Source organism: Prevotella heparinolytica, assembly GCF_002998535.1.
Classification (GTDB): Bacteria; Bacteroidota; Bacteroidia; order Bacteroidales; family Bacteroidaceae; genus Bacteroides; species Bacteroides heparinolyticus.
This window is the reverse complement of the sequence record NZ_CP027234.1, coordinates 1,163,429-1,278,771: the sequence shown is the minus strand read 5'-3', so window position 1 is coordinate 1,278,771 and position 115,343 is coordinate 1,163,429. Positions and strand designations below refer to the sequence as shown.

The window sequence follows — 115,343 nt, the reverse complement described above, 5'->3', positions numbered from 1 at the left end:
AGACCATCAACGTAGAGGATCTGCAAAAAGAAGGATACAAAGGCATCTTTATTGCCAGTGGTGCCGGATTGCCCAACTTTATGGATATCCCCGGAGAAAACAGCGTGAATGTCATGTCAAGTAATGAATACCTGACACGTGTCAATCTGATGAATGCTTCCGATCCGTCAACCGATACACCGCTAAATCCGGCCAAGAGTGTCATCGTAGTAGGCGGCGGAAATACGGCTATGGATTCTTGTCGCACGGCCAAACGCTTGGGAGCTGAGAAGGTACGCATCGTCTACCGACGCAGCGAAGCCGAGATGCCCGCCCGTTTGGAAGAAGTGAAGCATGCCAAAGAAGAAGGCATTGAGTTCCTTACCCTACATAATCCTATCGAGTATATTGCAGATGAAAAAGGTGCAGTGAAGCAAGTCATCTTGCAAAAAATGGAACTGGGCGAACCTGATGCCAGTGGACGCCGTAGTCCGATTGCCATTCCGGGGGAAACTGTTACATTGGATATCGACCTGGCTGTGGTCGCTGTTGGTGTATCCCCTAACCCCATTGTTCCAAAATCCGTCAAAGGATTGGAATTGGGACGCAAAAACACAATTGCCGTGAATGACAATATGCAAACGTCCATTCCCACGATTTTCGCCGGAGGCGATATTGTGCGCGGTGGAGCCACAGTAATCCTCGCGATGGGCGACGGACGACGAGCCGCAGCAGCCATGCACGAGAATTTGAGGAAGTAGTTCGTTCAAATCACGTACCCTTTCCGAAATAAAAGGCATCTTTCGGGTTAATCTGAAAAATTGAGAAGCAATTTACCTGAATTCGGGATAGGCTGTTCCTTTTTTAAAGATGAGGGGCGTATCTTATCGGTCAGATATTCGTTGAATGCAGCGGTTTACAGCGGTCAGGCAGAATAGAAGAGAGCCTTTTACGCCGATCGCCCTCCTCCTGTTTGACAGGTGCAAGCCTTTGTCGTGACAGACGCAAGTGTTCAAGCCGACAGACACAAGTTCCTGACGTGACAGACACAAGTGTTTGAGCCGTCAGACACAAGTGTCCGACAGGGCAGGATTAAACGTCTGATAAACAATGGGCTTTGATTAAAAACACAAGCTGCCGGGGTGAGGTTATTGACCTGTTTCTTATCCCGAACTCAGGTAGCAATTTGAGCTCCTCTCCCGATTCGTACAGATGCCATCTTCCTATAGGGAAATAAAAAAGCCCCGCTTATGCAATAAACACAAGCGGGGCTTTTCTTATTCCTCAAAGAAATTACTTCACCACTACTTTATTCGTAGCAGGATCAGGAAAAATAACTGTCGGCTTAAACGACTTAGCCTCTTCAAAATCCATCAAAGCATACGACATGATTATAACAATGTCGTCAGGCTGAACCTTACGAGCAGCAGCGCCATTCAGGCAAATCTTACCTGAGCCGCGCTCCCCCTTAATGATATAGGTTTCAAAACGTTCGCCATTATTATTGTTGGCAATATACACCTTTTCACCGGCAATCATGTTGGCGGCATCCATCAAGTCCTCGTCAATCGTTATACTGCCCATATAGTTCAAATTAGCCTCGGTGACACGGGCACAATGGATTTTCGACTTCAACACTTCAATCATCATAAGATTGATTTTTTATAGTTTATTATTCTTTGTACTTGATATTATCAATCAAACGCACTTCACCACAAAATACAGTAATGCAACCCACCGCATAAGAAGTATCTTCCCAATTAGTTATCTTCTGCAATGTATTGCCATCTACCAGTTCAAAATATTCCAAACGCAATCCGGGAGCCACTGCAATGGCATCTTCTACAAATTTCTGTGTCTCAGCTACCGTATGCGATGCTGCAAAGGTACGACTTTCAAACAAAGCCTGCGAAATTTTCAAGGCATTTTTACGTTCTTCAGCAGATAAGCGAGCATTTCTACTACTCAAAGCAAGTCCGTCAGCCTCACGAACAATCGGACAACCAACGATTTCCAAAGGATAATTCATCCGACGCACCATTTCACGAATAATCGTTAACTGCTGGAAGTCTTTTTCACCAAAGTATGCTCTATCCGGTTCCACTGCATCGAAAAGCTTACTCACAATCTGGCAAACCCCATTGAAATGTCCCGGACGAAAAGCTCCTTCCATCACGGTATCTAAAGGTGCATAGCTAAATCGACGCGTATCCGGTTCCGGATACATCTCCTCCACCGAAGGAGCAAACACAAATGCCGCACCGCAATCTTCCAACAAACGGCAATCAGCCTCCAATGTACGGGGATATTTTATTAAATCATTCTTATCGTTGAACTGAGTAGGATTTACAAAAACGCTTACTACAGCAACGTCATTCTCGGCCACACAACGCTTCACCAATGAGGCATGACCAGCATGCAAGGCACCCATCGTAGGCACTAAACCCACCCTTTTGCCCCGAACTCTTAAATCCGAAAGAGCAGCCTGCAAGTCCTTGATAGTATGTACTATTTCCATCTTTATCGTTATATAACAACTTTTCGTTCGTAAAAGCGCTGCAAAATAAAGTATTATTTACCACATAAAGAAGAGATATCGTAAATTAATGCAACTACCATCTCACTTCTACGCCTTCCAGACTTCCATTATTTCCGTGACAAACAAGCAGTTAACAAATCATAAGGAATTATAGAATGGTGCAATTTGCTTTATTGCCCGTTTTTTTTTATATCTTTGCAAAATAATTGAGAACATTGTTATTATGATAAAGGCAAATAAGGTTTTATTTATTACACAAGAAATTACCCCTTATGTTTCAGAATCAGAAATGTCTCTTGTAGGCAGGAACCTACCTCAGGCTATTCAAGAAAAAGGCAGAGAAATCAGAACATTTATGCCTAAATGGGGAAACATCAACGAACGTAGGAACCAATTGCATGAAGTGATACGCCTCTCCGGCATGAACCTTATCATCGACGATACCGACCATCCGCTCATCATCAAAGTCGCCTCTATTCAATCTGCACGTATGCAGGTGTATTTCATTGATAACGATGATTATTTTCAAAACCGTATGCAAGTAACCAATGAAAACGGTGAAGAATATGAAGACAATGATGCCCGTACCATCTTCTATGCACGCGGTGTATTGGAAACGGTGAAAAAGCTACGTTGGTGTCCGGACATAATCCACTGCCATGGCTGGATGACCGCATTAGCTCCTCTATACATTAAGAAGGCCTACAAAGACGAACCTTCTTTCAGAGATGCCAAGGTAGTATTTTCTCTCTACGGAGAAGAATTTAAACAACCGTTCCATCCTGATTTCTCCAACAAATTAACCCTGAAAGGCATCACAAAGAAAGATGTCGCCGGATTGAAAGAACCTGTTGATTATACCGCACTTTGTAAATTGGCCACAGACTTTTCTGATGGCATTATCCAACAAAGCGAACACGTCAATGAAGAGGTCATGAACTATGCACGCGAATCCGGAAAAATGATATTAGATTATCAATCGCCCGAGAATTTTGCCGATGCTTGTAATGACTTTTACGACAAAATATGGGAAGCAGAATAATATAAAATTATACGAAGAGAGATATGAAAGTAAAACATATAGGAATGTTGCTTTTAGCAGGCCTGACTATCTTTGGATGCGATGATACCACCGGCACATTAGGAGTAGGAATGCTACCGGGGGCTGACGGCATGTCAGCACATACCACAACTTTTGATGTAACCACACGTTCCTTTGTCGTAGATTCCGTGTTTGCCAAAACAAGTACCGGCTATGTAGGCAAGTTCTCTGATCTTGATTTCGGATATTATGAGACAAGCTTCCTCACTGAATTGAACTGTACAGAAAACTTCTCTCTTCCTGAAGTTTATAAAATAACTGCACAAGACAGCAATGGAAATCCGACCAAGGCAACCGGTACAATGGCAGGAGACTCCGTCGTATCCGTTCAATTGTCCGTCTTTTATACCAAATGGTTTGGTGATTCTCTGAACGCCTGTAGAATGAGTGTATATGAACTTGACAAAAAACTTGACAAGAATCGTTACACCAACATTGATCCGGAAATGTACTATAATAAAAACAATCCCAAGTCTCTGCTCGGACGCAAAGCCTATTCTGCTCACGACACCTCTGTTCCCGATTCGGTCAGAAAGGCAAAAGACAGCAATGGCAGCCCGCTCTTCTACCCGAATGTTACCTTCCCTTTGGACAAAAAGACATTCGGTGAAGAAAGAATCTTGAAGGTGTATAGACAACATCCCGAATACTTTAAAGATGCCGCCACTTTTATCAATAAAGTTTTCAAAGGAGTATATATAAAGAGTGATTATGGAGATGGCACTATCTTATATGTAGATCATGTAGCTTTGCGAATGCAGTTCCGCTTCCATCATGTTAACGATACAACCGGCTTAGCTCTGAAGAAAAAAGATGGGACTGATTCTTTGTTCTATAGTACACGGACAGTGTTCGCCTCTACCAAAGAAGTGGTTCAGGCCAACCGGTTTCTGAATTCTGACCTGATAAAAGAGAAAGCGGCCGAGACAGCACATACATATATCAAATCTCCTGCCGGCATCTTCACCGAAGCAACCATGCCATACGATGAAATATACAGTAAACTGTCCAATGATACTCTCAATGCCGTGAAGTTGACCTTTACGAACTATAACATAAACAGCAACTATAAATACAGCATGAGTGCTCCCACAGATGTGTTGCTGATACGTAAACAAGATCTTAAAAGCTTCTTCGAAAAGAACAAGATAAGAGACAATGTTACATCATTCACGGTAAGTCACAACGCTTTTGCTACCAATCAATACGTATTCAGCAACATAGCCCGTTTGGTCACCACTTGTATCAATGAGAAGCAATCTGCCAAGAAAGCCGCCAAAGAAAAAGCAGGCGCTTCTTGGGATGAAGCCAAGTGGGAAAACGATTGGAGCCACAATGAGGCTACTAAAGACTGGGATAAAGTATTATTGATTCCTGTATCAATAACCTACGATAACAGTTCCAGAAGCAACAGCAAATCCATCACCGGAATTGAGAATGATTTGAAACCCGGCTATGCCAAGCTAAAAGGTGGTCCGGAAAAGAGTGCCAATGGGCAAGTAAAATCCCCTCTAAAGATTGAAATTACTTATACCAGCTTCAACAAGAAGTAAAAGAGGAACACTCACATAAAGAACTCCTCCCAGCCATAATGAAGTGCACCCCAAAAGTTTATGTCCAACTTATTGGGGGCACTTTATAGATTCTCTCACTGCATAGGAATAAAGAGCTTTCGTTATTCCGTTTTCTTTTTAGCAAGCTTTTTCGTTGTAGATTTTGAAGCGGCAGCTTTAGGTTTCACAGCCTTGGCCGCAGTAGCCTTGACTTTTGTCTCTTTCTTCTTCTCCACCCCTTTGGTTTTTCCTTGTTTAATTTGCGCCTTCTCCAATTCCTCTATCTCGGCACCTTGATTCTTAATGGTGGTCAGCAAGGCATTTAGTTCTTCATTATCAATATCTACCGGATATAGAGAATCTACCCGCTTGATAAAGTCTCCAAGAATATTCATATAATTGGTAAACGCATCATAAGGAGATTCGTAGATGCCACGATTCAAACCGACACCACTTACTTTGGTTGTCATAAACCGGAAATTATTACTTGCTTGTAGATAATCCCAATCCTGCTTAATGCGACGGTCATTACAAAGGTAAACCCGCTCGGCAATGCTATATAGTTTATTGAACGCCTCACGCTGCATCACATTGCCCAACCAACAGCTTGTGTCTCTCTCCTCGTCTACCCAAGACATCGGATAAGGCACATCCAATTGAGATACGGATTTCAGCTTGGTTATGATTTCAGTAGGCGTGGAGAAGGTAATACCTTTTTCCTTAGCACAAACGGGCAAAGCCTTCAGAAATTCCAAAATATTAGAAGATAACGGTTGCGACATGCCCAAAGCAGAAAGTTCCATAAAGACATTGACTACCTGCTCTTCTTGCGGTAAGGCATTGATCCAGCCAATATACTTGTCGGCAAACAGAGGATACTCATTCCATTCGGAATTGGAAAAGCGCAAACTGATATCATCAGATAACTTGAAATCACGCAATAACAGTTTCAAGCCCGGGTTCATGGAACAGTGATATACGTAATGCGGACTCTTCCATCCTAAAACATGCTTGGCACCTTCGGTCAACATTCCTTTAAAGCCCCAAGAAGCCACCATAGCGCCGATCTCATCATTATAAATCAGACCGGAATTACGGATCACCTTCGGGGTTTTACCAAACATTTGTTTCATTTTCGCACTCTGCCGCATCACCTCTTCCTTAAAACAATCTTCGTTGGCCAAAGAAGCAAGTCCGTGAGAATAAGGCTCGGCAAGAAACTCGCAACAACCGGTGTCATTGAGCTGATGCAACAGATCGACAACAGCAGGAGCATAGATTTCTAACTGCTCAAGCGCTACGCCCGAAATGGACAAAGCAACTTTGAATGCTCCACCAGACGTCTTCACCATCTCAATCAATGTGGTCAGTGCCGGTATATAGGATCGTTCGGCAACCTCATTAATACTCGTTTCATTGGCATAATCATCGTAATAATAATGATCGGTACCTATATCAAAAAAGCGATAACGCTTTAAATGAATGATTTGATGTATCTCAAAATAAAGACAGATAGTTCTCATATCCATTAGTTTTTTTGTTATTTACCATAGTTTCTTAACACATCCTCGTAGAGAGCACGAATCTTCAGACCGACTTTCTCCCAAGTAATTCCATCCACCTCTTTCTTTCCTTCTTCCTGCAAATAACGGAAAAGAGCAGAGTTTGTACAAATGGAATAAATAGCATCGGCCATCGCATGAATATCCCAATAATCGGTCTTTATCACTTTATCGAGAATCTCTCCACAACCCGATTGTTTTGAAATGACAGAAGGAGTGCCGCATTGCATAGCCTCAAGCGGTGCAATACCGAAAGGCTCGGAAACGGAAGGCATGACAAACACGTCACTGTTTTTGTACACCTCATACACCTGTTTTCCCTTCATGAAGCCCGGAAAATGAAACCGATCTGCAATACCCCGTTCGGCCGCCAGATTGATCATCGCATTCATCATATCTCCCGAACCGGCCATCACAAAACGAATGTTTCGCGTACGCTTCAAGACAAGAGCCGCAGCTTCTACAAAGTACTCGGGTCCTTTCTGCATTGTGATGCGTCCAAGGAATGTTACCACCTTCTCTTTGGAATGATCAGGGCGAGGGATGTCTTGATACTCCTGTGAAAGCGGATAAACGGCATTATGCATCGCAAACACTTTCTTAGGATTTTGATGATACTCATTAATAACCGTGCGACGAGTGAGTTCGGACACACACATGATGCAATCGGCATAATCCATACCATTCTTTTCCATGGCATAAACTGTGGGATTGACTTTACCGCGTGAACGATCGAAATCGGTGGCATGTACGTGAATACACAGCGGTTTGCCACTCACCATTTTGGCATGCACTCCTGCGGGATAGGTCAACCAATCATGCGCATGAATAATATCAAAATGTTGCTGACGTGCCACCACACCGGCAATAATAGAGAAGTTATTTATCTCTTCATGCAGGTTTCCAGGATACCCCCCGGCGAATTCCATGCAACCGATGTCATTGACATGCAAGTAAGAAAAATCAGCATAAATATGGTTGCGGAAAGACCAGTAATCCTCAGGGGACATCTTACCTATCAGACGAGACTTCAAATAGTTGTAATCAACATCACGCCACACAACAGGCACTTGATTCATACCCACGATTCTCAGGAAGTCTTCTTCCTCTCCAGTGGGCTTGGGCATGCAGAATACTGTTTCCACATCGCCCTGCAGACTTAATCCCTTGGTAATCCCGTAAGAAGCAACAGCAAGACCGCCATATATCTTGGGAGGAAATTCCCATCCAAACATTAAAACTTTCATCCTCAATTCCTCCTTTTATAAATTATACTTAGACAATAGCTTCAAGATGCGCAGGATTTCCGCTGTATTCATGGCAAAAGACACCGCTCCTCTACCTACAAACGGAGGATTACCATCGAAAAGCTCGGGTAATGCTCCGATACAATGGGAGGTCATTTCATCTTCCATTCCAATCAGGTATCTCTCAACAAACGATATACCGCTCATTTTATAAATGCGTAAGTATGCTTCCATATAGAAGCCCATCAACCACGGCCACGCCGTACCTTGATGATAAGCATAGTCTCTTTGTATCTGAGGACCGACATAGTTAGGGTTATATCCACCACTCTTAGGGCTCAACGTGCGCAGGCCTTTCGGAGTCAGCAATTCTTTCGTCACGATGTCCAGCACTTGTTTTTTCTGCACCCTGTCCAAAGGAGAATAGTCGAAAGCTACGGTAAATATCATATTTGGACGAACACTCCAATCCATCATATATCCATCGACATAATCGAACAGATACCCATATTCATTACGGAAGACCTCAACAAAGGAATTGCCGGTCTTTTCTGCCCGGGCATCCAGATTATCGGCAAGGAGTGTGTTTCCACCCTCACGGAGCATATCGGCCGTGAAACGAAGCGCATTATACCATAAAGCATTCACTTCTACAATATATCCTGTACGAGGAGTTACCGGCTTTCCATTGACTGTAGAGTTCATCCACGTCACGGCTTTCTCTGCGCCGTTTGTATAGAGCAGCCCATTCTCATGTAGAAAAAGATTGCTATGCTTACGACCAAGAATATAATTCATGATTTCCTCAAGCAACGCACCATACATCTGCCTACAACGCTCGCGAGACGTCTCCTTGGCGTATTGCTGCAATGCCCATACAGCCCAGAGAAGCACATCCGGATGCTCCATTTCGTAAATCTTGTAAGTCAAAGGCTGTCCGTTGACAAATTGCCGGATAGCTTTTTCCGCTGTTTTCATGACATCCTCAAATTCTTCTTGCTCCTCAACGGCCAACGTCAATCCCGGCAAAGAGATAAACAAATCGCGGGCACGGCATTTAAACCAAGGATAGCCGGCAAGAATGTAGTGCTCGTCTCTCTGCTTGTTATGGAATTGATGCGCCGAGTTTTTCAGGCAGTGATAGAAACTGTCGCGTGGAGTACGGTCGGCCACTTCAGTCTCGAAAGTCTGTTTCAACTTGCGAGGAGATATCTCGGAAATACCGGCAGAAAAAACTACACTCTCTCCTTTCTTGATATCTATTTCGAAATATCCGGGCACATAAAGGTCTTCATTGAAATCATATCCGCGCTCTTGCTCTTTGGGATACTCGATGCCACGATACCAATCGGGCTGGAAGTGGAACTCATTTTTCTTGTTCAGTTGCATGAAAAGTTCCGGATAACCGGGATACATGCAAGTCTTGATACCATTCTCTATCGGCTGAAAATCACGGCTTGCCTGTGCATTTTCATGCGTGTACTCGCGCACGCTGCGAAAAGCAAGGAAAGGCCGAAACCGAAGCGTAGTAGCCGAATGGGCATCAACCAAGGTATAACGAATCAGAATCCGGTTTTCATGATGTACGAAAATCTTTTCTTTACGAAGAATAACACCGCCTACACGATAGGTGGTAGCCGGGATTTTCTCACAATCGAATTCCCGGATATACTTATGTCCGTTGGGGCTGAAGTGATTTCCCTGATACTTGTGCAACCCTAAATTGAACTCCGCACCGTGCTGGATTACAGTCTCATCCAAAGAAGACAGCAGCACATGGTTTTCATCATCCAAATTAGGGACAGGTATCACCAACAGACCATGATATTTGCGCGTGTTACAATCTACAATTGTTGTACAATGATAAGCCCCGGATTTATTTGTCCGAAGAATCTCCCTTGGTAAAGATTCTTGCAGATTAATCATCAAGGTCTTGTCAAATCGTAAATAACTCATAGTTGTGCATTATTTAAAGGTTAATTATTCAGGCAATAGGGCTACAAAGCATATAGTAATTCCCAAAAATACAAATTAAAGCTAACAGCCAAAATAAAAAGTACGTTTTTTTTCGGCTTTCAGTCAAATATTCCGTAGTATTGTAGAAAAAAACAAATCAACTTGATAAGCGATGAAAAATGAAATACGAAAAATGGCATTGGCAGCCGTTATACCAATGTTTCTACTATTCATTCTATACACCCTGAAAGTTCTGGAGACAGGTATGGATTGGGACTTCACCCGACTGGGCGTGTACCCAATGGAGAAACGTGGTGTGTTTGGTATTTTCGCACACCCTTTGGTACACAGCGGATTCAAGCATCTGCTGGCCAACACAATGCCGTTATTCTTCCTAACGTGGTGCCTTTTCTATTTTTACCGACACATAGCTCCCTACATTTTCTTTTCCATTTGGATAGGTTGCGGTATGCTCACCTTTCTGATAGGCAAGCCGGGATGGCATATCGGGGCCAGCGGCATCATCTACGGATTGGTTTTTTCCCTCTTTTTCAGTGGCATACTGCGCCGACATGTACCGCTCATCGCCATCGCCCTACTGGTAGCATTCTTATATGGCGGCCTGGTGTGGAATATGTTCCCGCAATTTGTCCAAACAAACATTTCTTGGGAAGGGCATATCAGCGGCGCCATAGCAGGAACATTATCTGCTATAGGATTCATACGCCACGGACCGCAACGCCCCGAGCCGCTTGTTGATGAAGAAGAGGAGGAGGAAGAGATTAAAGAAGAAGAGATTACGATGAATGAATAGCACGTTTAAGAAATAATAAAAAAAACAAAAAGAGACACTTGGAGTTTAGCGTACATATTGATAATGCCTACTTTTGTCATCGAACCAGAAGAAAAGAACCATCATGAATACAATGTTCGATACCATCTTGCAACTGCCGCTCTTCCAAGGTCTCGCCCAGGAAGATTTCACCAACATTCTGGGAAAGATAAAACTAAGCTTTACAAAGCACAAAGCCGGTGAAGTCATCGTAAAAGCCGGTGATGTATGCAATAGACTAATATTCATTTTGAAAGGAGAAGTTGCTTCAACTACTTTATCCAAGGATATGTCATACAGTTTCACGGAGTATTTCCAAGCCCCTTGTCTTATAGAACCGCAATCGCCATTCGGCATGAACACGGTTTATGTTTCAACGTTTACAGCCCGGACAGAAATACATACGGTAAGTGTAAGCAAGGATTTTGTCACGACCGAACTCCTCAGATATGAGATATTCCGCCTGAATTATATAAACGTCATCAGTAATCGCACCCAGAACTTAAACAATCGCCTGTGGACAAGAAATGCCAAAAGTCTTGAAAAGCATATCAAGAATTTTATTTTGTCTCATATTGAGCGTCCGTCAGGAGAGAAAATACTAAAAATTAAGATGGAAGTTCTGGCCCAAGTAATGAACGATACTCGCATGGGGGTATCGAAAACGCTGAACAATATGCAGGAAAAAGGACTGCTTGAACTGCATAGAGGTGAAATCGTTATCCCTGATGCGGAGAAACTCTTATAAGCAGCGCCGTCATCAGATAAAAATTCCACGGATAGCCTGTTCTTACTGACTTGATCCGTGGAATCCATATCAATTTATACCTAAAAGGAAAGCCTTATTCCCACTCTATGGTGCTGGGCGGTTTTGAAGAGATATCATACGTCACACGATTCACTCCTTTCACCTTGTTTATAATATCATTGGATACTTTGCCCAAGAATTCGTAAGGCAAATGTGCCCAATCGGCCGTCATGGCGTCGGTAGAGGTAACGGCACGCAAAGCCACGGCACGCTCGTAAGTACGTTCGTCACCCATAACCCCCACACTCTGCACGGGCAGCAGGATAACACCTGCCTGCCATACCTGATGGTAAAGCGAGGTTTCGTTGCCATCGGCATCTTTCACTTTCCAATCACGCAAGCCCTGAATAAAAATATCATCGGCCTCTTGCAGCGTGCGTACTTTCTCGCGTGTGATATCGCCCAGAATACGAACAGCCAGTCCCGGCCCGGGGAAAGGATGGCGGGTAATCAAATGTTCGGGCATGCCCAATTCGCGCCCCACACGGCGAACTTCGTCTTTAAAGAGCCATTGCAACGGCTCGCACAACCTAAGATTCATCTCTTCGGGCAGGCCTCCCACATTGTGATGGCTCTTGATTGTCTTACCCGTAATGTTCAGGCTTTCGATACGGTCGGGATAGATGGTGCCTTGCGCCAACCAGCGGGCATCGGTAATTTTATGCGCTTCGGCATCGAACACTTCGATAAAATCGCGTCCGATAATCTTACGTTTCTTCTCAGGGTCGGTGACGCCTTCCAAATCTTTGAAAAACTTTTCGCTGGCATCTACTCCAATCACGTTCAGACCCAGGCACTCATAATCGTGCATCACATTCTTGAACTCGTCTTTACGGAGCAAACCGTGGTCCACGAAGATACATGTCAGATTTTTACCGATGGCACGATTCAGCAATACGGCAGCCACAGAGGAATCCACACCGCCGCTAAGTCCCAAGATGACACGGTCGTTGCCAAGCTGCGCTTTCAACTCTGCCACCGTGGTATCTACAAACGAGGCCGCACTCCAGCTCTGGCTACATCCGCAAATCTCCACAACGAAGTTACGCAACATCTGCGTACCGTCTTCGGAATGGAATACTTCCGGATGAAACTGCACGCCCCATACATCTTCTCCCTGTATCTGATAAGCGGCAATCGCCACTTTATCCGTAGAGGCTATGACCTTGAAGTTATCGGGAATAGCTGTAATCGTATCTCCATGACTCATCCAAACCTGTGTGTTCTGCTTAACCCCTTTGAACAGGACATTTGCCGGGTCGAACAAACTGAGATGCGCCCGCCCGTATTCGCGGGTTCCTGCAGGTTCTACCCTTCCGCCGTTGCTATAAGAAATGAACTGCGCACCGTAACAGATGCCCAAAATGGGGTATTTCCCACGAATTCCACTCAAATCTACCTTGAACGCACTCTCGTCATAAACAGAAAAGGGGCTACCCGAAAGGATAACTCCTTTTACACTCGCATCTCCATATGGAAATTTGTTGTAAGGTACAATTTCGCAATAGACATTCAGTTCGCGCAGACGGCGACCTATAAGTTGCGTGGTTTGCGAACCAAAATCAAGAATTACAATTTTTTCTTGCATATCAAATCGTTATGGTTTTCTTTATGAAGTGCAAAAGTAAGAAAAAAAACATAACCTAATAATATAACCCTCCCAAAATATGATACCTGCTCGCTTGCAGAAGAGGACGGGGATTTTCAGGCGGCAACTTCTCCTGCCGCTGCTGCGGAAGTGTCCGAAGCTTGCGCAGCGACTCCGGACGGACTTGTAGCCGACTGCCTGCCGATTGCCTGCTGACTCGCAGTCGGCAAGCAGTCCGGAAAGCGGCAAAAAGCGGGATAACATGCAGCCTATTAGCGAGTTATCGTGCGGGTCTCTCCTCGCGCGCGCGAGAGAAGAAAAGAATAGAGAAGAAGAGAAAAGAAAATACCTCCTCCATATAATTCCTCCTCTTAAGGTGGAGGAGGTGGAGGAACGCCACACCGTATGCGTCGTAACGTGAGGGCGCAACGGTTGCAAGGTGTGAGATTGCAGACGGTGAAGTGCGGGCTTACGGGTGACGAAGTGCGGGCTTACGGACGACGAAGTGCGGAGTTGCGGACGACGAAGTGCGGAGGGGGGGGGGAGGGAGATAAAAGTCGTGCCCTATACACTCTCCACACGAAAAGCGTATAGGGCACGACAGATTAAAATAAGTCCTGACGGACCTTGCGTCAGGAATGGAGCACCGCTATGCAGGAGTGAATTTACTTTTTCTCTTTCAACAAATCACGGATTTCCGTCAGCAGCACCTCTTCTTTCGTCGGTGCAGGAGAAGCAGCCGGAGCTTCTTCCTTCTTCTTCTTTTCGCCCAACTTGGCAATTAATTTTATAAACAAGAAGATAGAGAAAGCGATGATCAGAAAGTCGAAGGTTGCCTGCAAAAAGTTGCCATAATTCAACGTTACGGCAGCAACCTCTTCTCCATTCACCATCTCGGCAGATTTCATCACCCACTTCAAGTCCGTAAAATTCACGCCACCTACCAGCAACCCGATAGGAGGCATAATCACATCAGCTACTATGGAAGAAACAATCTTCCCGAACGCTCCGCCAATGATTACACCGACAGCCATGTCTACCACATTTCCCTTCATGGCAAAGGCCTTAAACTCCTGCAAAAATGAACTTTTTCCCATCTTTTCAATTATTTAATTATGATTTTCAATGCGAATATAAAAACAATTTCGTACTTTTGCACCGCAAAATAAAAAAAATGCATTTTTAATGTGAGAGATATTTGAACAAATATTATAAGAACCTTTAAAAGTTTAAACAAAATGGTTAAAGTAGGTATTAATGGATTCGGACGTATCGGACGTTTCGTATTCCGCGCTGCACAGAAAAGAAACGATATTCAAATCGTTGGTATTAACGACCTTTGCCCGGTAGATTACCTGGCATACATGCTGAAGTACGACACAATGCACGGACAGTTCGACGGAACGATCGAGGCTGACGTAGAAAAGAGCCAGCTGATCGTAAACGGCAAAGCTATTCGCATCACAGCAGAGAAGAACCCTGCTGATTTGAAATGGAATGAAGTAGGTGCAGAATATGTAGTAGAATCCACAGGTTTGTTCCTGTCCAAAGAGAAAGCTCAAGCTCACATCGAAGCCGGTGCAAAATACGTTGTAATGTCTGCTCCTTCCAAGGACGACACTCCGATGTTTGTTTGCGGTGTTAACGAGAAGACTTACGTCAAGGGTACTCAATTCGTATCTAACGCTTCTTGTACCACCAACTGCTTGGCTCCTATCGCTAAAGTATTGAACGACAAATGGGGCATCACTGACGGTTTGATGACTACCGTTCACTCTACAACTGCTACTCAGAAGACAGTTGACGGTCCTTCCATGAAAGACTGGAGAGGTGGTCGCGCTGCTTCAGGCAACATCATCCCCTCTTCTACCGGTGCTGCTAAAGCTGTAGGTAAAGTAATTCCTTCACTGAACGGCAAATTGACCGGTATGTCGATGCGTGTTCCGACTTTGGATGTATCTGTAGTTGACTTGACTGTAAACTTGGCCAAGCCTGCCACTTACGCTGAAATCTGCGCTGCCATGAAGGAAGCTTCTGAAGGCGAATTGAAGGGCATCCTGGGTTACACTGAAGATGCAGTTGTTTCTTCCGACTTCTTGGGTGACACCCGTACTTCAATCTTCGATGCTAAAGCAGGTATCGCCCTGACTGATACATTCGTTAAGGTTGTATCTTGGTATGACAATGAAATCGGTTATTCCAACAAGGTTCTTGACCTGGTTGCCCACATGGCATCTGTTAACGGTTAATATACAGTTAGAAAATAATAAAAAATGGTGGCTTCTATAGAAGTCACCATTTTTTTTTGCAATTTTGCGAACTATTCATTAGAAAAACCGACCGCCATGAGAAAGAATTTACTAACTTTTATATTACTCTGTTTTATGAACAACCTATCATCACAAAATATATTTTTTGAGCCATACTCCACGTTGCACGGAGTTGTTCCCTTCAACAAGATAAAAACAGAAGATTACCAACCTGCCATAAACGAAGGCATCCGCAGACAAAATGCAGAAATAGAAGCCATCATTACAAACCCCGAAGCTCCAACTTTTGCCAACACCGTGCTGGCTTACGAGAAATCCGGCGAGATGCTTCAACGCGTCAGCACCGTATTCGGTAATCTGCTCAGTGCAGAGACCAACGACGAGTTGCAGGAACTTGCCAAGGCAATCATGCCTCTGATGAGCGAACATGCCAACAATATCAGCATGAACGAAAAACTGTTTGCGCGCATCAAGACCGTTTATGAGCAACGCAACAAAGAAGCTTTGTCCGCCGAACAACAGAAACTGCTGGAAGAGGTTTACAATGGTTTTGTACGCAACGGGGCAAACCTGCAAGGAGAAGCCAAAGAGAAATACCGTGCTTTATCCAAGGAACTCAGCCTGCTTACATTGCAATTCAGTGACAACAACCTGAAAGAGACAAACTCCTATCGAATGGTCATCACCGATAAATCACAGTTGGCAGGCCTGCCGGAAAGTTCAATAGAAGCAGCCGAAGAAACAGCCAAAGAAACAGCAACCGAAGGTTGGATATTCACCCTGCAAGCCCCAAGCTATGGCCCCTTCATGATGTATGCCGACAACCGTCAGCTACGTCGTGAACTTTACATGGCCTACAACACTAAATGTACCCATGACAATGCTTACAACAATCTGGAGATTGTAAAAAAACTAGTCAATGTCCGTTTGGAGATAGCTCGTTTATTGGGCTATGACAACTTCGCCGCATACATCCTGCAGGAACGCATGGCCCAGAACAGCGATGCCGTGTACAAACTACTTAACCGGCTACTGGATGCGTATAGCCCCACAGCCAAACAAGAGTATGCAGAGGTGCAGGCATTGGCACGCCAAGAGCAAGGAAACGACTTCACCTTGATGCCGTGGGACTGGGCCTACTATTCCCACAAGCTGAAGAATAAGAAGTTCAACATCAACGACGAGATGCTACGTTCCTATTTCGAGTTAAGCAAGGTAAAGGAAGGCGTCTTCGGATTAGCAACCCGTTTGTATGGCATCACTTTCAAGAAAAATCCTACAATCCCCGTTTACCACAAAGACGTGGATGCCTACGAAGTATTCGACAAGGATGGTAAGTTCCTTGCTGTGCTCTATACAGATTTTCACCCCAGAGCAAGCAAACGTGCGGGCGCATGGATGACAAGCTACAAGGGGCAATGGATATCCGAGAACAGCGACGAGAATAGTCGCCCGCATATATCCATCGTGATGAACTTCACCAAACCTACAGCCGAAAAGCCCGCTTTGCTCACTTTCGATGAAGTAGAGACATTCTTGCATGAGTTTGGCCACAGCCTGCATGGCATATTTGCCAATACCACTTACGAAAGTTTAAGCGGAACCAACGTTTATTGGGATTTTGTGGAGCTCCCTTCTCAAATCATGGAAAACTTCGCCATCGAGAAAGACTTCTTGCATACCTTTGCCCGCCACTACCAAACCGGAGAATTGATACCCGACGAATTGATACAGCGCATCACAGACTCCGCAAACTTCAATGTTGCCAATGCCTGCCTGAGACAAGTCAGCTTTGGTTTGCTCGATATGGGATGGTACACACGTAATACTCCTTTCGACGGCGATGTGAAAACATACGAAAAGAAAGCGTGGGAAAAAGCGCAAATACTTCCTGTGGTTGAGGAAGCCTGCATGAGTACACAATTCTCCCACATCTTTGCCGGAGGATACTCTGCCGGGTATTACAGCTACAAATGGGCGGAGGTATTGGATGCCGATGCATTCTCTCTGTTCAAGCAAAAAGGTATCTTCAATCAAGAAGTAGCCGATTCTTTCCGCGAGAACATCCTCTCAAAAGGCGGCATAGAACATCCTATGACGCTCTACAAGCGGTTCCGTGGACAAGAACCTACAATCGAAGCATTATTAATCAGAAATGGCATAAGAAAATGATAAACAGAACAAGACACATCGGCTGCATTCTGTTTGTTCTCTCTCTGCTTCCTATGCTGAGTGGATGCAACAACAAGGATGACGTCATAGAAGTTTTCACCGGTAAGACATGGAAACTCAGTCGTTTGACTAACGAAGGCAGCAGCGCACAATTTTATCCCGGCCTGTGGCAAGACGAGAAAGCCGCCAACAGCAGCAAAGAAGCATTAAAGGTAGAAGATAACTTCACCCTGATTTTCGAAGGTTCCGAACTGAACGGTGAACTAATGGGAGCAAGAATCAGCGGACAAGGCATCCGCTCGAGTTTCAGCGGTAGCTGGAGCGCCAATGGAAAGTCGCAGACGGTGACACTCCACCCGGATATAAAAGGTTCTGAAAGCGATGCCTTAGCCAACGCGTTCATCAAGGGACTGAAAACCGTCTATCAATACGAAGGGAATGCTAATTCTTTAACTCTCTTTTTTAAAGACGGAAACACAATTCGGGTAATGGGATTCTCCCGTAAAAGATAAGCATAAGAAATCATGGACGATTCTGCAAAAGATAAACAAGAAGCATTGGACAAACGTTACATACGCATGGCAAGCATCTGGGCTGAAAACTCATACTGCAAACGACGCCAAGTGGGAGCACTCATTGTAAAAGACAAAATGATTATCTCTGACGGTTACAACGGTACTCCTTCCGGTTTCGAGAACGTATGTGAAGACGAGGATAATATCACCAAGCCCTATGTGCTTCATGCGGAAGCCAACGCCATCACCAAGATTGCCCGTTCAAACAACAGCAGCGACGGCGCTACGATGTATGTCACCGCCTCTCCCTGCATAGAATGTTCCAAACTAATTATTCAAGCGGGCATCAAACGGGTGGTCTATTCCGAGAAATACCGTTTGGAAGATGGCATCGAACTGTTGAAACGAGCAGGGATTGAAGTGGTATTTATTGGAAACGATTAATGGACAGTGATTAGCGGTTAGTGATAAGCGACGGAAGCAGAACGATGGGCAGACAAATCGCAAATCGTAAGCAATAAAGCCACAAACAGCAAACCGCAGATTAAAAGTAGTAAGTTGCAAACAACAAAATAGTAAATAAACATCATGGGTACAAAAAACACTTCCCGCTTTATGCCGCTTATCATAGCGATCAGCGTAGTAGTGGGAATCCTTATCGGAACGTTTTATGCAAGACATTTTGCCGGCAACAAACTGGGCATCATAAACAGTTCGTCCAACAAGCTAAATGCACTGTTGCGTGTCATCGATGACCAATATGTCGATACCGTCAACATGACCGACTTGGTAGAGAAAGCCATGCCGCAGATATTGGCGGAACTCGACCCTCACTCCACTTATATCCCGGCACAAAAGTTGGAAGAAGTCAATTCCGAACTCGAAGGTAGCTTCAGTGGCATCGGCATTCAGTTTACTATTCAAGAAGACACGATACACGTAAACAGTGTCATTCCGGGTGGCCCTTCCGAGAAAGTAGGCTTGATGGCCGGCGACCGGATTGTGATGGTCAATGACAGCATCTTTGTGGGTAAAGGAGTAACCAACGAAAAAGCGATGCGTAATCTGAAAGGACCCAAAGGCAGCCAAGTGAAGCTGGGCGTAAAACGCGGCACAGAAAAGGATCTGCTTTCTTTCACCATCACCCGCGGCGATATCCCTCAAAATACCATCGATGCCGCCTATATGATAGACAATGACTTCGGTTACATACAAATCAGCAAGTTCGGACGCACCACACACGTGGAGTTGCTGAATGCCATTGCACAATTGAGCCATGAAAAATGCAAAGGGCTGATTATTGATTTACGCGACAATACCGGAGGCTATATGGAGGCCGCCACGCGCATGGTTAATGAATTTCTTCCGGAAGGGAAGCTGATTGTATATACTCACGGCCGCAAATATCCCCGTATGGAAGAGTATGCCAACGGTACAGGTAGTTGCCAGAAGATGCCATTGGTGGTGCTGGTGAACGAAGGCTCGGCTTCTGCCAGTGAAATCTTTGCAGGAGCCATTCAGGACAATGACCGAGGCACCATTGTGGGACGCCGTTCTTTCGGAAAGGGACTGGTGCAACAACCTATTGACTTCAGTGACGGTTCGGCCATCCGTCTGACCATTGCCCGCTACTACACCCCCTCCGGTCGCTGCATACAACGTCCGTACGAGAACGGGAAAGACAGCAGGTATGAGATGGACTGGATTACCCGCTACGAGCATGGTGAATTTTTCTCAAAAGACAGTATCAAAATGGACGAAAGTCTGCGCTACTCCACAGGCTTGGGAAGAGTGGTATATGGCGGTGGTGGCATCATGCCGGACATCTTTGTGCCACAAGATACTACCGGTGTGTCTTCTTACATGATAGAGGTCAGCAACAAAGGACTGATTCTGCAATTCAGTTTCCAATACACAGACCGTAACCGCTCTAAGCTGAGCGAATACGAAAATGAGGAAAGTTTGTTGAAGTATCTCCGCCACCAAGGCATCATAGAACAGTTCGTGCGTTTTGCCGATTCCAAAGGCATAAAAAGACGCAATCTTCTCATCAACAAGTCTTACAAGTTGTTGGAAAGAAGTCTGTATGGTAATATCATCTATAACATTCTGGGCAGGGAATCCTACATCCGTTATATCAACCAAAGCGACCCGACCGTTAAAAAAGCATTGGAAATTCTGGAAAACGGCGAGGCTTTTCCAAAAGCTCCGGAAAAAGAATCTCCAATCATGGAGGAGAAAAAGAATGATGGAAAGAAAAAAAGAACTGCGCAAACAGGTAGCTTTATTAAAAGCGCAACACCAAGTTTCCGCTACGCATCAGTCTGCTGAAATACTTGCCGCCCTCGAAACACATCCGGCTTTCAGAGCGGCAAATACCGTACTGCTCTACCACTCTCTGAAAGATGAAGTGGATACGCATGCCTTTATCCGGAAATGGAGCCACGCCAAGCAAATACTGCTTCCGGTAGTTGCAGGAGATGATTTGGAGTTGCGGCTGTACACCGGGCCGGAAGATCTTGCACCGGGTGCATACGGTATCGAAGAACCTACGGGAGAACCTTTCACCCGCTACGAGAGCATCGACTTCGTTCTGATTCCCGGCGTAGCATTCGATCGCAATGGTAATCGGCTGGGACGCGGAAAAGGATATTATGACCGCCTCCTGCCGCGTATTCCCTCTGCCTACAAAGCGGGCATCTGCTTCCCCTATCAGCTTGTAGAAGAAGTTCCGGCCGAACCGTTCGATGTCCGCATGGACGAGATCATCACATTGCAAGGCTGAAGGCATAAGTTACCCTCACGGAGATGCGGCTTGCCATCCGCATCTTCATTTTCAGAATGGCAAAATGAATGCCATTGACAGATTGAGACCTCTGCAAAACCTTACCCCATTCTCTATCATTCTTGTTTTTGAGCAATATTGGCTCACCTGCAGTCTATATTTTTGATTTTTAGGCTGTATATGCTCTATTTCATCTCATACTCTCCTCTTATTGGAGAGAATTAGCCACAATTATCCCTGGAGTTCGATATAAATTGTAGGCAATAGCCTCCATGATGTGTTGTGCGTGAGTCTTAGCTAAACCTACATATCTGGCTATCCCACCATGAAACCATCTGTGAATAGATCCAAAGGTACGTTCCACTTTGTACCGTGTCTTGCTGATTGCTACATTAACACGCTGCTCTCTTTCCGTTAGCTTACGTCCCCTTACTCCTTTGTACATGATACGACTCTTGAGCTTCATACGTTTAAGTACATCCCTGTTTGCTGTAGAATCATAACCCTTGTCGGCATAAACAGGTGTACCTTGTGGAAGTTTAGCTTTTTCTAATGGCTTTTCCAAATGTTTGATGTCACTTTCGTTAGCCGGTGTGGTTTCCTCGGCTATCACCAAACCGTTCTCATCTGTAACCGAATGTCGCTTGTAACCGAAGTGTAGCTGCCCCATCTTCTTTACCCAACGTGCTTCACCATCAACATTGGGCTTGACGATCTCTTTAACCACTGCGTTTTCTGCTACATCCCCGCCTGATTCCTCATTGCGATCCTCAACTACTTCGTATTCCTTACGGCCGCGAGGCCGACCGGGACTATCCGTGATACTTGCATCAACGATAGCACCACGCTTAACCAAAACACCAGCCAACTCTAACTGGCGATTTATCTCTTGCAGAACATTGTCGTAAAGGTCGGCTTCAACCAAAATGTTACGGAAACGGCATACAGTTGTACTATCTGGAGCGCAGTCACCCAAGCCTAAACCGACAAAGCCACTGAAGGACAGACGGTCATTTACCTGCTCTTCGACCTCGCCGTCACTCAAGCCATACCATGTACCAAGAAGTTCGGTCTTGAACAACACAAGGCTGTCATAGCTTGGACGACCGGTGGGACGGTTGCCTTTGGTGTAAGCAATTTCAATAAGTCCACGAATGGGATTCCAGTCGATTATCTGATCGATTTGAAAGAAAAAGGTCTGTTTAACCTTACGATGACCAACTATTAGGTCAGCAAAACTCCGAGAAGAAGGACGTTGTTTCATACTATAAAGCTACAAAAATATGATGAAATGAACAAATCTTGAACAATGAGTTTTGCAGAGGTTTCACAACAAGACACTTGTAGCCAACAAGAACTTATGTATTTTATCTGCTCTGCTTTTTTCAACATGGGCAAGAAGCGCAATGACATTGTGAGTTTCTTATTTCAAGTCTTTCCTCTCTATTTTCCTGCTGGAGAAAGTGCATTGGCTAAAAAGATGCCGGGATTGGAAAAAGTTAAGGAAAGAAGGGAAAAAGAAAATAGTCAGAAATAGAACTTTAATTTATTAAGAATGAAGTGATTTAAACTAATTGATCCAATGATAAACAGCGTACTAATAGCTAAAATTGTTATATTATGGGTGAGCAAACTCATTCATAACAACATCCCTATGTACGCTTTGTTGGACAAAGATACAATAAAAAGTGAAATATTGCCTCATTTATGTGTGGGCAAACGTGGTTTCGTAACTCAAAGTAGTCTTGTTGAAATCGTAAATGCCATTCTTTATAAACTGAAAACAGGGTGTCAGTGGAAATATTTACCTGTAGATTCCCTGTTCAGTGACAAGGTTCTGACCTATGGTGGGGTATTCCATCATTATAACAAATGGAGTAAAAAAGGTGAATGGAAGTCTCTTTGGCTTCATCTTTTGAATAAGCACCGTACAAAGTTTGATATGTCAAGTGTAGACCTTGACGGAAGTCATACGGTAGCTATGCGTGGTGGAGAGGAGGTTGGTGATCAGGGTAGAAAAAAGCGCAAGACAACCAACGCTCTTTATATTACAGACCGGCAAGGCATACCGGTTATCATGTCTTCGCCTAAAAGCGGCGAACATCATGATACTCATGACATAAAAAACGTAATCCGCTCCATGATGCATGATCTTGGGATTGCAAAAGTCAGAACAGATGGTCTTTTCTTGAATGCGGATGCCGGATTTGACTGTAAAGCTCTTCGAAGTGTACTTGGCTGTCATGGAGTAGTCGCCAATATCTGCATCAATAAAAGAAACGGGACTCCCAATAATACCGTTGTGGACGAACTGTTGTATGCTGAACGTTATGCCATTGAGAGGACCAATGCATGGATGGACAGTTACAGGACTATTTTAAATCGATTTGAAACAACGGTTAGGAATTGCGAATCATGGAACTATATTGCATTTATGGTAATTCTGCTAAGGAAATATTTGAGAAAAAGAAAAGTTTAAATCACTTCATTATGAAAAAAACAATCTTAATTGTCAGTATGCTTCTGTTTTGCTTGACATCGCAAGTCAAGCCCCAAGATATCAAAGTATACGAAGCCTCCAAGTACGGTTTACTTCCCGACAGTAAAAAGAACGCATCTCCTTTGGTAGAAAAGATGCTGCGGAAAATAAAAACAGAATGTAAGGAGGGTGATAGTATTGTTATTCGGTTTGGCAAGGGACGTTATGATTTTTATGAAAAGGGTTCTGCCGTACGGGAGTATTATATCTCCAATCATGATCAGGAGCAACCCAAGAAGGTGGGTATAGCATTGGAGGATATGAAAAAACTGACATTGGACGGGGCAGGGGCGGCATTCATCTTTCATGGACGCATGCTTCCTATATCTTTGCTTTATTCTGTCAACTGCACACTCAAAAACTTCAGTATAGATTTTGATAATCCGCACATTGCGCAAGTCACGATTGTGGAGAATAATCCTGAAAACGGCATCACATTCGAACCGGCGACGTGGGTGAACTATCGCATTACTAAAGACAGCCTGTTCGAGGTCTATGGCTCATCGTGGAGCATACGACCGGCATGGGGAATAGCATTTGAGGAAAAAACCAAACATCTCGTTTATAATTCAGGCGATCGCGGTTGTCCTCCTAAAGGAGTATATGAAGTTTCCCCCGGAAGAGTCTGCGCTCCGAACTGGAAAGATGCTTGCCTGCAACCCGGAACACGCTTTGTGATGCGCGGGTGGGGACGCCCTACGCCGGGAATATTCCTCTCGCATAATGTCAATACTGTCTTGGAAAACGTGAAAGTACACTATGCCGAAGGTATGGGGCTGTTGGCACAGCTTTGTGAAAACATTACACTTGAAAAGTTCTGTGTTTGTCTGAAGAGCGACGATGACCCTCGTTATTTCACTACTCAGGCCGATGCCACCCACTTCTCCGGATGTAAAGGAAAAATAATCTCTTGCAATGGTTTATACGAAGGCATGATGGACGATGCCATCAATGTGCACGGCACTTATCTAAAAGTGGTAAGACGTGTGAACGACCACACATTGATAGGACGTTACATGCATGGGCAGACATGGGGATTGGAGTGGGGACGGCCGGGTGACGAAGTGCAATTTGTCCGCTCAATTACGATGGAACTGACGAATAAGCAAAACCGGATAGCCTCTATACAATCTTATGACAAAGAGACTGTGGATGGTGCGCGCGAATTTCTTATAACCTTCGAATCTCCTGTGGATACCTGCATCAGCGAGGTAGAAGGATTCGGCATTGAAAATCTGACTTGGTCTCCGGAAGTTCTGTTTGCCAGAAATGTTGTACGCAACAATCGGGCACGCGGAGCCTTGTTCAGCACTCCGAAAAAGACTGTCGTTGAAAACAACTTGTTTGACCATACCTCCGGTACCGCTATTTTGCTATGCGGCGACTGCAACGGTTGGTTCGAGACCGGTGCTTGCCGTCAAGTTCTTATTTGTAAAAACCGCTTCATCAATGCGTTGACCAGCCTTTACCAATTTACCGAAGCCGTAATCTCCATTTATCCGGAGATACCTGATTTGGAAAAGCAACAGAAATATTTTCATGGTGGAGAAAAGGAAAGCATTGTTATTGAAAGCAATGAATTTGACAGTTTTGATATGCCAATTCTCTATGCCAAATCTGTAAATGGATTGGTCTTCCGCAACAATACGATAAAGCGAAATACGGATTATAAACCTTTTCACCCTAACCGGAACTGTTTTAAACTGGAACGAGTGACCAATGTGTCGATTTCCGAATAAGTTTGGAAAGCGCTGCGCAGCTGTTAATAGTATGGAAGAATTTCCCGCAATTTATGTGACAAATATTTTGTGTTTTCAAATAGAAGGTTTATTTTTGTCGCATTAAATAATGAAACAATGAATATTATTCTTGCACATCATCACCATCATCATCCTGGCGAATAACTCGGTGGGCGTATGAGTGTTGTGTATAATAAAAAGCAAAAAAACGAGGCTTACCGACTATTTGGTAAGTCTCGTTTTTGCTTTTAACACGTCTAAAAGGAGTAATCGGAAAGGAATATGAACAACCGTTTCTTTAGGATTGACCCGATAAGTGAATTATAAATCATAAAATAGAAAGAATAATCATGCTAAGAATCGCAGTACAGGCCAAAGGCCGCCTCTATGACGAGACAATGACCTTCTTGGAAGAGTCGGACATTAAGTTGAGTGCCATGAAACGCTCGCTGTTGGTGCAATCGTCTAATTTTCCTCTTGAAGTTTTATTTCTAAGAGACGATGATATTCCGCAATCGGTAGCCACCGGAGTAGCTGATATCGGTATTGTAGGCGAAAATGAATTTGTTGAAAAGAAAGAGAGCGCCGAAATTATCAAGCGCTTGGGGTTCAGTAAATGCCGTTTATCTCTGGCAATGCCGAAAGATATTGAATATCCGGGCATAGAATGGTTTGAAGGGAAAAAAATAGCGACTTCTTATCCTGGGATTCTCTCCACATATTTGGAAGAGCAAGGGGTTGGCGCCGAGATACATGTCATTACGGGTTCGGTAGAGGTTGCTCCGGGCATCGGTTTGGCAGACGCGATTTTTGATATTGTAAGTTCCGGTTCAACTTTGGTGAGTAACCGGTTGAAAGAAGTAGAGGTGGTGATGAAGTCGGAAGCCCTGCTGATTGGCTGCAAGAATATGAGTGAGGAAAAATCGGAGATATTAAAGGAATTGCTGTTTCGTATGGATGCCGTGAGAACGGCCGAAGACAAGAAGTATGTGTTGATGAATGCTCCGAAAACGAGACTGGAAGAGATTGTTGCCGTGCTTCCGGGCATGAAGAGTCCCACTGTAATGCCGTTGGCACAGGAAGGATGGTGCTCTGTACACACGGTACTTGATGAAAGATGCTTTTGGGAAATCATTGGGAAACTGAAAGCGTTGGGAGCGGAAGGTATCTTGGTTTTGCCGATTGAAAAAATGATCGTTTAGCAAGCAGGTTTTGGTAAATGGATGAAAGTAAGTTTTCTTTTTTCAACTTATAACTAAAATAATATACTATGATATTAATATCAAATCCGGATAAACCGCAATGGGCTGAAATTCTGAAACGTCCAATGATGAATACCGAGAATCTGTTTGATACGGTAAGAAGTGTCATCGAACGTGTGAAAGCAGCAGGTGATCAAGCTGTCTTGGAATATGAAAAGAAGTTTGACGGAGTGTCATTACCATCATTGCCCGTACTGGAAGAAGAAATAGAAGAAGCCGATGGACTGATAGGCGAAGATTTAAAAGCTGCCATTTATCTGGCTAAACAGAATATCGAGACTTTTCATGCCGCACAACGGTTTGAAGGTAAGCAAGTGCAGACACAACCGGGTGTAACTTGCTGGCAGAAGGCCGTTGCCATTGAGAAAGTTGGATTATATATTCCGGGAGGAACAGCCCCTTTATTTTCTACTGTATTGATGCTGGCTGTCCCTGCCAAGATTGCCGGATGTAAGGAAATTGTGCTATGCACACCTCCGGGAAAAGATGGAAAAGTACACCCGGTCGTACTGTTTGCTGCAAAAGTGGCAGGCGTGAATCGTATTTTCAAAATCGGTGGTATACAAGCCATCGCCGCAATGGCTTATGGCACGGAAAGCGTACCTAAGGTATATAAGATTTTCGGCCCAGGCAATCAATATGTCACGGCTGCCAAACAACTGGTCAGCCTGAGTGACGTGGCCATTGATATGCCTGCCGGTCCCTCTGAAGTGGAGGTCTTGGCCGACGAAACAGCCAATCCGGTCTTTGTCGCTGCCGATTTATTAAGCCAGGCGGAACATGGGGCAGACAGCCAGGCCATGCTGGTCACTACATCTGCAAAGTTGCAACAAGCAGTACAAACCGAAGTAGAACGTCAGTTGGCCTTATTGCCTCGCAAAGAGATTGCAAAAAAATCTCTTGCCAACAGCAAGCTGATTCTGGTAGATAGCATGGAGAAGGCAATTGAACTGACCAATGCTTATGCGCCCGAACATCTTATTATAGAGACTTCAGATTATATGTCCGTGGCCGACCGTATAATAAATGCCGGTTCCGTATTCTTAGGTTCACTCACCCCGGAAAGTGCCGGAGATTATGCTTCGGGAACTAATCACACCCTACCTACAAATGGCTATGCCAAGGCATATAGCGGCGTCAGTCTCGACAGCTTTATCCGTAAGATTACTTTCCAAGAGATGAAGCCCGAAGGCATTCGTTCCATCGGTCCTGCCATTGAAGTGATGGCAACCCATGAAAATCTGGCAGCACATAAAAATGCCGTCACCGTGAGACTGAATGACATGGATAGCAAAAAATAATCGTTTAATCGTCCATATAATCATGAAACCATTACAAGAGTTAAGCCGTCCGAACATTTGGCAACTGAAGCCTTACTCTTCGGCACGCGATGAATATAAAGGCGCAACAGCATCCGTCTTTCTTGATGCAAATGAAAATCCTTATAACACACCTCACAACCGTTATCCGGACCCAATGCAGTGGGAACTGAAGAAAGAACTTTCGCGTATAAAAAAGATCAGTCCCGACCGCATCTTTCTCGGCAACGGCAGCGACGAAGCAATAGATTTGGTGTTCCGTGCTTTTTGCGAGCCTCGCATAGACAATGTGGTGGCCATAGACCCCACCTATGGGATGTACCAAGTTTGTGCCGAGGTCAATGACGTGGAATATCGCAAAGTTTTACTTGATGAAGAATTCCAGTTCTCGACAGACAAACTTTTGGCAGCATCCGATGCACATACCAAGCTGATTTTTCTTTGTTCTCCCAACAATCCGACCGGAAACGACTTGCTTCGCAGTGAAATAGAAAAGCTGCTTCGGGAGTTCGACGGATTAGTGATACTGGACGAAGCTTATAACGATTTCTCCGAAGCACCTTCTTTCCTTGAAGAATTGGATAAATACCCCAACCTTATTATTCTTCAGACCTTCTCCAAAGCATGGGGATGTGCTGCCATTCGTTTGGGTATGGCATTTGCTTCGCCGGATATTATCGGCATTCTCAGCAAAATAAAATATCCATATAACGTGAACTTGCTGACACAAAAGCAAGCCGTAGAAACACTACACCGTTACTATGAAATAGAGCATTGGGTTAAGACTTTGAAAGAAGAGCGAGAAAATATGGAAAAAGAGTTTGCTAAATTGCCTTGTACGGTACACCTCTTTCCCTCCAATGCTAATTTCTTTTTGGCCCGTATGACGGATGCCGTGAACATATACAGTTATTTGGTCAGCGAGGGTATCATTGTACGCAATCGCCATTTTGTCTCACTCTGCGGAAATTGTCTGCGCGTAACGGTAGGGACACATATAGAAAATGAGAAACTGATTGAAGCATTGAAGAAATACCCAATCGATAAACACATATAGAAGAGAATGATGATGAAAAAGGTACTTTTTATAGACCGTGACGGCACTTTGGTGATTGAACCTCCAGTTGATTATCAGTTGGATTCTTTGGAAAAGTTGGAGTTCTATCCGAAGGTCATGCGTAATTTGGGTTTTATACGCAACAACTTGGATTTTGAGTTTGTAATGGTGACCAATCAAGATGGGCTGGGAACCTCTTCCTTTCCGGAAGAAACCTTTTGGCCGGCACATAATTTGATGATGAAGACGCTGAGGGGAGAGGGTATTACGTTTGATGATGTTTGCATAGACCGCAGTATGCCCGAAGACAATGCTCCGACCCGCAAGCCACGTACTGGTATGCTCATTAAGTATCTGGATGACAGAGAATATGATTTAGCACACAGTTTTGTCATCGGCGACCGTCCTACTGACGTGGAATTGGCAAAGAATCTGGGATGTCGTGCCATCTTCCTGCAAGACGACGCTACTTTGTTGAATCCCGAGAGAGGTGCTACTGCATGCGAAGGCCTCGAAGCTTATTGCGCCCTTATCACCAAAGATTGGGATAAAGTAACGGAGTTCCTTTTCGCCGGCGAACGCAAAGCAGAAGTGCGGCGCACCACCAAAGAAACAGATATCCACGTGGCTTTAGATCTGGATGGAAACGGACATTGCGATATCGCTACCGGACTGGGATTTTTCGATCATATGTTAGAACAAATAGGCAAGCATGGCAGCATCGATTTGACAATTCGCGTGAAAGGTGATCTGGAAGTGGATGAACATCATACCATAGAAGACACGGCTCTTGCTTTAGGCGAGTGTATTTATCAGGCTTTAGGCAGTAAACGAGGAATCGAACGTTACGGTTATGCTCTTCCCATGGATGACTCTCTTTGTCAGGTTTGCCTTGATTTCGGCGGACGTCCATGGCTTGTGTGGGATGCAGAATTCAAACGCGAGAAGATAGGGGAGATGCCCACAGAGATGTTCCTGCATTTCTTTAAATCGCTAAGCGATGCAGCTAAAATGAACCTTAACATTAAAGCCGAAGGGCAAAACGAGCATCATAAAATAGAAGGAATCTTCAAGGCGCTGGCTCGTGCACTGAAAATGGCAGTGAAAAGGGACATTTATCATTTTGAGTTACCCAGTTCTAAAGGAGTGTTATAAAAAGATAGTCTAAACGTTCAATAAAATCTGCCATTGCTTGCGTAAACACAAGCCCGCACTTAATGGGCCGTAAGCCCACACTTTGGAAGAGACATCCCCACACTTTAAGGGAGTTAACCTGACACTTCAGGAAACCTCATCCCACATTTAAGGGAAAGTAAACCGGGAGGGAATATAAACGGCCCAACCGGCTCAATATTCTCATTATTCCCGGACATTGGGTAATACAATAAAAGAGATACTGCTCCATGTGCGAATAGGACAGTATCTCTTTAAAATTCAATAGATATCTCTATCTACAATAGAAGCAAAAAATCACCCATAAAGAGATTGCTTTCAGATTGAATGTCTCTCCCAAACTGTAAACTATCGGGTAGGGCAGGCATTAAAGCTTCTTCGGATAACAAAAACACAGAAACACAGAGAATGCCATCACATGGGGATTGTCACAAGACTCCGTGTTTCCGTGTTCAATACATAGTCTCTTGTACGACTATTCCGTCTTCAGCAGAAAATCGTCGATTACCTTTTTATAGGTTACCTTGTCGGCTGCACCGCGAAAGAATTGAGGTGTTCCGTTCATGGGGATGAATACAAAGAGAGGGATACTTGTGGCGTTGAATAGGCCTGCCAGTTCTTTCTCTTTGTCCACATTGACCTTGTAAATGACTATCTTATCGGCATATTCCTTGGCCAAATCCTTCATGATGGGAGCCGTCATGCGGCATGGTCCACACCAGTCGGCATACAGGTCGATGATAGCGGGTTTGGTTCCTTTGTATTTCCAATCCGAGGATTTCTCATAATCGAAGACTTCTTTGATGAACATCTCTTTGGTCATAACGATTACGCTTCCTTCCTTTTGAGCGGTAATTCCCGTCTTTGTCTGCTCGGGTTGTTTGGCCCTGTCTGTACAAGCAAAGGTCAGTACGCTCGAAAAGAGCAGGGCGGCCATTGTTATAGTTTTCTTCATTGCTTCTTGATTATGAGTTTTGTTCAATGACGGCTTTCAATTCCTTGCCGCTGACTACGCCTGAGTGACGCCATACGGCTTCTCCTTTTTTGAATAAGATAAATGTCGGTACGGCTTGTATGCGGTAGTTGGCTGCAAGCTCTTCTTGCTGGTCTACATCTATTTTTACAATGCGGGCGGCTTCACCAATTTCGCTTTTAAGCTCTTCCAATACCGGATGCATTGCTTTGCAGGGTCCGCACCAAGTTGCGAAGAAATCAACTAAAACCGGCTTCTCTGATTGTATCACTTCTTTAAACTTTTCCATAAATTATTCCTTTCTGTTATAATGTTTATTGTTTCATCGTATAACAAAAGAAACAAATGCTTTGTTCAAAGAGTTGATGCTTGTACCCTCCTTTTGTTGTGTCGCAAGGAGAAAAGTACAAGCATCAGCCTTATTATTTTATGGTTAGTTCCTTGATGAGGTGCGAAGCTCCTGCAAATTTATCGATGATGAACAGCGTGTATCGGATGTCCACGCATGCCGCGCGCTGCGACGAGGGACGGAAGGCGATGTCGCCCGTCAGCCCTTCGTAGTTGCGGTCGAAGCCCGTACCAATCAATTCACCTTTGGCATTGAATACGGGACTTCCGGAGTTACCGCCGGTGTTGTCCGTATTGACGATGAAGCAGACGGGCATCTTTCCGTCGGGAAGAGCATAGCGGCCGAAGTCTTTGGCCTGATACAACTGTTTCAGCTTGGCGGGAACCACGAACTCACGGTTATTCGGGTCTTCCTTCTCCATGACGCCTTTCAAAGTGGTGTAGTAGCCATATTCCACGCCGTCGGCGGGCGAGTAGGGTAGTACCCGGCCGTAGGTCAGGCGTAAGGTGGAGTTGGCGTCCGGATAGATCGGCTTCCCGTCGGCAAGTTTCATGTCCATCATTCCTTTTACCCAGACTTTATGGGCGGCATCGTAGTTCGTGTTGGCATCCTTCATGGCGACGGCTGTCTGCAACAGGCCGTCGGTAATGGAGTACTTGAACAGAATCATCCAGTCGTAACTGATTTTGTACAGACCGGGTTTCCGTATAAACTTGGCGAAGTTCTCTTTGCTCCCGAAAATGGAATGGTCGAAGCAAGCGTCGATGAATGCGTCACTGTTTCCTTTGAAGCGTTTATCTATTATCTTGAAGATGCCGATGCGTTGCTCTGCCGGAATATACTGCATGTACGTCTGCAACATCTTTTTGCCTACCGCGCGTTCCACTTCGGGGAAGGGGACGGAGGCAAAATATTTGTCGGCTGCGGTTTGCAGGCTGTCTGCCGCCGCCTTGATTCGTGCTTTGTCCTTACTCTTCAAAGCTGCAACCAGCGCCGCGGTGCCGGGGATGCGCATGAAGTCCAGCCCCGTTATCAAGGCTTCCTGAATGGCTTGCTGATGATAGAGGGCCGTGCGGCGGTGCTGCACGATGTCGCGTATCTGTTCAAAGGCTTTCCGGTAAGAGTCATCGCCTTTTGAACGTCCGTAGGCAAGTAGTTGCTCCTGTTGCGCTCGTTTGGTGTCGAGAACTTTCAGCCGGACAAGTCCTTCGTTCATACCGATGGCATTTTTCCAATAGTTGGCCGAAGAGGCATACTTGCTGGCGTAGTGTATGCGTATGGCATCGTTCTGCACCATTTGTTCCATAAGGGCTTTCTGGCGGACGTCGCGCACATGGTGACGCATGAAATTGGTGGTTTGCATGCGTTCTTCCACTTCGTCGGAAATCATATAGCGCCAGTTGCGGCCGGGGAAGCCCATGATGAAGGTGAAATCTCCTTCACGATAACCGTCGAGGCTGATGGTGAGGTGCTTCTTCACTTTCAACGGAACATTGTCCTTGCTGTATGCCGCCGGTTTCCCGTCTTTGTCGGCATAGATGCGGAAGATGGAGAAATCGCCGGTGTGGCGGGGCCACATCCAGTTATCGGTATCTGCGCCGAACTTGCCGATGGAGGAGGGAGGAGCGCCTACCATGCGTATGTCGCTGTAAGTTGTCTTCACGAACAGGTAGTATCTGTTTCCACCGTAAAACGCTTTCAGTTCCAGTTTTCGTCCCGGAGTCAGGACAATGCCTTCGGCTTTGGCAAAGCGGTCGGCCACCATATTGAGGTATTTGGGCGATAGATAGTTGGTTCCGTTAGGGTCTGCATCTGTCTTCAACTGTTGGTTCACGTAGTCCGTCACGTCCAGAATCTCGTCGATGTATGTAATTGTAAGCCCCTTGCATGGAAGCTCCTCTTTGCGCGACATGGCCCAGAAACCGTTCGTCAGGTAGTCGTGCTCCACACTGCTGTGTTGCTGAATGGCTCCGTATCCGCAATGGTGGTTGGTCAGTACCAGCCCTTCGGCTGAAATGACTTCGCCGGTACATCCGCCTCCGAAGTGCACTACGGCGTCTTTCAGGGCAATGCCTGTGGGATTATAGATTTGGTCTGTCGGTATCAATAACCCTAATTCCGTCATGGCAACCTCGTTTTGTTTCTTGAGGTCGGTCAGCATCCACATGCCTTCATCGGCTCGTGCCATGAACAGTGCTGATGTAAAGAAAAGTGATAATAATGTCTTCTTCATGATAATCTGCGTTAGAAGGTGTTCTGAGAGGGGGTGGAATCACTCGGTGACTGAAACCATTTCAGTCGCCGAGTGAAATGGTTTCAGTCCCTGACTGATTGTGGTTCAGTCGGCGAGTCATTCCCCAAGAGAGAAAAATTACTCGATTATGTTCATTTCTTTTATCAAATGTTCGCAGTTGCCCAACTTCTCAAGGATGAAGAGTACGTAGCGGATGTCCAGATTGATGCAACGTTGCAGGTTGTTGTCGAAGTTGATATCTCCGCTCAATGACTCCCAGTTGCCGTCGAAGGCGGTACCGATGAGATGGCCTTCGGCATTGATGACAGGACTTCCGGAGTTACCGCCGGTAATATCGTTCGTGGTGAGGAAGCAAACCGGCATCGTACCGCCTTTCATGGCATAGCGGCCGAAGTCTTTCTTTTGAATCAGCTCTTTCAGTTTGGCAGGAACCGTGAACTCGCGGTTTTCAGGATTTTCTTTTTCAAGAATGCCGTCGGTGGTCGTATAATAATTGTAGCGTACGGCATCTTTCGGGCTGTAGGCCTTCACATTGCCATAGGTCAGGCGGATGGTGAAGTTGGCGTCCGGATAGGATGGCACGGGTTGCTTCATCTCTCCCAAACCACGGATGTAAGCTTTGTGCAGCAGGTCAAGTCCATTGCTCTGCTCGCCGTGTACCTTGCCCAGTTCCTGTATTTTGAGGTTCTTGGAGCGCGAGTAGGCTGTTGCCGGGTCGCGTTCTATCGCTTTCACAGTAGGCTTCTTCAAGAACTTGTCGAGGTTGCTGCGGTTTGAGAGGATGGAGTTGTCATACAGATTGTCCACATAGGCATCGTAATCGTCCTTGAATTCGTTGCGGATGGTGTTGTAGAAATCGGGCAATTCATCTGCGTTCAAAGCTTTGGCCAAGGCGGGCAGGATGGCTTTTGCTACGGCACGGTCCACTTCGTGGTCATAATCTTTGTTGTGTATGCCGTCATAAGCTTCTTCCAACTGTTTCTTGGATGCTTGTAGCAGCGAGTCGTTTTTCTCTTCGAGCGCTTTCTTGATGTTGTCCATAATCAGGTATGTACTTCCGAATTCAATAGCTCCGCGCAGTGCTTCGTTGGTGTAATAGAGCTGTCGCAAGGTGGGGGTACCCTTTTCTATGATGGCGTCTATCTTCTCTACCACGCCCTCATATTCAGGCTTTCCTTTGGCAAATTCGGCATATCGCTTCTCTATTTCGGCTTTGGTGTTTAGCACGTCGTTATCTATGATGGCTTTGTTCATGCCGATGGAATTCTTCCAGTAGTTGCTGCTTCCCGCAAATTTGCTGGCATACTGGATGCGTGTCTTGTCGCTGGCATTCATGAACTTGCGCAATACCTCCAAACGAACGCCGCGCATATCTATCATGGCTTGGTTGACAGCTTCCATGCGCTGTTTCACCTCGCTCCGGGTCAGGTAGCGTCTGGTGCTGCCGGGAAAGCCCATAATCATGGCATAGTCTCCTTCTTGCAGTCCCTTGATGGAGACGGGCAGGAATTTAGGCGTTTTCAGAGGTACGTTGCTTGCGCTGTATTCGGCAGGTTCGCCGTTGACATCGGCATAGATGCGGAACATGGAGAAGTCTCCCGTATGGCGGGGCCACATCCAGTTGTCCGTTTCACCGCCGAACTTCCCTACCGACGAGGGAGGAGCGGCAACCATGCGGACGTCGCTGTACACTTTGTAGTAAATCAGATAGTATTTATTCCCCGCATAGAAAGGCAAGGCTTGAGCCACAATGCCCGGCTTGGCGTTGAGGTCGCTCTTTTCCAGCTCTTCCTTTGCCAGCTTGTTGAGGAAAGGGCGTGTCATGGCATTTACTTCGTCCACCTCTCCGGCTTTCACTTTTTCGTTCACCAAGTCGGTGATATCGACAATGCGATGCACAAAACGGAACTTCAATCCCGGAGTGGGCAACTCTTCGTTGCGGTTTTTGGCCCAAAAGCCATCCGTCAGGTAATCGTGCTCCACAGAACTGTGCTGCTGAATGGCACCGTAGCCGCAGTGATGGTTGGTCAGAATCAATCCTTCGGGCGAGATAATCTCACCGGTACAGCCACCGCCGAAAATGCCTACGGCATCTTTCAGAGATACGCCGTTCGGATTGTACAAGTCGTCGGCCTCTAATTTCAACCCTTGTTTCTTCATCATTTCGATGGAGTTCTGCTGTTTTATCAGTTGCAGCAACCACATTCCTTCGTCTGCGCGTGCCGAGCAGACCGTCCATGCAGCGACGGCTGCAAGCAAACATTTCTTTACTGTTACTTTCATATTGTTTTTTTTGTTTAATGGTTTATGCTTTTATCTTTATTTCAACTTTCCTTCTTTTATTGCTTCCATGACGTTGGCAGGCGGGCGTCGGTTCATCAGCTCGTTTTTCATGAAGTCCATATAGGGAGCTGCATGACCGAAGAACTCATGATAACCGGCGCAAAGATAATTGAGTCCCGGCTCGCCGTCGGATGTATATGCGAAACGGTTTTTAGGACATTCGCCGTTGCAGGCGAACAGCCATTCGCATTCGCGGCATTGGGAGGGTAGCGATTGCTGTTTCATCAGGCCGAAGGCTTGCTGCTTTTCGCCGTACATCATCTCCACTAAAGTCTTTTGATGGATATTGCCCAACTTATATTCGGGGAAAACGAAATGGTCGCAAGCATATACGTCGCCGTTGAATTCCATGACTCCTGCATGGCCGCAAGTCTTTGCCATGGTGCAGACACCCGGTTGTTCGCCCATCCAATTGGCGAGAGTGGAGTCGAACAGCTGGATGTAATAAGTGCCCACATCCTGCCGTACCCATTCGTCGAACAGTGTGCAGAGAAAGTGGCCCCACTGTTCCGGGCTGACGGAGAAGTCGGCCAATTCCGTACTTTTTTCTTTGTCGTTCAAGGAAGCAAGATGCCGTCCGTCTTGATGAGGAGCGATACGTTCTACGATGGGCGCAAACTGGATGTACCGGCATCCGATTTCTTTGAAGAAGCGGTAAAACTCCAATGGGTAATCGGCGTTGAAGTCATTCACCACCGCCATTCCGTTCCATTCCACGCCGTGCTTTTTCAGCAGGTTGATGCCTTGCATCACTTTTACGAACGACGGTTTGCCTTGTTTGTTCTTCCGGTATTCATCATGAAACTCCTGCGGTCCGTCGATAGAGATGCCCACCAGCCAATTGTTTTCTTTGAAGAATTCACACCATTCGTCGGTCAGCAGCGTACCGTTGGTCTGAATGCAATTGTCTATCGTTCTTCCGTCGGCATATTTTTTTTGCAGTTCCATCGCCCTTTTATAGAACGACAGCGGACGCATCAATGTTTCTCCGCCATGCCAAGTAAACAAAACCTGAGGCATGGTTTGCGAATGGATATACTCCTCGATGAACTTTTCCAGAAGTTCTTCGCTCATCACGTGCTTGGGATTCTCTTTGTATAGTTTGGACTTTTCCAGATAGTAGCAATATTCGCATGCCAGATTGCATACCGCACCTACGGGTTTCAACATAACATAGAGCGGTTTGGCAAAAGGAGCGTAGGTCGACATGTGTAGTTCTTTCTGTTAAGGGTTCTTGTTTTAATTCAGCTTGTTGCTCTGTGCAAAATTCAACAAGCCTCTTATGCTTTGTAATTGTGCAAAAATACGTAAACCGAATGAAAAATCCTTTCTTTCTATTTGGTTTATAAGGAATATTAATACCTTTGTCAGGTGTAATTTCAAAAATAGTCTCGCGCATGATTAGAATAAGTGTGAATCGCATTTTGCCTTTTTTGCTCTTGCTCATTCTCTTTGTCTCTTGCAGCCGCAAGTATAAGATAGAGGGTAACTCTTCGGTAATCGGCCTTGACGGAAAAATGTTATTCCTTAAAATGCTTCAGGACGGACAATGGGTATCTGTTGATTCGGCAGAGGTTATTCATGGCCTTTTTAAGATGAACGGGCCGGCCGATTCTGTCATGATGGTGACACTGTATATGGGAAATGAAGGCATAATGCCTCTGGTGCTGGAAGATGGAAAGATAGAGGTTTCCATCTCCAATTCTCAACTGCTTGCCAAAGGAACTCCCTTGAACGACAAACTATACGAATTTATAGATAAACGCAATGCGCTGGAAGTGAAAATTGAAGAATTGGAACGGAAAGAAGCACGTATGGTGTTGGATGGCGCCGACTTGGAGAATGTGCGTCAAGAACTTTCGAAAGAAAGTGCAACATTGATAAAGGAGATGAACGACTACGTCAAACAGTTTATTACCGATAACTTTGAGAATGTACTGGGGCCGAGTGTCTTTATGATGATGTGCAGTACGATGCCTTATCCGGTAATGACTCCGCAAATAGAAGAAATAATGAAAACCGCTCCCCTGTCTTTTAAAGAAAACAAGCAAATTAAGGATTTTCTGACAAGAGCCAAAGAGAATATGCAGTTGCTCGAAGAGCAACGCCGCATGCGGCAGAATATAATCTTGGGCGAAGGGCAAAAATAGCACAAGCAGAATGAGGGAGATTGAGGCGAATTGTTTAGATGTTCAGTCCTGATCTTCATTTCTGACCATTCCTTTATACTTCTCTGGCAATGCGCTTTCCACAGCTGCATAAGCTTCGGTCATTGTTGTTTTAATGTTTTCTATGCCTTGTCCCTTAGGGGGAATGGGAGGATGGATGGTCAGTATCATACGGTGTCGGTGTATCCATTTCCCTGTGCGGGGAAGAATCTCGAACGAACCGTCTATAGTGACGGGAACCACTTCCAAATGTAACTCATCTGCCAATTGGAAAGCTCCTCTTTTGAAGTAGCCCATGTGTCCGCTGAAAGTGCGCGCACCTTCCGGAAAAACAACTAATGATACTCCGTTTTTTAACGAAGATTCCGCTTGGCGCATGGTAGCCAATACTTTCTTCGGACTGGAACGGTCTACAAAGATGTGTCCTGCGCTTTCACAGGCTTTTCCCACAAATGGAATCTTTCGCAGTCCTTTCTTCATCATCCATTTGAAGTTCCGGCCGAGGAATCCGTAGACGAGGAATATGTCGAAAGCTCCCTGATGGTTGGGGACAAAAACGTATGATGTATGTTTATGAAGTTTCTCTCTTCCATGTACCTTTACCGGAATGAGCAATATGTAGCAAACGAGTTGCGACCATATCTTACCGGGATAGTAGCCCCACGTATGTGCCCCTCCAATGAGAGACCCAACGATGGTGACCAATGCCGTGAGGATAGTCAAAACCAAGAGGATGGGAAGTGCAAAGCAGACTTGATAAATCGTGTAGAGTATCTTCATAAATGCAGGATTTTTTTATCGTTACAAAGATAACACTAATCATTTATTTTTGCGCAATGTAAGCACAGTGATTTCGGGCCATGCTCCGAGACGAAAGGGTAGGCCTACGTATCCGATACCTATATTTACGTACAATGCGCGACTGCCTTCGTAGTACATGCCACCCCATTCGGGATAAATCAGCTCGGCAAGCGAGTGCCCGAGAAAGATACTTTGCATGGCATGTGTATGTCCGGCCAGCATCAATGGAATATCCGACTTCGGCAGCACTTCGCGCCTCCAGTGACTGGGGTTATGGCTGAGCAATATCCGGAACATTCCATCGGTTCCTTTCAAGGCTTGCGATAGGTTGGCATGTTGAGAGAAGGGAGGTTCTCCATCATTTTCCACACCGATAAGGGCGATACTGTCGCCTTTGTGATGGAGTACGGCATGTTCATTGTTCAAGAGTTTCCACCCCATAGCCTTTTGCTGCTCTTTGAGGTAAGCGAGGTCTTGTTCCTTAGCTTGGGGTGAGGGCCATCGGTAATAATCGCCGTAATCATGGTTTCCGAGGATGGAGAAAACTCCGTCCGGTGCATGCAATTTCGATAGTGTCTCCTGAAAACCGTCTATTTCGTGGCTTTGTTGATTCACGAGGTCACCTGTGAAGACGATGAGGTCGGGCTTCAAGGCATTGACTTTATCTGTCAGCCGGTCGATGGCTTCCGGATTGTCTCGCCAGCTTCCGATGTGGATATCTGAAATCTGTACGATGCGATAGCCGTCGAAGCCTTGGGGCAAAGCGGCGGAGCGGTATTCGGTTTCTTGTGTTTCAAAGCGTGTGGTCCCGACAAGTGTTCCGTAAAGGATATTGAAAAAGCTGACAACGGCCAGTATCAGTCCGATGGCGGTAAACAACTTGCGGGGGCAGCGACGGATAACGGCATGAGCCAAGCCCCCTATCAAGGAGCAGAGCATGAAAACCGTTTTAGGAACTACAATCAGCAGGGTGATAATGGCCAGTCTGCCTATGCCCTGTGTATGATTAGCCATTGCATTGTCGCCCGTCAACATCATGAAGTAGACATAGCCTGCAACCAACAATGCGGTAGGGAGCCAATAAGCAGTGCGCAGAAGCCTCTTTCGGGTTTTCCTCACAATATACATCCCGTATATATAGATATCGGGAATGAAGAGGAAAAGAGTCAAGATGAGAATTATTCGGTGCATATGTCTTTCAGTTCTTCGATATTCTTTTTGATGTCATCCAGATGCTTGTAGATTAGCTTTTTATAGAGGAAGTAGATTATTGCGACATTGATTACGGCAAAAAAACTAATCAGCAGAACTTGCCGTCCGATTGGTTCTAAGTGATACTCCATCATCCAATAATTCAAGACATTGAAAAGTACAATCCATACGGAAATACCCACCACTTCATATTGAGTCCATCGGCGGAAAACAGTCATGCGGCGGCTGACCTCGGCAACACTCATGTTATCGACGTGCGTAGCTTTGTTCCAACAATAGGTTTTCCAGTCCCACCACATGCCTGTTAGGATGCTGGCTGTCAAAAACAGAAGGAAAACGGTCATTTTGCTTTGAGTATTTTCGTTGATACCGAAAGCCGGAAGTGACAGCCATACTAACAGGATGATGAGCAATGCCAATGCCCCCATACCTATGGAGAAACGTTGTATAATGGCAAGACGTCCCATACTTTTCTGGGTTTTTGCTTTGTAGCTGGCAATCAACTCTTCTATTTGCTTTTTATCGGCAATAGTTTTCTTCTGTAGTTGCTCGTCCAGTGCATTCCATGATTTTTTCAGTTCATCCAATTCCATATATCAGTTCTCCTTGTTCATTTTTCTTAGTTTATCTTTGATTCGACTGAGTTTCGTGGCAACGTTTGTCACGGTTAGTCCGGTGATTTCGGCAATTTCCTCATAACTTTTATCTTCCAAATAAAGCAGAATAATGGATTTCTCCAATTGCCCCAGGCAGTTGATCATCCGATAAAGCTGCCTTAGCATTTCTTGTGTTTCGTCACTTTCCTCCACTCGGTCAGCCTCGTAGGTGAGGGAGACTATTTCGGGGATGTTCTTTTCTTTTCGGATAAAGCTAATGCACGTATTCAGTGCAATGCGATAAATCCAAGTAGAGATTTTACATTCCTTTCGGAATTTAGGAAAGGCCTTCCACAAGTTGAGTACCACTTCCTGATACAAGTCGTTGAGGGTGGCATTGGGTGTAGTGTACAAATAGCACACTTTATATATGACACGCTCATACTCCTTGACCACGGATACGAACTCTTGTTCTGTATTTTCCATTTTTGTAGGCTTCTTTCGGATTTTTATGTACTATCAGTCGTAAGGAAAGGCGATAAATCACAGTTCCCGCCATTAAAATAACTCAAAACTGTATCTAAGCAGTTTGTTGGTTCTTTTATACGTTTCTTTATTTTGGAAGATTAGCCGCAAGGAACTTCCGCATCTTTTCGACCGGCATTCCGCGTCGGCGGGCATAGTCTTCCAATTGGTCTTCTCCTATTTTTCCTACGGCGAAATAGCGGGAAGCGGGATGCGCCATCATCAGGCCGCAAACAGAGGCATGGGGGTGCATGGCTCCGTTCTCGGTCAGGGTGATGCCGATTTGCTTCATGTCGAGCAGTGCGTCCAGCAGGAAGTTGACGGACTGATCGGGCAGTGAAGGATAGCCCACGGCGGGACGAATGCCTTGATACTCCTCCTTCAGCAGTTGGGGAATGGAAAAAGATTCATCGGGAGCATATCCCCATGCTTCTTTGCGCACATATTCGTGCAGCTTCTCCGTGCCTGCTTCGGCAAGCCGGTCCGACAGTGTCTGTACAAGGAGATGCTTGTAGGGGTCGTCCTTGTAGAATTTTTCGGTATCCGAACTGATGGAGGAGGCAAAAAGTCCTATGACATCGGGGATGCCGGAAGATAAGGGACAAATAAAATCGCTCAGGCAGAGAAACGGACTGCCGTCGGGGTGTGGCGTTTGTTGGCGAAGCAGGGGGAAGCGTGTTTCGTCTATCAGCAGGTCGTCGCCGTCGGCATTGGCCCGGCAGAGCCTGAAGATGCATCGGATGGTTATCTTTTCGTCTAATTGGTCGAGCACTCTGTTTGCTTCCTTGAACAACTGCATGGCTTCGGCGGCTTTGGCACGTTCTTCTTCAGGAAAGGAGGCCAGCCACACGGCACGGCAGGAATCACAGCCATGAATGTCGGCAATGGCTGCAAAGCGTGGTTGAAATCCCCATGCGTGAAAGAAGTAAATCCAGTTGATGTAGGGGGCTGTCTCGTGTACACGATAGGAGAGTATATCGTGAGACAGCGCGGGTATTGTTTGGCTCATTTGCAATCTTTGTCTTTAGTTGAATCTTAACTCCTCGCCACGGTATGACTCGTCCACGGTGCCGTCACTGTAAATAAGGTGTCCGTTGGCAAAGGTCTTTTCCACTTTCCAATTGAAGGTATGGCCCTCCATCGGACTCCAACCGCATTTGCTCAGAATCTTGTCGGTTGTTACCTTCCACGGCGCATTGGGGCGCACCAACACAAGGTCGGCCCGATAGCCTTCGCGGATGTAGCCGCGCTCGTTGATGCGGTAAATTTCGGCGGGGGCATGGCACATTTTCTCTACGATGGTTTCGAGTGTGAATATGCCTTCATCCGCCAGTTCGAGCATGCTGACAAGTGAGAATTGTATCATGGGCATGCCCGATGCAGCTTTCAGGGCGCCTCCTTCTTTATCTGCAAGCAGGTGCGGGGCATGGTCGGTGGCAATGACGTCTATCAGGCCGGAGTTGACGGCCGCACGCAGTGCATCGCGGTCGTTTTTCCTCTTGATGGCCGGGTTGCACTTGATGCGGGTGCCCAACGTGCGATAGTCGCTGAGAGAATAAAAGAGATGGGCGATGCACGCTTCGGCCGTGATATGCTTTTCTGCCAACGGGATACTCTTGAATAGCCGGAGTTCCTTGGCTGTGGAAACATGCAATATGTGCAGCCGTGCATCGGCTTGTTCGGCCAGTTTCACAGCCAGACCGGAAGAAGCGTAGCATGCCGCTGTGGAGCGGATGTTGGGGTGTTTGCCGATGGGCACGTCATCCTCTTTGGCATACATGGCCTTGTATTTGGCTGTGTTCTCTTTGATGATGGCCGGGTCTTCGCAATGTGCGGCAATCAGCATGTCCGTTCCGTTGAAGATGTTTTGCAGGCTGTTTATTTTGTCCACCAGCATGTTTCCGGTGCTGGAACCCATGAAGAGTTTGATGCCGCAAACGCGATGCTTGTCCAGCTTGTGGAAGTCCTTATAGTTGCTGTTTGTGGCACCGAAATAGCAGGAATGGTTTACGATGCATTTCTCGTTCAGCAAGTCGAGCTTGGCATTCAGTGCATCGAGGGTGACGGTCGGTGGATTGGTGTTGGGCATATCCATGACAGATGTGACGCCTCCCGCAGCAGCCGCACGGCTTTCGGTCAGGATGTCCGCTTTGTGGGTCAGTCCCGGGTCGCGGAAGTGTACATGGTCGTCGATGATACCGGGCAGCAGATAGCATCCCGTGGCATCTACGGTCTCATTGCAGGGGGCAGATAGCGGTTTCCCGTGGGTCAGTACCTCTGCTATGCGTCCGTTCTCTATGACTACGGAACCTCTGACTGATTGTCCTTCGTTGACGATGGTGGCGTTATGTATCAGTGTTCTTTTCATATTCTCTCTTTCTCTTTTCCTCTTTCCGTTTTTCCCGTGGGATACTTGTGGAAGAAACTGTTCCACTTCAGGCGGATGACACCGAAGATGGCTTCGCCGAAGATGCTGCTGTTCATTTTGGATGTACCCAGTTCACGGTTAATGAAGATGACGGGTACTTCTTTTACTTTGAAGCCGCATTTGTAGGCGGTGAACTTCATCTCTATCTGGAAGGCATACCCCTTGAAGCGGATGCTGTCTAAGTCGATGGTCTTGAGTACGTGGCTGCGATAGCACACAAAGCCGGCGGTAGTGTCGTGTATGGGCAGGGCCGTGATGAGGCGCACGTATTTGGAGGCGAAATAAGACATCAGCACACGCCCCATGGGCCAGTTCACCACATTGACTCCGCTGACGTAGCGCGAACCGATGGCCACATCGGCTTCTTCTTCGGAGCAAGCCCGATAGAGGCGGGGAAGGTCCTGCGGGTTGTGGCTGAAGTCGGCATCCATTTCGAACACATATTCATAGTTGCGTTGCAACGCCCATTTGAAGCCTGCTATATAGGCGGTGCCCAGCCCCAGCTTCCCTTTGCGTTCTACCATGAAGAGGCGTTCGGGGAATTCTTGCTGCAACGACCTGACGATGGCGGCCGTTCCGTCAGGCGAACCGTCTTCGATGACAAGGATGTGAAAACCATGCTCCAGTGCAAATACGGCACGTATGATGTTCTCTATATTCTCCCGTTCGTTGTAGGTGGGGATGATAACAATGCTGTCTGATGTTTGCATACTAAAAACTGTGTGTAGGGGTTGTAACCGAGAACAAATGTAATGCTTTTCTGTCATTTACAGATAATTCTAAGGATTATTTATGTAATTTTGCGGCGGATTTGTCCCGGCGGACTTGCTCTGCGGAGGTGTGCCGCTTGTAGAAAAATAAAAGCCAATGGCAATGACTATCACCGAACTGCAACATCTTTATGCAGCCCATCCCAATGTAGAGGGGATGAGCAGACTACTTGAAAACTCTTCTGTCCGACATCTGTATTGCGGAGGCTTGTGCGCTTCTGCGGCTTCGCTTTTCTCGTCCGTACTGGTAGAGCGGAGGATGGCTCCGTTTGTCTTTATTCTGGGCGATTTGGAAGAAGCGGGTTATTTCTATCACGACCTGACGCAGATACTGGGTGCGGGGCGAGTCTTGTTCTTTCCATCGTCTTTTCGCCGGGCCATCAAGTACGGACAGAGAGACGCGGCGAACGAGATACTGCGCACGGAAGTCCTGAGCCGGTTGCAGAAAAAGGAAGAAGATTTTTGCGTGGTCACTTATCCGGATGCTTTGGCCGAGAAGGTGGTTTCGCGTCAGGAACTGGATGAGAAAACTTTGAAGCTGAACGCCGGCGAGCGGGTGGACATGGGCTTCATCACCGAGGTGTTGCGCAGCTATGGTTTCGAGTATGCGGACTATGTCTACGAACCCGGACAATATGCCGTGCGAGGCAGCATTATCGATGTCTTCTCTTTCTCCTCGGAGTTTCCTTTCCGTATAGACTTCTTCGGAGACGAGGTGGAAAGCATCCGCACCTTCGAGGTAGAAACGCAGCTCTCCAAGGAAAGAAAACAGAGCATTGTGATAGTGCCCGACCTGAGCCGTGGTCCGGAGCATGGCGGCAGCAACGGCATGGTGTCGTTTCTCGATTTTCTCCCGGCCGATGCCGTGTTGGCCATGCGCGATTTCCTTTGGTTGCGCGAGCGCATACAGTCCGTGCACGACGAGGCACTCTCTCCGCAAGCCATCTTTGCCCGCGAGGCGGAAGAGGACGGGACGGTCGCGCCGGAAGGCTGTTTGATAGAGGGAGGCGAATTTACGTTGCGTGCGCTCGATTTCCGCCGGATGGAGTTCGGAAGCAAGCCCACCGGTACGCCTGATGCCGTGCTGACTTTCGATACCTCCGCCCAGCCCATCTTTCATAAGAACTTCGACTTGGCGGCCGATTCGTTCAAGGAGTATCTGAAAAACGGCTATACCTTATATATATGTAGCGACAGCAGCAAGCAGACCGACCGCATCCGTGCCATCTTTGACGACCGGGGAGACAATGTCGCCTTTACTGCCGTGGAGCGCACGCTGCACGAGGGGTTTGCCGACAACGTGCTGCGCCTCTGCGTTTTCACCGACCACCAACTGTTCGACCGTTTTCATAAGTATAACCTGAAGAGCGACAAGGCTCGTAGCGGAAAAGTGGCCCTCTCTCTGAAAGAACTGAACCAGTTCGCTTCGGGAGATTACGTGGTGCATACCGACCACGGCGTGGGACGTTTTGCCGGACTGGTGCGCATCCCCAACGGCGACACTACGCAAGAGGTGATAAAGCTGGTTTATCAGAATGACGATGTGGTGTTCGTTTCCATCCATTCCCTGCATAAAGTCTCCAAGTACAAGGGCAAGGAGGGGGAATCGCCCCGCCTGAACAAGCTCGGAACCGGAGCTTGGGAGAAACTGAAGAACCGCACGAAGACAAAAATCAAAGACATTGCCCGCGACCTGATTAAGCTCTATTCGCAACGCCGCGAGGAGAAAGGCTTCTGCTACAGCCCGGACAGCTTCCTGCAACGGGAGCTGGAGGCGTCTTTTATCTACGAGGACACGCCCGACCAGAGCAAGGCCACGGCTGATGTAAAGGCCGACATGGAGAGCGGCCGCCCGATGGACCGTCTGGTGTGCGGCGATGTGGGGTTCGGAAAGACGGAGGTGGCTGTGCGCGCCGCTTTCAAGGCCGTGGCCGACAACAAGCAGGTGGCAGTGCTGGTTCCCACCACCGTGTTGGCCTACCAGCATTTCCAAACCTTCAGGGAGCGCCTGAAAGGATTGCCTTGCCGGGTGGAATATTTGAGCCGTGCCCGTACGGCCGCTCAAACCAAGACCATCGTCAAGGGGCTGGCCGAGGGAGAGGTGAACATTCTTATCGGCACTCACCGCATCTTGGGGAAGGACGTGAAGTTCAAAGACCTCGGACTGCTGATTATCGACGAAGAGCAGAAGTTCGGCGTATCGGTCAAAGAGAAGCTGCGGCAACTGAAGGTGAATGTGGATACGCTGACCATGACCGCTACACCCATTCCCCGCACCTTGCAGTTCTCGCTGATGGGGGCACGAGACTTGAGCGTCATACAGACGCCTCCCCCCAACCGCTATCCCATTCAGACGGAAGTGCACACCTTCAACGAAGAGGTCATCGCCGATGCCGTCGGCTTCGAGATGAGCCGCAACGGGCAGGTGTTCTTTGTCAACAACCGCATCTCCAACCTGCCGGAGTTGAAAGCGATGATAGAACGCCGCATTCCCGACTGCCGCGTCTGCATCGGGCACGGGCAGATGGAGCCGGCCGAACTGGAGAAGATTATATTCGACTTCGTCAACTACGACTACGACGTGTTGCTGGCCACCACCATCATAGAGAGCGGCATCGACATCCCCAACGCCAACACCATCATCATCAATCAGGCGCAGAACTTCGGCCTGAGCGATTTGCACCAGATGCGCGGACGGGTGGGGCGAAGCAACAAGAAGGCTTTCTGTTACCTGCTGGCGCCTCCTCTGTCGTCCCTGACGCCGGAGGCGAAGCGACGACTGCAGGCCATCGAGAACTTCTCCGATCTGGGCAGCGGCATCCACATCGCCATGCAGGACCTCGACATCCGCGGGGCGGGCAACATGCTGGGGGCCGAGCAAAGCGGTTTCATTGCCGACTTGGGGTATGAGACTTACCAGAAGATACTCTCCGAGGCCGTGCATGAGTTGAAGACCGATGAGTTTGCCCACCTTTATGCCGACGGGCCGGAAGCGGATGGAGCCGCCGCCATCAGTGGCGACCGCTTTGTGGACGAGTGTCAGGTGGAGAGCGACCTCGAGCTGTTGTTGCCTGCCGACTACGTTACGGGCAGCAGCGAGCGCATGCTGCTCTATCGCGAGCTGGACGGGCTGACGCTCGATACGGAAGCGGAAGCCTTTCGCAGCCGCCTCGAAGACCGCTTCGGCCCGGTTCCTCCCGAAACGGAAGAACTCTTGCGCATCGTGTCGCTCCGCCGTCTTGCCGTACGTCTTGGCGTTGAGAAGGTGTTCCTGAAGGGGGGCAGGATGTCGATGTTCTTCGTCTCCAATCCGGATAGCCCGTACTTCCAAAGCCAGGCATTCGGCAAGATGATTGCCTATATGATGAAATATACCCGTCGCTGCGACTTGCGCGAGCAGAACAACAAGCGCAGCATGTCGGTGAAGGACGTGAGCAGCGTGGAAGAGGCAGTCTCGGTGCTTCAGGAGATTGTGGCAACGCCGGCCGAAGAGGAGTGAGAGAGTGTCTCTTCGGGCACGGATGACACGGATTGGCTTTTCAGTGATTAAAGGCGAATGTAATCCGCTCAATCCGCACCCGAAGACTAAAGCGGCCTTCGTGGAGGCACGGGCAAGAAGGGGAGTCCGGCTCCTTATTCACGCCTTACGTACATCTTGTGCGACCCCCTGCCTGTATAGCCGATGCCGCTGCCGGGCATGTCGGCCCAACGCTTCAACTCGCGGGCGGCGGCATCGCGCAGCAGTCCCGTCAATGCGCAATAATCGCCTACGGTCATCGTGGGGCGCAGGTTCAGGAAGTCTTGCGCCAGCTTCAGCCGCTGTTCGGGGGTGTATCGGCCGGACGAGCGGCGGAACTTCCGTGCTGAACGCTCCAGTGTGCAGTTCAAAGCCGTTTCGTCCACAAGTTCTTTGTCGGCACGGAAGTTAATGTCCTTCACTCGGATGCTGGCCGCATTGCGCCTCGTGCCCTCCGCCTCGCCGCTTTCGCGCTCCACGCCCTCGCGCAGTCCGAGCGAGGGCGTGAAGATGCCCAGTCCGTCAATCTTCACCGAGTGCCCCTGCGCCATTTCCCAAGCCATGGTCTTCGTCAGCAGCCGTATCACGCCGATTATTTCGGCCGAGGCGAACGTAGTGGCGAAGCTCATGCTCTCTGCCAGCCGTTTCAAGTCGGTCTGCCCCTGTATCCTCATCCGTGGATAGAGCACCTTCTTCCCGTCCTCATTGGGAAGCGTCAGTTCTTGCATTTGATATTCTGCCATGATTCCTATAGATAAAAAGTTATTCTGATGCCTTATGAAAACTTGTCCTCGTCCTTATGAGAAGTTATCGACATACCGACAAGAAGTTCATCTTGCGCCCTGCGATATACATCTTGCGCCTTGCGATGCATATCGCAGCACTTGCGTTGTATATCGCAGGCCGCAAGATAGAAAAAACTTCCCATACTCGCAAGCTTTTCTCCCCGATGTCGGAAACTTTTCTTCCTGATGTCGGAAAGTTTTCTTCCCGATGTCGGCCTGCTTATCCTGCGGATGTCGGTTTCGGTTTCCTGCGGATGTCGATTTTGGTCTTTTGCGTGCCCCGGCCTGTGGCGCTCACTTGCCGAACTGAAGCCCGAAGCCGAGGTTGACGAACGTGATGTGGCTCTTGAACCAGCGATGGTCTATGCCGTCGTCATGGTCCTTGTCGGGGTTGAAGAGGCGTGCTTCGGGGTTGGCGAACCAGTCGGCCGTCAGCACGTCGGCACGCAGCACGCCCGACACTTTCCGGCTGATGCGGAACTCCCAGCCGAGGGCGAACGATATGCCGCAATATCCCTTATGGTAGAGGTGGCCGTGGCGCCGGCCTTCGGCATAGGTGCGCTCCTGATAGTCCAGATAGCCGATGCCCAGCGAGAAGAAGGCCGCCTGGTTGCCTCGGCTCCAGAGGTGGCGCAGCACGAGTTCGGGACGGGCGAAGTGCACGTGCATCTTGTCTTGCCCGGCCGCCGCGCGCAGGTAGTCGTATTGCACTCCCGCGGCAAGGTGGGGGCCGAAGTGGTAGCGTCCTTCCGCCGTCAGGCCGTAGCCCGGACGGTTGCCGTTCTTGCTGAAGAAGTCGTTGCGGTTGCCGTCCACGGCAGGCAGTGCCAGGCTGCCGCCGATGCTGAGGCTGTATGTCTGCGGAAGGCATTCGGCGGCCTGTGCGTAGAGCTTTGCTCCGTTCGGCACGAGCAGACAGAATAACAGGATGATGAGTGGTTTCATTTTCGGCTTGGTATTATCGGATGATTAAATGGATTAAGCATGTGCATGACTCCTGATTGCTTGTTTTATCCCCTGCCTGCGGAGGCTTTCATCGCTTTCCGTAGAGCTTGTCTATCAGGTCGTGCCTGCCCATGCGCCGCAGCTCGTTGATGATGTTCTTTCTCTCCTCCGGCTTGTACCAGAAGAAGAAGCGGCGTTGCGCCAGCTTTTGTTGCGGTGTTTTGGCGCAGAACACCGGCTCCAGCGTGTAGGGGTGGAAGCCCGTATGCCATGCTTCGGTGGCCACGGTCATCGGCGTGGGGGTGAAGTCCTGCACCTGCTCCAAGTGGAAGTCCATGCGCTTGGTGATGACGGCCAGTTCTGCCATGTCTTCCTCCCTGCATCCGGGGTGGCTGCTGATGAAGTAGGGGATGAGCTGCTGGCGCAGTCCCTCCTCACGGTTTATCTTGTCGAATATCTTCTTGAATTCGCCGAATTGGGCGAACGGCGGCTTGCGCATGACGTCGAGCACGCGGTCGGACGTATGCTCCGGCGCCACTTTCAGGCGTCCGCTGACGTGGCGCACGATGAGCTCGCGGGTATATTCCTCGGTGCTTCTGTTCACTTCGGCGTCTTTGCTTTGGTGCAGAAGCAGGTCGTAGCGCACACCGCTTCCGATGAACGACTTCTTGATGCCCGGCAGCGCGTCGACAGCCCGGTAGATGTCGAGCAACGGCCGATGGTCGGTATTCAGGTTGGGGCATACCCGCGGGTGGATGCACGAGGGGCGTCGGCATTTCCTGCAAACGGCCTCGTCCCGTCCTTTCATCCGGTACATGTTGGCCGACGGGCCGCCCAGGTCGCTCAAGTAACCCTTGAAGTCGGGCAGCTCCGTCAGTGCCTTTACCTCTTTCAGAATGCTTTCCTTGCTGCGGCTTACGATGAACTTGCCCTGATGGGCCGAGATGGTGCAGAAGGCGCATCCGCCGAAACATCCGCGGTGCAGGTTGACGGAGAACTTTATCATGTCGTAGGCCGGGATGCGCTTGCCTTTGTACTTGGGGTGCGGCAGGCGGGTGTAGGGCAGGTCGAACGAGTGGTCCAGTTCGGCCTCGGTCAAGGGAGGATAAGGAGGGTTTACGACCACCGTCTGCCGTCCTGTTTTCTGGAGGATGCGCGCGGCGGCATACTTATTGCTCTCTTCCTCGATGTGGCGGAAGTTGGCGGCTTCTTTCCTCTTGTCCTTCAGGCATTCCTCGTGCGAGAAGAGGGTGATGTCTCCCTCTTGCGCAACGACTTCTTTCTCCAGATAAACCATCTGCGGAATGTCGGAAATCAGTTGCTTGAACTCCTCTTTTGCCAGCGAGGAGGCGGTTTCTCCGTCGTCCGTGCCGGTTGTTTCCAACCGCCGCTTCAGCCGGCCGGCAAGTTCCACAATCGGCTTTTCTCCCATGCCGTAGATGATGGCGTCGGCGCCGCTGTCCACGAGTATGCTGGGGCGTACACGGTCTTGCCAGTAGTCGTAATGCGTCAGTCGGCGCATGCTTGCCTCTATGCCGCCAAGCACGACGGGAACGTCGGGGTATAGTCTCTTCAGTATTTGGGTATATACGATGGAGGGGTATTCGGGGCGCATGTCCGGACGTGCGTCCGGCGTATAGGCGTCGTCGCTGCGCAGGCGTTTGTTGGCCGTGTATTTGTTCACCATGCTGTCCATGCATCCGGGGCTGATGCCGAAGAAGAGGCGGGGGCGTCCCAGCTTCTTGAAGTCGCGCAGGTCGTCGCGCCAGTTTGGTTGGGGGATAATGGCCACACGCAGTCCTTCTGCTTCGAGGATGCGCCCTATGACGGCTGCTCCGAACGAGGGATGGTCTACGTAGGCATCGCCGCTGAAAAGAATTACATCCAATTCATTCCATCCGCGAAGCTCCGTTTCTTTCTTGGTGGTGGGCAGCCAGTCGGTCAGTCGATACTCTTTCATGCCGCAAAGATAGGAAATATAGCGGTAAGCGGTGAGCGATTAGCGGTTAATTATTGCATACCGACCGCTCACCGCTCATCACTCACCGTTCACCGCTAATCACTCACCGTTCACCGCTCACCGCTCATCACTCACCGCTAATCGTTACTTTTCGTAAATTGCAGTGTCATCTGTTCACCGTCGTATATTTCGCGGAAACCTATTTGCCGCTCGGCAAGGTATTCTTTTAAATCGTTGAAGGCGGCGGCATCATCCATGATGATTTCCAGTTTCTCACCTTTCGGAGCACGGCACATGGCCGTGATGGCGGGGATAAGGGGGCTGTAATGCTTTTGTCCGCGGGTGTCTATGGTTTTCATTTATTTTTCCTCTATGTTTTCTTGTTCGGAGAGTCGGTGCAGATAGAGCTTGACGAGCTGTTGCAACCCGAAAGCCTTCATGTTGTTGTGATAAATGACGTCGATGCAAAGGTCGAGCAGGTCCTTGCTGTCTTCCTCTTGCGCGGCAATGAGAGAGCGGATGTTCAGTTTCAACTTGTCGAGTACGGTTTCGTCAATGATTCCGTTGCTGTCTATGAGGTGGCGGAAGAGTCCGTATTTCTCGATGGTGGCAAGGTTTTCTTCCGAAACTTCCAGACTGCGGGTTCCGCTCGGATTGGCTTGTATGGTGTACATAGGGCTAAAGTATTAATAATGGATAATAATGTTTTCTGTCTCTCTCTGTTTCTCGTCACGACAAAGATATGCTTTTTTGTAGAAACCGGATGTCTTTCGGCGGATTATTTATCGCTTTGATTCGCAGGCGGTTCTTTATTATAAAAAGATAGCGGTGTATGGTAGCAATCCATCATACACCGCTCATCCATTATATTATTTCCGCGAGAGTATTACAGCGGAATGTATTCCACAAACGCTTCCATTGCTTCGTACGATGCCAGACCGAGGCGGTCGTACAGCTCTGCCGTTCCGCGGTTGCGCTCTTCGCTGCGTTGCCAGAACAGGCGCTCGTCATTGCCGAGGAATGGGGCGCTTTCCATTTGCGACTGATGCTTGAGGATGGAGTTACGCTTGGCACGCAGCTCTTCGGGGCTGATGGGAACGGCCATCTCGATGTTCTCGATTTCCCATTCGGCCCATGCGCCGCGATACATCCAGATGCGACACTCTTTCAACCATTTTGCACCCTCTTCCTTTTCCAAGTCGATGGCGGCGAATACGGCATCCGTACAAACACGGTGCGTACCGTGCGGGTCGGCCAAGTCGCCGGCAACAAAGATTTGGTGAGGCTTTACTTCGCGCAGCAGGTTGCGCACAATCTCCACATCGGCCTCGCTGATGGGGTTCTTCTGAATCTTGCCGGTTTCGTAGAACGGCAAGTCGAGGAAGTGGCAGTGGTCTAACGGGATGTTGTTGTAGGTGCAGGCGGTGCGTGCTTCGCCACGACGAATCAGACCTTTGATGGTGAGGATGTCCTGAGTATCGATGTCACCGTCTTTTTTCTCTTTCAGGAACTTGCGGATTTCGGCATATTTGTCGCTGATGACCTTGTCTTCGCTGTTGTTGAAGATTTGGTTGAATCCGTTGATGAAATGCAGGAAGCGGATTACTTCTTCATCGCCCACGGCAATGTTTCCGGAAGTCTGATAGGCTACATGTACATCGTGTTTTTGCTCCACTAAGCGGCGGAAAGTGCCACCCATGGAAATGACATCGTCATCGGGGTGGGGAGAGAAGATGATGACGCGCTTCGGGTATGGTTTGGCACGCTCGGGACGGTAGGTGTCGTCGGCGTTCGGCTTGCCGCCCGGCCATCCGGTGATGGTGTGCTGCAAGTCGTTGAATATCTTGATGTTTACGTTATAGGCAGAACCGAATAACGCCAGCAGCTCGCTCAGGCCGTTCTCGTTATAGTCTTTGTTGGTCAGCTTTAAGATAGGTTTGCCCGTGAGTTGGCACAACCAGACAATGGCACTGCGGATGAGCTTGTCGTTCCACTCGCAGGAAGTCACCAGCCAAGGGCGGTGTATGCGGGTGAGGTTGGAAGCGGCGGAAAGGTCGATGGCGATGTGCGCATTGTTGTGCGTTTGCAGATAGGAGGCGGGGATGGTATCGGTGACCGGACCTTCCACACACTCTTTCACCATTTTGGCTTTTTCTTCGCCCCATGCCATCAGGTATACCTTCTTGGCAGCGAGGATGGTGGAAACACCCATCGTGATGGAGCTTACCGGCGTGTTTTCGATGCTTCCGAATGTTTTGGACGCTTCGTTGCGGGAGTCATTGTCCAGCAAAATCAGCCGGGTATTGGAGTTCAGGCGCGAACCCGGTTCGTTGAAGCCGATGTTACCCACGCGTCCGATACCTATGATAGCAGCATCCAATCCGCCGAAGCTTTCGATGCGTTGCTCATAAAGGCGGCAATATTCAAAGATGGTGTCTTTGGCTATCGTTCCGTCGGGACTGAAGATGTTCTGCTTATCTATATCCACATGGTCCAGCAGCATTTCCTTCAAGGCATTCAGGTTGCTGTTGATGGCATCCTGCGTCAGAGGATAGTATTCGTAAAGATTGAACACGATTACGTTGCGGAAACTCAGCCCCTCTTCTTGATGCATGCGGATGAGGGCTGCATATACATTGCGCGGAGAGTTGCCGCCGGCCAATGCCAATACGCAGAAACGTCCGGCTTTTTGCTTGTCGCGGATGAGCTGTGCTATGTCGAGGGCAATCTGGTTGGCACCTTCTTCGGCAGATTCGTAAATGTCTGTGGGGATTTTTTCCAGTCGGGTCAATACCGACCGCTCAAAAGCATTCTCGGGCCTGTAGTACCTGGGGGAAACTCTGTTGAGCGTGATTTGAGAGCTTAGATTGGTTTTCATACTATAATGTTATTAATAAATGATTAAAGTGTTTCGCAATTCCTTCATTTAACAAATATACGGCAAGAATGTTCGTCTGTCCGGGGGATTCATTAAATGACCATATTGTATCTTTGGTCTTGTTTCGAACTACAAAAATAGAGACTTTTTATTGAACATGCACTCCCTTTATTTAGGTATTTTCTTTAAATACTCTAAAAAAGAAGATGGTTGCTTGAATTCGGAATAGAAATTATGTGTGTAAGAAAAGGGCGTGTGATTGGATTTAGGCTTCTCCTGATATCGAAAAATAATTACTTCTTTTGGCTTATGGCAATAGCTGGAAAAAGGAAGAATAAGATCGGTCTCATACTTAGGATACCTCAGTCATATACTTAAGGGGGCTAAGTCGTATACTTAGGGTACCTCAGTCGTATACTTAGATACCCCCTTGTCAGAAGATGTTCTGGCGAGGGATGCCGGTTTTTGCTCGTTGTAATAAAAGCGCGTATAATTTTATTTACATATCCGGTGCGTTGTCCGTCGGTTTAAGGGGTTGCTATGAAGAATGTGGTAGATATAGTATTACCTTCACTATCCACCGCTGTGAGAGAGTGTTTACCGGGTGTGGGTTGCAGGGATATTTTATGAAAATCCTGTGTCTGCGTCAGGTAGTTTTCGTCAAGATGCCAGAAAATGGTTGTATTGGGGTTGTTGTGAGCCAGTTCAACGGTTACGAATCCTTTGCTTCCATCCAATTGTTTGGGTAAGATGATACGGGCATTCATGGGAGGATAAATAAACTGCATGGATTGCAATGCGTCTTCTCCGGAGCCGGGTTCGAAAGGCGGAAGGGGAGTGTACTCCGGGTGATGCTGTTTATAATACCATTCCCATACGGGCGGAAGGGTGAACCACGATTGATGCCGGATGGCTCCCGTGTGAATGCTATTCTCGTATACGCGGTGTGTGCCGTATGCCGATAAGGCTACGAGATGGTGATAGGGGCAAGCTTCGGTTCTCAGTCCGGCAGGAAGGATGAGCATGGTGTCCGTCTCTTCGCAGAATCTGCTTTTCAGGTGTCCGGACCGGCGACATATCTCTGCTTCCGTGAACACGCCGACAGGTTGTTCGAACCATTGGGGGGAAGAGGGAAGCAGGTTGAACAAGTCGAATAAAACCGGCCCTGCCGTTCGTGCGCCTACAAGACCGGGTTTTCCTTCGCCGCTTGCATTTCCCACCCATACTCCTACGGCATAGCGTGGAGTGACTCCTACGGCCCAAGCATCACGAAAGCCATAGCTTGTACCTGTTTTCCAGGCAACGGGATGCATGGAAGGAATGGACTTCCAGTCTATTTCTTCCGGACGGTTGACTTCAATCAAGGCATCGAACGTCTGCCATACCGCACCTGCCTGAAATTGATCCGCTCTTTGTATATCATTGCCCGTTGAAGCATGGATAGACGCCGTATCCGCCAACAACGTGACACATGGGGCTTGAGGGAGTTTCAGCAGGCTGCGTCCCATATTGGCATACGCACTTGTCACATCCCATAGGGTTGCTTCTGCACCGCCTAAGATGAGGGATAAACCGTAATGAGATGCCGGACGGTTTATGGTCCGTAAACCTATTTGTCGCAGGAAATGGTGGAATTTGGCTACTCCATGCCGTTGCAACATTGTCACCGCAGGTATATTGAGCGAGCGTGCCAGGGCTTCGGACGCAGGCACACCTCCCTCAAACTGCATATTGAAATTTTGAGGGGTAAATCCGTTGATGTTGATAGGGATGTCCGGCAGCAGCATGTGTGGCAGTAGGCTGCCTTCCTGAAGCATGGCATAATAAAGAAAAGGCTTCAGAATACTGCCGGTGCTTCTTGGAGCTTGTATCACATCCACCTGATTGCCCGCCTGTTTCCGTCCGAAATGCACATTGCCGCAGTAGGCCGCCACTTGGTTGGTCCGTATGTCAATCACTAAGATGGCAAGATTGCGTATGTCACTTCGTCCGAATTCATTGCTCCAGCGTTCAGCCAGCTCTTCTATTTGGATTTGCAGGTCTTTGTCGAGCGTAGAAACGGAGTACTCACCATTCTTTTCCTGATAAAGCTTACTCACCAGATGTGGAGCAATCTGCGGGAGAGGATGGGGCTTGTCGGGTAGAGGTTCGCTGATGGCCAATTCATAGGTGGACTCGTCGATAATTTCCTTTTCGCGAAGCTGTTTCAGAAGTCTGTTACGCTTGTTGAGCAAAGCATCACGTCCTTTGGACAAGTGAATCATAGAGGGTGTATTGGGAAGTACTGCCAGCATGGCAGCTTCGGCCCATGAAAGTTCTTCTGCCGGATGTCCGAAGTAGCGCCAAGTAGCAGCATCCAGCCCTACTACATTTCCACCGAAAGGGGCATGGGAAATATACATGGATAGTATTTCCTCTTTCGAAGCGCGAAATTCAAGCCGTGTGGCTAAAATCATTTCGATGAACTTTTCTTTGAAAGTTCGGGGCTTGTTTCTTGCCAACCTGATGGTTTGCATGGTCAGTGTGCTGCCTCCGCTCACGATGTGCTTGTTTTTCAAGTTCTGCCGGATGGCTCTGCCGATGGATAACGGGTTGACACCCCAGTGGTGATAGAAATGCTTATCCTCGAACATAATGAGGCATTGCTTCATTTTGTCCGGAATTGTGGTGCGAGGAGGGAAGCGCCACTGTCCGTCGGAAGCGATGCGTGCTCCCAGCAATGCTCCGTGACGATCGGCAACGACGGTGGAATAAGGCACTTGAAACAGTTGTCCCGGTAAGCAGAATATATATCCTGTCACCAGAAAGACAATAACAATAAGCATTGCCTTTCGGGTGACGGATAACTGTTTAAGATGTCCTATGATTTTAGGCCTCATGAACGCTGCTTATCGGCTGACTGTGGTTCTGCCCGCCTTTGTTCGTGCTTGCGCTGAAACATCGTACATCGCTTCGCATTGGATAGCCGGCAGAATGAAATCACCTGCATACGTGGCCTGCAATCTTACAGTGAAGGTTTTCTGTTCGCCGCGTGCCAGGTCGAAGTATGTCAATACACGGTCGTCCCGAATATCTTGATAGCTATAGCTGTGGGTCGAATTCATTTCAGGAGATGAATTCATCCGGTTGTTGTAGATTTCCCAACCCGACGGCAATATGTGTGTCAATGCCAAATTGCTGTAATCGGATGCGACCCCGATATTGCTTATTGTAATGACAGCCATGAAGTCCGTGCCCTGCCTGATGTTCTCGATGGAGATGGGAGAACCGCCCATATCAGTGTATTTCACCTCAAGGTGAAGATTGTTGCTCATTGCAGGCAGGGTATCATTCTGCAATCGTATGCGTGTGATGAGATCTGCATTTATACTGCCTTTTCCTTGATTCTTCAGCGTGACACTGCCTGTACGGGGAGTAATAGACAACTCTTTTCCGAATACGGCTTTGGCTGATTTTACTTCCGGTTGTTGACGGCCATTCCAACTCCAATTGAAATCCAGCGTACCGGACAGCTGTTCGGCCAAACGTCCCATGGCCATTAAGGCAAAAGCGGTGGATTGGGTGTTGAACCGATTCTCTTGTGCCAGGTTCTGTGAAACGACTTTGGCTTGTTGCAGAGCGGCTTGCTCACGATTCATCAAGAGCAAGGTTTCCAGAATCATCGCCTCATCCCGGTCTGAAGAACCATAGACGAAGTTTTGTGAAGAGTAGGGAGAGACCGTTGTATTTATATTGAATACCAACTCTCCGGCAGGCTTTGGTTTTCCGGTCAGCGCATAAGCTGCCGCCAACCTCCATTTGGCTTGCATGGATAATCCCGGTTGCTCCTTCATCCGGTTCATGGCACCATATTCCGGCGCACCGGCCAGAGCCAGCGTATAAAGCCTGAATGCTTGTTGCAATCCGCTTTGCCATTGCCGCCAATCATTGTCTTGCTGCGGCATTCGCCAATTCTGGGCAGCCGAACGCTGGAAACGCTTCCATTTGTTCAACACGTTTTTGTTGACGGCATATCCTTTTTCCTGAGCCAGAACAAGGAACATACCGGCATAGGAGGTAACCCACTCATCGGCAACGGCATTCCCCGGCCAATAAACCAGACCTCCGTTGAGCAGCTGGCGTGCATAAAGTTGCTTGATAGCTTCTTGAACGTTCGTCTTTATTTTCTCGTTTTCTTTTTCGTCTATGGCCTTGAACTGACCGATAAATAACAACGGCAGTGCTTTGGATGCCAACTGTTCCGTGCAGTTGTGCTGATAGTTATAAAGGAAATCGAAGCGCCGGCTTATGTCTACTGAAGGAATGCGCGACACTTCCAGTTGCAGATGGCCGTCTGCGGGTGTTGCTCCTTGTAGCGTATAGGGGAGGGTTGCGCTTTGGCCTGCTTCTATCCATTGGCTGTTGCGAAGCGTTACGGTCGGATTGGGGTTGCGCACTTCTATTTCTATGGTTTCTTTTGTTTGTTGCCCTCCTCCACGGGCAGTCAGGTCGATGGTCGTTTTTCCTGTTTGGTCACCGGTTTTCACTTTGAAGAACACAAGTTGGTCGCCCGGCTGATGGAAAGTGGCGGATTGTTGCGGACTGCCTGTTACTTGCACTCCTCCGCCGGAAGCCTGAATGGATACCGTTACATCCTTTATCCCTTTTTCCATGGCAAAGACATTGACCGGAACGTATATTTCCTCTTGTGTGCTCAACACACGAGGAAGTGTGGAGAGTAACATCAACGGTGTGCGTACAAAAGAGGTTTTTTCAGCTTTACCATAAGCTCCGTCTTGCCCTGCTATTACCATAGTACGTACAGAACCTACATACATGGGCAGTTTCAACGTGTGCGTCTGTTGCTTGCCTTTACCTATATGGAACGGCCCGATAAACTTCACTACCGGTTTGAACCGGTTGGCTTTGGCTTCTGCAGGCTTAAGCATTTCATCGCCTCCGGTACTGAATAAAGAGGGGTATCGTCCGGCAGAAGCTCCCAATACATCATCATACATATCCCACGTACGAATTCCTAAAGCTTCACGGGCATAAAATTCATTCCACGGATCGGGAGTCTTGAAATTAGTGAGGTCGAGCAAGCCATCGTCTACAATGGCTAATGTATAGGTCATGGGCTTGCCGTTCTTTTCCTTGACGGTGATTTGGAAATCCGTTTCGGGGCGCAATACTTCAGGCATGTTGATTTGAGGCTGTAAAATGGTTTCCTTGTTCGTCACCGATACCGGAGCGATGCCATACATACGTATCGGCAAATCATTTACAGTCTGTGCATGAGGTTGTAGCAAACTGATATGCAGATAAACATTCGGAGCCATTTCAGGCGTTATTTTGAATGAATATTTGGCGTCTTTCCGGCTGTCTATCTCAATCCATTCACGTTTTAGCAGCGTGCTTCCGTTTTCTAATGACACCAATGCCCGTCCTCCCGCCGCAGCAGGGATCACTGCTGTTGCTGTTTCTCCTATCTCGTAAGCATCCTTGTCTAATGAGAAGGTCAGCATTTTGATGCCGCTCGGATCGGTTTTGCCGGAACGCCCGCGCCATTCCGGCCAGTCGATATAGACGGTACCTCCGGTAGCATGACCGCTCTCTTTGTCCTTTACATATACCAGATATCGTCCCCAGTCGGGATAATCGATCCGGAATTTGAAATTCGTTTTTCCACCGTAGGTTTGCAGAGTTCCGCCGGCTACCGGCTTGATGGAGCTGCTATTAATATAAGTGCCGAAAGATTCTTCTTGGTTTTCCCACCACCAGCTCCAGTCTACCTTATATATTTTATACTCCAGGTTGGAACGGCTTATCGGTTGCCCTTTGGAGTCTACAGTCACAATGTCGAAGGTATGTTCCTTGTCTGTCTCAATATGCTTCCCTTTGGGTTGATTCAGGTTGATGCCGACATAGGAAGTGAATGGAGAGAATGGTACGTTTTGAGTGAAAATGCTGGCATCTCCTCCCGGCTCGAATACACGGGTGGTCAGTGTAGCGTTCAGCATGCCCGGTGCATTGGCGGCATTCGGGAGTTTCAGCATGAACGAAGTTCTTCCTTCATTGTTCAGCGTCCCATTGAGCGTCTCGGTCTTGATGGTCGTAAATTCCGTTGCGGGGTTATTGAAAATGTATTGTCCGTAGTTCTTGAATTGAGTGTTTACTTTCGATAAAGACATTTCTACTGTGGTTTTCAATTGTGAGGCAGTGGCTCCGGTCAGCCATGTGGAAGACAGTGTGACCGGTATTTCTTTGGCCGATGCTTGCAAAACCTGTGGTAGTCTCATATTAATTTTCAGACGGTTTGGTTTTACGGTTTCTATTCGGATACTTTTATGAAATGCTGTGCCACCTACTTTGACATATGCATTCCAAAGACCGGTCGGGTCTGCCATTTGTGTAGGTATATGGAAGGTATAGAACCCGTTTGTGCCTTCTGTAGAGATGGGCTTTGTATAGAATTGTCCTCTTGGATTGTATAATTCAAGTGACACCGGGTGTTTGTCGGGAATTCTTTTTTCCCGGTCTTCCAGGATGAAAGCGATGTGCAGGGTATCTCCCGGTCTCCAGACACCTCTTTCACCATATACATATCCTTTCAATCCCTTTTGTATCTCTTTGCCGCCTACGTCGAACCGGCTGACCGACTGCTCTTCACCATCGGCTATGCGGACATATGCTTTTTGTTCTTCCGACTCGGCTACCACGATAAAGGGGGCACCTTTGGGAGTGATTTCAGCAAATCCTTCGCTGTTTGTCTCACCGGTTCCGATGAGTTGTAACTGGAAATTATAAACTGTTAGCTTGGCTTTGCTTACCGGATTGGTATCCAGAATGTTGTTTGTTGTAATCCATAGTTTGTTTAAAGAGTTCTTCTTCACAATCATTCCCAGATCGGAAGCCAATACGTTGCAGGATGCTGCTCTGTCAGAATCCATGTAATAAGATGGGTGGCATGGATTGTCACGCTCTTGCCAGTTATATTGTGCCCAATCTATTTCTATGCCTCCATTATAGTAGAAATAACTTTGCGGAACATCCCAATTTGCTTCTTCGGATTCTGAAATAGTATTATCACTGATTTTGGTCAGCTTTTCTGAAGTGGAGTTATCGGCAAACTGCATGTTTTTGTTTTCTGTTCCTCCGCAGGGGTATGCCGAATACTCCTGGCGGAATGAAAGAATGACACGGTAGATGGCTCCCGGCTCCTGCCTTATCAATCCCGCCAGATCTATGGAATAATCTCCCCAGCGATGTATGTCTTTTGTATTGTCTTTGCTCAGCCAAAGGGTTTTGCGGTATATCAATCTTCCGGAACGGCGTAGCTCATTGGCGGATGAGAGGGTGTTTGTTTGCATAAACATCAGTATGTTTTTCTCGAAAACGCGAACCACATTTAGATCTACCGCGTAGAGATTAACGGCTCTGAATGGAATGACTTGACTTTTGGAGTCCGGTAATATGGCGGCAGAAGTTGCCATTTCCACTTGCGGTTTCAAATTAAGTTCACTGAAAGAGATGGATTGGGGAGTGCCGAGCGGCTTCTCATTGTAGTCTTTTACTCCTTCGTGTATTTTTAAGGTTACTTTATCCAATTGGTTGGATTCAAAATAGAGGTATACCCTGTTGTCTTTTACTTGGAAAATAGAATTTGGAACTTCGGGTATTTCAATCAGTCCTTTTAAGTCTTGATTGGTAGAGATTGGTTCTGAGAATACGATTTCAATACCATTTTCAGGTTGTTCTATACGTTCGGCCGAAAGAAAACAGAAACTGTCTTTTGCCGGAATCAGAATCTTTTTTTCCGTATGTTGGTCTATACCGGCGGAACTCCCTTCAGCTTTCAGGCTTAATTGATAGTCTTCGGTTCCTCTCGGGATATTGTTAATCTCGAATAGGTATAGGGTGGGGTTGTCCGTTGCAGTAATGGTTACAGGAAAGCTTTGTCCTTTGTCTGCACTGATGGATAGAATCTTCTCTGCTTCTTCTTTCTTCATGATATCACTGAAGCGCAACTCCCCTTTTATTGTCACCAGGTCAGGTTGTGTGGCTGTAACGGTAATCGGATCCGTATGTATCGCGAAATTGCGTTCTTGCACCCGGAACGAGAAATTGAACTCTTTGAGATGACTATCTACATTCACGAACTCTCCTAATCGGAAAGTTCCTTCATAAAGTTTTCCCGGCTTTAGGCTTCGCTCTTCAGGGACAAACTCAATGGTATTGTTGTTTATCCAATATGCTTTGCCTTTTAAGGATGGAGAAAAACTAAAAGGATTTTTCTTCAACTCATTATTCAGATCTACCATTGGCTGATCTTGCGTAAGCTCAATGCGTATGCTGGAATTTTGTGAAATAACTCCTCCCGTGTACGCATTGATATAAGGAGCATACTCGGCAGAAGGAATAATGTCTTTCCTGTCTGTGCCACAAGAAGAGATGATACCGGCGATGAATAAGATAAACAAGAAGAGCAATGATTTGCCGGTTATGCAATGCTTGAATTTAGTTTTTTTCATAGTGATATGGTTTTATATGAATTGAAATGAATCTGCATCTTTCCATGCAGGAAATTTTGATCTGAATTCTCTTAGATCAGAAAGGTTGAGTGTTATGGTAGCAATCCTTTCCTCGTTGTCGGGAATGTTTGTCAGTAACTCTCCTTTGGGCGAGAAGACTGCACTGCCTCCATTATGCGGCAATCCATGATTGTCCGAGCCTATGCGGTTTACCCCACATGCGTAACTCATGTTTTCTATTGCACGGGCTTGCAACAGGGTATCCCAAGCTTTCCGGCGGGAAGCCGGCCAATTGGCAACGTATATCACCAAATCATATTCGTTTTTCACATTGCGGCTCCACACGGGGAATCGCAGGTCGTAACACACGAGCAACAGAATATTCCAGCCGCAATAAGAGATGATGAGACGCTTGTCTCCGGCACCAAAGTGCTTGGTTTCGCTCCCCATCCGGAAGAGGTGGCGTTTGTCGTAATAATAGTCGTTCCCCTCAGGAGTGAGGAAGAAAGAGCGGTTATGATAAGAGGTGGCTCTGCCGGATGAGGTTTCGCCGGTGGCAATGAAGCTACCTGTAATGGCAAACCGGAATTCTTTGGCCCATTGGCGTAGGGTCGTGATGGTTTCACCTGTTATCGGTTCGGCCAAACGGGCGGTATCCATGCTGAATCCTGTGGAGAACGTTTCCGGTAAAACAACAATCTCCGTCGCTCCGCGAAGAGTTTCCAGCTTTTCACGGATACGACAGAGATTTTCTTGTTTATTTTCCCAAACGATATCTGTTTGTATAATACTGACTCGCATGGTATTTACTTTGGTTATTTAAATTGCTCCTATATCAAAATTTTCGGGATGTTTGCCTCTGTAGGTTTTAAAATAAAGCTTTATTTCGCGCATGTCCTTCTCAATATCTCCGGTAGGCATGATTGCCTTGGTGCATGAAATGGTTTTTGAAGGATAGTCTATCCCGATTAGTAAAATAGGCACTTGTGCTTTAAGTGCTATATAATAGAAACCTTTTTTCCAATTAGAGTTGGCCTTACGTGTTCCTTCGGGAGTGATGGCCAAATGAAAGTGCGTGCTGGTGGCAAACTTCTCGGCCATTTGGTCTACCAAAGAAGACTTATGTCCACGGTTTACAGGGATACCTCCAACAGCTTTGAATATCAGTCCTAAAGGGAAAAAGAACCATTCTTTCTTCATCATGAAACTGGTCTTACGACCAATGGCTCCATAAAATAATTTACCGATAAATAAATCCCAATTGGATGTATGAGGTGCTGCACAGATTACGCACTTGTCATAGTTCGTCACCGTTACGTTGGTTTTCCAACCTAGAAGGCGGTAATAAATAAAACGATAGAAAGCTTTCTTCATCTTATTTAAGTTTGCCCATTGCATCAATAATTTCGCCGACTTTTGCGTTGAAGTCGGCATGCAGCTTTTTGTAGAAACCTTTAGTGTTTCCCGGTTCGGAGTGACTGATGCGGCTAATGAATTCGTCTTGCATTTTTAATATTTCAGCCATTAAATCATCCGTCTTCTTTTTATCAGTGCCGGGCACATACAATCCGTTTACTAAACATTCTGCAAAGAGTTCGCCAGCGATATAATTGATGTTTTTCTTTAAATTTCTTCTACTTGCCATAATCTTTAAGTTTTAAATGAATAATAATAGTTTTACAGATAACCATGCTTTACATTGGCTTCTGTTTTGCAAATATAGTATTTATAAATTAAAAAACATTGAATAATGCAGATAAAAAATAATTATTCCGGGAATCCATCTCTCGCTAGAGAACCTTATGGATGATACATGGAAGATGTTTGAATGGCTTATTGGTATTTATGATTGCAGCCTTAAGATTTTCCGGTTTTACACTTGTATAAGCATAAACTTACACATCTGGGGTATACATATTACAAGAAGAACCGTGCGATAATGACTCATTACTCAAACTTTGCGACAAAGGTATTACAATAAATCGACTAACAAACCTTTTTTGTCTTATTATTTTTGAATAAGAAGCTGTTAATGTCATTTTATGCATTAATTTTGGTTTCCTGTTTGCATATCTACTGAAAAAGAACGAAATTTGCAATGTTTTTTAAAACAGGACTTTATTTACACCTTTAAATACAATAAACAAAATGACTAAAAGTGCATTGCAAATTGCAAGGGCTGCTTACCAGCCTAAACTTCCGAAAGCGCTGAAAGGAACTGTTAAGGCTGCCGCTGGAGCAGCTACTCAGTCGGTAGCAGATCAGGAAGAAATCAAGAAACTGTTTCCTAATACGTATGGAATGCCTTTGATTAAGTTTGAGGCTACTGATGAAGCGACTGACTTTCCTGCCATGAATGTGGGTGTTATCCTTTCCGGAGGTCAGGCTCCCGGTGGTCACAATGTAATTTCCGGTATATTCGATGGCATCAAGAAGTTGAATAAAGACAGCAAATTGTACGGATTCATTCTTGGTCCCGGAGGTTTGGTAGACCACAACTACATGGAACTGACTGCTGATATTGTTGATGAATATCGTAATACAGGCGGTTTTGATATTATCGGTTCAGGCCGTACTAAACTGGAAAAAGAAGAGCAATTTGAAAAAGGCTATGAAATCCTGAAAAAGCTTGATATCAAAGCTCTGGTTATCATTGGTGGTGACGACTCCAATACGAACGCTTGTGTTTTGGCTGAATATTATGCAGCCAAGAAGTATGGAGTGCAGGTGATTGGTTGTCCGAAGACCATTGACGGCGACTTGAAAAATGACATGATTGAAACTTCTTTCGGTTTTGATACTGCCTGCAAAACTTATTCGGAAGTTATTGGTAATATTCAACGCGACTGTAACTCTGCTCGTAAGTACTGGCACTTCATTAAGTTGATGGGTCGTTCTGCTTCTCATATCGCTTTGGAATGTGCTTTGCAGGTACAGCCCAATGTCTGCATTATCTCTGAAGAGGTTGAGGCTAAGAATATGTCTTTGGATGACATCGTGACCGGCATTGCCCAAGTAGTTGCCAGCCGTGCCGCTCAAGGCAATAACTTCGGTACGGTTCTTATTCCCGAAGGTTTGGTTGAGTTTATCCCGGCCATGAAGAGCCTTATTGCAGAACTAAACGACTTCCTTGCTGCCAATGCTGAAGAGTTTGCTCAGATTAAAAAATCTCACCAACGCGATTATATAATCCGCAAACTGTCTTCGGAAAATGCTGCTATTTATGCAAGTCTTCCCGAAGGTGTGGCACGTCAGTTATCTTTAGACCGCGACCCGCACGGAAACGTACAGGTGTCTTTGATTGAAACGGAAAAACTGCTGTCAGAGATGGTGGGTACAAAGTTGGCCCAATGGAAAGAGGAAGGTAAGTTCGTAGGTAAGTTTGCTGCTCAACACCACTTCTTTGGCTATGAGGGACGTTGCGCTGCTCCGTCTAACTTTGACGCTGACTACTGTTACTCATTGGGTTATGCTGCTTCTGCACTGATTGCCAACGGAAAGACTGGCTACATGTCTTCAGTACGCAATACAACTGCTCCTGCCGACGGATGGATTGCAGGCGGTGTGCCCATTACAATGATGATGAATATGGAACGTCGTCACGGTGAAATGAAACCGGTTATCCAGAAAGCTTTGGTAAAGCTGGATGATGCTCCTTTCAAGACATTTGCTGCCAAACGTGATCGTTGGGCTACTGAAACAGACTATGTATATCCGGGTCCTATCCAGTATTTCGGACCGACAGAAGTTTGTGACCAACCGACCAAGACGTTGCAATTGGAGCAATCGAAATGATTTGTCGGTTCAATTAAGTTATAATAAAGCATAAGGTCGTGTCAAAAACGTCTTTCTGACTATATTTTAGGCGCGGATTACGTGGATTAGTTCATCAATAACGTGCTAATTTGTGGAATCCGTGCCTAATTTTATTATAACAAAAGCGATAACCTCTTTTTTGACATATCCATTCTTCTTACTTACTCACGCATGGCAACCAAGACTACATCTGCCAAATCCCGGCATAAGACTGCTGGCTCTCGTCGTCGCCTTTCTTCGAAGGGAAAAAAGAAAATGCAGTCTCATACCATGTCTGCATGGTTGCGCAATCTTTGGGCTGTCTGCATCATTTTTGTTTTTGCTTCCGGATTCTATTACTTTTTTATCCGTCCTTATGCCTATCGTTGGAAGCCATGCCATGGGCGGAAAGGATATGGCGTATGTATGCCTTGCGATTATGAGGTACATGGTCTGGATATCTCTCACTATCAAGGGAGGATAGACTGGGAAAAGTTATCGCGCAACAAGGAGGCCGAATATCCTATTCATTTTATTTTTTTTAAGGCTACCGAAGGTGGTGATCATGGTGACGATACTTTTACGCAAAACTTCGGGCAAGCACGTAAACACGGTTTTATCCGTGGCGCTTATCATTATTTTATTCCTAAGACAGACGCTCGCAAGCAGGCCGATTTTTTTATCCGTACCGTGCAATTGACAAAGGGTGATTTGCCTCCAGTGCTCGATGTGGAAACTATCGGTAAGAAATCTCCCCAGGAACTTAAAGGGGCTGTAAAAATCTGGCTGGACAGGGTCGAATCTCATTATGGTGTGAGGCCTATCCTTTACACTTCTTATAAATTCAAGGAGCGCTATCTCAGCGACTCCATCTTTAATACATATCCATATTGGATAGCCCATTATTATGTGGATTCCGTGCGCTATGAAGGCAAATGGCAGTTCTGGCAACACACAGACGTGGGCACCGTTCCCGGCATTGAGGAGGAAGTGGACTTAAATGTATTTAACGGAACATTAGGGCAGTTGCAGGCACTTACACTGCAGGAGTAGCCGGAGCATTGTGGCAACAGAACTCTCTTTCTATGATTTTATGCACAAAAAAGTTATGCTAATCTCTACAACTACTCCTTTCGACGAAAATATGTGAAACTCTTCCTGCAAGCTTGGTTCCGTGAAGATGTGCTTTGCGTATGTCATATTTCTTTTATTTTTTTCTGAACAGTACTACGGCCCATTGATTCTTCTCGCGATGGTGTATGAGGTGCAATCCGTTGTTTTCGGCTTCGGCTTGTATGACAGGAATATCATTCGCGTAGAAACCACTCATCAAGAGGCTTCCTCCTTGATTCATACGGCTGACATAATGTTTCATGTCATTCAACAAAATGTTACGATTGATATTGGCAATGATGATGTCGAACGGCCCTTTGTCTTTCAATGAAGATGCGTCTCCTTGAAATACGTCAATGTTGTCCACACGATTCAATTCTATATTCTCGAGGGAGTTGCGCACGCACCACTCATCTATGTCGATGGCAGTGCAAGGAGTTGCACCACGCATACGTGCCAGTATGGCAAGGATAGAAGTACCGCATCCCATGTCGAGCAACGACTTTTCTTGCAGGTCACTGTCCAATAACTCACCGATGATGAGACTGGTCGTTTCGTGATGTCCTGTACCGAAAGCCATCTGGGGATTAATGACAATGTCATATTCTGCTTGGGGCACATCTTTGTGAAAAGTACTGTGAATAACGCAGCGATTGTCAATAACAATAGGTTGGAAGAATTTCTTTTCCCACTCCTCATTCCAGTTTCGGTCTTCTGCTTCCGTATAGTTATATTCTATATTCACATCGGGTAGGGGAAACTCTGCGAGAGCTTCCTTCAGAGTCGATTCATTGTAAAGGGCTTTTTGAATATAGGCATTGATGCCATCGGTTTGTTCGACAAAACTTTCGAAACCTGCTTCGGCCAAGACTGCAGAAAGGACATCGTTTACGACTTCTGTACATGGGGTGGTTTGGAAAGTAAATTCTAAATATTTCATAGGAATATGGCTGTTTGTTAAATGTGGAATGTGATGTTAAGAAACAAACTTATTTCTGTGTATCTTTGTTTCTTGTATGCAAAGATAGGGCAAAAATCCGGTTCTGTAAGCGAATCGCATGTATGTTTATATAGATTATTTTCACATTCAGTGCGATGAACAAGTGTTTAGGGAATTCCCTATGTCTTTTTGGGGGAAATCTGCTGTATGGGAGAAATTCCGGTATTATCTTTGCAATGTGGAGAAATAGATAGACGTTAAATTAATAAACCAGATGAGTATGAAAAAGATTGTTTTTTTATCGCTTTTTGCCTTGTGCCTCCCTTGGACACTGGTGGCACAAAGTATAGATGACGACCTCTACTATGTTCCTTCTAAAAAAAAGAAGGAGGTGAAGCAAGAGAAGAAAGTGGCCGAACCGGTGGAAGAGATCGTAATAAAGTCGGATGCACCGACCACTGTATATTCATCACGGGGTAATACAACTGTTGTCGTAAAAGAACGCAAGGGTAATGTTCGTGATGTGGACGAATACAATCGTCGTTATGACTCTCGCAATAATAATTTTGTGATGGAGAATGACACGCTGTACATTGAAGAAAAAGAACACCCGGAACTGGATGGAGAGTGGGTCGGCAATCGTTTTGAAGGTTCGGAAGATGATTACGAATATGCCACCCGTATCATTCGCTTCCGCAATCCCCGTTATGCCATCAGTATCAGCAGCCCGCTGTATTGGGATGTGGTGTATGGACTGAATTCATGGGAGTGGAATGTATATACCGATGGCTTGTATGCCTATGCTTTCCCGACTTTTACTAATCGTTTATGGTGGGATTGGCGATATAATTCCCATGGTTGGTGGGGCGGTTATCCCTACTATGGTTGGGGATGGAACAGCTGGTACAGTCCGGGCTGGAGCTTCGGCTGGAGTGGCTGGTACGGTGGCGGTTGGTGGGGCTATCACTACCATCCCTATTATAACGGTTGGTATCATGGAGGCGGCTATTGGGGTGGCAGCTATGGCCGGGAAAGTGGAAGCGTTTATACCAATCGCCGTTATTCGGGCACGCGAAGCACCGGTGCGGTGCACAGAAGCTATGGCAGCCGGGGTACGAGAACCGATGGCTGGCAGAACAGGCGCAATGAGGAAAGTTCTTCACGTCGCGTGATAGGAACGCGTTCGTCCAATGACCGTTCGGGCATCTCGACGAATCGGATGGATGCCTCTTCTTCAAGACGTTCTACTTATACGCGTCCGAGCAGCACACGCACCACGGTGGGAACATCGAATGCCGAGAGCGTGCGTACAAGCACCAGCCGCGGATATTCCACGAGGTACTCAGGAACGGAGAGCGGTGTGCGTGGCACAGCCATACGCAGTTCCTCCACCCGTAGTGATAACTCGACTTATAGCCGCGGAAGCTCCACGGAAAGAACGCGCAGTTATTCCAACGGAGACAACAGTCGCTCATACAACAGTAATAACAGCAGTACTACCCGCTCTTCTTCTTCATACTCTTCGGGCAGCACACGTTCGGGTGGCGGAGGTTATTCCACGGGAGGCGGCTCTACACGTTCGGGCAGCGGAGGTGGAGGTTCCAGCCGGAGAAGATAAACGCGGATGTTTTATGTAATTTATTGATTGAACATGAAGAAAAGAATGATATTGGTTGCATTTGCCGCCGGTTTGTCGGCAGCGGCAATGGCACAAACGGTATATGATGGCGTGGATGTAGCTTCCAAAGACCTGAGCGGTACGGCTCGTTTTGTTGGTATGGGCGGTGCTTTGGGCGCTTTGGGCGGCGACATTTCTACCATAGGCATCAATCCCGCTGGTATAGGCATCTATCGGAGCAACGACTTGATGCTGTCTGTGGACTATTCGCTGTCGAGAACAGAGAGTGCTTTCAGAAATAATAAGTATAGCATGAGCAAAGCCCGGTGGAATTTCGATAATATGGGTTTTGTCTATTCTACTAAGGTGGGAGACCGCACCTCCTTGCGCTATGTGAACTTTGCTTTCAACTATCAGAAAGTGAAATCGTTTGTCCGCAGCATGAGTGCGGAGGCCGATCTGGGCAGAGATTCGCAAACGTTCCTGATGGCCGGCATGTCCGATGGAATAGGCCCTGACTTGTGGAAGAACAATCCGTTCGACCATAATGATATAGGCTGGCTGTCGGCGCTGGGCTATGAAGGAGGATTGATAGATCCCAGCATAACTACTAAGCGGACAGATTTTCCATATAAGGAGAATGGCGTACAGTTGACGAACGAGAAGGGTGAGCCGCTTTACTTGGACTATGGCAATTATGTCAGTGTGCTTGGTCATGACGATACGTCCTACATGCGCGAGTTCAAATCGAGAAAAACCGGGGGCGTCCATAACTATGACTTCAACGTGGCTTTCAACTTCAACGAACGTTTCTTCCTGGGATTTACGCTCGGCATCAGTGATGTGGATTATAACAAGTATACCTTGTATGACGAAGATTTCCGCACGGCGGCCGGCGCAAGCAATCATACCGGATATATCTTGGAAAGTTTCAACAAACTGACCGGAGTGGGGGTCGACTTCAAGGCCGGAGCCATTGTGCGCCCGTTCGAGGATTCTCCTTTCCGCATCGGGCTGGCTTTGCATACGCCCACGTTTTATCAGATGACATGGGCCACGTCCGCACGATTGGTTTCCGATTTGATAAGAGACAACAAACCCCACCAGACGGTGGTGGACAGCTATGACTACTTGAAGGATGCCGACTTGAAGTTCGAATATCAGATGCACACTCCATGGACATACAATGTCAGCATGGGCTATACGGTAGGCAACCGACTGGCTTTGGGTGCGGAATATGAATACAAAGACTACTCGACCATGAAGTTCAAGTATTCCGACGGTGTGAATATGAACTTCCAGACCAATGAAGCTAAAAACTTTTGTCTAAAAGGAGTACATGCCCTCCGCTTGGGAGCCGAATATAAGGTGATACCTCAGTTTGCCCTGCGCGCCGGATATAATTACATCTCCTCGGCTTTCAAGAACGGTGCCATCAAAGCCCTCCCGAATGAGTCTATCAACACCGATACGGATTTTACCAATCTGAAATCGATGAACAACTACACATTGGGCATCGGCTATAGAGGCAAGGCGTTCTATGCCGATTTGGCCTACAAATATTCGGTGCAGAAAGGAGAATTCTATCCCTTTGCCTATAAGGATGGAGATGCTTACTACACCCCCGAAGTGATCAAGGTGACGGATACACGCAGTAAGGTATTGGTTACGCTGGGCATGCGCTTCTGAAACGCTGTCCTCCCGGCGTGACATAATCGCTGCGGAAAACATAAAGGGTGAGGCTATAAGGTCATTGTAATCTATCTGATTTGCCGACTTTATAGCCTCGCTTCTATTTATGGGTTATAGTGAGAGGCTACCAATACCATGCTATGCCAAACGAGTAGGGAGACACTTCCGGTCCTTTGTCTTTCTGGAATAATCCTTGGGTGGAGTAGCGCAAATAGAAACCTATATTGCCATAACCGGCTTGTGCCAACAAGCCTATACCCACGGGGCGTACATACATACCTTTACCCATTGTCTGTTTCTTGCCTCCATTGATTCGTGAGAAAGATTTTACGCTATGGCGAATCTCTATTTCAGGTCCGGCATTGAAGAAGAGTTTGCTTCGGCCTATTCTTTGTTGCCATTCCAGCAATATGGGTATGCGGAAGAAGAAGTGGCGGAAACGGCTTTTACTGTAATCGGTAGTTTCGTCGCCCGTAGTGAGCATACTCTTTCCGTCTCCTTTCAACAGAGCACGATTTCCGTCGATGCCGAATGAACGATACCCCCAGTTTACACCTGCATTGATGCCCCAATGCGGGTTTTTCTTGAAATTGTGATAAGCGGACAATACATTGAAACCTAATTCCCATGACTTTGACAGGTCGAGTGTTATCTTATCGCTTGCTTCGAAAGAGAAAAAACTGTCGGACAACCAGCCGTAGCCTATAAACACGCCCGAACAATGCGGGTCGTACGAATTGTACCTCTTCTTTCGGGGAATGAAGGGCAGGGCATCCAGAAACGTGCGCTTGTCTGCATCTACTTTTTCAAGATACACTCCTTCAAAAATCTGTACTTCTTTCTTTTCGCCCTCCTCTAATTGTTCTTCATATACTTTGATGCGCATGTCTCCTTGCCCTTTCCGGATGATGATGGAGTCGCCTTTTGTTTCTACAACAGCTTTCTGTTCGAGGTTGTTGGGTTGTTGTGCTGCCATGCGGACTGTCGGTGCAGCAAGCAGGCAGGTCAGAATCATAATCTTGGTTTTCATTGTATATATGTTTTTTGATTGTTAGTGCGGTTTATAAAGCATATCCAGCATTTCTTTTTCGTCAAGCAAGCCCTCAATGTAGATAAGTGTTCCCATTGATTCTTTGCCTATTTTGAAGATGATATAGCGGTTCAGCATCTTTCCGTTTCGTTTCACCTCCTCCAACCGGTAATAGGCGCTGCGCAGAACTCCGTTTTCCATTACTTCCTGCGCTTTTTTTACATTGTTCTGCTTATCGCTGGCGATGGCTTGCTGTATTTCCTTGTGATAGGGGAGTACATTCTTGAATACGAGGCTTTTGTATGTTGTCATTCTGTATGATTTCAGGATGCTGCCATTCAGTTCTACTCTGGTGACGTCTTTCTGTTCGCCGTACTTATCGAATAGGCCGGCTATTTGAAGATCTTCTTGTGCCCGAACAATGACCGGCAGTATTATCAGCACTGAGAGAAGACATATACCTCGTAAATAAATCTGTATGGATGTTTTCATGACACGGTGTGTATATTAATGTTGAAACAAGAGGTAACTTAAATCGTCGTCGGTGAAGCCGGCATTTTGCAGAGCTTCCAATGCTTTGGATTCTACCAGTTTCTCGTCGGTATAGCATCGGCCGTCGATGATGACATAATTTTCGGGTGTCTGAGAGAGTGAGACTATTTGGGCTATTCCTACGAGTAGAAGCAATCCGGCAGCAATGCCGCTCAACATATAGAAGGTGCGATGCGGGCGAGTATATTGTCGGGCAGGCACTGTTTCGGAATCTCTTTCCGTTTTTGGGTTTGTCCGGTTTTCAACTTCTTCAGCCAGACAGGTAAATAGCGGACGATATATTTGCAGATGTTCCGGCACGTCATCCCCTTTGAAGAAACGGCGGAGTTCACGTTCTTCTTCACAGGAAGTTGCTCCTTCGAAGTATTTATCCAACAGTTCATTTATGTTCATGGTTCGTTTCTCCTTTTTCTTTCTTGTATGGTTTGCAGGTAGATGTCTCTCACTTTTTTTCTTGCCCTTGACAGGTTGCTGCGGATGGCTTCTGCTCCGCATCCCGTAATTGCGGCTATCTCGTCCGTTTCGTACTCCTCGATGTCTTTCATCCGCATGATGGTGCGTTGCAGGTTGGGAAGCGAATCGATGATTTCGCGCATCAGCCGGATTTCATCTTTGATTTCCAATAATCGTTCCGGTGTGCCTGTCAAGGCGGCTGCCTGCACGGTATCGAGCGGCAGATTGTCGTTGTGCCTGCTTCGCCACATATCTATGCAGATGTTGTGCGTCAACGTCATGGCAAATGCTTCGATGCTCCGGCATTGTTCCAGTTCAAGCCTTTTGTTCCATAGCTTGAGCATGGTTTCCTGAACAGCATCTTCTGCATCTTCCGGTTCGTTGGTCAGCTTCCTTGCATAGTTCAGCAGCTTGGCGCGGAGTGGAAGAACGGTTATTTGAAATTGTTTGAGTTCCATTTACACAGATATGACGGATGAGAAACGCGAACGTGACATCGAAGTATGAAAAAAAGGGACTGCTGTTTCCAGTCGGTCCCTTTTTATTGCATTGTTTTTAAGTTGCGGCAGATTATTTCTTGAAATAACGGTTGTACAATCCTTCGAAACCTTTGCCGTGGCGTGCTTCGTCCTTGGCCATTTCGTGAACGGTATCGTGGATGGCATCCAGATTCAGTGCTTTGGCACGGGTAGCGATGCGCTTCTTATCTTCGCATGCACCGCATTCGGCATTCATTCTTTTTTCAAGGTTGGTTTTGGTGTCCCATACGCAGTCGCCCAGCAACTCGGCAAATTTGGAAGCGTGTTCTGCTTCTTCCCAAGCGAAACGTTTGAAAGCTTCTGCTATTTCAGGATAACCTTCACGATCGGCCTGACGGCTCATAGCCAGATACATGCCGACTTCCGTGCATTCGCCCATGAAGTGGTTGTTCAGGTCTTTAATCATTTCGTCGTCGCAACCTTTGGCTACGCCGATAACGTGTTCGTCGGCAAATACTAACGGGCCGTCGGCTTTAGCTTCCTCAACTTCCACGAACTTGCTGGCAGGAGCTTTACACAAAGGACATTTTTCGGGAGCTGCGTCTCCTTCATGAACGTAACCGCAGACAGTACATCTAAATTTCTTCATTTTTCTCAGATTTTAATTAGTTGAATTAGTTATTGTTTGTTGTACCCGAACGCTCTTGTTCGATACAGTGTTTGCAGATTCCTTTATAATAGTAGTGTGTTTCTTGTATGTCGTGTCCTTCCGTATTTGTTATTTCGGGTTGTTTGCACAATGCTTTGCTTTGCAGGTCGTACACTCTTCCGCAACGTTTACATAAAAAATGAGCATGCAGGGAGGTATCGGCGTCGTAACAGGTGTTCCTATCATCAATCGTCAGCGTTTGGGCGGCGCCTTGCTCGCTCAACAGTTTCAATGTATTGTACACGGTTGTTTTCGACAAGGTCGGTATGCCCGGAGCCAATGCCGTATATATCTCGTCTACGGTGGGATGCGTTCGATGCTCCATCAGATAGTTCATGATTGCTATCCGTTGCAGGGAAGGCTTTATACTATGTTCTTGCAGTCGTTTAATGGCATCCATATTGTTTTGTTTTTTTAACTTGTAATGGTTACATTTTTAGCTCTCTTGCAAAGATAGGAACTTCTTTGCAGCCACCAAAATATTTCTGTGCTTTTTTAGAGGCTGTTTTGAATTTGTTTTAGTTCCCGTAAGGGTTTCCTCTTTAAGGATTTTGTCTGTCCTCATAAGAGTCGTGTCCTTTTGCAGCCGTGCAAATTGCTTGCAAACATTATTCGCCATACAACACGGATTATTGATAATCATTTTTTACTATCAAGGGATGGCATGCCATATCCTTTCTTTTTCTTCTTTTACGAGGGTGTGTCAAAATAGACACATCCTCTTTTTTTGCACAAAGCCCCGACTTTCTCAAGCCAGGGCTTTGCTATTTCCTAAAGTTTTTGTAACTTTAGGCATACAAAATTACGTTATGTCAAAGTTACACTTTCGCCCTTACACTTGCAACCAAACGGTGCTTTTTCCACAACGGCTTGATGAAAATATTGCGGAGAACGACCCTGTCCGCATGGTCAACGCCATTGTTGACGGTCTTAATTTGGATAATTTCCGCAAGCTCTACAAGGAAAGCGGTCGTAGTCCATACCACCCGAAGATGATGCTCAAGGTTATCCTCTATGCCTATATGAATAATATCTATTCTTGCCGCAAGATAGAGCAATTGCTCCTGCGTGACATACACTTCATTTGGCTTGCAGGATATGAGAAACCTGATTTTATTACTATCAACCGATTCCGTAATCGTGTCAAGGACGAACTCAACAATGTATTTACCCGGTTGGTTCTTCTGCTCGCGGAGCGTGGCTTTGTAACGCTCGATGTGGAATATATCGATGGTACGAAGATAGAGTCAAAAGCCAACAAATACACTTTTGTATGGCGCAGGACAATAGAAAAGAATCGCACTAAACTGATAGAGAAGATACGCATCCTCCTGCAGCAGGTCGATGATACCATTGCGCAAGAGAAATCCTCGGAGAAAGAGCATGTGGAGTTCACGCCCGCAACATTGAGCGAACTGTCTGCCGAACTTAGAGAAGCCCTTGCCACGCCCCCTGCCGCTACCACCAAAGAAGAGAAAGCACAGTGCAAGAAAAAGGAGAAACAGATAAAGGAACTGGATAAGTACCGTGAGAAACTGCAGGAGTATGACAGCCGTCTTGAACAGATTGGCAGTCGCAATTCCATGTCCAAGACAGACCCTGACGCCACGTTCATGCACATGAAAGAGGATGCCATGAACAACGGGCAGACCAAGCCCGGCTATAATCTCCAGATAGCGACGGAGAACCAGTTCATCACCGACTTTGCCCTGTTTCCCAATCCCACCGACACGCTCACGTTTATCCCCTTTATGGATTCTTTCTTCCGGCGCTATCACCGTCATCCTTCCACCGCCGTTGCCGACTCGGGGTACGGCTCGGAGGAGAACTACCGTTTCATGGAGGATGCCGGCGTGGAGGCATACGTCAAGTACAACCGTTTCCACATGGAACAGCGTCCACATTATACACCGGCCCCGTTCCATCAGGACAGCCTGTACTATAATAAGGAGGAGGATTATTACGTCTGTCCCATGGGGCAGCACATGGAGCGCGTCGGGACAACCCGTGGAAAGACCGCAGGCGGATACCTCACCGAAAGCGCACGCTACCGGGCGCAGAACTGCAAAGGATGCCCGCTCAGATGCAGATGCTACGGGGCAAGGACGGACAGACGCATCATGGAGGTCAACCACAGGCTGAACGAATACAAGGGAAAGGCACGGGAAAGGCTCACTTCCCGGGAAGGCATCAGGCACAGGGGACGGCGGTGCATTGAACCTGAAGCCGTCTTCGGACAGATGAAGTTCGATATGGCATACCGACGCTTCCGGCACTTTGGAAAAGACAAGGTTTTGATGGACTTTGCCTTCTTCGCCATGGCCTTCAACATCAAGAAAATGTGCGCAAAGATGCTCAAGGGGGGGATATCGGGGCTGTCAGACGCATTTACAGCCTTGATTTGTGTCCTGATACGCCTTTTCCGGCCCAATGGAGGCCGTCATGGAAGAAAAACAGAGTTGATTGCGGCATAAGGGAAATCGAGCAGGGAAGACGCGAAAAAACAAAAAAAAGAGGATGTGTCTATTTTGACACACCCTCGGTGAATCAGTCGGCGACTGAAACCATTTCAGTCCCTGAGTGAAACCATTTCAGTCGGCGACTGAATGTGGTTCGTTCGGCGACTGAAACAGGCTGTGTCGGGAATCGAACGGATTTCTGATTTTTTTGTAAAATAAAATGGGGGTATGGGGTGCGTTCTCTTACTGCTTTTTTCCATGGAGATACCGTCGAAGAGGGGGGCTGAGAAGATTTGAGGTGCGAAACTACTGATTGTTTTGGCTTTATGGAGAAATTAGCGTACTTTTGCGACATTGATATACATAGAAAGCATTTCTTATGAACTACGGATACGTAAAAGTAGCGGCGGCTGTACCCCGCGTCAAAGTGGCAGATTGCCGGTTCAATGCCGAACAAATTGAAAAAGAGATAATCATTGCCGATGGGAAAGGCGTGCAAATCATTGCTTTCCCCGAACTGTGCATCACCGGATATACATGCGGCGACCTTTTCGCGCAGCAACTTCTGCTCGAAGAAGCGGAGATAGGATTGATACGGATTCTCAATGACACGCGTCAGATGGATATCATTTCGATATTGGGCATGCCCGTAGCATGCAATGGGCTATTGCTGAATGTGGCGGTTGTCATTCAGAAGGGGAAGGTGCTGGGAGTCATTCCCAAGACCTATCTGCCCAATTACAAAGAGTTCTACGAGAAGCGTTGGTTCACTTCTGCTTGCGAAGTACACGAGAGCAGCATACGCCTTTGCGGACAAGTGGTGCCGATGGGTCGAAACCTGCTGTTTGAAACGGCAGACGTCACATTCGGGGTTGAGATTTGCGAAGATTTATGGGCACCCATTCCGCCCAGTTCCGTATTGGCTCTGCAGGGAGCGGAGCTGTTGTTCAATCTCTCGGCCGATACCGAGGCCATCGGTAAGCATGCCTATCTGCGTTCGCTCATCGGTCAGCAGTCCGCACGCTGCATATCGGGCTACGTATTCAGTTCGTGCGGTTTCGGCGAGTCTACTACGGATGTGGTGTTTGCAGGCAACGGGCTGATATATGAAAACGGCAATTTGTTGGCGGCAAGCAAGCGCTTTTCTTTCGAGGAGCAGATGGTGGCCGGCGAGATAGACGTGGATTACTTGCGTGCCGAACGCAGGGTCAATACCACCTTTGCCGCTTGTCGTGCAAACTGCGCTTCGGAACCTGCCGTACACATCTCTACTGAGTATGTCAATGGCAAGGACTTGAACCTGACCCGTACTTACAATCCGCATCCTTTTGTCCCGCAGGGTGCTGCCTTGGATGAGCGTTGCGAAGAGATATTTTCCATCCAGATGTCCGGACTGGCGCAACGCTTGGTGCATACCAAAGCTCAAAGTGCCGTTGTGGGAATATCCGGCGGATTGGACTCTACATTGGCATTGTTGGTCTGTGTAAAGACTTTCGATAAGTTGGGGTGGTCTCGCCGGGGCATTATCGGCGTAACCATGCCGGGTTTCGGAACAACCGACCGTACTTATACCAATGCCGTCAATCTGATGAAAGCCCTCGGTGTGACAATACGTGAGGTCAGCATCAAAGAAGCGTGCATCCGGCATTTCAAGGACATTAATCATGACATCGACGTGCACGATGTGGTATATGAAAACGCGCAGGCACGCGAGCGCACTCAAATCCTGATGGACATTGCCAACCAAACCCGGGGGCTGGTGATTGGAACGGGCGACCTTTCGGAACTGGCTCTGGGGTGGGCCACGTACAACGGCGACCACATGTCCATGTACGGTGTGAATACCGGTATTCCCAAAACATTGGTAAAGCATCTGGTGAAGTGGGTGGCAGAGAATGGCATGGATGATGCTTCGCGCGGTACGCTGCTCGATATTGTAGATACTCCCATCAGTCCGGAACTTATTCCGGCAGACGAAAACGGCAATATCAGTCAGGTTACGGAAGATTTGGTAGGGCCGTATGAACTTCACGACTTCTTCCTGTATTATTTCATCCGTTGCGGTTTCCCTCCTTCCAAGATTTTCTTTTTGGCTGCACGTACTTTCAAGGGGGTATATGATGAGGAGACCATCCGTAAATGGTTGCAGACTTTCTATCGTCGTTTCTTCAGTCAGCAATTCAAACGCTCCTGTCTGCCCGATGGCCCTAAGGTGGGGAGTATTTCCCTCAGTCCGCGCGGCGATTGGCGGATGCCGAGCGATGCAGGAAGCGAGATGTGGTGGAAGGGGTAGAGGGAAGAGGTTTCCTTTTCAACCACGCATTCAAACTGTCCAACAGCACGGGCGATTGCTTGCTCACCGCCCATGAATAGAACTGCGTGAAGCTGATGGCCGTATTGATATCTATCTGAGGCAGGCTGTCGGCAAGGGCACGGGCAATGCTTTCGTCACATACGGCATAGTCGATGTCGCCGTGCGCCACCAATGCAATCAGTTGCTCGGAACCATACTTCTCTATCTCTTTGACGTAGATTGTATCGCCGATTTCATTTCCTAAATTCCGGATGCGCAGTATGGAAGGAGAGCCTTTTACTACGTGCAATGTCTTTTCCGCCAAGTCGAGCTGGCTCTTGATAAACCGTGATGAGTCGGGAGCGTTCCGGAGATTCCGTTGCACCAAGACCTGTCTGCTTAGCGCAATCGGGGTAGTGAGCAATAAGGAATCTTTCAGCTCGCTGGTGGCAGGGATGCCGTAGGCTATTACGTCATACTTCCCGTTTGCCAGACCCTCCAACCGTTTGTCGAAGCTCATCTCCGGAGAGACGACTACCCGTAATCCGTGGTCGAGGGCAAAAGCCTTTATCAGTTCATAATGAACCCCCGACAAGGTATCGCCATCTACATGGAAAGCTATGGAGTTATATTCCGTAGCGGCATATATGACGCCTTCGGCAGCAATCTCGGCATAGTCGCGCGGATGTTTCTGCGGTTCTTCTTTAGGCCGGACAAGGTAATGGGCTATCAAAACTGCCGTAATCCCTAAAAACACATATTTCAGAAGTTTGCTTTTGGTCATGCCGTTGGTCTTTTAATCATAGAAGTTCCACGAAATGCCGATTTTGAACAAACGCGGGTTTATCGGGTAATGAGGAACCAGGAAATAGTTGGCCTTTCCCATACCGGCATTGACATGATACATCATGGCAAAGATTCGCGTCCGTTTCAAATGCAAGTTGGCATAAACGTTCACAATGGGATAACCGCCGATTTCCACCCGGTTATCTGTCGATTGCAGATGAAACTGCTGTATGCCGGGGGCATAGGCGGGAGCATCATACTTGCTGAAGTATCTGACGTCGGCACCCAACTGAACAGTCAATACCTTTTTTGCCAATTTGGTCAATAAGTATAGGTTGTGGTATAATGAGAGTTGCGGCAACGGAAGCACTGTTTCGTTGCTTGTCTTTTGCCAAGTCACCTCATTATCCAGATGGAGGATACCCAGACGGAAGTTCTGTTTCAGGGTGGCCGATAGCACTTGTATGTTGTCTCCGTTCTGTTCGGGGATGGCGTTCCGGTTGAAGTAAACGTAGTTTTTGATGTTCTCCACACCGGCGCGTAGGTTGGTTCCCCGGCGGGCAATGTTCAGTTCTCCCTCTATGCGCGTACGGAATTCCTTGTTCATATCATTGTTGTCCCAGTTGTAATGGTTGGAGTGATAATGACGCATATAGAAAGAGGGTAGGGTATTGCTTATGTAGCTTCGGGCATATAAATTCACGGTATCTTTCCACAGCCGGAAGTTCATGTCAAGATTGGCGTTGATGCGGAATTGCCCGATGGCTTTTTCGAGCAAGCCGACTTCGCCGTTTACATTGTAATGCAGCAGTTTGCCTTCACGTTTGGCCAGCTTGCCCCCTAAGAATACTTCCTGCTCCGTATGGCGGATTCGGCTCATATCCGTGAGTGTATCCGTATTCATCAAATCATATCGGCTGAATTTATGAGAGATATACGCCGTAAGTCCTGCTTTGGCATATTTGTTGAATCCTTCCAGCAAGGCTATGCCGAATGTGTTCTTTACGCTGAAAGCCGTGGTAGAGTCGTTGCTGTGATTCTTATAAAGTTTATACTTTTCGGGGAAGAAGCCGGTAGGTTCGCTCCCCGAATAGAACTGATGTCGCGACTGCTCCACTTTTACCGTATGGATGAAGCTGGTGACAGGAACGAACTCTTCCGTGACGATTGTATCTTGCGGAGTACTTGCCATGACGGGCAGGCTGTCGTTGTCGGCGTGGTGATGCGCATGATCGGCGGCAACTTTCGCTCCTTGCGGTTGCTTCTCTTTTATGGTCTGCGTCTTTCGCGTGAAGCCGAGCCGATAGCGTTGGGTGAGATAGACGTAGAAATTCCTGTTGCGGTTGGAAGTCTGCTCCAATTTTACGGGGATGGTAGTCGATTCGTATTGCTTTTTCCCTCCGGACATATTTTCCGGACGCGTGATGTATTGGTCGTCCGTGATGCCGCCGTTTTCGTTCATTTTCAGGAAGAAGTTGTTGTATATTCCTTGTATCTGATACTTTTCGCCGATGTAGCTTCCAAACAATCCGGCATTGAAGTGCGAGGTCGACTGGTTCTGATAGTAGCCGCGTCCGTACAGGTAATCCATATTGAAGCCGAAAGCCAGTCTCTTGTTTACATTCACTGAGAAGTACGATTTGAACCGTTCTTCACCGTTCACTTTATTTCCGGCTTTATAGTAAGTCAGGTTGGTATAGGGAACATTGCTGTTTGTAAATCTCACTTGATCCGGACGTACAAAGAAGCTGGAGAAAGGTTCTATGAAGATGGTCGGTTCCTGAGCGTTCCGTTCAAAGAAGATGCGCGATAGGCGCGGCGAGCCTAAATTCCCTAAATAGTTATATTGTCCCGAAAGTCCTTCTACCAGATTACTGTTTTGGAAATTGAGGTTGGCGGTATCGGCAGGCATGATGGTGCGGTTGCCCAGTGTTTCGCTTATCTGCCACATGTAGAGCTTGGGCGGAAGACTTTTGATTTCCGTGTGGGTACTGTCTTCCAGATTGTCAGGCCGGGTGCTCGGATCTACCTGATTGCCGAAGCGGTCGCGGTTGTTCGTCGGGTTCAGGGTGTTTTGCGCCATTGTGCTCCATATCCCGACGATGGATAGAAATATATATGTCAGTGCAATTCGTCTCATAATTAGGCGCAAAGATACAATAAAAAATTATTTGCTTATGGAATTCTGCCTTTTTTGCTTCTTTTAAAGGAGGGTTTGGGCGGGTTGACCGGCATATGGCATAAGGCACGGATTTCACGAATTGAAACGGATTAAAATCGATTAAGTCCGTAAAATCCATGTAACCCGTGCCTGAAAAAGAGGGGTGTATAAAGAGCCTTTATATAGGTCTATTTCATTTCCCGAATCAGCTCCATGCCGCGCTTGATAGCCTCTTCGTTCATCGGAATCAAGTGGTGATGGCGTTCGGGCAATGTCTTCTTCAATCCTTTGATTACACTGTCAAGAGTAACCATCGGCTTTATTTTCAGTAATCCGCCCAACACAATCATATTGAATGCCTTGGCGTTGTTCATTTCGTTGGCGGCATCCATGGCATCGATTCGAAATACACGGATGTCTTTACGTGTAGGCGGGTGTATGATGCCGTAGCCGTCGTAAATAAGTACGCCTCCCGGTTTCAGTTTGCTTTCAAACTTTTCCAACGACGGTTGATTCAGGATGATGGCTGCATCATATTTGCTTAAAATGGGCGAGGATATCTTCTCGTCGCTTACAATGACGGTCACATTGGCCGTGCCGCCACGCTGCTCCGGTCCGTAAGCCGGCATCCAGGTGACTTCCTTTCCTTCCATCAGTCCGGAGTATGCCAGAATCTTTCCCATGGACAATACGCCTTGTCCGCCGAAGCCTGCTATAATGATTTCTTCTTTCATTGTTCTTCTGTCTTTAGCATGATTATTTATCTTTCAAGTCTCCCAGCGGATAGAATGGGAACATGTGTTCCACCATCCATTCGTTCGATTTCGCGGGCGACATCTTCCAGCCGGAGTTGCAAGTCGATACAATCTCCACGAGGTTGGAACCTTTGCCTGCCATCGAGTTTTCAAATGCTTTGCGGATGGCTTTCTTCGCCTTGCGAATGGCGGGGACGGACTGCACGCTTTGACGCGTCACGTAAGCGGTTCCTTCCAGTTGCGCGGCGATGTCGGCCATCTTCAGCGGATAGCCGTGCAGATGCACGTCACGTCCGTAAGGGCTGGTAGATGTCTTCATGCCTACGAGGGTGGTGGGGGCCATCTGTCCTCCCGTCATGCCGTAGATGGCATTGTTGATGAAGATGATGGAGATGTTTTCGCCTCGGTTCAAGGCATGTATCGTTTCGGCGGTGCCGATGCAGGCCAGGTCGCCGTCTCCCTGATAGGTAAACACAAGGCGGTCGGGCCAAAGGCGCTTGATGGCGGTGGCAAGTGCCGGTGCACGTCCGTGGGCGGCTTCCTGCCAGTCGATGTCTATATAGTTGTAGATGAATACGGCGCATCCCACGGGCGAGATACCTACCGCTTTGTCTTCAAGTCCCATTTCTTCGATAACCTCGGCAATCAGTTTATGAACCACGCCGTGGCTGCATCCCGGGCAATAGTGCATGGGGTTGTCATTCATCAGGGTCGGCTTCTTGGCGACCAGATTTTCGGGCTTTATAATCTCTTCTTTTGTCATAATCACTTCTCCTTATCTGTTGGTGAATCGTATGAAAAACTCCATCAGCTTGACGAATATGGCTGCGCCGCAGACGTAGATGAACAGTTTGAAGTCGTCTCTTGCCGCAAAATAGATGATGATGGATGCCGTCGCAAGTATCAGGAATAGGATATTCAGTACGTTTCTTATTTTATCCGGGTTCATTTCTTAATCAGTTTTTCTTTCAGTGCGTTTACTATCTCGTCCGGGTCGGGAACGATGCCTCCCAAGCGTCCGAAGTGTTCCACGCTTACTTTACCGTTTACGGCGAGGCGGACATCTTCTACCATCTGTCCGGCATTCAGTTCCGTGACGAGCATACCTTTCACCTTGTCGGCGTATGCGGCAATGGCTTTGGTAGGGAAGGGCCACAAAGTGATGGGGCGGAGCATGCCAACTTTAATGCCCTCTGCGCGTGCCAGTTCCATCGCTTTTTGTCCGATACGTGCCATGGAGCCGAAGGCTACAATCAGGTACTCGGCGTCTTCGCAATGGATTTCCTCGAAGCGCACCTCGTTTTCTTCGATGAGCTTGTATTTGGCTTGGAAGCGGATGTTGTTCTTCTCCATCTCTTCCGGTTTCAATTCCAGCGAGGTGATGATGTTGGGTTTGCGGCCTTTGGTTTTGCCGGTAGTGGCCCAAGGGCATTGCTCGATGACCTCGGCATCGGTGCGGCGCGGCTTTTGCTCGGGCAGTACCACCTTTTCCATCATCTGTCCGATGACGCCGTCGGCAAGGATGATGGCCGGGTTGCGGTATTTGAAGGCGAGTTCGAAAGCCAGGCCCACGAAGTCCGCCATTTCTTGTACCGAGGCCGGTGCGAGGGCTATCAGCCGGTAGTCGCCGTGTCCGCCGCCTTTCACTGTCTGGAAGTAGTCGGCCTGGCTCGGCTGGATGGTTCCCAGACCGGGGCCGCCGCGCATCACGTTTACAATCAGGCAGGGCAATTCGGCGCCTGCCAGATAGGAGATTCCTTCTTGCTTCAGGCTGACGCCGGGGCTGGAGGAGGAGGTCATTACCTTCTTTCCGCATCCGGCACCGCCATATACCATGTTGATGGCCGCCACTTCGCTTTCTGCCTGAAGAACCACCATGCCGGTCGTTTCCCAAGGTTTCAGTTCGGCCAGTGTTTCCAATACTTCCGATTGCGGAGTAATGGGATATCCGAAATAGCCGTCTACGCCGCAGCGGATGGCCGCATAGGCGATGGCTTCGTTTCCTTTCATTAGTACGACTTCTTTTGCCATATTCTACAGATTTACTGGTTTATTCTACTTTTACTTTATACACGGAGATACATCCGTCCGGACATACGGTGGCGCACGATGTGCAGCCGTTGCATGTATCTTCCAATATTTGGTGGGCATAGTTGTATCCCTTTGCATTAACCTCTTTGGTGAGGGCTATTACATTGAGCGGACAGGCCACCACGCACAGGTTGCAGCCTTTGCAACGCTCGGTGTCCACTACGATTGCTCCTTTAATCTTTGCCATAATTTACGTTTTTAAGATTGATTACTGATTGTACATGTCCTTGTTGTAGAAGTTCAGGATGTCCATAGCCATTTGCCGGGCGTGCCGGGCCGGGCTTTCAGGGTTCAGGTCGATGGCCCGGCGGTAGTTGTTCAGCGCTTGTTGCCAGTCGCCTTGTTTCCGGTAGGCGTTTCCCCGCAGATAGTAGGCTTCGTCTTTGCCGGGGAAGTCTGTTTGCAGCATTTCGTCGAGCAGCCGGATGGCTTGCTCCACATTTCCCTCGTTGATAAGCTTTTTTATGGTATTCAGTCGTTCCATATCTAAAAAATATCCGGGTTATCGAACGACAAAGATAGTTTTTATTTGAAGATAACAAATAACTTCGCGGTGAAAAAAGAGCAAAAGAGGGCAAATAGAAGCCCGAAGTCCTTACTCGTTCTGTCAGAGTGTCAGGGCTTCGGGCCGAAAATTAGGAAATATGGTTTTGCCGCCTTACAACTTGTGTATGGGCTGTTCTTCATTTACAAATTTTGCCGTCGCCTCCACTAACCGGTATCTGCGGCACACCTCGAGGATGATTTTCTGCGGAATGTCCGTCACCATCGGCCGTGTCATTCCGTCTTCGCCGGTCGCGTGGCGCAAGGGCAGTTGAGGGTATATGGCGTGCAATATCAGTGCCGAGCGGTCGTAGGCTGTGAACGCCTCTCTCCTCATGTCGATGTTTATAAGGCAACTCTTGCGGAATTCCGCCGCTTCCTGCATCCTTTTGATGGTTCGATAAGATTTCATGGATAATAATGGTTAATGAGCGTCGTCAGGGTATAAGGATTGGAATTGAAGCATCGGCGGTATCGGTGTGGGGAAGAGGTTAAGGGCACGGGCCACATGGTCGTCATGAGTTCTCCTATTAAACGCGTCGTGTTTATTTCCCATATGGTTCCGTGCCCCATACCCTGATCCGGTGTTATTCTTTTCTTACGTCTGACCTCTTACGTCTAACGTCTAACCAAGCGGATTCTCTCCTTGGCCGCCCGAACCCGTACCGCCGCCCGAGCCGGAACCGCCCGAAGCACTGCCGCCCGGTGTAGGCGCAGGCAGTCCTTTGGCTTTGCGGTAGTCCGCCATCGAGGCATAGTTTACGCCGGCCTCCAGCACACCTCCGTCCTCGAAGCTGAGTTCTCGGATAATCCTGCCGCGAAGTTCCCGGGCAGGTGTGAACGTTACACGGGGCGATTTAATCATCGTGCCCACGTTGAAATCTTCTATCTTCTCCACGCCTGCACTTTTAAAGGTGATGCGGAATGTACCCAGGCCGGGCACATTCACCGTGTGTCCCTGCTGCAACTGTTGGGGGATGAACTCCGCCAGCAGCTCCATGGCTGCCTCCAGCTCGATGGGTGCCGTGGTGGTATGTACCGTTGCGGCACGGGTCAAAGCTTTGGGAGACAATGGTTTTGCACTGTTTGGCACGGCATACCACTTAGCCGGGTCATTCTTCTTCATCGGGTGCTTCTTCTGCACCAATTTGTAACTGATACTCATACTGATAAAGTTTTAATTAATAATTAAATGATAATAACTCACAGTCGGCGTGTGAACGCCTTTTCTTTTAATTCCCTTGAATGTCCCCGCAAGAGGGGTACTTACCTCACTGTGGAGACGCCGTTTACCTCACTGCGGTGACGCTTCTTGTCTCACTGCAGTGACATCACCCATTTCACTGCGGTGTCATCACTTGTCTCACTGCGGTGACGCCGCTTGTCTCGCTGCGGTGTCATCACCTGTCTCACCGCAGTGGCATCGCCACCCCTCACACATATAGCTGACATCAGACATTAAGACCGTACATATCAGAACATTAGCATTCATGCATTAGAACCAAGATAAAATAAAATCCGCGTCATCCGCGCAATCCGCGCCTGAAAAACACCCTCCTCTTGCCTCAGCAGCCGCAAGTCTCGTTCCGCATCCATAAAGTCACGACTTGTATATCCCATTGTATTTACGTATAAAGTGAAACGTGATACTTTCGGCTTTTTCCGACCGGCTTCGCCGGTATCGGGTTCCTGCGGCTTCTTCGCTCCTTTCTAATCTTGAAATGGCCACACGCTGAACCCGCGACCACGGTAGTAATAGTGACTGTAAGGAGATATCGGGTAGACGTAGGACGGGAAAAGGACCATGGCGCGCCCATCCTCTTTTCTGAGCGGCACAGCCGACCAGTAAACGCCATATTGACCTTGTCGCCAAACACCGCCGGAATCGTATAGCCGATAGCCGGAAGCAGGAAAAAAAACAGTATCGCCGGTCATATTCTTGCCACAATAAAGGTTCCAACCTTCGTTCCATGCGCCTTTTTTGTTGACTTCGCCGGCATTAGTTCCTGTTGTAGTAAATCCCGTGAATCCGTTACTCGGAGGAAGTTTATACCCCACGGGGCAAGGGTCGTAGATGGTTTTCACTACAATGTTGTCATTGTGAGTAGTAATGTCATTGTCTGCACTCCAAAGGTTAAGATAACGTGCGTCCATATATGAGTTAGTACAATATACCCCCGGCTTTTGGATGCCTGAAACGATGCAGGCATTATCGGCAGAGAAATTTTCCGTGGCAGGATTTTGATGTACGTTCCGATTCCCATCGGCATCATACCACGTTTTGTTTGTATGTACTTTAAGCCCTCCCACGAACGGGTCTTTACGTCCCCATTGGTAAAAAGTGTTATTCCCAATCTCTGCTGCAATGGTATGCGCTTTCTGTTTTACAGTAAACGTCTGTGTGGCAGCCGATGTGTACCCCGCTGTGGGCTTCTGTTTGAAGCGTACCTGCATGGTGCGTTCGGCATAGTAGGTTTCCTCCTTTTCATCGCACCAACCCAGAGGGTAGGGCATGATGGTGTATTGTATGTTCTGATGGTTGGTGATGACTTTGTCCCCGGTTCCCGGCCTGTAGTCCGTCACCCAGATGTGCCAGCTCCACAGCACGGTGTTTGAGGCGTTGCGCACCGCCACCACGGCGTTGCCCTGCTTGATAGTGGCCTGATTGACGGTGAACGTGAGGAAATGTTTGTCTGCTGACAGTTGTATATCAGTCACGAGGTTCGGCTCGTCCTGCCATATCAGTATTGCGTTATCGGGCGTGCAGTTCGTATTATTGTATATATAGGGATCGGTGATTCCATTCCCGGTATGGTTGATGAAGGTTGTCAGCACATTGCTTCCGCTTGCTGCGGAAGTATAGGCCGCTGTATTGGCAGCCCCGTTCTTTATGGCGTTACCATACACCAGCGGCAGGCGGTACGTGCCCGGCGCATTGACAAGATAGCAGTTGGCCGTGTTCTGTACCTCATCTGCCCCTGTGCTGTTAGAGAGATTCCAGTTCGTTTTCTGCGCAGCCGCTTGCAGCGCAATAGTGTGGTTATCCGGTGTGCTGTTCACCTGCGCCGCCACGGTGGCAGTATACGATGCTGCCGAAGTGCCTCCCTCCCCGTTTTCGGTGAACGCCGTCAGCCACGCGGGTTTGTTTTTGTTCCAGACTATCCCGTCCTCGGAGAACTCCACCTCCCAGGGGATGGGCACAACCTTGTCCACCCCTCCGCCCGATACCGTGGCGTAGCTCTCCACCGTGTAGCTATCGCTTCCTCCCTGATAGTCGTATTCCGCCGGAGCCGTCACCTCCAGCGTAGGGGTAATCACCATGCTTGTCACCGACACCTGATAGGTCACCGTCTTTCCCATTTCCCATTGGCTGCCTGCTATGGAGGCTTTCATCGTGCGCACGGCATTTGTCAGCCTGTCCGTGTACTTCACCTCCAGTTCCGCCCCCGCGGGCAGCTGTTGCGGAATCATCATGAACGTGGCCGCCGCAGGCGTTATCTCCGTGCCGGGTGTCTGGCTCTCGGGTATAGTGGCCGCAGGCGTCAGCGCCTGCGTAAAGTTCTTCCTGTCGGCATGGCCTTCCCATGCGCTCTCGCCTATGCGGTACGTGCCCTTGCCGTACACGCCCTTCAGCGTGACGTTCGTAATCGTCCCCGCAGGCAGGTCATTGCCCGTGACAAAGCGCACGGCCGTCAGCGCATGCTTAAAGGTAAGCAGGGCGGGCGTGCCTCCGCCGCCCGGCATCTCGTCGGTGGCGGCCGTCAGCAGGTCGGTCTGGCCGGCCACGTCGTCAGGAACGGTGTAGGTCAGCACAGGCGCACCTCCGGCGGTCTTGGCCGAGAGTGCCAGGCTCGATGCCGGCAGTGCGCTCTTGTAGGGAGCGTACGCAAAGAAGCGTATCTTCGAGCCCGGCCCCGGCCAGCGGCTGTCCGTAGTCCATCCGCCGGCTTTGCTCACCTCCGTGTCATACATGTAGTCGGGTGTCCGCGTGTCGTTCCACGCTTCCGCGGCGGGATATACGAAAGCGGACACGCCCATGGAGGCGTGCATGGTGGAAGCGTCTACCGGGGCGGCCTTCGTGGCGGGACGGCTTTCTGTAACGGAGACGCCGCCCGTTGTCACGTCCCCCGCAAGAGCGTTTTCCCCGTCCGTGACCATGCCCTCCCTCACCGTGGCGTGCAGGTAGAGCGGCGTTCCTCCCCCGGTCAGGGAGTCCTGCAGGGCAAACACCCGTGTCTCCGGCGGTGTTTCCCCTGCAGGCATCCCCAATGCCTCTACCTTGAATCCGATACTGCGCCCCGGATACGCGCCCCCCTCTTCGTGAGAGTCGTCGCAGGAGCAAACTCCGGCAGTCAGCAGGGCCAGTGCCCCGCCTGCCAATACTGACAATGTCACTCTTTGCATATAGATGTTGTTAGTGATTAGTGATGAATAGATGAATGATAAGTGGCGGGTAAACAGCGGCAAGCGCCTGGCGTGGAGTAAGTGTTGACCGCTGACAACAGCCAGGCACCTGCCGCTAATCACTGATTACATTCCTATCTCGGTGCTTCCCGCCGTCCAGTCTTCCACGGTCACGGTGAAGGTGATGGGGTTGCCCAGTACAGGGTCTCCGCCCGTTCCCGGATTCGGGTCGATGGTCGGGTCGCCGGGATTCACGGGGTCGGTGGGAATCGGATCGATGTTACCCGCGCCGCCGCCCGGAGAGCAGAAGTTCAGCGCGTAGATATACTTCTTCCCGGCTTCCCAGGCAGAGTCTATCTTCACGGCGGAGTAGCCGTACTTTCCTGAAGCGGGCGGATAAATCTGCGTACCGTTCTTCGTGATCTGGCAGAGCACGGCCAGATAGGCTCCGTTCGGAGAGGCGGCGCCGCTCCACGGCGTTAATGTCTGCGGAAGCAGCATGAAGTTCTCCGTTCCCGTGATGTTCTGCTCCGACGCCGTCAGGGTGACGGGGGCGGACAGGCGGGCCGAGAAGCTGGCGGGGGCGTTCGGCGCGTCCCATCCCGCCAGCGGGCCGGAAGCGGTCGTGGGCGAGGTGGGGAAGGTGAAGTTGGCCGCCGATTTCACCTGGCATACCTTCACTCCCTGCACCTTGATGGTGACGGTGGGGTCGGAGCACTTGGCCTTCACCTCTATCTGCGAGAGGATGTGCTTGAAGTTGAGTGCCACGCCCGATGCGGAGGTGGTGCGGCTGCCGGTGTTGTGGGCCACCACGATGTCCTTCTGATCAGAGACCTTCTGCGGTGTCACGTAGCTGAATATCTTCTGCGTGCCGCTGTTGATGTACACCGATGCGCCGGCAGGCAGGTTGGCCGGAGCGTAGGCGAAGAACTTCACCTCGTCGTTTCCGGGCCACGTCTGAGGATCGGTCATTTCCCATTTGCCGCCCGTCTGTCTCACCTCGGCGTTCTCGAAGAGGTTCGTTCCTCCCGAACTCTTGAATGCCGTCACCTTGAAGGGCGACAGGTTGGTCAGCGTGGTGACCGCCCCGCGGGTGGAAGCACCCAGCGTGGGATGGAAGTTGATGGATTCGCTGCGGTTCACAGCGTTCGTTTCGTCCTGCGAGCAGGAACTAAGGCCGATGAGGCCTGCTGCCAGAAGGCAGCCCACAAGTTTCTTTTTCATACTTGTTTTTGTTAGGATTAATAAAATTAGATTAAGAAAAAACACTGCCAGTTACCTGCCAGTTATATCATATATTCCACATATTCACTTTCACGTCATCATCCGCTTGTAAAACAGGGAATCCGCATCATCTCCGTCTGAAGAATCATCATCCGCGTTAAAAACACAATCCGCGGCATCCGCGCCCGAAAGGCTACAGGTCTATCGGCCGCGTCTCCGTGCTCCAGTCGTCCACTCCCGTCTGGAATCCTCCTCCTTCCTCCCCCGCGGGCGCGGGGATCGTCAGTCCGTCCAGCCGTATATGCACGTGCCGCCTGTCGGTCGCGCGGTTCACCTGTCCGCTCACGTCGAACGAAATGCGCCTGCAGCTGCCGTCGCGCAGGGTGACGCTGAGCGTCAGCCGGTGCGACGTGTCCTCCGCCTCGCTCACCCCGAAGCACAGCACCCGGCCCGTGAGCCGTGCCGTGCCCTCCTCGATGCCCGCTTCGAAGCGGAGGGACGAGCGTGAGGGGGAACGGTGCCCGGTTCCCGGGAACAGCGAGGCGGACATGCCTGAGAGCGAGAAGGCTGCGGAAGAGACACCCGCAAGGTTGCGCACGTTCACTATCTCTACGGTGTAGATGTAGCTCTGCTCCTCCGGACAGAGCACGAGCGGACTCTCCGGGGCCGGCAGCTCCGAGGGGACGGTGACGGTGAAGTCCGTGCCGCCCGTTCCCCAGAGCATGCCGGGAGAGGAGACCGCCGGCTCCTGTCCGTCCCCATCCTGCACGGGGAGAGGAGGCGCGCAGGCCTCGAAGCTCTCCGGGGTGTCCGTGCCGCGCAGGAGCGCGGACTCGCTGTCGTTGTTCAGGCAGAGCACGCGGTACGTGCCCGGCAGAAGTTCGGTCAGCCCTCCCTCACGGGGAAAGTCCCTGCGTAAAGGGCTGCCGGAGGAGGGGAAGAAATAGATGCTCATGCCCGTGGCCGACGCCCCGGGGGCGTTGCTCCAGTCAAAGATGACCCGCACCCGTACCGAAGAATCGGGGGCGAAGGCGAAGGGTTTATGGTCGCAGGAGGCGAGCAGCGAGGCGACGCCCGCCGCAAGCAGGATAATCACGGACGCCCCCAACAGGAAGGCGATGCCGTGCAGACGTTTTTTTCTCATGGATGTTCTCATGCTTCTCGTGGATGTTATTTCTGTCGTTCTCATGAATTTCTTATTTTCCGATTTGTGACCTGCGTTTCCCGTTGTAATTGTCATGTCCCAGCAGCCACACCAGCGACACCTCGGCTTTCGTGGGGCCGAACCAGCGGCGTTGCTTCGTGGCCTGCCACAGGTAACAGTCTCCCTGCGGAACGTACTCGTAGTACTCGCCGCCCAGATAGCCGACGCCGATGCTGAAGTCGAGGTTCAGCCTGCGGCCGATGGGGGCGGAGTAGCCGTAGGACAGGCCGCCCCCGTAGCTCCACCGGTCGCCGAGGTAGCCCCTGCCGCCCCACTCGAGGTCGTAGGTAAGCAGCTGCCCGTACACCCCTATGTGGTGCCCCGTCAGCGGCTTGCGGCCGTAGCTCAGCCAGCGGCGCACCTCGAGGTCGCCGCCGTATATGCGGTGGTAGCGGTGGCGGCGGTCGCTCTTCAGCCAGGTGTACATCCAGTTGCCGGCCACCGACCAGCCGCGGCCCACGTAGAACTCCAGCCCGAGGTTGGGCAGCACCAGGGCGTCGTAGAGCAGGTTGGTCTTCACGGCCATGTAGAAAGGCCTGCGCTCCCGGGGCGCGGGTACGGCTTCCGCGGGTTCGGGGGGCAGGATGTAGACGGTGTCCTTAACGGCTTCCCGCACCTCCTCCGACTCGTACCACACGCGCAGGGTGGAGGCGCGAAGCTCGGGGAAGAAACGGCTCTCCATGTAGCGCCAGGCGTAGCCGCCGCCAAGCATGCCTAAGCGCCGTTTACGGCCGTCAGTCACTTGTCCGTCGCACATGAGCCATTCGGGCGTGTGGCGCAGGATGCCGAGCACCTCGTGGCGGTAGGGCATGTACTCGTCGGAGAGCACGAGGCGTTCAAGCCCCTCCCAGTCGATGCCCTTGGGCACGGTCGAGAGCCAGCCGAACTCGTGCGGGAAATAGCCGGAGACCATCTGCCGTATGGCCTCGGCACGCCGCTCGGAGAGGCGTTGGTTAAGGGCGGTGCTCCCCTCGGGGGAGGCGCCGCCGGTGACGCGCAGGCCGCGGATGCGCCGCGAGGGGTCTTGAAGGAGGGTTCTGAAACGTTCGGTGAAGGCGCGCACGCGCGCGCCGTTCTCACGGAAATAGGGGTCGGGGCGCGATTCGCCCTGACGGAAATAGACGCGCACGGAATCCGTGCCACGGCGGGTGCCGGAATCCTGCGCACCGGAATGCCCGGAGAGGAGCAGCAGCAGGAGAAGGATAAAGGGTCTTTTCATCGCCTGTGAATAAGGGTTAATAATTGTGCCCGGGAGGATTGCCTCTTGCGAAGAGGTGTGTCGTACATACGAAATCAGAACGAATACCTCTTGCGAAGAGGTGGGAAGAGACGGGGAAAGGCGGAGGAAAGACAGGGCGGACGGATGCCCGGGCCTCTTTCGGACGCACAAGCGGAGTAAGGAAGTACGGAAGGAGCGGGGATACCCGGATGCGGGTATCTATGCGGGGAATATGCAGTTTTTTTTCAAAATAATTTGCTCGTTTGAAATAAAAGCCGTTAATTCGCAGTCGATTACAAAACCGGGTACACCTCTTCGCAAGAGGTGGCGTATAAAATACCGTCGGTACGGCGTACCCCTTCGCCGGCTCATGCCCGGATTCTTTCCAGCAGTTCGCGGTTGGCCTCCGCCAGCCGTTCGTCCTTTATCCCTTCGATGTATATGAGCGTGGTCTTGGTATCGGTATGCCCCAGCGCCTTGGAGATGACGGGCAGGCCCACGCCATGTTCGTAGGCGATGCTCGCCCACGAGTGACGCGCGACGTAGGAGGTGAGGTTCACCCCGATACCCGCCTGCCGGGCCAGCTGCTTCAACGAGCGGTTGTAGCGGTTCAGGGCGCAGGGATAGGAGACGGGGCATATCCGTCCGTCCTTCACCTTATATAATATAGGGAAGAGATAGTCGGTGCCCTCAGCCTTGTACCTGCCCAATATCTCGAGCATGCACTTTTCGAGTTTCACCCTCACCTGCCGTCCCGTCTTCCGGCGCCGGTAGGTAAGCACCCCGTCCTTTACCTGCCGCTTCCTCAAGTGCGCCAGGTCGGTGAAGGGCATGCCCATGGCGTAGAAGGAGAAGAGGAAGAGGTCGAGGGCGGAAGCACCCGGAGCCGGTGCGGCCTCTTTCCCGGAGCCTCCCCCGCAGGGAGGGCTGAAAGTGGAAAGAATCAGCCTGCGCATCTCCTCCGCCCCGATGCTACGCTTGACGGTGCGCTCGTTGCCCGTGAACACGCCCTTGAACGGCGCCCTGTCCTTCACGAGCCGCTTAGAGGCCGCCTTGTTGTAGATGGCGCGCAGGGAGCGCATGTAGCATGAGGAGGTGTTGGGGCATACGCCACCTTCGCGAAGCCAACGCTCGTAGCGGCGCAGGGTCTCGGCATCGAATGCCGAAAGCGGCACGTCCCTGCCAGAGTTGAAGCGAACGAAAGAGCGCACGGCCGTGCGGTAGTTCTCGGCCGTGGAGCGGCTTAAGCCACGGGATGCCGCACCGGTGAAACCCGAAAGCGTGGGGGAGGCGGTGCGCGCTTTCCGCACTTTCCCCGCACCCTTCTCCTCCTTCGCTTCTTTCTCCTGCAGCTTTTTCTTCGCATCCGCTTTCTCCTCCTGCCGCTCTTTCACCGCTTTCTCTTCTTTTCCCTTGTCTCTTTTGCCGGCGGAACAGGTTCTTTGAAGCCCGTCCGCACTCCTGAAATAAGATAGAATACTGAACATCGTGTATTATGATTTATAGGGTTAATGAATCGCAGGCAAAAATACGGATTATGAGAGAAAGAGCACGCAGGGGCGGGCTTACCGCCTGCGGTATATGCGACGGGGACTTGCAGAACGTCACGTAAAACGTTTGCAAGTCCCCGATATGCTGAGGTTGAATCTCCTATTATTCTGCCGGTATCTTTTCTATTCTCCGTTGGTGACGTCCACCTTCAAACGGAGTAGTGAAGAACTTGGTCATGATTTCATCGGCCTCGTTGTTGGTGACGAAACGCCCCGGCATGACGAGTATGTTGGCATCGTTGTGTTGACGTGCCAGACCGGAAATCTCCGGTGTCCAGCACAAAGCGGCACGGATGTCTTGGTGTTTGTTCAATGTCATGTTGATACCGTTTCCGCTACCGCAAATGGCAATGCCGGGATAACACTCGCCGGCTTCGACAGCCAGTGCCAACGGATGGGCAAAATCGGGATAATCCACACTCTCCGGAGAGTAAGTTCCGAAGTCTTTGTATTCCCATCCTTTAGCCTCCAACCATTGCTTTACATATTGCTTCAGGGCATATCCGGCATGGTCGGAGCAGATTCCTATTGTCTTCATCGCAGCATCTCCTTTACTTGTTTGTAAACGTTTTCGGCCGTGAATCCGAGTTTCTCGTCCAGCACTTTGTAAGGAGCTGAAAAGCCGAATGATTCCAAGCCCCATACTTTGCCATGAAGACCTACCAATCCCTGCAAAGTTACAGGCAGGCCGGCAGTCAGACCGAACACTTTCACGTTGCCCGGAATGACGCTTTCCTGATAGCCGAGTACCTGGCTGCGGAATAGGCCTTCGGAAGGAGCGGAAACAATGCGAACCTTAATGCCGTCTTTACGCAACAGCTCGGTACCGGCCACTAACGTAGATACTTCGGAGCCCGATGCAACAAGAACTACATCCGGTTTCTCGTCCGAACCGGCTACGATGTAAGCGCCTTTGGCAGCTTGTTGGTAATCGTTTCCTGCGGGCAGATTGGCGATGTTCTGACGGGAGAAAATCAGTCCGGTCGGCGTAGTGGTATTCTCCATGGCCAGTTTCCATGCCACTGTGGTCTCTTCGGCATCTGCCGGGCGGAGTACCAGCATGGAGTTCTGTCTCTTGTGGTTCTTCAGTTTTTCCATCAGGCGGATTTGGGCTTCTTGTTCCACCGGTTCGTGAGTCGGGCCGTCTTCACCTACACGGAATGCGTCGTGAGTCCAGATAAATTTAACCGGAACTTCCATCAAGGCAGCCATACGTACGGCAGGTTTCATGTAGTCGGAGAATACGAAGAAAGTGCCGCATGCAGGGATAACGCCGCCATGCAGCGCCATGCCGATGCAGCAGCAGGCCATGGTCAGCTCGGCAACGCCGGCTTGGAAGAATGCGCCGCTGAAATCTCCTTTCTTGAAAGCGTGTGTCTTTTTCAGGAAGCCGTCGGTCTTATCGGAGTTGGAGAGGTCGGCGGATGCCACAATCATGTTTTCCACCTGAGTGGCAAGAGCACCGAGCACTGTGGCCGATGCGGCACGTGTGGCCGAGCCGGCTTTCTGCTCGATGGCTGCCCAGTTTACTTCGGGGGCTTTGCCGGAGAAGAACTGTTCCAGTTTGGCTGCCTTTTCCGGATTGGCTTTGGTCCAAGCTGCTTTGGCTGCATTCTTCTCGGCCATGATTTTCTTCAGTTCGGCTGTGCGTCTGGCATATAATTCGGCCACTTCGGGGAAAATGACGAACGGATTCGTCGGGTCGCCGCCCAGATTCTTGATGGTGTTGACGTAAGCGTCGCCGCCCAAAGGAGCACCGTGAGTGGCGCAGTCGGCTTCGTAGCTGCTGCCGTCGGCCTTGCGGGCGCCCTTGCCCATTACGGTGTGACCGATAATCAGTGTCGGATGCTCTTTTTCAGCCTTTGCTTCTTTCAGCGCGCCACGGATGGCATCGGGATCGTTACCGTTGATCGTGATAACTTTCCAGCCCCATGCCTCGTATTTCTTCGCAGTATCTTCGATGGTAACATCTTTTGTTTCGGTAGAAAGCTGAATGTCGTTGGCATCGTAGAACATGATGAGGTTGTCCAATCCCAGCGTACCGGCAATGCGCCCCGCACCTTGAGAAATTTCTTCTTGCACGCCTCCGTCGGAAATGTATGCGTAGATGGTTTGCGGCATCACTTCCTCGAAGCGGGCTTGCAGGAACTTGGCTGCAATGGCTGCACCTACGGCATAAGTATGTCCTTGTCCCAATGGACCGGAAGTGTTTTCAATGCCGCGCATGATATCGCGTTCGGGATGTCCCGGAGTGGGGCTTTCCCATTGGCGGAACTCTTTCAGTTCGTCCAAAGTGAATTTTCCGGTCAATGCCAGTTGGGAATAGAGCATCGGAGACATGTGTCCCGGGTCGAGGAAGAAACGGTCGCGGCCTTCCCAAGCGGGATTTTCAGGGTCGTATACCAGGAACTCGGAGAAAAGCACGTTCACAAAGTCGGCACCGCCCATGGCGCCACCGGGGTGTCCGGAGTTGGCCTTTTCAACCATAGAGGCGGCAAGGATGCGGATATTGTCCGCTGCACGGTTCATTAGTTTGTTGTCGTTCATATCGTTTATAATTAGTTTTTGAATGTCGGAAACAGACGGTTCTTTGCTTATCGGATTTTAATAAGGGCAAAGATAACTCTTTATGTGCAATTAGCAACACTGTCAGGAGGCCTTTTTTGCTGGCCTCCTTGTCTGCTTCATGTCAAAAATACATTAAGTAGGCTTGTTTGCTTTACTGTAAACCGGTTGTGCCTTATTGCAATTCAAGGGTGACAATGGATTTGGCGGGCAACTTGATTTTGAGTACACCTTTATTGACTTTTACCTCTTTGAACGGAGCTAACTTTACGTTATCGGGTTTTTCAAAAGAGTTGTAATCTGTCAGATTGGATGATGTCAGAATTTCGCCCACCGCTTTCTTGGCGTTTGTGCCCGACAGGTTGATGGTCACTTCCTGTGCTTGGTCGGCATCGATGTTGGACATAGAGATATGTATCTTGCCACTCTTGTCTCTTGAAGCGGTGGCGCTCAGCAGAGGCAGTTTACGGTTTTGGTTGCGTTCGCCTTCCAAGTTCATAACCTTGCAGCTTCCTTCAAGAGGAATATAAGTGGCATCCTGATGCACGTTGTACATTTTGAATACATAGTAGGTAGGGGTAAGCACCATTTCTTTGCCTTTAGTTAGAATCATGGATTGAAGTACGTTCACTATCTGGGCGATGTTTGCCATTTTCAGGCGGTCGGTGTATTTATGGAAGATGTCGAAGCTGAGGGAAGCCACAAAAGCATCGCGCAAGGTGTTCTGTTGATAGAGGTGTCCGCGTACGGTGCCGGGTTCCTCGTCCCACCAAGTGCCCCATTCATCGAGCAGTAACGCAACATGTTTCTGCTTGTCATACTCGTCCATAATGGCGATATGCTTTTTCAGGACATCTTCTATTTCGCGGCACTTGCCGAGTGTCCAGTAGTAATCGCCCTTGTCGAATTGCGTGGCCGAACCTTTGCTTCCGCTCCATCCGGTGACGGTGTAATAGTGCAGAGAGAGTCCGTGCATACCTCTGCCCACGCGGTCCATCAATACCTTTGTCCAGTTGTAATCGTAGTCGCTCGCACCGCTGGCTATCTTGAAGAGGCGGGTACTGTCGTAGTTACGGCAATAAGTGGAGTAGCGACGATAAAGGTCGGCATAATATTCGGGACGCATGCTTCCGCCGCAACCCCAGCTTTCGTTACCCACGCCGAGATATTTCACCTTCCATGCCTTGTCGCGTCCGTTTTGCCGGCGCAGACGTGCCATTGGAGAGTCGCCTTCCGAAGTCATGTATTCTACCCATTTGGCCAGTTCTTCCACGGTTCCGCTGCCTACGTTGCCGCTGATATAGGGTTCGCAGCCCAACATTTCGCAGAGGTTGAGGAACTCGTGTGTTCCGAAACTATTGTCTTCAATCGTTCCTCCCCAGTTGTTGTTTACCATTTTGGGACGTTTGTCTTTCGGGCCTATACCGTCCATCCAGTGATACTCATCGGCAAAACAGCCGCCCGGCCAGCGAAGAACCGGTATTTTCAGTTCTTTCAGCGCATTGAACACATCGGTACGGTAACCGTTGATATTGGGAATTTCAGAGTTTTCACCTACCCAAAGTCCGCCATAGATGCAGGTTCCCAAATGTTCGGCAAACTGGCCATAGATTTCCTTCGGGATGATTTGTTCGGCTTTATCGGCTTGCAGGGTAAGGGTTGCACTTTCTTGTGCTGATGCGGTAAGCGAAGCGGCAAGCATAAGGCCGCTGATGATAAGCTTGTTTCTCATGGGTGTTTCTTTTGGTTTTAAATTTCTACTTTTTATATGTAACTGCTGCTGTTTCGATAGGCAGTCCGGCCTTGTAATTCTCGATGTATGTGTTGAAGCCTGCCACCTCTTCGGCTGTAGGAGCTATTTCGACACCGGCTTCACCGGCAAATACCTTTTCTTCCAGAAAATCTGCCAGAGATTGTTTCTTCTCATTATTAACAAGATAAGAGCCGAGCAGGGCAATACCCCATGCACCGCCTTCGCCGGCTGTTTCCATAACGGAAATGGGCGAATTGATAGCTGCTGCAAGGATTCTTTGACCTACACCTTTCGTCTTGAACAGACCTCCATGCCCCGTGATTCTGTCGACCTTAACCTTCTCCTCTTTGAAAAGGATGTCATTACCGATTTTGAGCACTCCTACCGAAGCATGCAGGTGGGCTCTCATGAAGTTGGCAAGGCTGAACTTATCATTTGCCGAACGTACAAACAGAGGCCTTCCGTCGGCAAGTCCTGTTATCGGTTCGCCTGAGATATAGTTGTACGAAATGAGGCCTCCGCAATCTGCATCACCTTTCAATGCATGGTTATAGAGTTTCTCGTATATGAGGTTCATGTCTACGGGAATACCCAGCAACTCCTGATATTCTTTGAACAAGTTGATCCATGCGTTGAGGTCGGAGGTGCAATTGTTGCAGTGCACCATGGCTACAAGGCTTCCATCCGGAGTAGTAACCATATCGATCATCTCGTATGGTTTTGATAAATCTTTCTCTAAAACAATCATCGAGAAAGAAGACGTTCCCGCTGATACGTTTCCTGTGCGCTGCTTTACGGCATTGGTTGCAACCATGCCGGTGCCGGCATCTCCTTCGGGAGGACAAACCGGTATTCCTGCTTTCAGGTGTCCCGATACATCCAATCTCGCAGCTCCTTCCGTTGTGAGGAAGCCCGCATTTTCGCCGGCAAGCAATACCTTGGGAAGAATGTCCGATAATTTCCAGTCATATCCTTTGGGTTCAATCAAGCAATTGAATTTATCCACCATCTCGGCTGAATAATTCTTGGTGGTAGGGTCTATGGGGAGCATTCCCGAAGCATCGCCTATACCCAACACTTTCTTTCCCGTTATCTGCCAATGGATAAAACCGGCAAGAGTTGTCAGAAAATCGATTTCCTTCACATGTTCTTCATTATCCAGAATTGCCTGATACAGGTGAGAAATGCTCCATCTCAAGGGAATGTTATATACAAATAAGTCTGATAGAGCTGCCGCCGCCCGACCTGTATTGGTATTTCTCCATGTACGGAAAGGAACGAGAATCTCTTCTTTCTTATTAAATGCCATGTAACCATGCATCATGGCACTGACACCTATGGCGGCCAAAGACTCTATTTCTGTGTCATATAATTCTTTTACGTTCGAACGAAGGTCGGTGTAGCAATCTTGCAGTCCATGCCAGATGGCTTCTACGCTGTAAGTCCAAAGCCCGTCGACCAACTGATTTTCCCAAGTGTGGCTTCCTTGTGCAATGGGCTTGTTTTCTTGGTCGATCAGAACGGCTTTTATGCGTGTTGAGCCGAATTCGATGCCAAGAATGGCTTTGCCTGTTTCAATAGTTGATTTTGCATCTGTTTTCATATTGGAACCAAAATAATTAAGGTACAACAATTATTATAAATCCATAGAATCAGAAGTGCCCGGCGGTTCATTGCCACCGGCACTTCCGTTTTTATTTATGAGGCCGGTTGAATAATTAGCAAAGAGCCTTGTTAAGCATGTAGTACACCTCGTTCATGCGCAGTTCTTTCTTGAACTCGTTGATAGTGGTGTCCTTGTTGATATGCAACATCTCGATGCCGGAGATTTCGGCATAATCTTCCCAATATTCGGCTGTGAGGTCGTAGGAGAAGCAGGAGTGATGCGTGCCGCCTGCCAATATCCAAGCACCTGCGCCAATCTCGAAGTTGGGTTGCGGAATCCACAGCGCGCTGGCAACGGGCAATTTGGGCAGCGGTTTCGATTCGATGCATTCTACATCGTTCACAATGAGGCGGAAACGATTACCCAGGTCGACAATGGTAGCTGTGCAACCTTTGCGTGCTTTGCTGGTGAAGACAAGGCGTGCCGTCTGGCTTTTGCGGATACCGATGCCAAGGAAATGTACTTCCAAACGGGGTTTGCTATTGGCAATGAGCGGACAGATTTCCAGCATGTGCGATTGGAGGATGGAACTGTTTTCACCGTCAAAATTCAGCGTATAGTCTTCCAAGAAAGAGCATCCGTCAGGCAGCCCTTGATTCATTACCCAAACAGTACGGTAGAGAGCAGCCGATTTCCAGTCGCCCTCGGCACCGAAGCCGTAGCCTTCGGCCATCAGACGTTGCGAAGCCAATCCGGGAATCTGGTCGAATCCGTTACCGGTCTTGTCAACATCCACATCGCCCAAGTCGTCGAAATTGGTAGTAAATCCTTTGGCCCCTTTGGCTTTCAGGATGGCACGCAGGGCAACTTCGGCTTTGGCGGCATTCCAAACTTTGCGGTAGGCTTCGGAGGATTTATCTTCCAATTCGGCGTCGTGGTCGTATTCCTTGAAATAGGTGGCTACCATCGCTTCCACCTCTTCATCTTTTACTTGCTTCTGATAGGCCATCAGTTCGCTTACGGGACAGTAGTCCACGTGGTAGCCCATACGCTGTTCCGCTTCTACTTTGTCGCCATCGGTCACTGCCACATTATTCATCTGATCGCCGAAGCGTATAATCAACATGTCTTGTGCATCGGCCCATCCTGCACAAACACGCATCCATACGGCGATTTTATGCAATGTCTGTTCATCTTTCCAGTAACCTACCACTACTTTGCGGCGGATGCGCATACGGGTGCAGATGTGTCCGAATTCACGGTCGCCATGTGCACTCTGGTTCAGGTTCATGAAGTCCATGTCCATGGTGTCCCAAGGAATTTCTTTGTTGTATTGCGTGTGCAGGTGCAGCAACGGTTTCTTGAGTTGTTGCAAACCGTGAATCCACATCTTGGCAGGCGAGAAAGTGTGCATCCATGTGATGACGCCTATACATTTGTCATCGTTGTTGGCTGCTTTGAAGATAGTTTCCACCTCTTTAGAAGAGTTGGCCGTTCCTTTATATACTACCTTAACGGGAAGTTTGCCCGATTCATTCAAACCTTTTACCATTTCGGTGCTGTGTGCGTCTACCGCTACTACTGCGTCGCCTCCGTACAGGAGCTGTGCTCCGGTGACGAACCATACTTCGTATTGATTAAATAAGTTGTTCATACAATTTTCTTTTTTATAGTTAATATTTGTAGTTGTTATTTCTGTCCGTAATAAGCATTAGGCCCGTGCTTGCGGCTGAAGTGTTTTTCCACCAGCAGCGGGTTCATGGTCAGGTTGGGATTGGCGGCGTAGGCTATGCTTGCCATTTTGGCCACTTGTTCCATCACCACGGCATTGTGTACGGCATCGTGCGCATCCTTTCCCCAAGAGAAAGGCCCGTGGTTCTTTACGAGCACTCCCGGTGTGTGTACCGGATTCAGACCTTCGAAACGTTTTACGATGACATTTCCCGTTTCCTGTTCATATGCCCCTTTTACTTCGGCTTCCGTCATGTCTGCCGTGCAGGGAATGGCATCGTGGAAGTAGTCGGCATGGGTCGTTCCGATGTTGGGAATATCCAGTCCGGCTTGCGCCCAGGCGGTGGCATAGGTGGAGTGTGTGTGTACTACTCCTCCTATTTCAGGAAATGCCTGATAAAGTACCACGTGGGTGGGCGTGTCGGAAGAAGGTTTCAGCTTTCCCTCCACTACTTTGCCGTCGAGGTCAACAACAACCATGTCTTCCGCTTTCATCTCATCATAACTCACTCCACTGGGCTTAATGACCACCAGCCCGCTTTCGCGGTCGATGGCCGATACATTCCCCCAAGTGAAAATAACCAGTCCATGTTTCACCAATTCGAGATTGGCGTGAAAAACTTTTTCTTTCAGTGCTTCCAACATAATCAGAAGAATTTTGATTTGTGAATGAAGAGAAGGATGCTTATGGCATGACACCTCTTCATCCTTTATTTACAGTTTAAATTTCGGAGATTTGCGATATACTTTCTCGTTGAATTTATACAAAGCCGCACCTCGCTTGGAAGTGATTTTATCTATTTTGTTGGTTTTTTCCACGAAATTCATTTCGCTTATGCGTTTACGGAAGTTCCGCTTATCCATTTCTTCACCGAAAATAGCCTCGTACATCGTCTGCAACTGTGTTAAAGTGAAGAGTTTGGGCAGCAGGTTGAAGCCGATGGGTTCGGAGGAGGCTTTTTGTTGCATCAGGCTCAGTGCATTTTCCACCATCAACGGATGGTCGAAGATAAGCGGAGGCAGGTTTTTGATGTTTACCCAAAAAGCGTTGTGCTGATGTACCAAATCTTTGTCATACTCGTTGATATTGACTAATGCGTAATAGGCGATGGAGATGACCCGTTCGCCTGGATCGCGGTCGACTGTCCCATAGGAACCCACTTGTTCCATATACACATTATGTAATCCTGTCAGCTCCTTCAGGACTCGCTTGGCGGCATCATCCACGCTTTCATTTTCCTGTACAAAGCCGCCCATCAGCGACCATTCGCCCATTGCCGGTTTGAAGTTCCGTTTTAATAACAGCAGATGCAGTTCACCTTCGTGGAAACCGAAGATGATGCAATCTACACCCACATAGAATTTCGGGTTTGAACTATAATAATCACTCATCTTTTCCTTTTTTTATTATTTGTAAATTAAGTTCTTATTGTCAGATTCTTTCATTACCAAAAATACCAGTAGAAAATACCAGTAATGCCTAAAATAATGGCAGTATGGATGATGTCCCATTTGTTCCAGCTTGCCCGTGTGGTAGCTCTCTGTGCCGGGGTGGAAGTTCCGAATACCAATCCTTGTATCTTTTCTGCACCGGGTGCTTCTGTCATTAAGCTGACAATTATTACCACAATGATGCAGAACAGGAACATCCATCCGCAGAAGAACAACCAGTTCAAATCATAGAACAAATATTTGAATATATTATCGGCCGTTTCGCCGGCATTGCTGTAATATACTTTGGCTCCCAATCGGGTAAGACCTATAATCATACCGGCAATCAGTCCCCACATGCCGCCTTTGGCGGAAGTCCGTTTCCAGCAAATGCCGAGCAGGAATGCGGATGCAATACCCGGAGCCAATACCGACTGTACATCTTGCAGATAAGTATAAAGTACATCGCCTACGCTACGCATGATGGGAATCCAGAGAATACCCAATACCACTATCACCACGGTGGCCATCTGCCCGATACCTACCAGTTTCTTTTCCGGAGTGTTCGGCTTGAAGCGTTTGTAGAAGTCGATAGTGAACAGCATGGCCGAAGAGTTGAACAGAGATGCAAGCGAACTCATCAAGGCTGCGAGAATGCCGCAGACCACAAGTCCTTTGACTCCTGCCGGAAGCAGTTTGGCAACCAAAGTCGGGAAAGCGGCATCTGCGTTGGCGCTTCCATTGGCCAGCAAGGGCAAGAAACCTTCGCCGCCTGCACCAAGGTATTTCTGGTGCAAAGCAAAAGCAATCATACCCGGAATCAGGAACAGGAATACGGGCAACAGTTTGAGGTAAGCCCCGAAGATAGTTCCTCGACGTGCTTCCCGTTCATTCTTTCCGGAAAGGACGCGCTGTACGATAAACTGGTCTGTACACCAATACCAGAAACCGATGATGGCAGAACCTACCAATGCTCCCAACCATGGAAAGTCGGGGTCGTTATTGCTGCGGATAAGTTCGGTCATGGTATTTCCATGTTCGTTCACCGTGACGGCACCGCAGATGCGCATCATCTCGTCCCATCCTCCTAATTCTTTGAAGCCGAGCACAAGAATAATCAGCGAGCCTAACAACAGAATAGGTGTTTGAAGTACCGAAGTATAAAGCACGGACTTCATTCCTCCGAAAATGGTATAAAGTGCGGTCAACACTACCAGTCCGATGGCTGCAATCCAGAAGAAGTCGATACCCCAAAGCGTGTCAATACCGAATACTTGCTGAAATACCAGTCCGCCGGCATATACAGTCACCGCAACCTTGGTCAGCACGTAGCTGATTAATGAGATGACGGACAATATGGTACGTGATTGAGGGTTATAACGACGCTCCAGAAACTCAGGCATCGTATACACCATGCTTCGCGAATAGAACGGTACGAATACCCAACCGAGGATAAGAATCATCCATCCTTGTATTTCCCAGTGTGCCATTGCCATACCGCTTGATGCGCCGGCGCCGGCCAAACCTATCAAGTGTTCGGAACCGATGTTCGATGCGAAGATAGATGCGCCTATCGCAATCCATGTGGCGTCACGTCCGCCCAAGAAATAGTCTGCCGAGTCGTCCTGCTTTTGTCTTACAACCCAAACTATGATTCCTATTAAAGCCAGGAAGAAACCTCCAATGACTATCCAATCTAATGCTTCCATAAATATGATTTCAAAGTTATTGTTATTTCTCTACCGAGAATTTAAAGATACATTCACTGTTGTAAGTCTGTCCCGGTTCCAGAACGACGGAAGGCCATTCGGGCTTATTGGGGCTGTCGGGATAGTGTTGTGTTTCAAGGCATACGGAAGCGCGTTGATTATAGACGGTTCCTTTTTTTCCTTTCACTGTTCCGTCAAGGAAGTTGCCGGTGTAGACTTGGATGCCCGGTTCATTGGTGTAAACCTCCAGTGTGATGCCGCTTACAGGAGAAGTCAGCTTGGCCGCTATGCGGGTGATGTCGCCTTGTGTGTTCAATATCCAGTTATGGTCGTATCCGTTTCCGTTTTTCAGTTGGTCGAAGTCGAAGTTGGCAATATCTTGTCCCACGGCTTTAGGAGTGGTGAAATCCATGGGCGTATCTTTTACCGGAGCAATCTCTCCCGTGGTCATGAAGGTATTGTCTACCGGCGTATAAGTGTCGGCATTGACGTACAGAATATGGTCGGTGGCTGCTTGTGCCGGATTGCCGGATAAGTTGAAGTAGGAGTGATTGGTCATGTTGATAATCGTTGTCTTATCCGTGGTGGCGCTATACTTGATGTCGATGGCATTGTCTTCCGTCAGTTTGAAGAGAACTTTTGCCGTAACGTTTCCGGGGAAATTCTCATCACCATCCGGAGAGAAACGTGTCAGTTCCAATGAGGTTTCGTCAATCTGTTTGGCATCGAAAACCTGATATTGCCAGCCTTTCGGTCCGCCGTGCAGACAATGTCCGAAGTTATTTTGCGGCAGTTGGATGGTGTTGCCGTTCAGTACGATTCTTCCTTGGTTGATGCGGTTGGCATAGCGTCCGATGGAAGCGCCGAAGTCGCTGGGGATGTTGATGTAGTCGGCAATGCTGTCGAATCCCAATACCACGTCTTGCATGGTTCCGTTTTTATCGGGCACCATGACGGATACGATGCGTCCGCCGAAGTTGGTGATGCAGACTTCCATGCCGGCTTTGTTTTTCAAAGCATAAAGACCGGTTTGAGAGTCATTCACAGTAGTTTGAAAATCGGCAGGATTAAGCCCGGATAAAGTCGGCTTTGTTTCCGGTTTCCGGTTGCAGGATGCCAGCATCAGAGCGGCTATTCCCGCGAGTAAGAGTTGTTTGTTCATTGCTTAATGTTTTATATAAATGAGATATAAGCTTTTCTTGGGTGTAAAAATAACACTTTGCTTTGGTGTATGAGGAACACTTCTGTATGTTATGCAACATAAAATGCTCTTTTTTTGAATTTATTGCAAGTTTATCTCAGTTTTCGGCTGTGGAGGTAGCTTCTTTATAGTGCGGGCTTACCTTTCTTAAGGTGCGGGGGTATGCCCTCTAAAGTGTGGGCTTAGCCTCATTATGATGTGGGATTAGGCCGCTTCAAGTGTGGGCTTACGATTCGTCAAGTGTGTAGAGTGGGATTTCCGTTGTTGGTTTTCTGACCTTTCAAACGAAAGCCGGCAGCTTCTGCAAAGCCAACGGACAGGTGCGGAGATTCTTTTTTATAAAAAGCATGTCTTGTACTTTTCCGTGGTAGATCTAAGCTTAGCGGATAACAACAATAATTGTTCTATCGGTCAGACTCAAAGTATAAACTTCTTGGGTTCAAAGGAAAAAACCGTGTGTGACAAGGAGTAAACCTGTTCTCTGCCTGAATAAATCTCTGTTCGCGCCGTGCGAACAGAAATCCGCACGGTGCGAACAAACGTTCGAGAATAAAAGTGGAGCAGATTCCGAAGGCCGGATTGTGTAGGAAAATCAGTTGTCGGTTGGAAGATGTGGAGTTGTCGGGGGGTGAGAGCGCATTGCAAAACGATGAGGGGGGAGAAGAAGAAACTTCGGTCAACAACGGAGAAGTAGCGTACGATATATGGGTGTCATGGCTTTATCGGCCGGCTTCAGCCTGTCACAAAAGCATTTAATTGTCCTTCTGTGACAGGCTGTGTGAAATAATCAGCGAGTTTTTTTGCCCCAATATGTTTTATCTTTACTATATCCGGCATACACGATGGTATGTGTTCGCGGATTGGCTTCCCAATCAACCTCTCGTTGCAGGCAGACCTCTACACCGTTGCTGAAGCTGAGTATCTCGTTGGTGGCATCATACGTCCAAGTGGCGCCTTTCCAGCTACCCTCGGTCACTTTGTGGTCGGAGGAGAGAGTCATGTTGTCGGCCGTCTTCTGTTTACCGTAAGAGTAGGAGAGGTCGATATGCTCCCATTTTCCCGCCAATTCATTTTCCGTAATGGGCACTTTGGGTACTGCGCCGTAGCGTTCGGGCATAACTACCGGCCATCCGTCTTTTGTCCAGCGAATGGAACGGACATGCCCCATCATGATGGCATTGCTTGCATTGATGTTCGGTACGTCTTTCGGCAATCGACCTTGCGAAGCATAAAACCAGTTGCCTTTTCCGTCGTCGAATATGGCGCAATGTGCGAAACCTACCCATCCGTCGCTGTTATTGAATTTATAAGGATGGGTCACTACGGGAAGCATGTTGCCTCCGTTGGCGGTGAGGTCTGTGCCATCAATGCCGATATAGGGGCCGTTGATGTCTTTCGAACGGCACACACGTGTGTTGTAAGGAACATCCAAAGCATCGTAGGCCACAAACAGATAGTAATATCCGGTTTGGGCATTATAGATTACCTCCGCTCCTTCAGAGCCTTGCCAGCGGTTTCCCATTTGGCGGGTTACCAGCAGTTTTCCGTAAGGTGCAATGTCATTGGCTGTTCCCCACGGCTTGGGAAGCGTTGTTGCAGGTTTTCCGGTGTCGGCATCTATTTCTATGGAAACGATGCCGCTATGCCAAGAGCCGTAAATCAGATAATGTTTCCCGTTTTTATCTATAATGTAAGAAGGATCGATGGCATTCCATTTGAAATAGCAGTTAGCCCAATCATCGGGTTTTATCATGTAGTCCAATCCTTTGTCCGAAGCATTGGTGATGACGTAACCCTTGTCTTCCCAACCGTCGTTGTTTGCCGGGTTGTTGTTTTCCATCAGACCGATGAAAGCACGCTCTCCCCAGCTTTCAGGCCCATTGATATGTCCGGGAACAACAATGGAATAATACATTCTATACAGTCCGTCTTTTACTTTGCGTACACAAGGAGCCCAATAGCCGAAATTCGCTTCGGAGGGGGAGGCCTCTTCCAAACCCATGGCTTTGCGTATTTCATTTAATTTAGGTGTAATCCATGCAGGCAGCGATTTCATGGTTCCGCCCAAGTATTCCCAATTCACAAGATCCTTGGAGCGCCGCCCGTGGAAGTGTCCGCCTGCAGCGTGTGCATTTCCGTAGGAAGCATCGGTTTGGTACATATAATAATAACCGTCATCGGCAAGCACCACGCTGGGGTCGTGCACATTGGCCAAATTCCATTTATTGCGTTGGTTCCAATCGGCTATGTCTGTATAGTTGTCTGCATAGGTCGGAGGAACATAATCATTCAGTTCGGAAATCGTGCCTTGGGCATTGGTGGTAAATGAAACGTCATCGGAATAGATGACCCCGTTCGGATAGAGAGTGGCAAAGGCGCGTACATGATAATCGGTGTCGCTTTCCAAACTTGTCAAGCTTGCCGTCATTTTTCCGTTGTCGGGAGTTGTTTTCACCGTAGCGTCGTAGATGGTGGGGTTGATGGCCTTGCCATAACAGAAGCCATAGGTCATTACCCGTATTCTTCCAAAGTCAATATCTTCTTGGCAAACCGTTACTTCCGAAGTAACGGTTGCCGCTGGAACTGCAATATCGGTCACAGTAGGTGTGCTCAGTTTCAGTTCGCCGGAGTTATTATCATTGTCATCGCAGGATGCCATGCCTATAAACAGTGCGCATCCCAATGCGAGGAGATTGAGCCATTTTATCAGTTTCATACTTTTCCTGTTTTTATTGTTCGGTCGTAGTGTTTTCTGTTTCAGAAGAAGCTGTCAGCTCCCAGCCTGCATTCTGTTTCAGTTTGGGCAGACGTTTGATTTCCGCATCGGGTATCGGGAAATAATAGTTCTTCGGGCTGCTGAAAGCACGGGCCTTGTACAAGTCGGAACTTCCATAAGTATATATAGTTGAGCTACCCGGATTTACCTGTACACCATATATATTATATACCTGTTTGTAGCGCGGCTCGTTTCGTTCGTTCGATGCGCTCTTCCCTTCAAACAGTTCCCAACGGCGTTCGTCAAAGAAACGATGGTCTTCAAAGCACAGTTCGATGCGGCGTTCGTTACGGATGCGTTCACGCAGTTGCTCTTGCGTCATGCCTTTATAGGCAGGCATACCCACACGGGCACGCACCTGATTCACATATTGATAGGCATTGTCCGGACCCTGGGCTTCGTTGATGGCTTCGGCGGCATTCAGCAGCACTTCGGCATAACGGAAGATGGGGCAGGCGTGCGTATATAGTTTGGGACTCTTGAACGACATGTTGTGCAGGAACTTTTTGGTATAATATCCGGTTACCGTGCCACCATGCAGCGCCTTATAGTCTTTACCGCTGCCGTATGTGATGTCCACTTCCCGTTCTTCCGACTCGTTGGCGTCTCCCCATATCGAGCCGTGATGCAGAATGGTTTGTTCCAGACGCGGGTCGCGGTTGGCATATGGATTTTGTGGGTCATAAGAAGGATCTTGATCAATAGGCTTCCCGTTGATGGTTTCATAGCTGTCCACTAAATTCTGGGTCGGGTTGGTGCGGCCCACGGCATTGGCCGAACCGCTGAATCCACAAGGAGTTAAGAACAATTCTATTTCCCGCGTATTGGTCCACTCCGACCGGCAGAGGATAAACTCATTATTCAGGTGCGGGGGAGTAGGGTCTGAAACGAAGCATTCATAATAATTCTTTTCGGGATTATTATCGGCAGTTGTATACAGACGATAGGGATTGCTCTGCTGATTGTTCTTTGCGAAGAAAGCCGTGGCGGCATCGGCTGCTGCCTGCCATCTGCTTTTATCGTTGGAAGGGTTGTTCAGGGCCGAGGCTCTGTAGAGCAGCGCTCTTGCCTTCAGCGCATACGCGGAGGCACCGTTCAGACGTCCCCAGTTCAAGTCTTCTTGCTTGTAGCGGAAGGGGAGCACGTCTTTCACTTTGTCGCATTCGTCGGCTATCCATTGCAATGCTTCGGCGGCATCGGTACGGGGCAGGTTCATGGCTTCCGGATTGGTATAATCGAAGATGATGGGTTTACCCTCTTCGTTTTCGCCCAATATGGGGATGGCTCCGAAATAGCTCACCAAATCGAAGTGGAAGATGGCGCGGAGCAGTTTGGCTTCAGCGACGTAACGGTCGTACAAGCGGTTGTCGTCATTATCCGTCTCCTTGTTCTTGATGACGCTTTCTTTGGCATACGTAAGGAAGGTGTTGGCGGCACGAATGCCTCTGAAGTTCTTTTCCCAGTAGTTTTGGGCAAACCAATGGTTGGTGGCCGAATAGCTGTCTGCAAGTACGGCATGATAGCGATGCACATTCCAGAAAGAGATGGCATTGTCCGTCATGCAGTCGCGCGAGGCGCCCAAGAATTGTCCGTCGTTATAGCCGGCAAAAGCATCAGGCAAGTAACTGTATATGTTGGCCAGATTGCCCCGTGTATTTTCAAATTTATTGAATACGTCTTCCGGTCCGAGTGCTAAGTCTACTTCTTTGTCGAGGAAGTCGCTGCAAGCGGTGAAATTTACTGCAAGCAGGGCTACTGTCATGTATTTAATATATTTCTTCATACGTCTTGTTTTAAAGTTTTCAACATAAAGGTCAGAATCCCACATTGATGCCGAAGGTGAATGTACGGGTCTTCGGATACCACCAGCAATAACTCATCGGTTTTTCCGGGTCGATGCCGTTGGGCATGCTGTCCCAAGTATAGAGGTTATACCCGCTGAAGTAAACACGGCACTTCGTCAGATTGGCTTTGGCTATCAGTTTTTTCGGCAGTGAATATCCCACTTCGATGTTGCGCAGCGAGAGGAAATTTCCGTTCACAATCCAGATATCGTTCTGATAAGTACCGCTGTCTCGGTCAGAATCGATGGCATTGTATCCGCCATATACCGGACGAGGATAAGTGGCGTTTACGTTGCGCGGGTCTGTCGGATCATCGGTGTAGTAACCCCAGCTTTTCACAACCTCGTGCGTGCCTTGGTTGCCCCATCCGGACCAAGAGATGGCGGGTGAGAAGAATACGTCGCGGTTCAGGTAGGCGGTCAATACGGCACGGGCATCCAATCCTTTCCACTCAAAACCTAAGTTCAGCGTAGGGATGAGTTCCGGAATAATGGTGTAGGTGTCCGGAATCATATCGTTCGAGTCTATCTGACGGTCGCCGTTCAGGTCTCTGAACACGGCAGTGCCCAATCGTTGATTACCGTTGGAAGAGGTGTGATAAGGATACTTTTCCGGGTGGTCGATGGCATCCTGCTGGCTGGTGGCAATCAGGTTGGGGTCGGCAGCCCATTGTACGAATTTATAGCGATTCCAGCCACCCACCGTATTGTTGAACGGTGCTTCGTAAAGGCTGGCTACGGATGTGTAGTCTAAAATACGGTTGCCCGTTTTGCGTTGCCAAGGTACGTTGGGTTCTGTTTCGTCCATCTCGGTAATTTTATTGGTGTTGTAAGTCAGCATTCCTTCTACATAGAAATTGAAGTTTCCGATGTGGTTACGGTGTCCCAATGTCGCTTCAAAACCTTTTGTCTCGGCCTTTCCATAGGAGTCTTGAGCCACGGATATGCCCAAGATGCTGGGAACGCTGGAGCGTGTCACCAGAATATTGGAACGCCATTCTTTGAAGACGTCAATCTGTCCGTAGAGTTTTTTCTTCCAAAAGTCGAAGTCCAGGCCGATGTTCAACATATCGGAGATTTCCCAAATGTTGTTGGCATTTCCTGCCATTGTCTCTGCAAAACCATTAATGTATGTGCTGTTACTGTAACCGAACCCGTAGCCGGTGGCTGTGCCATACGTGTTTTGGTAAGGATAACGGCCGGAACCGGTATTGGCTTGTCCCGAACGTCCGTAAGAAGCACGCAGTTTCAAGAGTTCGATGTGTTTGTTGTTTCTCAACCAAGATTCTTTAGAAGCCACCCAGCCGAGCGAGCCTCCATAGAACGTTCCCCAACGGCTGTCTTCACGGAAATTGTCGCTGCCCATGCGCGAGATATTGGCTGAGAGCAGGTAACGGTTATTATAGTTGTAATTCAACTGCCCGTTGTATGATAAATAACGGTTCGAAGAGTTGTATTGGGCGTTGTTGGCTTCTTGCACGTTGATTTGGTTGCGATAGGCACGCGCAAAAGCACGGACACCTATATTATGCTTGCCGATGCTCTTTTCGTAGCTTAACCCACCCATCAGGTTCAGGTTGTAGTAGTGGGCACGTTGGTTGCCTTTTGCTCCTGAAGTATAATGTAGCGCTTGGTACGAACTGAATTTATTGTACTTAATTTTCGAAACATCGTCCACATCCAGATTCAGGTAATCGTAGTTATACGAGTTTACGTTGTTGGCTTGCGAAGTTTCAAATACTTCATAAGAGTCGAAGCTGACGGTGGCATTTACTTTCAGTCCCTGCAGGATGGCACTCAAATCTCCGTTGATGTTCAAAGTAGAGTAAAGGTTACGGCGACGGTTGCTTTCCTTACCGGAAGCGGCCAACAGCTTTCCTGCATTTTCCACACCGGCTTTAGCGAAGATTTCTCCATTGGGGCAGAATACAGGAGCGGTGGGATCACACTCCACGGCGCCGAAAGTGATGAGGCTGAACACACCGGTCAATGGTTGTTGGATGTTGTCGATACGTCCGCCTAAGTCCAGCGATACATTCAGGAATTTGGTTACATCGATGTCCAGATTGGAGCGGAGATTCCATCGGTTCAGTGTATGCCCCGTGTTGTAATCTTTGTTGTAGTCAGTCCATTTATCGTTCCACATGCCTTCCTGACGCAGGTAGGAGAACGACACATAGTAGCGGGCACGGTCGTTACCACCGCTTACCTGCAAGTTGGTTTTATAAGTAGGTGCGGTTTCCCGATACAGTTCGTCGAACCAGTTTGTGTTGAAGTATTTGTATTTATCCATTCCCTCCAGTTCTTCACCGTTGCATACACGACGATACTTCTCAATCTGTTCGTCCGTGTACATCGGTTGGTCGCCATTCAGGTACTTCACCCGGTTGCGTGTCAGAGCCATGTTATATGCATTTTGGTTTTCCATTTTGTTGCTCAGCATCTGGAAACCCACTTCTTGCGTGAAGTCTACTCGGGTTTTACCGGCCTCGCCTCGTTTGGTTGTCACGATAATGGCGCCGTTTGCTCCGCGCATACCGTAAATGGCCGTTGCCGCCGCATCTTTCAAAATGGTGATATTCTCGATGGGGAAAGCATCGAGGAATGAGAGGTCGCGTTCCACATTATCCACCATCACCAACGGAGC

At 48.5% G+C, this 115,343-nt stretch carries 91 protein-coding genes and 1 pseudogene (2 of these 92 running past the window's edge); 26 read left to right on the top strand and 66 right to left on the bottom strand.

Annotated elements, in window-relative coordinates; translation table 11 throughout:
- Positions 1-740: the end of a bifunctional dihydroorotate dehydrogenase B NAD binding subunit/NADPH-dependent glutamate synthase gene (locus C3V43_RS05285; protein ID WP_106068904.1), read on the top strand. Its footprint begins 1,621 nt before the window's first position; only the last 740 of its 2,361 coding nucleotides appear in the window; its start codon lies beyond the left edge, outside the window; its stop codon occupies positions 738-740.
- Positions 741-1,272: 532 nt separating this feature from the next.
- On the opposite strand, the gene panD is transcribed toward C3V43_RS05285, so the two are convergent.
- The gene (gene panD, locus C3V43_RS05280; protein ID WP_106068903.1) at positions 1,273-1,629 is read right to left on the bottom strand and encodes an aspartate 1-decarboxylase; all 357 of its coding nucleotides are present in this window, start codon (positions 1,627-1,629) and stop codon (positions 1,273-1,275) included.
- A 22-nt stretch (positions 1,630-1,651) separates the two neighbouring features.
- Entirely contained in the window at positions 1,652-2,497 is an 846-nt protein-coding gene (gene panC, locus C3V43_RS05275) for a pantoate--beta-alanine ligase (protein WP_106068902.1), read from the bottom strand.
- Between the two features lie 244 nt (positions 2,498-2,741).
- On the opposite strand from panC, the gene C3V43_RS05270 reads away from it, so the two are divergent.
- Together C3V43_RS05270 and C3V43_RS05265 are read left to right on the top strand one after the other, a co-directional pair.
- The gene (locus C3V43_RS05270; RefSeq protein ID WP_106068901.1) at positions 2,742-3,560 is read left to right on the top strand and encodes a glycogen/starch synthase; all 819 of its coding nucleotides are present in this window, start codon (positions 2,742-2,744) and stop codon (positions 3,558-3,560) included.
- Positions 3,561-3,583: 23 nt separating this feature from the next.
- Positions 3,584-5,173, top strand: coding sequence for a BamH family beta-barrel-assembly machinery protein (locus tag C3V43_RS05265; protein ID WP_106068900.1), 1,590 nt, complete (start codon positions 3,584-3,586; stop codon positions 5,171-5,173).
- A 122-nt stretch (positions 5,174-5,295) separates the two neighbouring features.
- On the opposite strand, the gene C3V43_RS05260 is transcribed toward C3V43_RS05265, so the two are convergent.
- From C3V43_RS05260 to C3V43_RS05250, 3 genes are read right to left on the bottom strand one after another with little or no spacing between them, the layout of a single operon-like run.
- Positions 5,296-6,696 (bottom strand): glycoside hydrolase family 57 protein, encoded by a 1,401-nt coding sequence (locus C3V43_RS05260; RefSeq protein WP_106070474.1) that lies wholly within the window; start codon positions 6,694-6,696, stop codon positions 5,296-5,298.
- Between the two features lie 17 nt (positions 6,697-6,713).
- A complete protein-coding gene (locus C3V43_RS05255) occupies positions 6,714-7,982 on the bottom strand; it encodes a glycosyltransferase family 4 protein (protein ID WP_106068899.1) in 1,269 nt (422 codons plus the stop codon).
- Positions 7,983-7,997: 15 nt separating this feature from the next.
- A complete protein-coding gene (locus C3V43_RS05250; protein WP_106068898.1) occupies positions 7,998-9,938 on the bottom strand; it encodes a glycogen debranching enzyme N-terminal domain-containing protein in 1,941 nt (646 codons plus the stop codon).
- Between the two features lie 172 nt (positions 9,939-10,110).
- On the opposite strand from C3V43_RS05250, the gene C3V43_RS05240 reads away from it, so the two are divergent.
- Together C3V43_RS05240 and C3V43_RS05235 are read left to right on the top strand one after the other, a co-directional pair.
- Complete coding sequence (locus C3V43_RS05240; protein WP_106068897.1) at positions 10,111-10,752, top strand: rhomboid family intramembrane serine protease; 642 nt, start codon at positions 10,111-10,113, stop codon at positions 10,750-10,752.
- Between the two features lie 103 nt (positions 10,753-10,855).
- Positions 10,856-11,518, top strand: coding sequence for a Crp/Fnr family transcriptional regulator (locus C3V43_RS05235; RefSeq protein WP_106068896.1), 663 nt, complete (start codon positions 10,856-10,858; stop codon positions 11,516-11,518).
- Between the two features lie 94 nt (positions 11,519-11,612).
- On the opposite strand, the gene guaA is transcribed toward C3V43_RS05235, so the two are convergent.
- Positions 11,613-13,166 (bottom strand): glutamine-hydrolyzing GMP synthase, encoded by a 1,554-nt coding sequence (guaA, locus tag C3V43_RS05230; protein ID WP_106068895.1) that lies wholly within the window; start codon positions 13,164-13,166, stop codon positions 11,613-11,615.
- A gap of 665 nt (positions 13,167-13,831) precedes the next feature.
- The gene (gene mscL / locus C3V43_RS05225) at positions 13,832-14,263 is read right to left on the bottom strand and encodes a large-conductance mechanosensitive channel protein MscL (protein ID WP_106068894.1); all 432 of its coding nucleotides are present in this window, start codon (positions 14,261-14,263) and stop codon (positions 13,832-13,834) included.
- A 141-nt stretch (positions 14,264-14,404) separates the two neighbouring features.
- Between mscL and gap the strand changes: the two genes are divergently transcribed.
- From gap to C3V43_RS05195, 6 genes are all read left to right on the top strand, one after another.
- Positions 14,405-15,415 carry a type I glyceraldehyde-3-phosphate dehydrogenase gene (gene gap / locus C3V43_RS05220; protein WP_106068893.1) on the top strand — a complete coding sequence of 337 codons (1,011 nt, stop codon included), beginning with the start codon at positions 14,405-14,407 and terminating at the stop codon, positions 15,413-15,415.
- Positions 15,416-15,511: 96 nt separating this feature from the next.
- The gene (locus C3V43_RS05215) at positions 15,512-17,608 is read left to right on the top strand and encodes a M3 family metallopeptidase (protein ID WP_394336153.1); all 2,097 of its coding nucleotides are present in this window, start codon (positions 15,512-15,514) and stop codon (positions 17,606-17,608) included.
- The gene (locus C3V43_RS05210) at positions 17,605-18,120 is read left to right on the top strand and encodes a DUF4847 family protein (RefSeq protein ID WP_106068891.1); all 516 of its coding nucleotides are present in this window, start codon (positions 17,605-17,607) and stop codon (positions 18,118-18,120) included. Before C3V43_RS05215 ends, C3V43_RS05210 begins: the two co-directional genes overlap by 4 nt.
- Before the next feature lie 12 nt (positions 18,121-18,132).
- Positions 18,133-18,567 (top strand): dCMP deaminase family protein, encoded by a 435-nt coding sequence (locus tag C3V43_RS05205; protein WP_106068890.1) that lies wholly within the window; start codon positions 18,133-18,135, stop codon positions 18,565-18,567.
- Between the two features lie 144 nt (positions 18,568-18,711).
- A complete protein-coding gene (locus C3V43_RS05200; protein ID WP_106068889.1) occupies positions 18,712-20,454 on the top strand; it encodes a S41 family peptidase in 1,743 nt (580 codons plus the stop codon).
- Entirely contained in the window at positions 20,372-20,908 is a 537-nt protein-coding gene (locus C3V43_RS05195; RefSeq protein WP_106068888.1) for a 5-formyltetrahydrofolate cyclo-ligase, read from the top strand. The genes C3V43_RS05200 and C3V43_RS05195 overlap by 83 nt, the downstream gene beginning before the upstream one ends.
- Before the next feature lie 208 nt (positions 20,909-21,116).
- Here the strand turns inward: C3V43_RS05195 and C3V43_RS05190 are convergent, their stop codons facing one another.
- Positions 21,117-22,172, bottom strand: a complete 1,056-nt coding sequence (locus C3V43_RS05190; RefSeq protein ID WP_106068887.1) for an IS5 family transposase — start codon at positions 22,170-22,172, stop codon at positions 21,117-21,119.
- 72 nt (positions 22,173-22,244) lie between these two features.
- Between C3V43_RS05190 and C3V43_RS05185 the strand changes: the two are divergent.
- The 7 genes and pseudogenes from C3V43_RS05185 to hisB all read left to right on the top strand — a co-directional run.
- Positions 22,245-22,445 (top strand): annotated as a pseudogene (locus tag C3V43_RS05185) (hypothetical protein); the annotation flags it as partial.
- A gap of 45 nt (positions 22,446-22,490) precedes the next feature.
- Positions 22,491-23,387 carry an IS5 family transposase gene (locus C3V43_RS05180; RefSeq protein ID WP_106068428.1) on the top strand — a complete coding sequence of 299 codons (897 nt, stop codon included), beginning with the start codon at positions 22,491-22,493 and terminating at the stop codon, positions 23,385-23,387.
- 11 nt (positions 23,388-23,398) lie between these two features.
- Positions 23,399-25,186 (top strand): alpha-1,3-galactosidase-related protein, encoded by a 1,788-nt coding sequence (locus tag C3V43_RS05175; protein ID WP_106068886.1) that lies wholly within the window; start codon positions 23,399-23,401, stop codon positions 25,184-25,186.
- Between the two features lie 350 nt (positions 25,187-25,536).
- On the top strand, positions 25,537-26,388 hold the full coding sequence (hisG, locus tag C3V43_RS05170; RefSeq protein ID WP_106068885.1) for an ATP phosphoribosyltransferase: 852 nt from the start codon (positions 25,537-25,539) through the stop codon (positions 26,386-26,388).
- 68 nt (positions 26,389-26,456) lie between these two features.
- Positions 26,457-27,749 (top strand): histidinol dehydrogenase, encoded by a 1,293-nt coding sequence (gene hisD / locus C3V43_RS05165; protein ID WP_106068884.1) that lies wholly within the window; start codon positions 26,457-26,459, stop codon positions 27,747-27,749.
- Between the two features lie 22 nt (positions 27,750-27,771).
- On the top strand, positions 27,772-28,824 hold the full coding sequence (hisC, locus tag C3V43_RS05160) for a histidinol-phosphate transaminase (RefSeq protein ID WP_106068883.1): 1,053 nt from the start codon (positions 27,772-27,774) through the stop codon (positions 28,822-28,824).
- Positions 28,825-28,833: 9 nt separating this feature from the next.
- Complete coding sequence (gene hisB / locus C3V43_RS05155; RefSeq protein ID WP_106070473.1) at positions 28,834-29,979, top strand: bifunctional histidinol-phosphatase/imidazoleglycerol-phosphate dehydratase HisB; 1,146 nt, start codon at positions 28,834-28,836, stop codon at positions 29,977-29,979.
- Positions 29,980-30,472: 493 nt separating this feature from the next.
- Here hisB and C3V43_RS05150 read toward each other — a convergent pair whose 3' ends face one another.
- From C3V43_RS05150 to C3V43_RS05130, 5 genes are all read right to left on the bottom strand, one after another.
- Positions 30,473-30,952: a thioredoxin family protein gene (locus tag C3V43_RS05150; protein WP_106068882.1), complete on the bottom strand. Its 480-nt coding sequence runs from the start codon at positions 30,950-30,952 to the stop codon at positions 30,473-30,475.
- A 10-nt stretch (positions 30,953-30,962) separates the two neighbouring features.
- On the bottom strand, positions 30,963-31,259 hold the full coding sequence (gene trxA / locus C3V43_RS05145; protein WP_106068881.1) for a thioredoxin: 297 nt from the start codon (positions 31,257-31,259) through the stop codon (positions 30,963-30,965).
- Between the two features lie 133 nt (positions 31,260-31,392).
- Entirely contained in the window at positions 31,393-33,552 is a 2,160-nt protein-coding gene (locus tag C3V43_RS05140; protein WP_106068880.1) for a S46 family peptidase, read from the bottom strand.
- 138 nt (positions 33,553-33,690) lie between these two features.
- On the bottom strand, positions 33,691-35,856 hold the full coding sequence (locus tag C3V43_RS05135; protein WP_106068879.1) for a S46 family peptidase: 2,166 nt from the start codon (positions 35,854-35,856) through the stop codon (positions 33,691-33,693).
- 36 nt (positions 35,857-35,892) lie between these two features.
- Positions 35,893-37,125: an anaerobic sulfatase-maturation protein gene (locus C3V43_RS05130; RefSeq protein ID WP_106068878.1), complete on the bottom strand. Its 1,233-nt coding sequence runs from the start codon at positions 37,123-37,125 to the stop codon at positions 35,893-35,895.
- Positions 37,126-37,313: 188 nt separating this feature from the next.
- Between C3V43_RS05130 and C3V43_RS05120 the strand changes: the two genes are divergently transcribed.
- Complete coding sequence (locus tag C3V43_RS05120) at positions 37,314-38,066, top strand: DUF4369 domain-containing protein (protein ID WP_106068877.1); 753 nt, start codon at positions 37,314-37,316, stop codon at positions 38,064-38,066.
- A 42-nt stretch (positions 38,067-38,108) separates the two neighbouring features.
- On the opposite strand, the gene C3V43_RS05115 is transcribed toward C3V43_RS05120, so the two are convergent.
- From C3V43_RS05115 to C3V43_RS05085, 7 genes are all read right to left on the bottom strand, one after another.
- Positions 38,109-38,864: a lysophospholipid acyltransferase family protein gene (locus C3V43_RS05115; protein WP_106068876.1), complete on the bottom strand. Its 756-nt coding sequence runs from the start codon at positions 38,862-38,864 to the stop codon at positions 38,109-38,111.
- Between the two features lie 39 nt (positions 38,865-38,903).
- On the bottom strand, positions 38,904-40,076 hold the full coding sequence (locus C3V43_RS05110; RefSeq protein ID WP_106068875.1) for a metallophosphoesterase: 1,173 nt from the start codon (positions 40,074-40,076) through the stop codon (positions 38,904-38,906).
- Positions 40,064-40,690 (bottom strand): hypothetical protein, encoded by a 627-nt coding sequence (locus C3V43_RS05105; protein ID WP_106068874.1) that lies wholly within the window; start codon positions 40,688-40,690, stop codon positions 40,064-40,066. The genes C3V43_RS05110 and C3V43_RS05105 overlap by 13 nt, the downstream gene beginning before the upstream one ends.
- Positions 40,691-40,693: 3 nt before the next feature.
- A complete protein-coding gene (locus C3V43_RS05100) occupies positions 40,694-41,179 on the bottom strand; it encodes an RNA polymerase sigma factor (RefSeq protein ID WP_106068873.1) in 486 nt (161 codons plus the stop codon).
- A gap of 127 nt (positions 41,180-41,306) precedes the next feature.
- Positions 41,307-42,227: a vitamin B12 dependent-methionine synthase activation domain-containing protein gene (locus C3V43_RS05095; RefSeq protein ID WP_106068872.1), complete on the bottom strand. Its 921-nt coding sequence runs from the start codon at positions 42,225-42,227 to the stop codon at positions 41,307-41,309.
- A gap of 15 nt (positions 42,228-42,242) precedes the next feature.
- Positions 42,243-43,586 (bottom strand): dihydroorotase, encoded by a 1,344-nt coding sequence (locus C3V43_RS05090; protein WP_106068871.1) that lies wholly within the window; start codon positions 43,584-43,586, stop codon positions 42,243-42,245.
- The gene (locus tag C3V43_RS05085; protein ID WP_106068870.1) at positions 43,583-44,356 is read right to left on the bottom strand and encodes a polyprenol monophosphomannose synthase; all 774 of its coding nucleotides are present in this window, start codon (positions 44,354-44,356) and stop codon (positions 43,583-43,585) included. Before C3V43_RS05085 ends, C3V43_RS05090 begins: the two co-directional genes overlap by 4 nt.
- 163 nt (positions 44,357-44,519) lie before the next feature.
- Here C3V43_RS05085 and mfd point away from each other — a divergent pair, with 163 nt between their 5' ends.
- On the top strand, positions 44,520-47,915 hold the full coding sequence (gene mfd / locus C3V43_RS05080; protein ID WP_106070472.1) for a transcription-repair coupling factor: 3,396 nt from the start codon (positions 44,520-44,522) through the stop codon (positions 47,913-47,915).
- A 134-nt stretch (positions 47,916-48,049) separates the two neighbouring features.
- Here mfd and C3V43_RS05075 read toward each other — a convergent pair whose 3' ends face one another.
- The 12 genes from C3V43_RS05075 to C3V43_RS05025 all read right to left on the bottom strand — a co-directional run bounded on the left by C3V43_RS05075 (position 48,050) and on the right by C3V43_RS05025 (position 64,656).
- Entirely contained in the window at positions 48,050-48,676 is a 627-nt protein-coding gene (locus tag C3V43_RS05075; protein WP_106068869.1) for an HU family DNA-binding protein, read from the bottom strand.
- Positions 48,677-48,708: 32 nt separating this feature from the next.
- Complete coding sequence (locus C3V43_RS14755; protein ID WP_164996218.1) at positions 48,709-48,861, bottom strand: hypothetical protein; 153 nt, start codon at positions 48,859-48,861, stop codon at positions 48,709-48,711.
- A gap of 151 nt (positions 48,862-49,012) precedes the next feature.
- The gene (locus tag C3V43_RS05070) at positions 49,013-49,663 is read right to left on the bottom strand and encodes a hypothetical protein (RefSeq protein WP_106068868.1); all 651 of its coding nucleotides are present in this window, start codon (positions 49,661-49,663) and stop codon (positions 49,013-49,015) included.
- An 88-nt stretch (positions 49,664-49,751) separates the two neighbouring features.
- Positions 49,752-51,623, bottom strand: a complete 1,872-nt coding sequence (locus C3V43_RS05065; RefSeq protein WP_106068867.1) for a YgiQ family radical SAM protein — start codon at positions 51,621-51,623, stop codon at positions 49,752-49,754.
- A 137-nt stretch (positions 51,624-51,760) separates the two neighbouring features.
- Positions 51,761-51,982: a sulfurtransferase TusA family protein gene (locus C3V43_RS05060; protein ID WP_106068866.1), complete on the bottom strand. Its 222-nt coding sequence runs from the start codon at positions 51,980-51,982 to the stop codon at positions 51,761-51,763.
- Positions 51,983-52,297 (bottom strand): DUF8442 family protein, encoded by a 315-nt coding sequence (locus C3V43_RS05055; RefSeq protein WP_106068865.1) that lies wholly within the window; start codon positions 52,295-52,297, stop codon positions 51,983-51,985.
- Positions 52,298-52,509: 212 nt separating this feature from the next.
- The gene (locus C3V43_RS05050; protein WP_106068864.1) at positions 52,510-54,501 is read right to left on the bottom strand and encodes a glucosamine-6-phosphate deaminase; all 1,992 of its coding nucleotides are present in this window, start codon (positions 54,499-54,501) and stop codon (positions 52,510-52,512) included.
- A gap of 527 nt (positions 54,502-55,028) precedes the next feature.
- Entirely contained in the window at positions 55,029-57,380 is a 2,352-nt protein-coding gene (gene pbpC / locus C3V43_RS05045) for a penicillin-binding protein 1C (RefSeq protein WP_106068863.1), read from the bottom strand.
- Positions 57,381-57,389: 9 nt separating this feature from the next.
- Positions 57,390-63,011, bottom strand: a complete 5,622-nt coding sequence (locus C3V43_RS05040; protein WP_106068862.1) for an alpha-2-macroglobulin family protein — start codon at positions 63,009-63,011, stop codon at positions 57,390-57,392.
- Between the two features lie 12 nt (positions 63,012-63,023).
- A complete protein-coding gene (locus C3V43_RS05035) occupies positions 63,024-63,812 on the bottom strand; it encodes an amidohydrolase (RefSeq protein WP_106068861.1) in 789 nt (262 codons plus the stop codon).
- Positions 63,813-63,830: 18 nt separating this feature from the next.
- On the bottom strand, positions 63,831-64,385 hold the full coding sequence (locus C3V43_RS05030; RefSeq protein ID WP_106068860.1) for a 1-acyl-sn-glycerol-3-phosphate acyltransferase: 555 nt from the start codon (positions 64,383-64,385) through the stop codon (positions 63,831-63,833).
- A 1-nt stretch (position 64,386) separates the two neighbouring features.
- Positions 64,387-64,656 (bottom strand): hypothetical protein, encoded by a 270-nt coding sequence (locus C3V43_RS05025; RefSeq protein WP_106068859.1) that lies wholly within the window; start codon positions 64,654-64,656, stop codon positions 64,387-64,389.
- A gap of 503 nt (positions 64,657-65,159) precedes the next feature.
- Between C3V43_RS05025 and C3V43_RS05020 the strand changes: the two genes are divergently transcribed.
- Positions 65,160-66,806 carry a diphosphate--fructose-6-phosphate 1-phosphotransferase gene (locus C3V43_RS05020; RefSeq protein ID WP_106068858.1) on the top strand — a complete coding sequence of 549 codons (1,647 nt, stop codon included), beginning with the start codon at positions 65,160-65,162 and terminating at the stop codon, positions 66,804-66,806.
- A 192-nt stretch (positions 66,807-66,998) separates the two neighbouring features.
- Positions 66,999-67,859: a glycoside hydrolase family 25 protein gene (locus C3V43_RS05015; RefSeq protein WP_106068857.1), complete on the top strand. Its 861-nt coding sequence runs from the start codon at positions 66,999-67,001 to the stop codon at positions 67,857-67,859.
- A gap of 154 nt (positions 67,860-68,013) precedes the next feature.
- Here the strand turns inward: C3V43_RS05015 and prmA are convergent, their stop codons facing one another.
- Positions 68,014-68,859: a 50S ribosomal protein L11 methyltransferase gene (gene prmA, locus C3V43_RS05010; protein WP_106068856.1), complete on the bottom strand. Its 846-nt coding sequence runs from the start codon at positions 68,857-68,859 to the stop codon at positions 68,014-68,016.
- A 280-nt stretch (positions 68,860-69,139) separates the two neighbouring features.
- Between prmA and C3V43_RS05000 the strand changes: the two genes are divergently transcribed.
- Together C3V43_RS05000 and C3V43_RS04995 are read left to right on the top strand one after the other, a co-directional pair.
- Positions 69,140-70,477 carry a hypothetical protein gene (locus C3V43_RS05000; RefSeq protein WP_106070471.1) on the top strand — a complete coding sequence of 446 codons (1,338 nt, stop codon included), beginning with the start codon at positions 69,140-69,142 and terminating at the stop codon, positions 70,475-70,477.
- A gap of 33 nt (positions 70,478-70,510) precedes the next feature.
- Positions 70,511-72,166 carry an OmpP1/FadL family transporter gene (locus C3V43_RS04995; protein WP_106068855.1) on the top strand — a complete coding sequence of 552 codons (1,656 nt, stop codon included), beginning with the start codon at positions 70,511-70,513 and terminating at the stop codon, positions 72,164-72,166.
- Positions 72,167-72,293: 127 nt separating this feature from the next.
- Here C3V43_RS04995 and C3V43_RS04990 read toward each other — a convergent pair whose 3' ends face one another.
- The 6 genes from C3V43_RS04990 to C3V43_RS04965 all read right to left on the bottom strand — a co-directional run bounded on the left by C3V43_RS04990 (position 72,294) and on the right by C3V43_RS04965 (position 75,792).
- Positions 72,294-73,199, bottom strand: coding sequence for an outer membrane beta-barrel protein (locus C3V43_RS04990; protein ID WP_106068854.1), 906 nt, complete (start codon positions 73,197-73,199; stop codon positions 72,294-72,296).
- A 21-nt stretch (positions 73,200-73,220) separates the two neighbouring features.
- Positions 73,221-73,691: a DUF6108 family protein gene (locus C3V43_RS04985; protein ID WP_106068853.1), complete on the bottom strand. Its 471-nt coding sequence runs from the start codon at positions 73,689-73,691 to the stop codon at positions 73,221-73,223.
- 15 nt (positions 73,692-73,706) lie between these two features.
- Complete coding sequence (locus C3V43_RS04980; protein ID WP_106068852.1) at positions 73,707-74,144, bottom strand: PG0215 family putative anti-sigma factor; 438 nt, start codon at positions 74,142-74,144, stop codon at positions 73,707-73,709.
- A complete protein-coding gene (locus tag C3V43_RS04975; protein WP_106068851.1) occupies positions 74,141-74,662 on the bottom strand; it encodes a GFO_1088 family ECF-type sigma factor in 522 nt (173 codons plus the stop codon). Before C3V43_RS04975 ends, C3V43_RS04980 begins: the two co-directional genes overlap by 4 nt.
- A 112-nt stretch (positions 74,663-74,774) precedes the next feature.
- On the bottom strand, positions 74,775-75,332 hold the full coding sequence (locus C3V43_RS04970) for an NADH peroxidase (protein ID WP_106042042.1): 558 nt from the start codon (positions 75,330-75,332) through the stop codon (positions 74,775-74,777).
- Between the two features lie 25 nt (positions 75,333-75,357).
- Complete coding sequence (locus C3V43_RS04965; RefSeq protein WP_106068850.1) at positions 75,358-75,792, bottom strand: Fur family transcriptional regulator; 435 nt, start codon at positions 75,790-75,792, stop codon at positions 75,358-75,360.
- Positions 75,793-76,201: 409 nt separating this feature from the next.
- Between C3V43_RS04965 and C3V43_RS04955 the strand changes: the two genes are divergently transcribed.
- Entirely contained in the window at positions 76,202-77,866 is a 1,665-nt protein-coding gene (locus tag C3V43_RS04955; protein WP_106068183.1) for an IS1182 family transposase, read from the top strand.
- A gap of 364 nt (positions 77,867-78,230) precedes the next feature.
- Complete coding sequence (locus tag C3V43_RS04950) at positions 78,231-80,144, top strand: NAD(+) synthase (protein ID WP_106068848.1); 1,914 nt, start codon at positions 78,231-78,233, stop codon at positions 80,142-80,144.
- Here C3V43_RS04950 and C3V43_RS04945 read toward each other — a convergent pair.
- The 27 genes from C3V43_RS04945 to C3V43_RS04815 form a co-directional block, all read right to left on the bottom strand.
- The gene (locus tag C3V43_RS04945; protein ID WP_106068847.1) at positions 80,080-80,928 is read right to left on the bottom strand and encodes a transporter substrate-binding domain-containing protein; all 849 of its coding nucleotides are present in this window, start codon (positions 80,926-80,928) and stop codon (positions 80,080-80,082) included. The two genes, C3V43_RS04950 and C3V43_RS04945, sit on opposite strands and share 65 nt — an antisense overlap.
- A gap of 12 nt (positions 80,929-80,940) precedes the next feature.
- Positions 80,941-83,070 (bottom strand): putative porin, encoded by a 2,130-nt coding sequence (locus tag C3V43_RS04940; protein ID WP_106068846.1) that lies wholly within the window; start codon positions 83,068-83,070, stop codon positions 80,941-80,943.
- A gap of 209 nt (positions 83,071-83,279) precedes the next feature.
- Entirely contained in the window at positions 83,280-83,825 is a 546-nt protein-coding gene (locus tag C3V43_RS04935) for a 2-oxoacid:ferredoxin oxidoreductase subunit gamma family protein (RefSeq protein ID WP_106068845.1), read from the bottom strand.
- Between the two features lie 22 nt (positions 83,826-83,847).
- Positions 83,848-84,609: a thiamine pyrophosphate-dependent enzyme gene (locus C3V43_RS04930; RefSeq protein ID WP_106068844.1), complete on the bottom strand. Its 762-nt coding sequence runs from the start codon at positions 84,607-84,609 to the stop codon at positions 83,848-83,850.
- A 12-nt stretch (positions 84,610-84,621) separates the two neighbouring features.
- Positions 84,622-84,795, bottom strand: a complete 174-nt coding sequence (locus C3V43_RS04925) for a hypothetical protein (protein ID WP_106068843.1) — start codon at positions 84,793-84,795, stop codon at positions 84,622-84,624.
- The gene (locus C3V43_RS04920) at positions 84,792-85,877 is read right to left on the bottom strand and encodes a 3-methyl-2-oxobutanoate dehydrogenase subunit VorB (RefSeq protein ID WP_106068842.1); all 1,086 of its coding nucleotides are present in this window, start codon (positions 85,875-85,877) and stop codon (positions 84,792-84,794) included. The genes C3V43_RS04925 and C3V43_RS04920 overlap by 4 nt, the downstream gene beginning before the upstream one ends.
- Positions 85,878-85,896: 19 nt before the next feature.
- The gene (locus C3V43_RS04915) at positions 85,897-86,124 is read right to left on the bottom strand and encodes a 4Fe-4S dicluster domain-containing protein (protein WP_106068841.1); all 228 of its coding nucleotides are present in this window, start codon (positions 86,122-86,124) and stop codon (positions 85,897-85,899) included.
- 21 nt (positions 86,125-86,145) lie between these two features.
- Positions 86,146-86,421 carry a tetratricopeptide repeat protein gene (locus C3V43_RS04910; RefSeq protein WP_106068840.1) on the bottom strand — a complete coding sequence of 92 codons (276 nt, stop codon included), beginning with the start codon at positions 86,419-86,421 and terminating at the stop codon, positions 86,146-86,148.
- Positions 86,422-86,595: 174 nt separating this feature from the next.
- Complete coding sequence (locus C3V43_RS04905) at positions 86,596-86,892, bottom strand: hypothetical protein (RefSeq protein ID WP_106068839.1); 297 nt, start codon at positions 86,890-86,892, stop codon at positions 86,596-86,598.
- A gap of 213 nt (positions 86,893-87,105) precedes the next feature.
- Positions 87,106-87,645 carry an HU family DNA-binding protein gene (locus C3V43_RS04900; RefSeq protein WP_106068838.1) on the bottom strand — a complete coding sequence of 180 codons (540 nt, stop codon included), beginning with the start codon at positions 87,643-87,645 and terminating at the stop codon, positions 87,106-87,108.
- Between the two features lie 545 nt (positions 87,646-88,190).
- Complete coding sequence (locus C3V43_RS04895; RefSeq protein WP_129588728.1) at positions 88,191-90,884, bottom strand: fimbrillin family protein; 2,694 nt, start codon at positions 90,882-90,884, stop codon at positions 88,191-88,193.
- A 126-nt stretch (positions 90,885-91,010) separates the two neighbouring features.
- Positions 91,011-92,108, bottom strand: a complete 1,098-nt coding sequence (locus C3V43_RS04890; RefSeq protein WP_106068836.1) for a fimbrillin family protein — start codon at positions 92,106-92,108, stop codon at positions 91,011-91,013.
- A 193-nt stretch (positions 92,109-92,301) separates the two neighbouring features.
- Positions 92,302-93,252, bottom strand: a complete 951-nt coding sequence (locus C3V43_RS04885; protein ID WP_164996217.1) for a DUF5119 domain-containing protein — start codon at positions 93,250-93,252, stop codon at positions 92,302-92,304.
- Positions 93,253-93,304: 52 nt separating this feature from the next.
- Complete coding sequence (locus C3V43_RS04880) at positions 93,305-94,531, bottom strand: DUF3575 domain-containing protein (RefSeq protein WP_106068834.1); 1,227 nt, start codon at positions 94,529-94,531, stop codon at positions 93,305-93,307.
- Positions 94,532-94,899: 368 nt separating this feature from the next.
- Positions 94,900-96,018 carry a tyrosine-type recombinase/integrase gene (locus C3V43_RS04875; protein ID WP_106068833.1) on the bottom strand — a complete coding sequence of 373 codons (1,119 nt, stop codon included), beginning with the start codon at positions 96,016-96,018 and terminating at the stop codon, positions 94,900-94,902.
- Between the two features lie 166 nt (positions 96,019-96,184).
- Positions 96,185-96,619: a ribose 5-phosphate isomerase B gene (gene rpiB, locus C3V43_RS04870; protein ID WP_106068832.1), complete on the bottom strand. Its 435-nt coding sequence runs from the start codon at positions 96,617-96,619 to the stop codon at positions 96,185-96,187.
- Positions 96,616-98,628, bottom strand: coding sequence for a transketolase family protein (locus C3V43_RS04865; protein ID WP_106068831.1), 2,013 nt, complete (start codon positions 98,626-98,628; stop codon positions 96,616-96,618). Before C3V43_RS04865 ends, rpiB begins: the two co-directional genes overlap by 4 nt.
- A gap of 193 nt (positions 98,629-98,821) precedes the next feature.
- Positions 98,822-100,378 carry an alpha-N-arabinofuranosidase gene (locus tag C3V43_RS04860; RefSeq protein ID WP_106068830.1) on the bottom strand — a complete coding sequence of 519 codons (1,557 nt, stop codon included), beginning with the start codon at positions 100,376-100,378 and terminating at the stop codon, positions 98,822-98,824.
- A gap of 25 nt (positions 100,379-100,403) precedes the next feature.
- Positions 100,404-102,002: a xylulokinase gene (locus C3V43_RS04855; RefSeq protein WP_106068829.1), complete on the bottom strand. Its 1,599-nt coding sequence runs from the start codon at positions 102,000-102,002 to the stop codon at positions 100,404-100,406.
- A gap of 115 nt (positions 102,003-102,117) precedes the next feature.
- A complete protein-coding gene (gene araA, locus C3V43_RS04850) occupies positions 102,118-103,659 on the bottom strand; it encodes an L-arabinose isomerase (protein WP_106068828.1) in 1,542 nt (513 codons plus the stop codon).
- Positions 103,660-103,694: 35 nt separating this feature from the next.
- On the bottom strand, positions 103,695-104,381 hold the full coding sequence (locus tag C3V43_RS04845; protein WP_106068827.1) for an L-ribulose-5-phosphate 4-epimerase: 687 nt from the start codon (positions 104,379-104,381) through the stop codon (positions 103,695-103,697).
- Positions 104,382-104,450: 69 nt separating this feature from the next.
- Positions 104,451-105,128, bottom strand: coding sequence for an NUDIX hydrolase (locus C3V43_RS04840; RefSeq protein ID WP_106068826.1), 678 nt, complete (start codon positions 105,126-105,128; stop codon positions 104,451-104,453).
- Between the two features lie 53 nt (positions 105,129-105,181).
- Positions 105,182-106,876, bottom strand: a complete 1,695-nt coding sequence (locus tag C3V43_RS04835) for a sodium:solute symporter (RefSeq protein ID WP_106068825.1) — start codon at positions 106,874-106,876, stop codon at positions 105,182-105,184.
- Between the two features lie 22 nt (positions 106,877-106,898).
- Positions 106,899-108,038, bottom strand: a complete 1,140-nt coding sequence (locus C3V43_RS04830; protein WP_106068824.1) for an aldose epimerase family protein — start codon at positions 108,036-108,038, stop codon at positions 106,899-106,901.
- 826 nt (positions 108,039-108,864) lie between these two features.
- The gene (locus C3V43_RS04825; RefSeq protein WP_106068823.1) at positions 108,865-110,793 is read right to left on the bottom strand and encodes an arabinan endo-1,5-alpha-L-arabinosidase; all 1,929 of its coding nucleotides are present in this window, start codon (positions 110,791-110,793) and stop codon (positions 108,865-108,867) included.
- 13 nt (positions 110,794-110,806) lie between these two features.
- Positions 110,807-112,636: a RagB/SusD family nutrient uptake outer membrane protein gene (locus C3V43_RS04820; RefSeq protein WP_106068822.1), complete on the bottom strand. Its 1,830-nt coding sequence runs from the start codon at positions 112,634-112,636 to the stop codon at positions 110,807-110,809.
- A 31-nt stretch (positions 112,637-112,667) separates the two neighbouring features.
- Positions 112,668-115,343 carry the 3' portion of a SusC/RagA family TonB-linked outer membrane protein gene (locus C3V43_RS04815; protein WP_106068821.1) on the bottom strand. Its footprint extends 570 nt past the window's final position, so the window shows 2,676 of its 3,246 coding nt (coding positions 571-3,246); its start codon lies beyond the right edge, outside the window — the gene reads right to left on this strand; its stop codon occupies positions 112,668-112,670.

Coding starts and splice junctions, on each gene's coding strand:
- C3V43_RS04920 (WP_106068842.1), bottom strand. CDS start 85,877: ATGGCAAAAGAAGTCGTACTAATGAAAGGAAACGAAGCCATCGCCTAT.
- C3V43_RS05115 (WP_106068876.1), bottom strand. CDS start 38,864: ATGAAGATACTCTACACGATTTATCAAGTCTGCTTTGCACTTCCCATC.
- panD (WP_106068903.1), bottom strand. CDS start 1,629: ATGATGATTGAAGTGTTGAAGTCGAAAATCCATTGTGCCCGTGTCACC.
- C3V43_RS05000 (WP_106070471.1), top strand. CDS start 69,140: ATGAAAAAGATTGTTTTTTTATCGCTTTTTGCCTTGTGCCTCCCTTGG.
- C3V43_RS05060 (WP_106068866.1), bottom strand. CDS start 51,982: ATGAAAACCATAGACACCCGCGGACAAAAGCATTACAGCCCCCTTATC.
- C3V43_RS04925 (WP_106068843.1), bottom strand. CDS start 84,795: ATGAACCCGGATAAAATAAGAAACGTACTGAATATCCTATTCCTGATA.
- C3V43_RS04890 (WP_106068836.1), bottom strand. CDS start 92,108: ATGAAAAAGAAACTTGTGGGCTGCCTTCTGGCAGCAGGCCTCATCGGC.
- C3V43_RS05105 (WP_106068874.1), bottom strand. CDS start 40,690: ATGGAATTGGATGAACTGAAAAAATCATGGAATGCACTGGACGAGCAA.
- trxA (WP_106068881.1), bottom strand. CDS start 31,259: ATGGAAAAGTTTAAAGAAGTGATACAATCAGAGAAGCCGGTTTTAGTT.
- C3V43_RS05065 (WP_106068867.1), bottom strand. CDS start 51,623: ATGAAAGAGTATCGACTGACCGACTGGCTGCCCACCACCAAGAAAGAA.
- hisG (WP_106068885.1), top strand. CDS start 25,537: ATGCTAAGAATCGCAGTACAGGCCAAAGGCCGCCTCTATGACGAGACA.
- C3V43_RS05055 (WP_106068865.1), bottom strand. CDS start 52,297: ATGTACACCATACAAGCCAATCCGAGCGGAACCCGCAGTCTGGAAGTT.
- C3V43_RS05260 (WP_106070474.1), bottom strand. CDS start 6,696: ATGAGAACTATCTGTCTTTATTTTGAGATACATCAAATCATTCATTTA.
- C3V43_RS04900 (WP_106068838.1), bottom strand. CDS start 87,645: ATGAGTATCAGTTACAAATTGGTGCAGAAGAAGCACCCGATGAAGAAG.
- C3V43_RS05030 (WP_106068860.1), bottom strand. CDS start 64,385: ATGAAGAAAGCTTTCTATCGTTTTATTTATTACCGCCTTCTAGGTTGG.
- C3V43_RS04990 (WP_106068854.1), bottom strand. CDS start 73,199: ATGAAAACCAAGATTATGATTCTGACCTGCCTGCTTGCTGCACCGACA.
- C3V43_RS14755 (WP_164996218.1), bottom strand. CDS start 48,861: ATGGGAAGTTTTTTCTATCTTGCGGCCTGCGATATACAACGCAAGTGC.
- prmA (WP_106068856.1), bottom strand. CDS start 68,859: ATGAAATATTTAGAATTTACTTTCCAAACCACCCCATGTACAGAAGTC.
- C3V43_RS04860 (WP_106068830.1), bottom strand. CDS start 100,378: ATGAGAAACAAGCTTATCATCAGCGGCCTTATGCTTGCCGCTTCGCTT.
- C3V43_RS05130 (WP_106068878.1), bottom strand. CDS start 37,125: ATGTCGACCTACGCTCCTTTTGCCAAACCGCTCTATGTTATGTTGAAA.
- C3V43_RS05250 (WP_106068898.1), bottom strand. CDS start 9,938: ATGAGTTATTTACGATTTGACAAGACCTTGATGATTAATCTGCAAGAA.
- C3V43_RS05135 (WP_106068879.1), bottom strand. CDS start 35,856: ATGAAAGTAACAGTAAAGAAATGTTTGCTTGCAGCCGTCGCTGCATGG.
- C3V43_RS05240 (WP_106068897.1), top strand. CDS start 10,111: ATGAAAAATGAAATACGAAAAATGGCATTGGCAGCCGTTATACCAATG.
- hisB (WP_106070473.1), top strand. CDS start 28,834: ATGATGAAAAAGGTACTTTTTATAGACCGTGACGGCACTTTGGTGATT.
- C3V43_RS04935 (WP_106068845.1), bottom strand. CDS start 83,825: ATGAAAGAAGAAATCATTATAGCAGGCTTCGGCGGACAAGGCGTATTG.
- C3V43_RS05120 (WP_106068877.1), top strand. CDS start 37,314: ATGATTAGAATAAGTGTGAATCGCATTTTGCCTTTTTTGCTCTTGCTC.
- rpiB (WP_106068832.1), bottom strand. CDS start 96,619: ATGAAGACAATAGGAATCTGCTCCGACCATGCCGGATATGCCCTGAAG.
- C3V43_RS04880 (WP_106068834.1), bottom strand. CDS start 94,531: ATGAAAAGACCCTTTATCCTTCTCCTGCTGCTGCTCCTCTCCGGGCAT.
- C3V43_RS04980 (WP_106068852.1), bottom strand. CDS start 74,144: ATGAACATAAATGAACTGTTGGATAAATACTTCGAAGGAGCAACTTCC.
- pbpC (WP_106068863.1), bottom strand. CDS start 57,380: ATGAGGCCTAAAATCATAGGACATCTTAAACAGTTATCCGTCACCCGA.
- C3V43_RS05050 (WP_106068864.1), bottom strand. CDS start 54,501: ATGAAAACCAATCTAAGCTCTCAAATCACGCTCAACAGAGTTTCCCCC.
- C3V43_RS05110 (WP_106068875.1), bottom strand. CDS start 40,076: ATGCACCGAATAATTCTCATCTTGACTCTTTTCCTCTTCATTCCCGAT.
- C3V43_RS05190 (WP_106068887.1), bottom strand. CDS start 22,172: ATGAAACAACGTCCTTCTTCTCGGAGTTTTGCTGACCTAATAGTTGGT.
- C3V43_RS05255 (WP_106068899.1), bottom strand. CDS start 7,982: ATGAAAGTTTTAATGTTTGGATGGGAATTTCCTCCCAAGATATATGGC.
- C3V43_RS05175 (WP_106068886.1), top strand. CDS start 23,399: ATGAAAAAAACAATCTTAATTGTCAGTATGCTTCTGTTTTGCTTGACA.
- C3V43_RS04905 (WP_106068839.1), bottom strand. CDS start 86,892: ATGAAATCTTATCGAACCATCAAAAGGATGCAGGAAGCGGCGGAATTC.
- C3V43_RS04970 (WP_106042042.1), bottom strand. CDS start 75,332: ATGAAGAAATTTAGATGTACTGTCTGCGGTTACGTTCATGAAGGAGAC.
- guaA (WP_106068895.1), bottom strand. CDS start 13,166: ATGCAAGAAAAAATTGTAATTCTTGATTTTGGTTCGCAAACCACGCAA.
- mscL (WP_106068894.1), bottom strand. CDS start 14,263: ATGGGAAAAAGTTCATTTTTGCAGGAGTTTAAGGCCTTTGCCATGAAG.
- C3V43_RS04910 (WP_106068840.1), bottom strand. CDS start 86,421: ATGGAACGACTGAATACCATAAAAAAGCTTATCAACGAGGGAAATGTG.
- C3V43_RS04995 (WP_106068855.1), top strand. CDS start 70,511: ATGAAGAAAAGAATGATATTGGTTGCATTTGCCGCCGGTTTGTCGGCA.
- hisD (WP_106068884.1), top strand. CDS start 26,457: ATGATATTAATATCAAATCCGGATAAACCGCAATGGGCTGAAATTCTG.
- C3V43_RS05090 (WP_106068871.1), bottom strand. CDS start 43,586: ATGAAAAGAACACTGATACATAACGCCACCATCGTCAACGAAGGACAA.
- C3V43_RS04840 (WP_106068826.1), bottom strand. CDS start 105,128: ATGAGTGATTATTATAGTTCAAACCCGAAATTCTATGTGGGTGTAGAT.
- C3V43_RS05025 (WP_106068859.1), bottom strand. CDS start 64,656: ATGGCAAGTAGAAGAAATTTAAAGAAAAACATCAATTATATCGCTGGC.
- C3V43_RS05180 (WP_106068428.1), top strand. CDS start 22,491: ATGATAAACAGCGTACTAATAGCTAAAATTGTTATATTATGGGTGAGC.
- C3V43_RS04855 (WP_106068829.1), bottom strand. CDS start 102,002: ATGAAAACAGATGCAAAATCAACTATTGAAACAGGCAAAGCCATTCTT.
- C3V43_RS04820 (WP_106068822.1), bottom strand. CDS start 112,636: ATGAAGAAATATATTAAATACATGACAGTAGCCCTGCTTGCAGTAAAT.
- C3V43_RS04825 (WP_106068823.1), bottom strand. CDS start 110,793: ATGAAACTGATAAAATGGCTCAATCTCCTCGCATTGGGATGCGCACTG.
- C3V43_RS04865 (WP_106068831.1), bottom strand. CDS start 98,628: ATGAACGACAACAAACTAATGAACCGTGCAGCGGACAATATCCGCATC.
- C3V43_RS05195 (WP_106068888.1), top strand. CDS start 20,372: ATGGAAAGAAAAAAAGAACTGCGCAAACAGGTAGCTTTATTAAAAGCG.
- C3V43_RS04940 (WP_106068846.1), bottom strand. CDS start 83,070: ATGAGACGAATTGCACTGACATATATATTTCTATCCATCGTCGGGATA.
- C3V43_RS04895 (WP_129588728.1), bottom strand. CDS start 90,884: ATGCAAAGAGTGACATTGTCAGTATTGGCAGGCGGGGCACTGGCCCTG.
- C3V43_RS04915 (WP_106068841.1), bottom strand. CDS start 86,124: ATGGCAAAGATTAAAGGAGCAATCGTAGTGGACACCGAGCGTTGCAAA.
- C3V43_RS05070 (WP_106068868.1), bottom strand. CDS start 49,663: ATGAAACCACTCATCATCCTGTTATTCTGTCTGCTCGTGCCGAACGGA.
- panC (WP_106068902.1), bottom strand. CDS start 2,497: ATGGAAATAGTACATACTATCAAGGACTTGCAGGCTGCTCTTTCGGAT.
- C3V43_RS05095 (WP_106068872.1), bottom strand. CDS start 42,227: ATGAGCCAAACAATACCCGCGCTGTCTCACGATATACTCTCCTATCGT.
- C3V43_RS05235 (WP_106068896.1), top strand. CDS start 10,856: ATGAATACAATGTTCGATACCATCTTGCAACTGCCGCTCTTCCAAGGT.
- hisC (WP_106068883.1), top strand. CDS start 27,772: ATGAAACCATTACAAGAGTTAAGCCGTCCGAACATTTGGCAACTGAAG.
- C3V43_RS05200 (WP_106068889.1), top strand. CDS start 18,712: ATGGGTACAAAAAACACTTCCCGCTTTATGCCGCTTATCATAGCGATC.
- C3V43_RS05150 (WP_106068882.1), bottom strand. CDS start 30,952: ATGAAGAAAACTATAACAATGGCCGCCCTGCTCTTTTCGAGCGTACTG.
- C3V43_RS05265 (WP_106068900.1), top strand. CDS start 3,584: ATGAAAGTAAAACATATAGGAATGTTGCTTTTAGCAGGCCTGACTATC.
- C3V43_RS05215 (WP_394336153.1), top strand. CDS start 15,512: ATGAGAAAGAATTTACTAACTTTTATATTACTCTGTTTTATGAACAAC.
- C3V43_RS04845 (WP_106068827.1), bottom strand. CDS start 104,381: ATGTTGGAAGCACTGAAAGAAAAAGTTTTTCACGCCAATCTCGAATTG.
- C3V43_RS04945 (WP_106068847.1), bottom strand. CDS start 80,928: ATGACCAAAAGCAAACTTCTGAAATATGTGTTTTTAGGGATTACGGCA.
- C3V43_RS05270 (WP_106068901.1), top strand. CDS start 2,742: ATGATAAAGGCAAATAAGGTTTTATTTATTACACAAGAAATTACCCCT.
- mfd (WP_106070472.1), top strand. CDS start 44,520: ATGACTATCACCGAACTGCAACATCTTTATGCAGCCCATCCCAATGTA.
- C3V43_RS04975 (WP_106068851.1), bottom strand. CDS start 74,662: ATGGAACTCAAACAATTTCAAATAACCGTTCTTCCACTCCGCGCCAAG.
- C3V43_RS05015 (WP_106068857.1), top strand. CDS start 66,999: ATGGCAACCAAGACTACATCTGCCAAATCCCGGCATAAGACTGCTGGC.
- C3V43_RS04950 (WP_106068848.1), top strand. CDS start 78,231: ATGAACTACGGATACGTAAAAGTAGCGGCGGCTGTACCCCGCGTCAAA.
- C3V43_RS05100 (WP_106068873.1), bottom strand. CDS start 41,179: ATGGAAAATACAGAACAAGAGTTCGTATCCGTGGTCAAGGAGTATGAG.
- C3V43_RS04835 (WP_106068825.1), bottom strand. CDS start 106,876: ATGGAAGCATTAGATTGGATAGTCATTGGAGGTTTCTTCCTGGCTTTA.
- gap (WP_106068893.1), top strand. CDS start 14,405: ATGGTTAAAGTAGGTATTAATGGATTCGGACGTATCGGACGTTTCGTA.
- C3V43_RS05075 (WP_106068869.1), bottom strand. CDS start 48,676: ATGGCAGAATATCAAATGCAAGAACTGACGCTTCCCAATGAGGACGGG.
- C3V43_RS05210 (WP_106068891.1), top strand. CDS start 17,605: ATGATAAACAGAACAAGACACATCGGCTGCATTCTGTTTGTTCTCTCT.
- C3V43_RS04955 (WP_106068183.1), top strand. CDS start 76,202: ATGTCAAAGTTACACTTTCGCCCTTACACTTGCAACCAAACGGTGCTT.
- C3V43_RS04930 (WP_106068844.1), bottom strand. CDS start 84,609: ATGACAAAAGAAGAGATTATAAAGCCCGAAAATCTGGTCGCCAAGAAG.
- C3V43_RS04830 (WP_106068824.1), bottom strand. CDS start 108,038: ATGAACAAACAACTCTTACTCGCGGGAATAGCCGCTCTGATGCTGGCA.
- C3V43_RS05035 (WP_106068861.1), bottom strand. CDS start 63,812: ATGCGAGTCAGTATTATACAAACAGATATCGTTTGGGAAAATAAACAA.
- C3V43_RS04985 (WP_106068853.1), bottom strand. CDS start 73,691: ATGAAAACATCCATACAGATTTATTTACGAGGTATATGTCTTCTCTCA.
- C3V43_RS05040 (WP_106068862.1), bottom strand. CDS start 63,011: ATGAAAAAAACTAAATTCAAGCATTGCATAACCGGCAAATCATTGCTC.
- C3V43_RS05205 (WP_106068890.1), top strand. CDS start 18,133: ATGGACGATTCTGCAAAAGATAAACAAGAAGCATTGGACAAACGTTAC.
- C3V43_RS05020 (WP_106068858.1), top strand. CDS start 65,160: ATGACTAAAAGTGCATTGCAAATTGCAAGGGCTGCTTACCAGCCTAAA.
- C3V43_RS05140 (WP_106068880.1), bottom strand. CDS start 33,552: ATGAAGAAGACATTATTATCACTTTTCTTTACATCAGCACTGTTCATG.
- C3V43_RS05085 (WP_106068870.1), bottom strand. CDS start 44,356: ATGCAAACATCAGACAGCATTGTTATCATCCCCACCTACAACGAACGG.
- araA (WP_106068828.1), bottom strand. CDS start 103,659: ATGAACAACTTATTTAATCAATACGAAGTATGGTTCGTCACCGGAGCA.
- C3V43_RS04875 (WP_106068833.1), bottom strand. CDS start 96,018: ATGTTCAGTATTCTATCTTATTTCAGGAGTGCGGACGGGCTTCAAAGA.
- C3V43_RS04965 (WP_106068850.1), bottom strand. CDS start 75,792: ATGGATGCCATTAAACGACTGCAAGAACATAGTATAAAGCCTTCCCTG.
- C3V43_RS04885 (WP_164996217.1), bottom strand. CDS start 93,252: ATGAGAAAAAAACGTCTGCACGGCATCGCCTTCCTGTTGGGGGCGTCC.